Annotated in this window: 89 protein-coding genes, 1 tRNA gene and 1 other RNA gene (1 of these 91 cut by a window edge); 46 read left to right on the plus strand and 45 right to left on the minus strand. The window is 71.0% G+C overall.

Features of this window, described 5'->3' with window-relative positions:
• A protein-coding gene (locus tag HII36_RS00240; protein ID WP_217368987.1) for a glycoside hydrolase family 172 protein crosses the window boundary here: on the minus strand, positions 1-926 show its 5' end (the start). 1,450 nt of this gene lie to the left of the window's left edge; the window shows 926 of its 2,376 coding nt (coding positions 1-926); it begins with the start codon at positions 924-926; its stop codon lies off the left edge, out of view.
• A gap of 19 nt (positions 927-945) precedes the next feature.
• Entirely contained in the window at positions 946-2,379 is a 1,434-nt protein-coding gene (locus HII36_RS00245; RefSeq protein WP_173520941.1) for an L-fucose/L-arabinose isomerase family protein, read from the minus strand.
• A gap of 199 nt (positions 2,380-2,578) precedes the next feature.
• On the opposite strand from HII36_RS00245, the gene HII36_RS00250 reads away from it, so the two are divergent.
• Complete coding sequence (locus HII36_RS00250; protein WP_173520942.1) at positions 2,579-6,127, plus strand: BTAD domain-containing putative transcriptional regulator; 3,549 nt, start codon at positions 2,579-2,581, stop codon at positions 6,125-6,127.
• 205 nt (positions 6,128-6,332) lie between these two features.
• On the opposite strand, the gene HII36_RS00255 is transcribed toward HII36_RS00250, so the two are convergent.
• The 7 genes from HII36_RS00255 to HII36_RS00285 form a co-directional block, all read right to left on the minus strand.
• A complete protein-coding gene (locus HII36_RS00255) occupies positions 6,333-7,154 on the minus strand; it encodes a hypothetical protein (protein ID WP_173520943.1) in 822 nt (273 codons plus the stop codon).
• 61 nt (positions 7,155-7,215) lie between these two features.
• The gene (locus HII36_RS00260; protein WP_328807531.1) at positions 7,216-8,247 is read right to left on the minus strand and encodes a LacI family DNA-binding transcriptional regulator; all 1,032 of its coding nucleotides are present in this window, start codon (positions 8,245-8,247) and stop codon (positions 7,216-7,218) included.
• A 25-nt stretch (positions 8,248-8,272) separates the two neighbouring features.
• Positions 8,273-9,355: a glycoside hydrolase family 172 protein gene (locus HII36_RS00265; protein ID WP_173520945.1), complete on the minus strand. Its 1,083-nt coding sequence runs from the start codon at positions 9,353-9,355 to the stop codon at positions 8,273-8,275.
• A 12-nt stretch (positions 9,356-9,367) separates the two neighbouring features.
• The gene (locus HII36_RS00270; RefSeq protein WP_173520946.1) at positions 9,368-10,168 is read right to left on the minus strand and encodes a carbohydrate ABC transporter permease; all 801 of its coding nucleotides are present in this window, start codon (positions 10,166-10,168) and stop codon (positions 9,368-9,370) included.
• The gene (locus HII36_RS00275) at positions 10,158-11,108 is read right to left on the minus strand and encodes a carbohydrate ABC transporter permease (RefSeq protein WP_173520947.1); all 951 of its coding nucleotides are present in this window, start codon (positions 11,106-11,108) and stop codon (positions 10,158-10,160) included. The genes HII36_RS00270 and HII36_RS00275 overlap by 11 nt, the downstream gene beginning before the upstream one ends.
• A 39-nt stretch (positions 11,109-11,147) precedes the next feature.
• The gene (locus tag HII36_RS00280) at positions 11,148-12,503 is read right to left on the minus strand and encodes an ABC transporter substrate-binding protein (protein WP_173520948.1); all 1,356 of its coding nucleotides are present in this window, start codon (positions 12,501-12,503) and stop codon (positions 11,148-11,150) included.
• A gap of 248 nt (positions 12,504-12,751) precedes the next feature.
• On the minus strand, positions 12,752-13,756 hold the full coding sequence (locus tag HII36_RS00285) for a LacI family DNA-binding transcriptional regulator (RefSeq protein WP_173520949.1): 1,005 nt from the start codon (positions 13,754-13,756) through the stop codon (positions 12,752-12,754).
• Positions 13,757-13,894: 138 nt separating this feature from the next.
• Between HII36_RS00285 and HII36_RS00290 the strand changes: the two genes are divergently transcribed.
• The 6 genes from HII36_RS00290 to HII36_RS00315 all read left to right on the plus strand — a co-directional run bounded on the left by HII36_RS00290 (position 13,895) and on the right by HII36_RS00315 (position 22,320).
• On the plus strand, positions 13,895-15,232 hold the full coding sequence (locus HII36_RS00290; RefSeq protein WP_173520950.1) for an ABC transporter substrate-binding protein: 1,338 nt from the start codon (positions 13,895-13,897) through the stop codon (positions 15,230-15,232).
• Complete coding sequence (locus HII36_RS00295; RefSeq protein ID WP_173520951.1) at positions 15,232-16,149, plus strand: carbohydrate ABC transporter permease; 918 nt, start codon at positions 15,232-15,234, stop codon at positions 16,147-16,149. The genes HII36_RS00290 and HII36_RS00295 overlap by 1 nt, the downstream gene beginning before the upstream one ends.
• Entirely contained in the window at positions 16,146-16,955 is an 810-nt protein-coding gene (locus tag HII36_RS00300; protein WP_173520952.1) for a carbohydrate ABC transporter permease, read from the plus strand. The genes HII36_RS00295 and HII36_RS00300 overlap by 4 nt, the downstream gene beginning before the upstream one ends.
• Before the next feature lie 3 nt (positions 16,956-16,958).
• Entirely contained in the window at positions 16,959-19,157 is a 2,199-nt protein-coding gene (locus HII36_RS00305; RefSeq protein WP_173520953.1) for a family 43 glycosylhydrolase, read from the plus strand.
• Between the two features lie 3 nt (positions 19,158-19,160).
• Complete coding sequence (gene arfA / locus HII36_RS00310) at positions 19,161-20,618, plus strand: arabinosylfuranosidase ArfA (RefSeq protein WP_173520954.1); 1,458 nt, start codon at positions 19,161-19,163, stop codon at positions 20,616-20,618.
• Between the two features lie 175 nt (positions 20,619-20,793).
• The gene (locus tag HII36_RS00315; protein WP_173520955.1) at positions 20,794-22,320 is read left to right on the plus strand and encodes an MFS transporter; all 1,527 of its coding nucleotides are present in this window, start codon (positions 20,794-20,796) and stop codon (positions 22,318-22,320) included.
• Here the strand turns inward: HII36_RS00315 and HII36_RS00320 are convergent.
• The 4 genes from HII36_RS00320 to HII36_RS00335 form a co-directional block, all read right to left on the minus strand.
• Positions 22,317-22,853 carry a TetR/AcrR family transcriptional regulator gene (locus HII36_RS00320; protein ID WP_173520956.1) on the minus strand — a complete coding sequence of 179 codons (537 nt, stop codon included), beginning with the start codon at positions 22,851-22,853 and terminating at the stop codon, positions 22,317-22,319. The two genes, HII36_RS00315 and HII36_RS00320, sit on opposite strands and share 4 nt — an antisense overlap.
• A gap of 55 nt (positions 22,854-22,908) precedes the next feature.
• Positions 22,909-25,725: a BTAD domain-containing putative transcriptional regulator gene (locus HII36_RS00325; RefSeq protein ID WP_173520957.1), complete on the minus strand. Its 2,817-nt coding sequence runs from the start codon at positions 25,723-25,725 to the stop codon at positions 22,909-22,911.
• Positions 25,726-25,809: 84 nt separating this feature from the next.
• Entirely contained in the window at positions 25,810-29,154 is a 3,345-nt protein-coding gene (locus tag HII36_RS00330; protein WP_173520958.1) for a BTAD domain-containing putative transcriptional regulator, read from the minus strand.
• A gap of 52 nt (positions 29,155-29,206) precedes the next feature.
• The gene (locus HII36_RS00335; protein WP_173520959.1) at positions 29,207-29,695 is read right to left on the minus strand and encodes an ATP-binding protein; all 489 of its coding nucleotides are present in this window, start codon (positions 29,693-29,695) and stop codon (positions 29,207-29,209) included.
• A gap of 259 nt (positions 29,696-29,954) precedes the next feature.
• Here HII36_RS00335 and HII36_RS00340 point away from each other — a divergent pair, with 259 nt between their 5' ends.
• From HII36_RS00340 to HII36_RS00355, 4 genes are read left to right on the plus strand one after another with little or no spacing between them, the layout of a single operon-like run.
• Entirely contained in the window at positions 29,955-30,188 is a 234-nt protein-coding gene (locus HII36_RS00340) for a hypothetical protein (RefSeq protein ID WP_173520960.1), read from the plus strand.
• The gene (locus tag HII36_RS00345) at positions 30,185-30,985 is read left to right on the plus strand and encodes a hypothetical protein (protein WP_173520961.1); all 801 of its coding nucleotides are present in this window, start codon (positions 30,185-30,187) and stop codon (positions 30,983-30,985) included. Before HII36_RS00340 ends, HII36_RS00345 begins: the two co-directional genes overlap by 4 nt.
• Entirely contained in the window at positions 30,982-31,170 is a 189-nt protein-coding gene (locus tag HII36_RS00350; protein ID WP_173520962.1) for a hypothetical protein, read from the plus strand. The genes HII36_RS00345 and HII36_RS00350 overlap by 4 nt, the downstream gene beginning before the upstream one ends.
• A 44-nt stretch (positions 31,171-31,214) precedes the next feature.
• Positions 31,215-31,532, plus strand: coding sequence for a DUF2795 domain-containing protein (locus HII36_RS00355; RefSeq protein ID WP_173520963.1), 318 nt, complete (start codon positions 31,215-31,217; stop codon positions 31,530-31,532).
• 69 nt (positions 31,533-31,601) lie between these two features.
• On the opposite strand, the gene HII36_RS00360 is transcribed toward HII36_RS00355, so the two are convergent.
• The 3 genes from HII36_RS00360 to HII36_RS00370 all read right to left on the minus strand — a co-directional run bounded on the left by HII36_RS00360 (position 31,602) and on the right by HII36_RS00370 (position 35,286).
• Positions 31,602-32,309 carry a 4a-hydroxytetrahydrobiopterin dehydratase gene (locus HII36_RS00360; protein ID WP_268959408.1) on the minus strand — a complete coding sequence of 236 codons (708 nt, stop codon included), beginning with the start codon at positions 32,307-32,309 and terminating at the stop codon, positions 31,602-31,604.
• A 61-nt stretch (positions 32,310-32,370) separates the two neighbouring features.
• On the minus strand, positions 32,371-34,647 hold the full coding sequence (locus HII36_RS00365; protein ID WP_173520965.1) for a xanthine dehydrogenase family protein molybdopterin-binding subunit: 2,277 nt from the start codon (positions 34,645-34,647) through the stop codon (positions 32,371-32,373).
• A 33-nt stretch (positions 34,648-34,680) separates the two neighbouring features.
• Positions 34,681-35,286, minus strand: a complete 606-nt coding sequence (locus HII36_RS00370; RefSeq protein WP_173520966.1) for an NAD(P)H-dependent oxidoreductase — start codon at positions 35,284-35,286, stop codon at positions 34,681-34,683.
• A gap of 162 nt (positions 35,287-35,448) precedes the next feature.
• Here HII36_RS00370 and HII36_RS00375 point away from each other — a divergent pair, with 162 nt between their 5' ends.
• From HII36_RS00375 to HII36_RS00385, 3 genes are all read left to right on the plus strand, one after another.
• Complete coding sequence (locus HII36_RS00375; protein ID WP_173520967.1) at positions 35,449-36,588, plus strand: sensor histidine kinase; 1,140 nt, start codon at positions 35,449-35,451, stop codon at positions 36,586-36,588.
• Complete coding sequence (locus HII36_RS00380) at positions 36,585-37,247, plus strand: response regulator (protein ID WP_173520968.1); 663 nt, start codon at positions 36,585-36,587, stop codon at positions 37,245-37,247. The genes HII36_RS00375 and HII36_RS00380 overlap by 4 nt, the downstream gene beginning before the upstream one ends.
• Positions 37,248-37,371: 124 nt before the next feature.
• A complete protein-coding gene (locus HII36_RS00385) occupies positions 37,372-38,769 on the plus strand; it encodes an LCP family protein (protein ID WP_173520969.1) in 1,398 nt (465 codons plus the stop codon).
• Between the two features lie 9 nt (positions 38,770-38,778).
• Here HII36_RS00385 and HII36_RS00390 read toward each other — a convergent pair whose 3' ends face one another.
• Positions 38,779-39,375 carry a TetR/AcrR family transcriptional regulator gene (locus HII36_RS00390; RefSeq protein ID WP_173520970.1) on the minus strand — a complete coding sequence of 199 codons (597 nt, stop codon included), beginning with the start codon at positions 39,373-39,375 and terminating at the stop codon, positions 38,779-38,781.
• A 64-nt stretch (positions 39,376-39,439) separates the two neighbouring features.
• On the opposite strand from HII36_RS00390, the gene HII36_RS00395 reads away from it, so the two are divergent.
• On the plus strand, positions 39,440-40,720 hold the full coding sequence (locus HII36_RS00395) for a cytochrome P450 (protein ID WP_173520971.1): 1,281 nt from the start codon (positions 39,440-39,442) through the stop codon (positions 40,718-40,720).
• Here the strand turns inward: HII36_RS00395 and HII36_RS00400 are convergent.
• On the minus strand, positions 40,683-40,853 hold the full coding sequence (locus HII36_RS00400; RefSeq protein WP_173520972.1) for a DUF3073 domain-containing protein: 171 nt from the start codon (positions 40,851-40,853) through the stop codon (positions 40,683-40,685). The two genes, HII36_RS00395 and HII36_RS00400, sit on opposite strands and share 38 nt — an antisense overlap.
• Before the next feature lie 86 nt (positions 40,854-40,939).
• On the opposite strand from HII36_RS00400, the gene HII36_RS00405 reads away from it, so the two are divergent.
• The 3 genes from HII36_RS00405 to HII36_RS00415 all read left to right on the plus strand — a co-directional run bounded on the left by HII36_RS00405 (position 40,940) and on the right by HII36_RS00415 (position 43,151).
• Positions 40,940-41,272, plus strand: coding sequence for an ArsR/SmtB family transcription factor (locus HII36_RS00405; protein ID WP_043615149.1), 333 nt, complete (start codon positions 40,940-40,942; stop codon positions 41,270-41,272).
• Positions 41,273-41,353: 81 nt separating this feature from the next.
• Positions 41,354-42,232, plus strand: coding sequence for a 1,4-dihydroxy-2-naphthoyl-CoA synthase (locus HII36_RS00410; RefSeq protein ID WP_173520973.1), 879 nt, complete (start codon positions 41,354-41,356; stop codon positions 42,230-42,232).
• Between the two features lies 1 nt (position 42,233).
• Complete coding sequence (locus HII36_RS00415; protein WP_173520974.1) at positions 42,234-43,151, plus strand: aminoglycoside phosphotransferase family protein; 918 nt, start codon at positions 42,234-42,236, stop codon at positions 43,149-43,151.
• 62 nt (positions 43,152-43,213) lie between these two features.
• Here the strand turns inward: HII36_RS00415 and HII36_RS00420 are convergent, their stop codons facing one another.
• Positions 43,214-43,705, minus strand: a complete 492-nt coding sequence (locus HII36_RS00420; protein ID WP_173520975.1) for an HPP family protein — start codon at positions 43,703-43,705, stop codon at positions 43,214-43,216.
• Positions 43,706-43,740: 35 nt separating this feature from the next.
• Positions 43,741-44,601: an alpha/beta fold hydrolase gene (locus tag HII36_RS00425; protein WP_173520976.1), complete on the minus strand. Its 861-nt coding sequence runs from the start codon at positions 44,599-44,601 to the stop codon at positions 43,741-43,743.
• Between the two features lie 92 nt (positions 44,602-44,693).
• Here HII36_RS00425 and HII36_RS00430 point away from each other — a divergent pair, with 92 nt between their 5' ends.
• Positions 44,694-45,215 carry a CGNR zinc finger domain-containing protein gene (locus tag HII36_RS00430; protein ID WP_173520977.1) on the plus strand — a complete coding sequence of 174 codons (522 nt, stop codon included), beginning with the start codon at positions 44,694-44,696 and terminating at the stop codon, positions 45,213-45,215.
• A 4-nt stretch (positions 45,216-45,219) separates the two neighbouring features.
• On the opposite strand, the gene HII36_RS00435 is transcribed toward HII36_RS00430, so the two are convergent.
• Positions 45,220-46,143, minus strand: a complete 924-nt coding sequence (locus tag HII36_RS00435) for an NADP-dependent oxidoreductase (RefSeq protein WP_236003024.1) — start codon at positions 46,141-46,143, stop codon at positions 45,220-45,222.
• A 143-nt stretch (positions 46,144-46,286) separates the two neighbouring features.
• On the opposite strand from HII36_RS00435, the gene HII36_RS00440 reads away from it, so the two are divergent.
• The 3 genes from HII36_RS00440 to HII36_RS00450 all read left to right on the plus strand — a co-directional run bounded on the left by HII36_RS00440 (position 46,287) and on the right by HII36_RS00450 (position 53,906).
• Positions 46,287-46,841, plus strand: coding sequence for a hypothetical protein (locus HII36_RS00440; RefSeq protein ID WP_173520978.1), 555 nt, complete (start codon positions 46,287-46,289; stop codon positions 46,839-46,841).
• Entirely contained in the window at positions 46,841-48,937 is a 2,097-nt protein-coding gene (locus HII36_RS00445) for a flotillin family protein (RefSeq protein ID WP_173520979.1), read from the plus strand. The genes HII36_RS00440 and HII36_RS00445 overlap by 1 nt, the downstream gene beginning before the upstream one ends.
• Before the next feature lie 76 nt (positions 48,938-49,013).
• Positions 49,014-53,906 (plus strand): DNA repair ATPase, encoded by a 4,893-nt coding sequence (locus tag HII36_RS00450; RefSeq protein WP_173520980.1) that lies wholly within the window; start codon positions 49,014-49,016, stop codon positions 53,904-53,906.
• 108 nt (positions 53,907-54,014) lie between these two features.
• On the opposite strand, the gene HII36_RS00455 is transcribed toward HII36_RS00450, so the two are convergent.
• Positions 54,015-54,467 carry a MarR family transcriptional regulator gene (locus tag HII36_RS00455; protein ID WP_236003025.1) on the minus strand — a complete coding sequence of 151 codons (453 nt, stop codon included), beginning with the start codon at positions 54,465-54,467 and terminating at the stop codon, positions 54,015-54,017.
• A gap of 85 nt (positions 54,468-54,552) precedes the next feature.
• Here HII36_RS00455 and HII36_RS00460 point away from each other — a divergent pair, with 85 nt between their 5' ends.
• A complete protein-coding gene (locus tag HII36_RS00460) occupies positions 54,553-55,698 on the plus strand; it encodes an FAD-dependent monooxygenase (RefSeq protein WP_173520982.1) in 1,146 nt (381 codons plus the stop codon).
• On the opposite strand, the gene HII36_RS00465 is transcribed toward HII36_RS00460, so the two are convergent.
• Positions 55,660-56,550 carry a 4-hydroxy-tetrahydrodipicolinate synthase family protein gene (locus HII36_RS00465; RefSeq protein ID WP_173520983.1) on the minus strand — a complete coding sequence of 297 codons (891 nt, stop codon included), beginning with the start codon at positions 56,548-56,550 and terminating at the stop codon, positions 55,660-55,662. The genes HII36_RS00460 and HII36_RS00465 overlap by 39 nt on opposite strands.
• Positions 56,551-56,621: 71 nt before the next feature.
• On the opposite strand from HII36_RS00465, the gene HII36_RS00470 reads away from it, so the two are divergent.
• The gene (locus HII36_RS00470; RefSeq protein WP_173520984.1) at positions 56,622-57,491 is read left to right on the plus strand and encodes a LysR substrate-binding domain-containing protein; all 870 of its coding nucleotides are present in this window, start codon (positions 56,622-56,624) and stop codon (positions 57,489-57,491) included.
• 25 nt (positions 57,492-57,516) lie between these two features.
• On the opposite strand, the gene HII36_RS00475 is transcribed toward HII36_RS00470, so the two are convergent.
• Positions 57,517-58,458 carry a serine hydrolase domain-containing protein gene (locus HII36_RS00475; protein WP_173520985.1) on the minus strand — a complete coding sequence of 314 codons (942 nt, stop codon included), beginning with the start codon at positions 58,456-58,458 and terminating at the stop codon, positions 57,517-57,519.
• Positions 58,459-58,543: 85 nt separating this feature from the next.
• Here HII36_RS00475 and HII36_RS00480 point away from each other — a divergent pair, with 85 nt between their 5' ends.
• The 3 genes from HII36_RS00480 (at position 58,544) to HII36_RS00490 (ending at position 60,885) form a co-directional block, all read left to right on the plus strand.
• Positions 58,544-59,524 (plus strand): polyprenyl synthetase family protein, encoded by a 981-nt coding sequence (locus HII36_RS00480; RefSeq protein ID WP_173520986.1) that lies wholly within the window; start codon positions 58,544-58,546, stop codon positions 59,522-59,524.
• 86 nt (positions 59,525-59,610) lie between these two features.
• Complete coding sequence (locus tag HII36_RS00485) at positions 59,611-60,267, plus strand: hypothetical protein (RefSeq protein WP_173520987.1); 657 nt, start codon at positions 59,611-59,613, stop codon at positions 60,265-60,267.
• Between the two features lie 51 nt (positions 60,268-60,318).
• A complete protein-coding gene (locus HII36_RS00490) occupies positions 60,319-60,885 on the plus strand; it encodes a thymidylate synthase family protein (protein ID WP_173520988.1) in 567 nt (188 codons plus the stop codon).
• Here the strand turns inward: HII36_RS00490 and HII36_RS00495 are convergent.
• Together HII36_RS00495 and HII36_RS00500 are read right to left on the minus strand one after the other, a co-directional pair.
• Positions 60,854-62,305 (minus strand): MFS transporter, encoded by a 1,452-nt coding sequence (locus HII36_RS00495; protein WP_173520989.1) that lies wholly within the window; start codon positions 62,303-62,305, stop codon positions 60,854-60,856. The two genes, HII36_RS00490 and HII36_RS00495, sit on opposite strands and share 32 nt — an antisense overlap.
• A 40-nt stretch (positions 62,306-62,345) precedes the next feature.
• On the minus strand, positions 62,346-63,068 hold the full coding sequence (locus tag HII36_RS00500) for a class I SAM-dependent methyltransferase (RefSeq protein ID WP_217369002.1): 723 nt from the start codon (positions 63,066-63,068) through the stop codon (positions 62,346-62,348).
• Positions 63,069-63,240: 172 nt separating this feature from the next.
• Between HII36_RS00500 and HII36_RS00505 the strand changes: the two genes are divergently transcribed.
• Both HII36_RS00505 and HII36_RS00510 read left to right on the plus strand, forming a co-directional pair.
• Positions 63,241-64,575 carry an LCP family protein gene (locus tag HII36_RS00505; protein WP_328807532.1) on the plus strand — a complete coding sequence of 445 codons (1,335 nt, stop codon included), beginning with the start codon at positions 63,241-63,243 and terminating at the stop codon, positions 64,573-64,575.
• A gap of 71 nt (positions 64,576-64,646) precedes the next feature.
• Complete coding sequence (locus HII36_RS00510) at positions 64,647-65,042, plus strand: RrF2 family transcriptional regulator (protein WP_173520991.1); 396 nt, start codon at positions 64,647-64,649, stop codon at positions 65,040-65,042.
• Here HII36_RS00510 and HII36_RS00515 read toward each other — a convergent pair.
• Complete coding sequence (locus HII36_RS00515; RefSeq protein WP_173520992.1) at positions 65,012-65,485, minus strand: tetratricopeptide repeat protein; 474 nt, start codon at positions 65,483-65,485, stop codon at positions 65,012-65,014. The genes HII36_RS00510 and HII36_RS00515 overlap by 31 nt on opposite strands.
• 68 nt (positions 65,486-65,553) lie before the next feature.
• On the opposite strand from HII36_RS00515, the gene HII36_RS00520 reads away from it, so the two are divergent.
• Together HII36_RS00520 and HII36_RS00525 are read left to right on the plus strand one after the other, a co-directional pair.
• Positions 65,554-66,483 (plus strand): ATP-binding protein, encoded by a 930-nt coding sequence (locus tag HII36_RS00520; protein ID WP_173520993.1) that lies wholly within the window; start codon positions 65,554-65,556, stop codon positions 66,481-66,483.
• A gap of 78 nt (positions 66,484-66,561) precedes the next feature.
• Positions 66,562-66,948, plus strand: coding sequence for an SCO5389 family protein (locus tag HII36_RS00525; protein ID WP_173520994.1), 387 nt, complete (start codon positions 66,562-66,564; stop codon positions 66,946-66,948).
• On the opposite strand, the gene HII36_RS00530 is transcribed toward HII36_RS00525, so the two are convergent.
• The 3 genes from HII36_RS00530 to HII36_RS00540 are packed head-to-tail and all read right to left on the minus strand — an operon-like array spanning position 66,945 to position 69,645.
• Positions 66,945-67,955: an LLM class flavin-dependent oxidoreductase gene (locus tag HII36_RS00530; RefSeq protein WP_407940721.1), complete on the minus strand. Its 1,011-nt coding sequence runs from the start codon at positions 67,953-67,955 to the stop codon at positions 66,945-66,947. The two genes, HII36_RS00525 and HII36_RS00530, sit on opposite strands and share 4 nt — an antisense overlap.
• A 33-nt stretch (positions 67,956-67,988) precedes the next feature.
• Positions 67,989-68,660, minus strand: coding sequence for a ribonuclease HII (locus HII36_RS00535; protein ID WP_173520996.1), 672 nt, complete (start codon positions 68,658-68,660; stop codon positions 67,989-67,991).
• Positions 68,661-68,670: 10 nt separating this feature from the next.
• Positions 68,671-69,645, minus strand: a complete 975-nt coding sequence (locus tag HII36_RS00540; protein ID WP_173520997.1) for a LysR family transcriptional regulator — start codon at positions 69,643-69,645, stop codon at positions 68,671-68,673.
• Positions 69,646-69,724: 79 nt separating this feature from the next.
• On the opposite strand from HII36_RS00540, the gene HII36_RS00545 reads away from it, so the two are divergent.
• The 3 genes from HII36_RS00545 to HII36_RS00555 all read left to right on the plus strand — a co-directional run bounded on the left by HII36_RS00545 (position 69,725) and on the right by HII36_RS00555 (position 75,023).
• Positions 69,725-71,011, plus strand: a complete 1,287-nt coding sequence (locus HII36_RS00545) for a pyridoxal phosphate-dependent aminotransferase (protein ID WP_173520998.1) — start codon at positions 69,725-69,727, stop codon at positions 71,009-71,011.
• A gap of 130 nt (positions 71,012-71,141) precedes the next feature.
• Positions 71,142-71,786 (plus strand): GNAT family N-acetyltransferase, encoded by a 645-nt coding sequence (locus HII36_RS00550; protein WP_173520999.1) that lies wholly within the window; start codon positions 71,142-71,144, stop codon positions 71,784-71,786.
• A gap of 270 nt (positions 71,787-72,056) precedes the next feature.
• Positions 72,057-75,023, plus strand: a complete 2,967-nt coding sequence (locus tag HII36_RS00555) for an AfsR/SARP family transcriptional regulator (RefSeq protein ID WP_173521000.1) — start codon at positions 72,057-72,059, stop codon at positions 75,021-75,023.
• Between the two features lie 331 nt (positions 75,024-75,354).
• Here HII36_RS00555 and HII36_RS00560 read toward each other — a convergent pair whose 3' ends face one another.
• Positions 75,355-76,758, minus strand: coding sequence for a DUF7059 domain-containing protein (locus HII36_RS00560; RefSeq protein WP_173521001.1), 1,404 nt, complete (start codon positions 76,756-76,758; stop codon positions 75,355-75,357).
• Between the two features lie 152 nt (positions 76,759-76,910).
• On the opposite strand from HII36_RS00560, the gene HII36_RS00565 reads away from it, so the two are divergent.
• Complete coding sequence (locus HII36_RS00565; protein ID WP_173521002.1) at positions 76,911-77,213, plus strand: hypothetical protein; 303 nt, start codon at positions 76,911-76,913, stop codon at positions 77,211-77,213.
• A gap of 10 nt (positions 77,214-77,223) precedes the next feature.
• Here HII36_RS00565 and HII36_RS00570 read toward each other — a convergent pair whose 3' ends face one another.
• From HII36_RS00570 to HII36_RS00580, 3 genes are read right to left on the minus strand one after another with little or no spacing between them, the layout of a single operon-like run.
• The gene (locus tag HII36_RS00570) at positions 77,224-78,198 is read right to left on the minus strand and encodes an NAD(P)-dependent oxidoreductase (RefSeq protein WP_173521003.1); all 975 of its coding nucleotides are present in this window, start codon (positions 78,196-78,198) and stop codon (positions 77,224-77,226) included.
• Between the two features lie 33 nt (positions 78,199-78,231).
• Complete coding sequence (locus tag HII36_RS00575) at positions 78,232-78,831, minus strand: TetR/AcrR family transcriptional regulator (RefSeq protein ID WP_173521004.1); 600 nt, start codon at positions 78,829-78,831, stop codon at positions 78,232-78,234.
• On the minus strand, positions 78,828-79,340 hold the full coding sequence (locus HII36_RS00580; protein WP_173521005.1) for a GNAT family N-acetyltransferase: 513 nt from the start codon (positions 79,338-79,340) through the stop codon (positions 78,828-78,830). The genes HII36_RS00575 and HII36_RS00580 overlap by 4 nt, the downstream gene beginning before the upstream one ends.
• A gap of 59 nt (positions 79,341-79,399) precedes the next feature.
• On the opposite strand from HII36_RS00580, the gene HII36_RS00585 reads away from it, so the two are divergent.
• The 4 genes from HII36_RS00585 (at position 79,400) to HII36_RS00600 (ending at position 82,930) form a co-directional block, all read left to right on the plus strand.
• A complete protein-coding gene (locus HII36_RS00585; protein WP_173521006.1) occupies positions 79,400-79,867 on the plus strand; it encodes a winged helix-turn-helix transcriptional regulator in 468 nt (155 codons plus the stop codon).
• A 78-nt stretch (positions 79,868-79,945) separates the two neighbouring features.
• On the plus strand, positions 79,946-80,767 hold the full coding sequence (locus HII36_RS00590; RefSeq protein ID WP_173521007.1) for an SURF1 family cytochrome oxidase biogenesis protein: 822 nt from the start codon (positions 79,946-79,948) through the stop codon (positions 80,765-80,767).
• A gap of 10 nt (positions 80,768-80,777) precedes the next feature.
• On the plus strand, positions 80,778-81,521 hold the full coding sequence (locus HII36_RS00595; protein WP_173521008.1) for a tyrosine-protein phosphatase: 744 nt from the start codon (positions 80,778-80,780) through the stop codon (positions 81,519-81,521).
• 212 nt (positions 81,522-81,733) lie between these two features.
• Entirely contained in the window at positions 81,734-82,930 is a 1,197-nt protein-coding gene (locus tag HII36_RS00600; protein ID WP_173521009.1) for an amidohydrolase family protein, read from the plus strand.
• Here the strand turns inward: HII36_RS00600 and HII36_RS00605 are convergent.
• From HII36_RS00605 to HII36_RS00620, 4 genes are all read right to left on the minus strand, one after another.
• Positions 82,927-83,271 (minus strand): YkvA family protein, encoded by a 345-nt coding sequence (locus tag HII36_RS00605; RefSeq protein ID WP_236003027.1) that lies wholly within the window; start codon positions 83,269-83,271, stop codon positions 82,927-82,929. The two genes, HII36_RS00600 and HII36_RS00605, sit on opposite strands and share 4 nt — an antisense overlap.
• A 47-nt stretch (positions 83,272-83,318) precedes the next feature.
• Positions 83,319-84,749 carry an amidase gene (locus HII36_RS00610; RefSeq protein ID WP_217368991.1) on the minus strand — a complete coding sequence of 477 codons (1,431 nt, stop codon included), beginning with the start codon at positions 84,747-84,749 and terminating at the stop codon, positions 83,319-83,321.
• A gap of 20 nt (positions 84,750-84,769) precedes the next feature.
• On the minus strand, positions 84,770-85,729 hold the full coding sequence (locus tag HII36_RS00615) for an LLM class F420-dependent oxidoreductase (RefSeq protein ID WP_173521010.1): 960 nt from the start codon (positions 85,727-85,729) through the stop codon (positions 84,770-84,772).
• A gap of 73 nt (positions 85,730-85,802) precedes the next feature.
• On the minus strand, positions 85,803-86,471 hold the full coding sequence (locus tag HII36_RS00620) for a TetR/AcrR family transcriptional regulator (protein WP_328807533.1): 669 nt from the start codon (positions 86,469-86,471) through the stop codon (positions 85,803-85,805).
• Between the two features lie 374 nt (positions 86,472-86,845).
• Here HII36_RS00620 and HII36_RS00625 point away from each other — a divergent pair, with 374 nt between their 5' ends.
• On the plus strand, positions 86,846-87,799 hold the full coding sequence (locus HII36_RS00625) for a hypothetical protein (RefSeq protein WP_217368992.1): 954 nt from the start codon (positions 86,846-86,848) through the stop codon (positions 87,797-87,799).
• A 93-nt stretch (positions 87,800-87,892) separates the two neighbouring features.
• Here the strand turns inward: HII36_RS00625 and HII36_RS00630 are convergent, their stop codons facing one another.
• The 5 genes from HII36_RS00630 to HII36_RS00650 form a co-directional block, all read right to left on the minus strand.
• Positions 87,893-88,951 (minus strand): aspartate-semialdehyde dehydrogenase, encoded by a 1,059-nt coding sequence (locus HII36_RS00630; RefSeq protein ID WP_173521012.1) that lies wholly within the window; start codon positions 88,949-88,951, stop codon positions 87,893-87,895.
• Positions 88,948-90,222 carry an aspartate kinase gene (locus tag HII36_RS00635; protein WP_173521013.1) on the minus strand — a complete coding sequence of 425 codons (1,275 nt, stop codon included), beginning with the start codon at positions 90,220-90,222 and terminating at the stop codon, positions 88,948-88,950. The genes HII36_RS00630 and HII36_RS00635 overlap by 4 nt, the downstream gene beginning before the upstream one ends.
• 129 nt (positions 90,223-90,351) lie before the next feature.
• Entirely contained in the window at positions 90,352-90,882 is a 531-nt protein-coding gene (locus HII36_RS00640) for a DUF5063 domain-containing protein (protein ID WP_173521014.1), read from the minus strand.
• Positions 90,875-91,474: a recombination mediator RecR gene (recR, locus tag HII36_RS00645; protein WP_173521015.1), complete on the minus strand. Its 600-nt coding sequence runs from the start codon at positions 91,472-91,474 to the stop codon at positions 90,875-90,877. The genes HII36_RS00640 and recR overlap by 8 nt, the downstream gene beginning before the upstream one ends.
• A gap of 2 nt (positions 91,475-91,476) precedes the next feature.
• Positions 91,477-91,827, minus strand: a complete 351-nt coding sequence (locus HII36_RS00650; RefSeq protein ID WP_139629532.1) for a YbaB/EbfC family nucleoid-associated protein — start codon at positions 91,825-91,827, stop codon at positions 91,477-91,479.
• 421 nt (positions 91,828-92,248) lie between these two features.
• On the opposite strand from HII36_RS00650, the gene HII36_RS00655 reads away from it, so the two are divergent.
• Complete coding sequence (locus HII36_RS00655) at positions 92,249-93,667, plus strand: helix-turn-helix domain-containing protein (RefSeq protein WP_173521016.1); 1,419 nt, start codon at positions 92,249-92,251, stop codon at positions 93,665-93,667.
• A gap of 378 nt (positions 93,668-94,045) precedes the next feature.
• Here the strand turns inward: HII36_RS00655 and HII36_RS00660 are convergent, their stop codons facing one another.
• Positions 94,046-96,445 carry a DNA polymerase III subunit gamma and tau gene (locus HII36_RS00660; protein WP_173521017.1) on the minus strand — a complete coding sequence of 800 codons (2,400 nt, stop codon included), beginning with the start codon at positions 96,443-96,445 and terminating at the stop codon, positions 94,046-94,048.
• A gap of 31 nt (positions 96,446-96,476) precedes the next feature.
• An RNA gene (gene ffs, locus HII36_RS00665) (signal recognition particle sRNA small type) lies at positions 96,477-96,572 on the minus strand.
• A gap of 83 nt (positions 96,573-96,655) precedes the next feature.
• Here ffs and HII36_RS00670 point away from each other — a divergent pair.
• The 5 genes from HII36_RS00670 to HII36_RS00690 all read left to right on the plus strand — a co-directional run bounded on the left by HII36_RS00670 (position 96,656) and on the right by HII36_RS00690 (position 100,068).
• Positions 96,656-96,743 (plus strand) — tRNA-Ser (locus HII36_RS00670).
• A gap of 209 nt (positions 96,744-96,952) precedes the next feature.
• Complete coding sequence (ypfJ, locus tag HII36_RS00675) at positions 96,953-97,942, plus strand: KPN_02809 family neutral zinc metallopeptidase (protein WP_173521018.1); 990 nt, start codon at positions 96,953-96,955, stop codon at positions 97,940-97,942.
• Between the two features lie 78 nt (positions 97,943-98,020).
• Positions 98,021-98,863, plus strand: a complete 843-nt coding sequence (ypfJ, locus tag HII36_RS00680) for a KPN_02809 family neutral zinc metallopeptidase (protein WP_173521019.1) — start codon at positions 98,021-98,023, stop codon at positions 98,861-98,863.
• Positions 98,864-98,911: 48 nt separating this feature from the next.
• Positions 98,912-99,208 carry a type II toxin-antitoxin system VapB family antitoxin gene (locus HII36_RS00685; RefSeq protein WP_173521020.1) on the plus strand — a complete coding sequence of 99 codons (297 nt, stop codon included), beginning with the start codon at positions 98,912-98,914 and terminating at the stop codon, positions 99,206-99,208.
• Between the two features lie 188 nt (positions 99,209-99,396).
• Entirely contained in the window at positions 99,397-100,068 is a 672-nt protein-coding gene (locus HII36_RS00690; protein WP_173521021.1) for a DUF4352 domain-containing protein, read from the plus strand.
• The last annotated feature ends 153 nt before the right edge of the window (positions 100,069-100,221 follow it).

The following is a 100,221-nucleotide window of genomic DNA, read 5'->3' on the forward strand; positions in this document are numbered from 1 at the left end:
GCGCTGGCCGGCCAGGTGGCCACCTCCTGGCCGTCGACCAGCACCTTGGCCACCTGGTTGCCGATGGCCGGGTCGATGCGCCTGGTCAGGCGCACCCCGTCGTTGGCCGAATCGATCGCGACGGTGAACTGGCTGTGGCCGTTCGCGCCGAAGGCCCGGCCCTCGTCGGTCTCGGTGCGCGGCTTGACGTACTCGGCCTGCGGCAGCCGGAGCCTCAGCTCCGACAGCAGGCCGGAGCCCGAGGTGCGCGCCAGGCGGGCCGACTGTCCCGGGGCCAGCCTGATCGGCGACTCCTGGGTGCGCGCGCCCGCGAGCGCCGGCTTGGGGTCGCCGCCGGCCCTGAGGTTGTCGATCACGTCCTGCGCCGGGTCGGACGGGTCGAACGTGCGCACGCCCGCCGCGTCGGCGAACGTGCGGTAGGTGACGTGGTGGAAGAGCGGGTTGTGCTCGGTGGTGATGCGCATCGAGCGGGTGAACGGCATCGGCACCTCGACGTACACCCCGCCCGAGCTCTGGTCGGCGTTGCCGACCAGCGGGTAGGCGAACGGGGCGCCGAGCTTGCCGTCCACCAGGTCCTGCAGGCTCGCCCGCACCACCGTGACGCCGTCGAGCTCGATGCTGATCCACCCGGTCCTGCGGACGTCGCCCTCGTCCCTGGTGAACCAGATCGCCTCGACCTCGCCCGCGCCCGAGTGCTCGGCGATCACACAACCTTGCTCGGACGCGCGCAGGCAGGAGTAGCGGCCGACGAAACCGTCGTCGTTGTCGCCCGTCCTGTCGAAACTGGAGAACTGCTTGGTCTGAACGCCGACGGGCAGCTCGGCCAGCCGGTCGAGACGCCGGTAGACGTCCCAGCCGACCGGGCCCTTGCCGGCGGCCGTCTCCTGCGCCTGGGCAGGCACGGCCAGTGCGCCGACAGCGAGCACGCCCGTTAAGAGAACCGACCTAAGCCGCATCGCCACTCCCCTTCAGATCGCCGAACGCCTCGAACTCCACGCCGAGCTGGCGGCAGACGCCTTCGAGCTCGGCCACGTAGTCACCGGGGACCGCGTGGATGTGGTTGGAACCGAACCTGGACAGGAACTCGGCCGCGGGCACGTGCAGCCTGGTGAACGCGTGCGGCCACTCGAACGTGGACTGCCTGGCCATCGCCTCGTTGGTGGCGTCGTCGTACAGCTCGAAGTCGCCGCGCATGACGTGCATGCGGTACGCGCCGTCCCTGCGGGTGAGCCGGGCGAAGGTGGCCGAACCTGGCGCGGCCAGGTGGTGCACGCTGGCGCCGCCGGCCGGGAAGAAGAAGACCTCCGGGTAGAAGTGGGTCTTGGCCAGGTTCTCGGCCGGGTCGTCGGAGCGGGCCGCGTACCAGGTGGCGTGCTGGCCGGAGTTGGCCAGGTCCCAGACGTCCTTGTCGGCGTGGTAGTGCCGGACGTCGGCGAACAGCACCGGGTCGCCGCTGATCAGCTTGAGCAGCTGCATGGTCAGCGCGCCATCCATGTCGGCCTCGGTGGCGCAGACGTGCGTCTCCTTCGGGCCCTCCCAGTCGTAGGGGTCGTTCAGGAACGCCTCTGCCACGTCCATGGTGCAGAAGTGGGTGGTCAGCTCGGGCTGGCCCTTGATGCCGGAGAAGTCCAGGTTCCACTCGTCGATGAGCTCGCGCATCGCGTAGTAGGTGCGGATCTGCCGCTCGAACAGCTCGGGCGTGAGCTGCTTGCCGTCGTAGTGCACGTTGCTGGTGCGCTCCAGCCACTGGCGGGCCTCGGTGACGCGGGCCTGCGAGGCGTTCTCACTGCGCCGGACGATCTCCCACTGGTCGATCTCCTCGACGTCCACGCCGAACGTCCGCATCCACTGGTCGGCGTTGGCGACCGCGGTGTACATGCCCATCGGCCGGCCTCCGATGCGGCCGAAGGTGGAACCCCGCAGCCCGCGCACCGCCTGCGCGGCCCTGACCTCGGTCAGCACCCGGCTCTTGACCGCCGGGTCGGCGATGTCGCCCCACGCCCGCGCGTGCACCCGGCCGATCTGGTCGAGCGCGCCCGCGCCCGCCAGCATGCCGACCATGCCGGGCTGTGCCGGGTCGATGTTGGCCATCAGCAGCAACGGGCCCGCCGTGGCCTCCGCGGCCAGCATCGTGAAGTGCGGGAACGCCCAGACCGCGTAGTTGAAGATGGTCAGGTCGGGGCGCTGGTCGGCCAGCCAGCGGGCCTGGGAGGTGGCCAGCGCGTTCGTCCACACGATCTCCGGGGCCACGATCACCTCGTGACCCTCCTTGCGCAACGCCTCGGCCAGCTCGGTGGAGGCGTTGGTGATGTGGTCAACGAGGTCGCGGGCGACGAAGTCGCGGCCGTCAGAGAGGTTCAGCAGTCCGATGCGTGCCACGGTGGGCGTACCTCCGGTGAGTAGAAGTTGGGAAATCGTTTGCTAGAAATCGATTTCCCGCCACGCTAAATCGCGCCGGAGGCACTGTCAACGGCGGCCAGGATCACAGAAACACAACGGTGAATCGATTTCTCAGGCCAGGATGCGACGAAAGCCGATCACTCTGCCCGGAGCCGGACGTATACGGCACACTGACCTGGTGCGTGTGTTGCTGCTTGGTCCTTTCGAGCTGCTGGGCGACGACGACCGGCCGATCCCGATGGCCGGCGGCCGGTTGCGGGCCCTGGTGGCCAGGCTGGCGATGGAGCCGGGCCGGACGGTGCCCGCCGACGTCCTCACCACCGCCATCTGGGACGACCGCCCGCCGGCGGGCGGCGCCAACGCGTTGCAGGCGCTGGTGTCACGGGTGCGCCGGGCCGTCGGAGGCGCGTTGCTGGAAGGGCGTCCTGGCGGGTACCGGCTGGCGGTGTCGCCGTCCGACGTGGACGCCGTCAGGTTCGAGCAGCTGGCCGCGGCCGGACGGGAACGCGGCGACCTGGCGATGTTGCGCGAGGCCGAGTCGCTGTGGCGCGGCCCGGCGCTGAGCGACCTGCTGGAACTGCGCTTCGCCGCCGACGCGGCGGTGCGGCTGGAGCGGCTGCGGCTGTCGGCCGCCGAGGAACGGCTGGCGCTCGAACTGGCCGCGGGCGCGGACGTGCTCGACGAGCTGCGCCCGCTGGCCGCCGCGCACCCCCTGGCGGAACGGCTACAGGGGCTGCTGATCCGGGCCCTGTACGCGGCCGGGCAGCAGGCCGAGGCACTGGCCGCCTACGAGCGGACCCGCGCGCGGCTGGCCGACGAGCTGGGCATCGACCCCTCACCCGAGCTGGCGGAACTCCGCCTGGCGATACTCAGGCAGAGGCCGGAGCTGACCGCAGGGCGGCGGACGAACCGGACGAACCTGCGCGCCCAGCTCACCAGCTTCGTCGGCCGCGAGGACGACCTGGCCAGGCTGGCCGCGGCCGTCGGCGAGTCCAGGCTGGTCACCGTCATCGGGCCGGGCGGCGCGGGCAAGACCAGGCTGGCCGCAGAGGCCGCGGCCCAGCAGCAGGCGGACGGCGGCGTCTGGCTGGTGGAGCTGGGCGGCGTGACCGACCCGTTCGACGTGGCCTCCGCCGTGCTGCGGGCGATCGGAACCAGGGAGGTGGGGCTGCTGGAGCAGACGTCCCACGACGTGTTCCGGCGGCTGTGCGAGTTTTTCGGCGCGGAGCGGGCGCTGCTGGTCCTGGACAACTGCGAGCATCTGGTCGACGCCGTCGCCGAGCTGGTCGAAGGGCTGCTCGGCGCGTGCCCCGAGCTGCGCGTGCTGGCCACCAGCAGGGAATCGCTGGGCGTCGGCGGTGAGCGGCTCTACCCGCTCACCCCGCTGGGCCTGCCGGAACAGGCCGCCGGCGACCCGGCCCGCTACCCGGCCGTGCGGCTGTTCGCCGAGCGGGCCGCCGCCGTGCGTCCCGACTTCGTGCTCGACGGCTCGAACGCGGCGACGGTGGCCGAGATCTGCCGCAGGCTCGACGGCCTGCCGCTGGCGATCGAACTGGCCGCGGCCAGGATGCGGGCGCTGAGCGCCGAGCAGATCGCCGCCAAGCTGGACGACCGGTTCACCCTGCTCACCAGCGGCAGCCGGACCGCGCTGCCCAGGCACCGCACGCTGCGCGCGGTCATCGAGTGGAGCTGGGCGCTGCTGTCGGAGCCCGAGCGGGAGCTGGCGATGCGGCTCGCGGTGTTCCCCGGCGGCGTCACGCTGGACGCCGTCGTGGGCGACGTCGACGTGCTGGCCGGGCTGGTGGACAAGTCGCTGGTCGAACGGGTCGGCGAGCGGTACCGCATGCTGGAGACGATCCGCTCGTACGCGGTGGAGCGGCTGGCGGAGACCGGCAGGGAGGCGGCCGAGCGGGCCGCGCACGCGCGCTACTTCCTGCGGCTCACCGCCGACTGCGACGCCGCGCTGCGCACCGCCGACCAGCTCACCGTGCTGGCCCGGCTGTCGGCCGAGCACGACAACGTGCTGGCCGCGCTCAGGTTCGCGGTCGACGGCGGCGACCTCGATCTCGGCGCCGGGATCGTGGCGTCGATGTTCTGGTTCTGGCATCTGCGTGGCGCGCAGACCGAGCGGCTGCACTGGACGCGGGCCGTGCTCGCCCTGCCCGGCGAGCCGTCGCCGGAGCTGCGGGCCGTCGTGCTGGTGCTGCGCGGCCTGCTGCGTTACCAGGACGGGGATGCGGCGGGCGGTGAACGCGCCGTGGCGGCCGGCGTCGAGCTGAGCACGCGGCCGGACGCCTCCGGCGATGCGGCGCGGCCGGAGCCCACGCTGCTGCTGGTCGCCCCCACGTTCCTGGCCGGGCCTGCCGCTGCCGAGGTGGCGCGGCGGCGGGAGCGTGCGTCTGGGTGGGAGCGCGGCATGACGCTGCTGCTCACCGCGGACGGCGGTGGGAGCGGTGGCGGGGACGACGGCGGTCCGGACAGCGGTGGGGGCGATGGCGGCCCGGACGGTGGCGGCGCGGACGGTGGCGGCGCGGACGGTGGCGGCGCGGACGGTGGCGGCGCGGGCGGCGCGTTGGAACGGCTCGAAGCGGCCAGGGTCGAGTTCGAGCGGCTGGGCGAACGCTTCGGCCTGGCCTCGACGCTGCGGATCCTGGCCGAGCACCACGCCCGCCGCGGCGACACGCGGGCCGCGGTGGCCGCGCTCACCCAGGCCGCGACCCCGATCGCGGAACTGGGCGTGGCCGCCGACGGGGCGGAGGTCCACGCCGAGCTGGCCATGACGCTGACCAGGAACGGCGAACTCGACCTGGCCAGGACGGCGCTGGAACGGGCCTGGGAGCACGCCGAGGAGACCAGGGAGGCCCGCACGACCGCGTACGTCAGGCTGGCGCACAGCGAATACCTGATCAGGCGGGGTGAGGCCGAGGCGGCCCGGCGCGAGCTCGCCCTGGCCGAATCCGGTTTCGCCGGGTCGGAGCTGGCGGGCAGGATCCGGGTCTGGTGCGCCGCACTCCTGGCACTGCTCGCACTCCTGGACGACGACCCACCCACCGCCCACCGCCTGCTCGACACAGCACTCCCACCCAGCCAGACCGAGCCGGCACCGGCGGCCCCGACCGGGATGCCGCCGGAAAACCGGACCAGGGAGCCGCTGGAAGACCCTGCCGGGGAGCCGGCAGCCCACGCGGCCGGGCCGGCACCGGCGAACCCGACCAGGGAGCCGACAGCCGACTCGACCGGACTGGCACCGGCGAACCCGACCGGGATGCCGCCGGAAGACCCGGCCAGGGAGCCGACAGCCGACGCGGCCGGGCTGACACCGGCGAACCCAACCAGGGAGCCAGCAGCCGACTCGACCGGGCTGACACCGACAGACCCGACGGGGATGCCGGCAGCGGGCCCGGCTGGGGTGCCGGTCGACCCGACGGAGGTGCCGGTCGACCCGGCTGGGGTGCCGGTGGCGGATCTGGCGATGCTCGCTCGGCTGCGTGCCGCCGCGGCCGTCGCGGACGGGGCCGCCGAGCGGGCGGCGTACCTGGTGGGCGTGGCGGCCGCGCTGCTGGGCACCGACGACCGCCGCGGCTACGACGGCCCGCTGCGCACGGCCGAACGCGCCAAGGAGCTGCTCGGCGAGGCCGCCTTCCAGGCCGCCTACGACAGGGGCGCCGCGCTCTCGCCCGGCGCCGCCACCAAGGCCGTGGCGGACGGCGGTTCAGCACGCCGGTGACCAAGTGGCGGACGGCGCCTCAGCGCGCCAGTGACCAGGCGGCGACTCAGCGCGCCAGCGACCAGATGGCGGGCGGCGGCTCAGCGCGCCAGCGAACAGATGGCGGGCGGCGGTTCAGTGCGCCGGTGACCAAGTGGCGGACGGCGCCTCAGCACCGCAGTTACCAGGTGGCGGCTCAACGCGCCGGCGACCAGGTCGTGGCGCCTCAGCGCGCCAGTGACCAGGTGGCGCCGTCGGTCGGGTTGCGGTTCTCCGCGGCCGAGCCGAGCACGTCCGTGATGTCGACCACGTCGCCCGCCGGCGGCGGCGTGATCGACACCTTCGTGCCCCAGCCGTCGTACCGGGTGTCGACGACGTCGTGGACCGTGTGCTCGACCCACTTGCCCTTGTCGTCGGGCCACGTGTCCACGTACGTGAAATCCGTGATCAGGCGGACGGGCAGCTGCCGCGCGTCCAGGAAGAGCCGGTAGGAGAACGTCACCCGCTTGCTATCGCCGACCGAGGCGTCCCCGGAACGCTTCCCAGGGACGAACACGCCCCGGTACTCCGAGCCCTTGACCGTGGCCGCCTTCGCGACCAGCGTCCGCAGGATCTTCGGGTCGAAGACGTCGAGGGGCTGGTAGCCCCGCCAGCCGTTGTTCCAGGTGCTGCCGTCGCCGAAGCGGACCCAGGTCGGCCAGGCCGGCATGGTTCCCCACTCGAAGCCGAGCACGTAGGTGTAGCGGCCGACTTTGACGGTCCGGGTGGTCTCCGCGACCCCGTCGGTCGTCCAGCGCGAGGTGAGGTCGAAGCCGTCCGCGCGGGAGGCGCTGAACCCGATCTTCCCGGTGGTCCTGGTCACGCCCGGTGGGAGGCGGTCGACGGTGGTCTTGATCGTCTCGTCCACCAGGACGCCGCGACCGGGCACGAACTGTTCCCGCAGGACGCCGGCCGGGTCCTGAGCCGTCGCCGCCAGGACGGGCGGGCCGCCGACGGTGCAGAGCCCGACGGCCATGGCGAGAACGATGGCGAGACGACGACGTTTCATCAGACCTCCATCCGAGTCACGTGCGGAAGGAATCCTGCCGTCACGGGATCACGGAGTGATCTCACTTCCTCCTGGTGCTCTCCCGTGGATGCAGCTCGGTCTGCAGGACCATGCGGGTGGTCGGCCGGTTCGGGTTGTCGATGCGGTCGGCCAGCAGCTGGGCGGCGGCCCGGCCCAGCTCGTACGTCGGCTGGCTGACGTAGCTCAGCGACGGCCGGAACAGCCGCGCCCACGGGATGTCGTCGAAGCCGATCACGCCCACCTGGTCGGGCACGGTCACCTCGCGCTCGGTCAGGCATTCCACCGCGCCCACCGTCATCAGGTTGTTGGCCACGAAGACCGCGTCGAAGTCGACGCCCTCGTCGAGCAGCGAGGCCATCGCGGAGTAGCCGCCGTCCTCGCGGAAGTCGGCGTGCCTGATCAGCGCCCGGTCCTGCGGCACGCCGAACGACTTCAGCGCCCGCTGGTAGCCGCGCAGCCGCTCCATGGCGGTGGACATGCGGCGCGGTCCTGTGATGCAGGCGATCCTGCGGTAGCCGGAGTCGAGCAGGTGGGTGGTGGCCTGTTCGGCGCCCTTCTCGTTGTCCACCAGCACGGCGTCCACGTCGGTGTCGGCGAGCTCGCGGTCGATGGTCACCACCGCGGTGCCCGCCGCCACCAGGGCGCTGATGTCGGTGGCGTCGTCGGCGGGCGAGATGATGATCCCGGCCATGTTGTCGGCCAGGGCGACCGCGATGTACTCGGCCTCCCTCGCCCGATTCTCGTCGGTGTTGCAGAGCACGACGGAGTAGCCGAACTGCCTGCCGCCGTCCTCCACCCCGCGGACGAGCGAGGTGAAGAACGGGTTGCCGACGTCGGAGACGAGGACCGCCCAGAGCGTGGTCTGCCTGCGTCTGAGGTTGCGTGCCACGCCGTTGGGCCGGTAGCCGAGCTCGACGACCGCCGCGTGCACGCGGGCGGCCAGCTCGGGGTTGACCGTGGCGCGGCCGTTGAGCACGCGAGAGACGGTCGCGGCGGAGACACCCGCGTGCCGCGCGACATCCTGGATCTTGAGCAACCTCGTCCCATCTGAATGGCAGGGAGATCTCGGCAAGAGTCTAGACCCCGCCGGAAATCGATTACTGGCGGGGCGGGAACGGCAGTCGTTCCTCGACCGGCGCCAGGCCGAACGGCTTGTGCGGCAGCGTCTGGTACCAGTAGGCGACCGAAGAGAAGTCGTCGGAGCGCTTGTTGGCGTGCCCGTGCTCGATCGTCACCCTGATCGACTCGTCGAAGGTGATCGGGTCCTCCACGTGGAAGCGGTACAGGGAGATCTCGCCGCTCCAGTTGTCGCCGCCGGGCATGGTGATGCCGTGGTACGGCGCGTGGTAGGCCTGCGTGGGGCACCAGGCGGTGTTGAAGTAGTCCTCGGTGCCGGTGCCGTGCAGCGACGGCGGGAACGGCTCGCCGTCGATGAAGATCATGTCGTCGCCCTCGCCGTACCAGTTCCAGTCGCTGGTCTCGCGCAGGTTGCGGATGTTGAGCACGCAGCCGACGTAGTGGCCGCGGCCCTCGGCGTCGAGGATGACGTAGTTGCCGTCGCCGGTGTCGTTGATGCCCTCGACCTGGTACTCGCGGTTGCTCTGCGCGCCCTGCTCGACGCCGTCGGTGGGCAGCTCGCGGTGCCACTGGGCGTGGAAGTAGCCCAGGTCGTCGGCGGCGGAGTCGAACAGCTCGTAGTCGATGTAGTAGTAGAAGAAGACGGGCTCCTGCGACAGCTCGCTGATCAGCTCGACCTTGGCCCGGCTCGCGAACGGCATGTGGAACCAGGAGTTGAAGCTCTTGCCGTCCTGCGGGCTCATCTGCAGCGGCGCGGAGACGAAGTTGGTCGTCTTGGCGTGGCCCATGCCGAAGAAGTCGCCCAGCGGCACCAGCACGCTCGGGTGCTCGGAGTCGTCCCAGGTGATCTTCAGGACGAGCCTGCGCAGGTAGTCGACGTCCACCGCGTCGGGTACGTCCTTGAGCGGCAGCGCGACCGTGCACCAGATGTGGTTGATCGAGCCGGGGCCCTCGATGTCGGCGAGGGTCACGGTGGTGCCCGCCTCGACGGTCAGCCGGTCCTCGTTGCCGCCGCTGCGGTCGTAGCTGGAGGCCCGGCGCCGCTTGCTCGCCCGCAGCCGGGGCAGGTCGCGCAGGCTGCTGCCGTGGTTGCCGTACGTCATGCGATGAGATCCTTACTTCAGTCCGGAGGTCTTGATCGCCTCGACCAGGCGGCGCTGGCCGATCACGAAGGCGATCAGGGTGGGCACGGCCGCGATCACGGTCGCGGCCAGGACGTAGTTCCAGGCCGAGCCGTACTGGCCCTGGAGTGTGGCGATGCCGACCTGCACCATGCGCAGCTCGGGGTCGCGGGTGGCGGTCAGCGGCCACAGGAACGCGTTCCAGTTGGCCAGGAAGAACAGCACGGCCAGCGAGGCGAGCACCGGACGGCTGACCGGCACGATCACCTGCCACCAGCGCCGGAAGTATCCGCACCCGTCCAGGTCGGAGGCCTCTTCCAGCTCCCGGGGGATGTTCAGGTAGTACTGGCGGAGCAGGAAGATCCCGAAGGCGTGGAAGATCGCCGGCAGGATCAGCCCCGCGTACGTGTCGAGCAGCCCCAGCTCCTTGACCACCAGGAAGAGCGGCACCAGGATCACCGGCAACGACACCAGCAGCGTCGACACGATGGTCCCGAAGATCACCTGACGGCCCGGGAAGCGCAGCCTGGCCAGCGCGTACGCCGCCATCGAGTGCAGCACCAGCGCGACCACCGTGACGATCACGGAGACGATCGCGCTGTTCAGCATGTACTTGCCGATCGGGATCTCGGTCAGCGCGTAGATCAGGTTGTCCAGGGTCAGCTCGCTGGGCAGCTCGGCGCGGAAGATCTCGTCCTTCGGCTTCAGCACCGTGACGAGCATCCACAGCAGCGGCGCCACGGTGACGGCCGCCAGCACGTAGCCCGTGATCGCACGAAGGTGCTTACCTGCCATCGAACCGGCCTCCCTTCGTGAAACCGAACATGATCCCGGTCGCCACGACCAGGAAGCCGACGACGGCCGTGGTCAGCGCGGCCGCGTAACCGTAGTTGTTCATGGTGAAGGCCTGCTGGTAGATGTAGAAGACCACGCTGGACGTGCTGCCCGCCGGGCCGCCCTTGGTCAGCACGTACACCAGGTCGAAGGCCTGCAGGCCGGTCACCGCGCCCACGGTCGAGTTCACCAGCACGAAGAAGCTGGTCGGCCGCAGCAGCGGCCAGGTGATGTGCCTGAACCGCTCCCACGGGCCGGCCCCGTCGATCTGGGCGGCCTCGTCGTACTCCTTCGGGATGTCCTTGAGCCCGCCGAGCAGGATCAGCATCTGGTAGCCCATCAGGAACCAGACGCTGATCACGACCAGCGCCCCGAGCGCCAGCGCCGGGTTGCCCAGGAACGACACGTCGCCGAGGCCGAAGGGCCGCAGCAGCGCCGGCACCGCCCCCTGCTTGTCGACCAGCAGGAACTGCCAGACGACCCCGACCACGACCAGGCTGATGACGTGCGGCAGGAAGAACAGCGTGCGCACCAGGCCGACGCCGGGGAAGTGGTCGCGGACCAGCAGGGCGAGCCCGAGGCTGACCACGAACCCGATCGGCACGAAGGTCACCATGTAGGTGATGGTCACCTTCACGCTCTGCCAGAGCTGGGTGTCGGCGGCCATGAGCCGGAAGTTGTCCAGGCCCACGAAGGTGTAGCCGCCGAACCCGTCCGCCTTGAACAACGAGATGCCGACGGCCAGCACCATGGGGAGTCCGACGAAGATCAGCAGGCCGAGCAGGTCGGGCAGCACGAAGGCGTAGCCGGCGATCGCCTCACGCCGCTTGCGGCTGAGTGCGCGCGGCGGCACACCGGGCCGCTGCCTCACCGTCCTGCCTGACTCCACCATTGTGGCCATGCTTGTCGCCTTTCTTCACGGGGTGAGCTGGTCGGGGGACTACAGCATGGCTGCGCCCTGGTAGCCCTTCAGGAAGACGTCGATCTTGGCCGCCGCGTCGGCCGCGGCCTTCATCGGGTCGGTTCCGCCGAGCTGCGCCGCCTGGATGGCGTCGGAGATGGCCTTGTACACCTCGGGGGTGTAGCGCGGCTCGCCCCTGCTGCCCGGGACGACCTGCTCCAGGAAGACCTTGAGCGCCGGATTGTCGAACGCGCCGGCCGCCTTGGCCGCCTCCTGCACGGACTTGCGGGCCGGCAGGTTCGTCTTGACGACGGTGTTCCACTGCCTGCCGCGCTCGATGCCGTCCTTGTCCATCGAGCCGAGCGCCCAGGCGATGAACTTGCCCGCCGCGTCGGGGTTGGCGCCCTTGGCGTTGGCCACGAACGCCCAGCCGCCCACGTCCGTGGTGTACGTGCCGCCGTCGGGCACGGGCAGCGGGAAGACGCCGTACTTGTAGTCCTTCAGGTCGGTGGCCATCTGGGACACCGACCAGATGCCGCTCTGCTGCATGCCGGCGAAGCCCGCGCCCAGGTTGGCCGGCAGGTTGCCGGCGCCGTCGCCCTGCGGCTTGCGCGGCGCGACCTTGGTGTTGACCGCGTCCTGCCAGAGCTTGAGCGCCGCGTGCACGGCCGGGGAGTTGAACCCGGCGTTGCCGTTCTCCGGCACCGCCGCGCCGCCGCCCATCCACATGAACGGGTACCAGGTGAAGTTCTGGTAGTAGCCGGGGATGGTCTCGAACAGCAGGCCGAAGCGGTCCTTGGTGGTCAGCTTGCCGGCGACGTCGAGCATCTGGTCCCAGGTCTTGGGGATGTCGGCCTCGGACAGCTTGGCCTTCTCGAACGCCTCGACGCTGTAGTACATGGCCAGCGGCTCGGCCTCCATCGGCAGGCCGTAGACCTTGTCGTTGACCTTGCGGGTGCCGATGACGCCGGGCTCGAAGTCGGCCAGCGCCTCGGGCTTGAGGTGCGGGGTGAGGTCGGCGAGCACCCCGCCGTTGTGGTAGCGCAGGAAGTCGCCGGGGCTGAGCAGGAAGATGTCCGGCCCCTGGCCTGCGGAGAACGCGGTCTGCAGCGCGGTGCCCGCCAGGTACTCTGACACCGGCAGGTAGTGCAGCTTGATTTTGACTTCGTTGTTGGCGTTCCAGGCCGCCACCATGTCGGTGAACCACTTGCTCTGTGCGTCACCGTTGGGGTTGGGGCCGTAGAAGTTCCAGAAGACGAGTTCCTTGGCGTTTCCGGACTTCCCGCCGCTGCCGCCGCCGCAGGCGGACAGCAGTGGGGCCGCCATGGCCGTCCCTAACATGACCGCGCCGCCACGCAGCAACGATCGGCGAGTCACCCTCTCGAAGGTCGACATTTCCATCCTCCTGATGTTGAGGGCCTCGAGGCGAGCAATCGATTTCTCAGAAATGTAGGAGCCGCTCGCCGAGCCGTCAAGGACTGGCAGTCACGGCTGTATAACCTCTCGGCACACAGGCCGGTGACGTCCGTGATCCGCCGGGAGCTGGGGCGGCGTCGCGGCTTGCGGATTCGCCGTCGTCAGGGAATCGATTTCAGAGGTGAGCGCCCCTCATCCTGTTCCGAGCGGCGGCCCGCTCGCCGGAGTCAGGAGCAGGTGCTCTCGCGGGGCGTCAGGTGATGCGGCACGCGGACCTCGCACGGCTTGACGTCCGCGCCGTCGAGCCGAGCGGCGAGCAGGTCGACCGCGGACTCGGCGATGAGCGCCTTGTCCGGCGCGACCGTGGACAGCGTCGGGGTGACGAACCGCCCGTCCTCTATGTCGTCGAAGCCCATCAGCATGACGTCGTCGGGCACCCGGAAGCCGCGTGACAGCAGCGTGCGCAGCGCGCCGAGGGCGAGCGCGTCGTTGAAGCAGAAGACGGCGTCGGGCCGGGACTCCAGCAGTTCCGCCATGGCCGCCGCGCCCCCGGACCGGTGCCAGACCGGCACGTACGAGATCAGCGACGGGTCCTCCCGCAGCCCGCACTGGGCCAGCGCCTGCTTGTAGCCCTTCAGCCGGAGCCTGGCGGTGGCGCCGGACAGCGCGCGCTGGGCGCCGAGCGCGGCGATGCGCGTGCGGCCGAGCCCGGCCAGGTGGAGCGTGGCCGCGCGGGCGGCCGCCACGTTGTCGATGCCGACGTGGTCGTACGGCGAACGCCCGGTCCCGATCCGCTCGCCGAGCAGCACCATCGGCGTGCGGTCGGCCCGGTCGGCCAGGTCGCGGCTGGTCAGCGCGAGCGGGCTGAACAGCAACCCGTCGATCAGATGGGCCCTGATGCCGGCCACCACCAGCCGCTCCTTGTCGCGGTCGCCCCTGGTCTGGTCGATGAGCACGGTCCAGCCCCGCTGGTCGGCGGCCGAGATCACGTGGGTGGCCAGCTCGGCGAAGTACGGGTTGTCCAGATGCGGCACGGCCAGCGCGACCACGCCGGACCGGCCGGCCCGCAGGCTGCGCGCGGACAGGTTGGGCCGGTAGGACAGCTCGGAGATCGCCGCCTCGACGCGCGCCCGGGTCTCCGGGCTCACGTGGGGATAGTCGTTGACCACGTTGGACACGGTCTTGATCGACACCCCGGCCCGCTCAGCGACGTCCTTCAGCCTCGGCCGCACTCCAGGCCCTCCTTCTGCCACGCAAACCCTACCGGGTCTGGTTTCCAACGCTGTAACGAACTTGCGCGTACCTGTTTACATCGTTGATTCCAACGATGTAAAAACCAACACAACCCCACATGGACAGGAGTGAATCTGATGTCCAAGAACACCCCTTCTCTCAGCCGCCGAGATATCCTCGGGCTCGGCCTCGGCACCCTCGTCCTGGCCGGCTGCGGAGGTGGCGGCGGCCCCCGGCAGAGCGCGGCCCCGACCGGCGCGCAGGCCACCGCGGCGCCCACGTCCTACACCGGCCCCGCGGTCTCGCTGGCCTTCTGGAACGGCTTCACCGGCGGCGACGGCCCGTTCATGAAGAAGCTCGTCGAGCAGTTCAACGGCGAGCACCCGAACATCAAGATCACCATGAACGTCTACCAGTGGACGGACTACTACGCCAAGGTCCCCGCCGCCGTCTCCGCAGGTCAAGGCCCCGACCTCGGCATGATGCACGTCGACAGCGTGGCGACCAACGCCGCGCGCAACGTCGTGCTCCCCCTGGACGACGTGGCCAAGGCGCTCAACCTGACCGAGGCCGACTTCTCCCCGCCCGTCTGGCAGGCCGGGGTGTACAAGGGCACCCGCTACGCGATCCCGCTGGACGTGCACCCGCTGGGCATGTTCTACAACAAGAGCGTCCTGTCCAAGGCCGGGCTCGACCCGGACAACCCGCCCAAGACCGGCGAGGAGTACCTGGCCGCGCTGGAGACGCTGAAGAAGGGCGGCGTCCAGGGGCACTGGGCCACGCCGTTCCCGTTCACCGGCAGCCTGCAGTTCGGCAGCCTGCTGCACCAGCACGGCGGCCAGCTGTTCGCCGACGACGCCAGCGTGTCGCGCTTCCACGAGGAGCCCGGCGTGGCCGCGCTGACCTGGCTGGTCGAGCTGATCGAAAAGGGTTACAGCCCGAAGAACGTGGGCCAGGACGCCGACCTCATCGCGCTGCAGAACGGCAAGAACGCCTTCAACTGGAACGGCATCTGGTGCATCAACACCCTCAACGGCATCGACGGCCTGGAGTGGGGCGTGGCGCCGCTCCCTCAGATCGGCTCGAAGCCGGCCGCCTGGGCAGGTTCGCACCAGTTCGTGGTGTTCAAGCAGCGCGCGGCCGACCAGAACAAGCTGACCGCGGCCAAGGTGTTCATCAACTGGATCAGCAACCACTCGCTCGAATGGGCCAAGGCGGGCCAGGTGCCGGCCCGCAAGTCGATCCGTGACGGCGCGGAGTTCCAGGCGCTGAAGGAGCAGGCGGCCATCGGCGCCCAGATCGACGACCTGTACTTCCCGCCGTCCGTGGCCGGGATCGGCGACGCCACGGCCGCGATCGACCAGGCGATCAACGCGGCGATCCTGCTCAAGAAGAGCCCGAAGGACGCGCTCACCGAGGCCGCGGCCAAGGCGGACAAGATTCTTGAGCAGAACCGGAAGAAGTACGGCGCCTGATGGTCACGGTCACCGCCAAGGCCGCCGCGCCCGCGACCGCCGCGCGGACCGTGCCGCGTTCAGGACGGCTCACGCCGTATCTCTTCCTGGCTCCCTACCTGGTGCTGTTCTGCGTGTTCGTGCTGGCCCCGGCCCTGTTCGGCCTCTACGTGAGCCTGCACGACTGGGACTTCCTGCTCGACGGCAAGCCGTTCGTGGGCCTGGACAACTACACCGCGCTGTTCGACGGGAACTCGGCGGTGTACGCGGACTTCTGGATGTCGATGCGGGCGACCGGCATCTTCACCCTGTTCAGCGTGCCGTTCCTGGTGGTGCTGCCGCTCGGCGTGGCGCTGCTGCTCAACCGGCGCTTCCGGGGCAGGACGTTCTTCCGCGGGCTGTTCTTCGCGCCGTACGTGCTGGGCGTGGCCGTGGTCTGCCTGATGTGGCGGCTGCTGCTCGACCCGCACCTGGGCCTGATCGACTGGCTGCTCGGCAAGCCCATCGCGTGGACCACCTCGGTGCCGGCCGGCTGGGTCGCCCTGGTCGGCGTCACCGTCTGGTGGACGCTCGGCTTCAACGGCGTGATCTACCTGGCCGGGCTGCAGGACATCCCGCGCGAACTGTACGACGCCGCCAAGGTGGACGGCGCCGGCAGGTGGGCCGAGTTCAGGCACGTCACGCTGCCCGGGCTGCGGCCGGTGGCCCTGTTCGTGGTGACGACCACGATCCTGGCCTCGGCCAACATGTTCGGGCAGTCGTACCTGCTGACCAAGGGCGCGCCTGGCGGCGAGACCAGGACGGCGATCATGTACATCCTCGACCAGGGCCTGGCCCAGTACAAGATGGGCAGCGCCTCGGCCATGAGCTACGTGCTCACGCTCGTCCTGATCCTGGTCAGCGTGGCCAACTTCCGGCTGTTCAGGGGGCGCTCATGAAGCGCTACACGGCGCTGGCCGCGCTCGCGGTGATCTTCATCGGGCCGCTGCTGTGGGCGCTCGGCACGTCGTTCAAGAGCCGGACCGAGGCCACCAGGGTGCCGCCCACGCTGCTGCCCGCCCGGCCGACCACCGACGCCTACGCCACCGTCTTCGAGGGGACCACCGAGACGCCGGTGCTGCGCTGGTTCGTCAACAGCCTGGTCGCGGCCACCGCGCACATGGTGCTGGTGCTGGTGGTGTCGTCGCTGGCGGCGTACGCGCTGGCCAGGCTGGAGTTCCGGGGCAAGCGGCTGCTGTTCGCGCTCATCGTGGGCACGCTGCTGGTGCCGGGATTCGTCTTCCTCATCCCGCAGTTCCTGATCATCGATCAGCTCGGCTGGCTGGACAGCCTGACCGCGCTCATCGTGCCCGGCGCGGCAGGCGCGTTCGGGGTGTTCTTCCTGCGGCAGTTCTTCCTCGGCCTGCCGTCGGAACTGGACGAGGCGGCGCTGCTCGAAGGGGCCAACCACTGGCACATCTTCTGGCGCATCACGCTGCCGCTGTCGAAGCCGGCTCTCGCCACGCTGGCCGTGCTGAGCTTCCTGGCCAACTGGAACGACTTCATCTGGCCCATTTTCGTGATCTTCAGCCCCGACTACTTCACGCTCCCGCCAGGACTGTCGGTGCTCCAGGGCGCCTACACCATCGACTACCCGGTGATCATGGCGGGCGCGGTGCTGGCCAGTGTGCCGGTGCTGATCCTGTTCGGGCTGACCCAGCGCTACGTCATCGAAGGCATCTCACGCAGCGGACTGAAAGGCTGACCCATGCGCATCGCAGTGGTCGCGTCACTGCTCCTGTCCCTGACGGCGATCCCCGGCGCCGCCGCGGTCGCGGGCGCGTCGCCGCCGGTGACCAACCCGGTGTCGGCGGACTTCGCCGACACCTTCGCCGACCCGGCCGTGATCCGCGGACACGACGGCTACTGGTACTCCTACGGCACCTCCGACCCGCTGCGCGAGGGCGAGGGACGGCATCATCGGCTGCCCGTCGCGCGCTCGTCCGACCTGGTCGAGTGGACCTACGTCGGCGACGCGTTCGGCGAGGACAACCTGCCGCCGTACGCGGCGCCGGGCGCGCTGCTGTGGGCGCCGGACATCCGGTACCTGGACGGCAGGTACGTCATGTACTTCACCGTCTCCAACACCGCGAGCACCCCCCACCAGTGGGACTTCTCGATCGGGGTCGCCACGGCTCCCACGCCGACCGGGCCGTGGACGCACCAGGCCGAGCCGGTGGTCGCGCCGCGGCCGTCGGGTGACTCGTACTGGAACACGATCGACCCGTCGCAGTTCACCGACGTGGACGGCCGCAAATACCTCTACTTCGGCGGATTTTTCGGTGGATTGTGGGTCAGTGAGCTGACCGCGGACGGGCTCCGCACGGTCGGGCAGCCCCAGCAGGTGGCCATCGACAACAAGTTCGAGGGCTCCTACGTGGTGCGCAAGGACGGCTACTACTACCTGCTGGCCTCCTCCGCGAACTGCTGCGCCGGCCCGACCACCGGCTACTCCGTGCTGGCCGGCCGCGCCACCGGCCCGCGCGGCCCGTTCGTGGACCGCGAGGGGCAGCCGCTGCTCGCCTCCCGCGCCGGCGGTACCCCGGTCGTCGCGCAGAACGGCAACCGCTGGATCGGTGTCGGGCACCACGCCCAGCTCACCGACCTGTCCGGCCAGGACTGGATGCTCTACCACGGGATCGACAGGAACGACCCGTTCCTGGACGAGCCGTACGGGATCAACGAGCGGCCGATGCTGCTCGACCGGCTGGACTGGATCGACGGCTGGCCGGTGGTGCGGGCCGGGGCCGGGCCTTCCGAGCAGTCGTCTGCGCGGCCGGTCACGCGCGGGCGGCTCGACGAGCGTTTCTCCGGCGACCTGTCGGGCTGGCGCGACACCGCCGGGTGGGAGGTGCGTGACGGCGTCGTCCGGCACGCGGGCGCGTCGAGCGCGGCACTGACCGCCAGGCGGGGCGTCGGCGGCGACCTCCGCGTCGAGACCGACCTGCGCCTGCCCGAGCCCGGCCAGGCGAGCGCCGGCGTCAGGATCGGACGGGCGAGCGTGCTCGTCGGCACGACCGGCGTGACGATCAGCGCCGGCGACGCGACCCGCACCGCGGCACTCCCCGGCGGCGCGGCGACCTGGCGCAACCTCGCCGTCACCGTCAAGGGCCGGACGATCACCGCCGAGCTCACCTCGGCCCGCCTCGGCGACCCGCAGGCCATCGTCACGCTCGACTCCCCAGCGCCCGTGTCGGGCCCGCTCGCCCTGGTCGCCACCGGCACGGCCGAGTTCGACAACGTCAGCGCGGCCAGGCTGCACCGCCCCGTCACCCGTCCCGCGCCTGAGCCCCGCCCGGGACGGCTGATCGCCGCCGACGAGTTCGACACCCTGGACGACCCCGCCTGGCAGTGGGTGCGCCAGGACCAGAACGCCAAGGCCGTCGACGGCGTGCTGCGCTGGCCGGTGCAGAACGCCGACCTGGTCGGCACCGGCAACCAGGCGAGCGTGCTGCTGCGCGACGCGCCGCGCGGCGACTACGTCGTCGAGACCAAGGTCACGCTCGACCTGGGCGAGGACGCCATCCGCAACTACCAGCAGGCCGGGCTCATCGCCTACGCCTCCGACGACGACTTCGCCCGGCTCTGCCAGGTCGCCATCTGGAACACCCGCCAGGTGGAGTACGGCAGGGAACTGCGTTTCGCCGACCGGCTGTCGTTCGGCGGCAACATCGTCGGCCCGCCGGCCAGGACCACCTGGCTGCGTCTCGCCCACCGGGTGGACCCGGTCGACGGGGAACACGAGTTCCGCGCCGGATCGAGCCGCGACGGCAAGACGTGGACCTGGGGCGGCGTCTGGACCTTCCCCGCCGGCAGCGACCCGCGCATCGGCCTGGTCGCGCACGGCGGCGCGCAGCCGCAGGTCAACGCCGATTTCGACTACGTACGCATCTACCGAGGAGCCTAGAACGTGCCGCAAGCACACCTGACCCTGGATCCCGCCTTCTCGATCGCCCCGGTGAACCGCAGGCTGTTCGGCTCGTTCGTCGAGCACATGGGCCGCTGCGTGTACACCGGCATCTACGAGCCCGGGCACCCGGCCACGGACGCCGACGGCTTCCGCACCGACGTGCTGGAGCTGGCCCGCGAGATGGGCGTGACCACCGTCCGCTACCCCGGTGGCAACTTCGTCTCCGGCTACCGCTGGGAGGACGGCGTCGGCCCCGACCGGCCCACCAGGCTCGACCTGGCCTGGCGACAGATCGAGACGAACGCGTTCGGCCTGAACGAGTTCATGGCCTGGACCAAGGCCGCCGGAGTCGAGCCGATGATGGCCGTCAACCTGGGCACCCGCGGCCTCCAGGAGGCCTGTGACCTGCTCGAATACGCCAACCACCCGGGCGGCACCCACTGGTCGGACCTGCGGGTCAAGCACGGTGTGGCCGAGCCGCACGACATCAGGCTGTGGTGCCTGGGCAACGAGATGGACGGCCCCTGGCAGATCGGCCACAAGACCGCGGCCGAGTACGGACGGCTGGCCAACGAGACCGCCAAGGCCATGCGCCTGGTGGACCCGCGGATCGAGCTGGTGCTGTGCGGCAGCTCCAACAGCGGGATGCCGACGTTCGGCGCCTGGGAGGCGACCGTACTGGAACACGCCTACGACGCGGTGGACTACCTGTCGCTGCACGCGTACTACGAGGAGAACGGCGACCTGCCCGGATTCCTGTGCAGCGCGGTGGACATGGACCGGTTCATCTCCGACGTGGTCTCCACGGCCGACCACGTGGCCGCCAAGCTCAGGAAACGCAAGAAGATCAACCTGTCCTTCGACGAGTGGAACGTCTGGAACTTCTCCCGCTTCCAGGGCATCGAGCACGAGCCGTTCAGGCACGCGCCCGAGCTGATCGAGGACACGTTCACGGCGGCGGACGCGGTCGTGGTAGGCGACTTCCTGATCACCCTGCTCCGGCACGCGGACCGGGTCAGCATCGCCTGCCAGGCGCAGCTCGCCAACATCATCGCGCCCATCCGCACCGAGCCGGGCGGCCGGGCGTGGCGCCAGACGATCTTCCACCCGTTCGCGCTGACCGCCAGGCACGCGCGTGGCACCGTCCTGCGCGTCGAGCCCACCGGCCCGATGCTGGAGACGTCCAGGTACGGCGAGGCGCCCGCGCTGTCGGCGGTCGCCACGACGGACGGCGACTCGCTCACCCTGCTGGCCGTGAACCGCTCACCTGACCAGGCACTCGACCTCACCGCCAGAATCCCGGGCACCGGCGGGCCGCTGACCGGCCAGGTCATCGCGGCCGGCGACGACCCGCACCGCACGGAGGCGGCACCGCGCCCGCTGGCGGTCGAACTGCACGGCGACACGCTCCACACCCGCCTGCCCGCCGCCTCCTGGGCCATCATCACCCGCTCCTGATCCCCGGACCCCCTCACCGGCCCTGGCCGCCACCCCCGGCGACCAGGGCCTTTTTCATGCACACGATCCCCCGCTCATCTTGTCCAAACAAGTGTCACAAACATTTGTTTTGAACAGTCGTCCCAAACATGTGTATGGTCGGCGTCATGGCACAAGCGAATGAGAGAGGTCGCGCATGAAAGCCGGACGCAAGCAGTGGATCGGGCTGGCCGTCCTGGTCCTGCCCGTACTCCTGATCTCCGTCGACCTGCACGTGTTGTCCTACGCGCTGCCGTTCATCAGCGCCGATCTGGCGCCCAGCGGCGCCCAGCTGCTGTGGATCATCGACATCTACCCGTTCATGCTGGCCGGGCTGTTGCTGCCGATGGGCACGCTGGGCGATCGGATCGGCCGGCGACGCCTGCTGATGGCCGGCGCGGCGGCGTTCGGCGCGGCCTCCGCGGTGGCCGCCTTCTCCCCCAGCGCGGACCTGCTCATCGCCACACGGGCCCTGCTCGGCGTGGGCGGCGCCACGCTGATGCCCTCGACGTTGTCGCTGATCCGCAACATGTTCCACGACGACGGCCAGCGCCGGACCGCCATCGCCATCTGGACCGGCGCGTTCGCCGGCGGCGCCATGCTGGGCCCGCTGATGGGCGGCGCGCTGCTGGAGCACTTCTGGTGGGGTTCGGTGTTCCTGGTGAACCTGCCGGTGATGGCATTGCTGCTGGTCCTGGCGCCGCTGCTGCTCCCCGAATCGCGTGACCCGCGCCAGAGCCGGTTCGACCTGCTCAGCGTGGCCCTGTCGCTGGGCGCGATCCTGCCCACGATCTACGGGATCCAGCACCTCGCCCAGGACGGCCTCGGCTGGCCGCCGGCGATGGCCATCGTGATCGGCCTCGCCCTGGGCGTCGCCTTCGTCCGCCGTCAGCGGGCGCTGGCCGATCCGATGCTGGACGTGCGCCTGTTCGGCAGCCGCGCCTTCACCGCCGCCATCAGCGCCAACACCCTCGGCGTCTTCGCCATGGTCGGCTCCAGCCTCTTCACCACCCAGTACCTGCAGATGGTGATGGGCGCCCGGCCGCTCATCGCCGGCCTGTACGCGCTGCCCTCCGCCGGGACGGCGATGCTCGCCGCCGGGCTGGCCCCGGTCCTGGTCCGCAGGATCCGTCCCGGGCTGGTGGTCTGCGTGGGGCTGCTCGTCGGCGCCGCCGGGTTCGCGCTGCTGTCCGGCCTGGACGTGACCGGTCAGTCCGGACTGCTGATCGCCGGGATCATGCTGATGGCCGGTGGCGTCACCCTGGTGCTGACCGTGTCGTCCGATCTGATCATCGCCACCGCCCCGCCGGAGCGTTCCGGCTCGGTCGCCGGGTTGTCGCAGGTGGCCACCGAGTTCGGCGGCGCGCTCGGCATCTCACTGCTGGGCAGCATCGGCACCGCCGTCTACCGGTCGCACCTCGGCGACACCGGAGCCCCGGCGGCGGCGCTGGACACCCTCGGCGGCGCCCTCGAATCCGCCAGGCACCTGGCCGGACCCGCGGGCGGCGAACTGGCCGCCGCCGCACGCGCGGCCTTCACCCAAGGCCAGCACTACGCCATGCTCGCCGCCGCCGTGGGCCTGTTCCTGATGGCACTGCTCGCGCCGGTCATGCTGCGTTCCGTACGACGCGCGAGCCCGCCGCAGCCCCGTCCCGACCACTCAGGACGGCACGCGATGCGTTAGCCGCCGGCCGCCACGGCCACCGACCTGATGCCCGCGGCCAGCTCATGAGCCGTCGGCGCGTTGTCAGGGTCGATCTGCCAGCGCACCAGCAGCCCGATGAACAGCGTCAACAGCACCTGCGCGCCCGCCTCGTCCTGGTGCGGCAGTCGCTGGGCCAGCTCACGCCTGGCCAGCGCCTGCCCTTCGGCCAGGCGGGCGCGCACCTCGGGCAGATGGGGCGCCTGCGCCAGCGTCTCGACGTTGGCGCGCCACGCCGTCGGCTTGGCCCGGAAGGACTCGATCAGTTCCCCCCAGAACGCCTCGAACCACTCCTTGGAGTCGTCGGGGAAGGCCTTCAGCACCTCCGCCACCGCCTCCCCGGTCACCTCGATCATCGCCTGGGTGAGCAGGGCGTCCTTGGAGCGGTAGTGATAGTTGATCGCGGCGAGGTTGCTGCCGGAGACGGCGACGATGTCCCTGACCGTCGTGCGGGCATACCCGCGCTCGGACAGGCACTGCTTGGCCGCGGCGAGCAAATCCTCAGGAACTCCCACGCGGGCGATCCTACCAGCGCCGCAAACAATCGTTTCAAACGCCTGCTTCAACCGCTCAGTGCGCGTGGCTGTGCAGCAGCGGGTCGTCCAGCATGACGTGGACCTGCGCCGGGGTCATCCCGGACCCCTGACGCAGGCATTCGGCCAGCTCGTCCGCGGGGAGCGCCTGGCGGATCAGTGCCACGCGCTCCTGCCCGTCCACCGGGTCCATCTCCAGCGGCGAGAAGCCGACCCTGGCCGCGCGTGCCTCGACCGCGCCGAGCAGCCGCGCGCCGTCGTGCGGCCGGCCGAGCGCGGTCAGCGCGGCGGCCACCGTGTGCACCCCCACCAGCCAGGACGTGACGTCCCTGTCGTCGTGCAGCAGGCGCAGCGTCGCCAGGCCCGCGCGCAGCACCCGGTCGGCGCGGCCCAGCTTCAGGTCGATCTTCATGAGCAGCCAGGTGGACGAGGCGATCACGAACCGGTGCCCGCTCTCCTCCGCCACGGTCAGCGACTCGGTCAGCGACTCCCTGGCCTCGCCCACCTCGCCGCAGAACAGCAGCAGCATGCCCAGGCCCATCAGCGCCTCGGCCTCCAGCCAGCGCAGTCCGGCCACCTTGGACAGGTCGAGCGCGATCCTGGCCTCGGCCACCGCGTTCGGCATGCCGCAGATCCCGCCGAACAGCGCCCGGTACGTCAGCGCCTGGGCCTCCGCGACCAGGTTGCCCGCCTCCCTGCTGATCTCGGCGGCCTCCCCTGCGGTGCGGTGCGCGGCGGCGAAGTCACCGGCCAGGTAGTACAGGCCGGCCATGCCGATCACCGGCAGCGTCCTGGTCTCCGGCGGCGTGTCGGGCGACAGCTCCATGGCCGCCGACAGCCAGCCCAGGCCCTCGGCCACGTGTCCCCTGCGGTACCAGAACCACGACAGCGCGCCGCTCAGCCGCAGCGCGTACTCGCCTTCGCCGGCCAGCAGCGCCGAGGTGAACGCGGCGCGGTGTTCCGGCTGGTCCGACATGAGCACGTCCATGGCGGGCGTGGCCTGGTCGCCGCGCAGGCGCGCCTCGGCGGCCTGGGCCCTGGCCAGCACCCAGGCGCGGTGCGCGGCCTGGGTCGCGGTCAGCTCGGCCGGGTCCTGCTTGGCGCGGGCGAACTCCTTGAGCGTCTCCAGCATCCGGTAGCGCCGCGGCGAGGTGCCCGGCTCCACCGCGACCAGCGACTTGCGCACCAGCGCGCGCACCCCGGCCAGCACCGGACGCCCGCACACGGCCGCCGCCGCGTCCAGGTCGAAGCCGGCGGCGAACACGGCGAGCCGGTGGAACAGCTCGCGCTCGGCGGGTTCGAGCAGGTCGTAGCTCCACTCCACGGTCTGGGCGAGCGTCTGGTGGCGGCGCGGTCCGGGGCCGGAGGTGAGCACGGCGAAGCGGTCGTCCATCGAGGCCAGCATCTGCTCGATCGACAACATGCGGCACTGGCCGGCGGCCAGCTCGACGGCCAGCGGCAGTCCGTCGAGCCCGGCGCACAGGAGGCCCGCCTGCTCCAGCTCGGCGGACGTCGGCTGCCAGCCGGGGGTGGCGGCCCTGGCCCTGGTCAGGAACAGGTCGCGGGACTCGGCCCGGGACAGCGGGGGCACGTCGTACAGTGCCTCGCCGGGCACGCCGAGCGTCTCTCGGCTGGTGGCCAGGACGCGCAGGTCGCTCGCGCCGGCCAGCAGCCCGCTCACCGCGGTCCCGACCGCCTCGACCAGGTGCTCGCAGTTGTCCAGCACCAGCAGCGGCCCGCGCCCGCGCAGCGCCAGGGCGATGCGGTCGATGGCGGGCGGGCCGGACAATCCGAGCGCCTGGGCGATGGTGGCGGGCAGCAGCGCGGGGTCGCTGAGCCCGGCCAGCTCGATCAGCCAGGGGCCGTCGGCGTCGGTACGCGCGTGCGCGGTCTCCAGCGCCAGCCTGGTCTTGCCGATGCCGCCCGGACCGGTCAGCGTTACCAGCCTGTGCTCGGCCAGCAGCGCGGTCACCTGCGCGATCTCGATGTCCCTGCCGACCAGCCCGGTTACCGGGAACGGCAGGTTCCTGCCCGGCTCGCGCGCGGCGGGCGCGGCGGCGGTCTCCGGCCTGGCGGGCGCGGGGGCGGGCAGCAGCGAATCGTCCTGGGCGAGCACGGCGGACTCCAGCTCGCGCAGCGCCGGGCCGGGGTCGAGGCCCAGCTCCTCGGCGAGCACTCCCCTGGCCGCGCGCAGCGCCGCCAGGGCGTCTCCCTGCCGGCCCGCGCGGTACAGCGCCAGCACGAGCAGTTCCCATGCACGTTCGCTGGTGGGCTGCTCGGCGGTGAGTTTCTCCAGCTCGGGGACCACGGCGGCGTGCCTGCCCAGCGCGAGCTGCGCCGCGCACAGGCTCTCCCTGGCCGACAGGTACAGCCCTTCCAGCCGGGCGATCTCCGGCACCGCGAACGCCGCGGCGGCGAACTCGCCGTACGGCTGGCCGCCCCACAGCCGGACGGCCTGGCCGAGGACGGTCGCCGCGTCGTCGGCCGCGCCGCTCTCCAGCAGCAGTTGCCCCTCGCCGATCAGCCGGACGAACCGCTCGGCGTCCACCGCCTCTGCCTCGACCCGCAGCGTGTAGCCGTTGCCCACCCGGGCCAGGACGTCGGAAGGCGTCCTGTTCGTCCGGTCGGGTTCGAGCGCCTTGCGCAGCCTGGCGATGTAGGAATGCAGGGTGGGCATCGAGGGCGGTTCGTCGTTGCCCCAGGCCGCGTCGAGGACCCGTTCGGCCGAGACCACCTGGCCGCGTGCGGCCACCAGAACCGCGAGCACCGCTCGCTGCCTCAGGCCGCCGAGCGCGACCTCCACCCCGTCGACCTCGGCCGTTATCGGGCCGAGCACGTTGACGCGCAGCGCCACTTCCCACCTCTGGTTCCGCCGCCCAGGCCCCAGCGTGCGGCCTGGTCAACGAAGCTTAGATGAGATTTAGCGAGAAATGTCCAGTTACCGGCTGGTAGCCAATCGTAGTTGCGCCCGGACCGGAATCTCCCGCGCGGCCGCCGCCGCCCGATCGCGCCACCAGGTCAGGCCGTTCCTGTCGGCCAGCCGCTCCAACGCGGTCAGATGCTCGATCGCCGAGCGGTGCCTGCCGAGCGCCGAGGCCAGCAGCGCCAGGAACCAGTCGACCGGCCCCAGGCAGATCACCGCCGACAGCGCCGAGATCCGCCCGCTGTACGGCGACAGCGTCGCGTACGCGGCACGGCACTCGTGCACCCGGCCGAGCGCGGCCACGGCGGCGGCCCGCAGGCAGGTCATCGACAACCACGACCAGTCGAGCGGCGGCGCGGCGCGCGGGCCGCCGTTCAGCCGCCTGGCCTCCTCCAGCCGGCCGAGCGCGGACAGGCGCAGCGTGTCGGCGTCGTGGTCGAGCGTGGGATGCACGCCGCGGATGGCCTCGATGAGCGGCCCGGTCCCGGCCATCGTGCCGCGGTGGAAGTTCAGCCCGAGCCTGCCCATGGCCACGGTCGGCCGGGCGTGCCAGACTCCGACGTGCTCGGTCTGCGCCTCGGCCTCGGCGTACATGCGTTCCGCCGCGTCGAAGCGGCCGTCGAGCGCGTACCTGTTGGCCCGCCAGAGCGTGTGCTGGAAGCGCGGCCAGGGCAGCGGCAGCCGTTCGAGCAGCGTCTCGCAGCGGGTGGCGGCCTGGTCGGCGCCCTGGAGGTCGAACATCTCCAGCCGGTTGTGCGTGTCCATCATCCTGGCCAGCAGCTCGAAGCCGGGGCTGCCGGCCGTGGCCGCCAGCTCGTGCAGCTCGTCGGTGATCTGCAGCAGCTCGGGCACGTGCCTGGGCTGGGGCAGCGCCTGGTGCCTGGCGTTGAGCGTGCGCATCAGCAGGCGGGGCTCGCCCAGGCGGCGGGCCATGGCCACGGCCCGCGCCGACAGGGTGTCGCAGCGCGGGTCGCCGGTGCCGTCGTACAGCTCCTGGGCCAGGCCGGCCAGCAGCATGGCGCGTTCCGGGGCGTCGGCGCCGGGCAGGTCGGCCAGCGCGGTCTCCAGCCGGTGCACCAGCCGCAGCTCGACGGCCTCGTAGGGGTCTCTGAGCGTCCAGACGGCGGGGATGTCGAGCGCGGTCAGCGCGCGGATCAGCAGCTCGCGGCCGGTGTCACGGCTCGTCACTCCGACCCGGTCGGCCGCCCTGATCGCCGCGGCCCTGGCCTCCCTGGCGGCGATCGGGTCACCGGCCCGCAGCAACGACCTGACCTGGCGCAGCAGCAGCTCCACGTGCTCGGCGGGATCGCCGCCAGAGGCGTCGTGCGCGGCGATGGCCTGGCCCAGCCAGGTGGCCGCCTCGCGGTAGGCCAGGCGAAGATCGGCCTGGTCGGCCGCGGCCACCGCCCACCGCACGGCCTCGCCGTAGGCGGCCGGACCCGCCTGGACGGCGTGGTGCGCGATGACCGCCACGTCGGCGCCCGGCCGCTCGGCCAGCGCCCGCGCCAGGTCGCGGTGCACGGCGGCCTTGCGCAGCGGCGGCACGTCCAGCACCAGCGTCTCCCGGACCAGGTCATGTGCGAAGGCCAGCCGGCCGCTGGTGGACAACCCGGCACGTTCCGCCCGATCGCCCGCGGTCACCAGCAGGCCGGCGCGTACCGCCAGGTCGAGGGCGTCGTAGGTGTCCTCGCCAGCCGCCCTGGCCACGATCGCCGGGTCGAACTCCCTGCCGAGCAGCGCGGCCACCACCAGGGCCGGCCGCAGCCCGGGCAGCGCGTCGAGCCGCATGCGCACCAGCTCGGTGACGGCCTCGGGGACGGCGTCCGCCCGCTCGTCCACGGCCAGCAGCTTGACGCTCTCCCGCAGGAAGAACGGGTTGCCGCCGGTGTAGCCGGTCATCCGCAGCGCGGACTCCTCGTCCAGCTCGACGCCCAGGTCGGCGGCCAGCTCGCGGGCGGCGTCCGGGTTCAGCCCGGTCAGGCGCAGCCGCAGCAGGTCGTAGCGGAAGAGGCGGTTCAGCGGGTCGTCGGTGCCGCTGCGGTACGCGGTGACCAGCGTCAGGTCGCCCTCGCGGGTGCCGTTCAGCACGAGCAGGTCCCTGAGCAGGTCCAGCGAGGCCGGGTCGGCCCACTGCAGGTCGTCCAGGACGATCACCAGCGGCCTGACCCGCGACGCCGTGGCCAGCCACCGGGCGATGGCCTGGTTGCGGCGCAGCAGCAGCGCGTCGTGCGCGCCGTCGGAGCGTTCGCCGTCGAGCAGCCCGGCCAGCGCCCGCCGGTCGGCCGGCGGGCAGTGCCGCTCCAGCGACTCGAACACCTGCATCCACGGCCACAGCGGCGGCGTGCCCTCGGCGTCGTGGCAGCGGCCCCAGAGCACGAGCCTGCCCTGACCGGCGCAGTGCGCGTCGAACGCTTCGAGCAGCCGCGTCTTGCCGATCCCCGGCTCGCCGCTCACCGCGGCCACCGCCAGGCCGGCGCGCGTGGCCTTGCCCGGCAGCGCCGTCAGCTCGGCGAGCTGCTGGTCACGCCCGCGCAACGCGAGCCCGGCCCCCGCGAGCCGGGCCGCAGCAGGCTCGCTGACCAAGGCCGATGGCTGGTCGTTCGCCGGCTCCAGCGACTCCACCTGCCGCAGGATGTCCTCCTGCAGCGCGCGCAGCTCGGGCCCCGGGTCCAGGCCGAGCTGGCCGGCCAGCAGCTCGGCGGCCCTGCGCAGCACGTTCAGCGCCTCCGCCTGGCGGCCCGTCCGGTACAGCGCCAGCGCCAGCAGGCACCACAGCCGCTCGCGCAGCGGGTTGGCGGCCGTCTCCGCCTCCAGGTCGGTGATGGCCGACTGCGGGCGGCCCAGGTCGAGCAGCGCGCGGGCCCGCCGCTCGACCGCGACCAGGCGCAGCTCGCACAGCCTGCCCACCTCGGTGAGCGCCCACCGCTCGTCGGCGAACTCGCCGTACGGCGTGCCGCGCCACAGCGCCAGCGCCTCCTCCAGGCACTCGAGCGCCTCCCTGGACGCGCGGAACTCCGCCCGGTTGATCAGCTCGGCGAACCTGCCCGCGTCCACGTCGGCGGTGGCGAGCAGGTACCCGGGCGCCCTGGCCACCAGCAGCTTGGCCGGCGTACGCGGGCTCCGGTCCGGCTCGACGGCCCGGCGCAGGTTCGACACGTACGAGTGCAGGGTCGGCAGCGCGCTGGGCGGGGCGGCGTCGCCGTACAGGTCGTGGATCAGGGTGTCGGTGGAGACCACCGCGCCGCGGGCGACCAGCAGTCGCGCCAGCACCGCCCGCGGCCGGGGGCCACCCAGGCCGCGGACCGGACCACCGTCGTCGCCGCGCACCTCCAGCGGCCCCAGAACTCGGAATTCCACCACGACGGGCAGTGTGCCGCAGCGGACTTGAAGAAGACTGGAAGGACTGGAAGGACTAGGCGCTGCTCTTCATCGCGGGGCTCGTCATGGCGGGTTCGGCCGCCGGCGGCCGCCGTGGCCCGCGTGGCAGCGCGAACCAGGTGGCCTTGCCGAGCAGTCCGGGGCTGGTGACGTATCGCTGCGGGTGGCAGCCGTAGAAGCCCTCGGACAACGCGGCGACGATGTGCAATCCGCGCCCGTGCTCGGCGCGCGGGTCGGCCGCCCCGGGCTCGGGCAGCGCCGTGTTGCTGTCGACCACCGCGCATCGGATCTCCTCGGTGTCGACGTGCAACACCAGCTCGTACGGCGCGGCCCCGTACAGGAAAGCGTTCGTGATCAGTTCGCTGACCATCAGGACGGCGTCGTCGACGAGCTCGGCAGGCAGCCCGAGCCCCGACAACTCCGCACGGACGATCGATCGGGAGTGTCCGACGGCCTGAGCTTCCTCACGCACCGGCCACACGTTGCGCATCCGGCTCGGCCGAGCTGATCGCAGCCTGGTCATGGCATCTCTTTCCGAGGCGGCGGGGCAACGAATGCGGGTTCGGCTCAGCACGGTGACCCCTGCCTCTGAGAGTGAACGGATGCGGCTGTCCAAACGTGTACGCACGGATGGCCGCTCCGGTTCACCCATCGATAGGAGAAAGTGCAACTTTTTCGGAACACCGGTCAATCCCGGCGAGCGCGACTATCGTGAGAAAGGCGTGAGTGGGACCGCCTCCTCCTGACGCATCACGTAGGCGAGCCGTGGCGAGGAGATCGGCATGCCTGACCTGAATCGGGAGGCGATGCAGGCAGCGGTGACACGCATCCAGAAGCTGTCCGACGACAACTGGTGGACGCTGAATCCGTCCTGCACGCTGATGACCAGAGAAGCCTGGGTGGGGCCGACAGGCAATCGCTTCAACCAGGCCGTTCACAGCCGGGAGCGCGAGCTGCGCGCGATGCTCTCCCAGGCCGTCGCGTCCGCCAGAGAGAAGCTGGCGGGCATGCCATGAGTTTCACCGGCGTGAAACTGCCCGAGTTCGACATGCTGATCTCGAAGCATGCGGCCGCGGCGCAGCGACTCGACGACCTGGCCGCCAGGCTGCACGGCGAGCTGGAACTGGCCGGGCTCGACACGACGCCCGCCGTACGCATCCGCAAGCTGGCCAAGGAGGTCAGCGGCGAGGTGTCGGACCTGCGGCGGCGCCAGCAGCTCGTCCGCGACCTGGAGCGCCGCGAGATCATCATGGGCTGGCCGGGCGGCGGCGGCAGCACGCTGCTGCCCATGCCCGACACGCTCGGCGCCGCCAGGGGCCTGCTCGACGGCACCCTGGCCGCCGACGCGGCCACCGAGGCCATCGCGGGCACGCCGGGCGCGGCGCACCGGCTGCTGGGCTTCGCCGGCAAGGGCGCCGACCCGGACTTCGCCCAGGTCCTCCTGACCAGGCTGGGCGCCAAGGGCGTGACGGAACTGCCCGCCGCGCTCTCGCTCCAGCTCGACGGCCGGCAGCAGGACGAGCGGCCGGAGAAGGCGATGCGGATGCTCGCCGCGGTCCTGGCCCGGGGCACCGACCCGGACAACCGGGCGTTCATGGGCGAATCATTCCTCACCGAGCTGATCAAACAGGCCCGGGCGGAACACCGCGTCCACGACGTCACCTACCTCGGCTACCAGGCGCAGGCGCTGATCTGGCAGGCGAGCAACGGCAAGCCGCCGTTCTCCGCGCGTTTCATGCAGGTCGTCGGTCAGGACGTGATCGACCACCTGCAGAGTGTGTCCCTGCAGGTCAGGGGTATTGAGACGCCATGAGCAGCACTGATGAGAACGAGCCAGAGGCCAACACCGAGCCGTTGCTCGACGCGATCGCGGACGACGCCGAGCCCGAGACCCGGGGCGGCCGCTCCGGGACCACCGGGCCCGCCAGGACCGCCGGGCAGGAGGCGCTGGAACAGGCGCTGTCGCAGTCCGGCAAGAACCTGGACGACCTCACCTGAGAACTGCGGGCCATAACCGCAGGTCACGGGGGTAAGTGGGCAGCATGAAACTGCAAGACACCGGGCCCGTCGTCGAGGCGCTCAACGATATGGACTTTCCCGCCGACAAGCAGAGCATCGTGGAGCACGCCCGTGCCCACGGCGCCGAGCAGGCGGCCGAGCGGGCGCTCGCGGCACTGCCGCTGGGTGACTACGCCAACCTGGCGGAGGTGCTGCGCTCCATTCCGGTCGACCCGAACCCCGGCCGCAGCGACAGCGACCGGGTACGCCAGCACCGTGAGTCCAGCCACAAGCCGGGCATGTCGGAGAGCGCCCAGTCCGTCGGCAAGCTGCCGCTGGACGAGGAGCTGGAGGGGGGCTGACCTTCATCACAGTCCTGCGCCGAAGGGCCCGCACGGGAAAGCCCGAACGGAAGGCCCGCGGACCTGGGTTCAGGGACGGCCGATTCCCGCGCCCAGGTCCATGATCAGCCCATCGACCGTCCTGGCCAGGTCCACGTCCTGGGCCGTCACCGCGCCGATCGAGGCCGTCCTGACGATGATCTCCAGGCCGTCGGCGGTGTCGTGGAGCTGCGGCTGCCGGCCGTAGGTGACCTTGAGCCCGTCGAGCGCCTTGCGCATCGCCCGCAGGTTCTCCGGCGGCAGCGAGATGACCCGGCGCAGCCCGTCGCGGTTGCCGCTCCACAGCGGCAGCGTGCGCAGCGCGGCGACGATCTCGTCGTCGGTCAGCGGCGCGATGCCGCCGGTCGGCCCGGTGATGCCGCCGCCGCTCTCCGGTGACTGGAACAGGCCGCGTACCTGCTCCGGGATGTGCAGCCTGGCCACCAGCTCGGGGTCCTGTTCCTTGACCGCGGCCAGCACCGCCTGCGCGCGCAGCCTGGCCTCCTCCGGGGGCCGACGGCCGAGCAGCCCGGCCTGGCGGACGATGCCTTCCTCGGTGCCGTCGTTGCCGGGGCGGTCCATCGGGAAGTCGTCGGTGAGCTCCGGCGGCAGGGCGTCGATGAGTACCCGCCGGTCGTCGTCGTCCAGCGCGCGGGCCAGCGCGGTCAGCGTGGCCTCCGCGGCCGCCCTGGCGCGGCCGGAGTCGAGGCCCGTCATGCGGCCTATGGATGAGAGCAGCTCTCGGTATTCGACGCTCATGGTTGTCCCCCGGATTCGACGTTCACGCTGGTCGTGCCCAGGTCAGAGCGCGTTTACACGATCACGGGGAGCGCAGGCGCCACAGCCTGTCGGGCGTGATGGGGGTCTCGGTGACGAGGTGGGCGATCTCGGGCAGCGCGGCGGCGACGGCGTTGCCGATCGCCGCGGCCGGGCCGATCGTGCCCGCCTCGCCCACGCCCTTCATCCCGCCGGGCGTGACGGGCGAGGGCGTCTCGACGTGCACGACCTCGATGTGCGGCACCTCGCGGGCGGTCGGCGGCAGGTAGTCGGTGATCGGCTGGCCGTCGTCGGTGTAGACGATCTCCTCGCTCAGCGCCATGCCGATGCTCTGCGCCACCCCGCCCTGGAGCTGCCCTTCGACGATGGCCGGGTTGACCAGCACGCCGGAGTCGTTGACCACCCAGTACCGCTCCACCTCGATCCCGCCGGTCTCCGGATCGACCGCGACGGCCGCGGCGTGCGCGCCGTAGGCGAAGGTGAGGCCCGACGGGTCGTGATTGACCCGTTCCTCCAGGCCGGGCTCGGTGCCTTCGGGCAGGTCCCAGCCGCGCCAGGCCGCGGTGGCCACCTCGCGCAAAGTCACCGACGAGTGCGGGTCGCCCTTCACCCACACGGCCGAGTCGACGATCTCCAGGTCGTCGGGTGCGGCCTCCAGCAGGTTCGCGGCGATGGCCAGCAGCTTGGCGCGCATCCTGGCCGCGGCCCGGGTGAGCGCCCCGCCGGCCAGCGCCAGCGCCCGGCTGGCGATCGACCCGATCGGCGAGTACGGCGTGGTCGCGGTGTCGCCCATCACCACCCTGACCCGGTCGATCGGCACCCCGACCCGGTCGGCGGCGATCTGGGCCAGCGTGGTCTCGATGCCCTGGCCGATCGGCACGACCCCGGTCGAGACGACCACGGAGGCGTCGGGGTTCATGCGCAGCACCGCGCTCTCGTACCCGCCGGTCTGCCCGCCGATGGCCTTCAGGATCATGGACGAGCCGAGCCCGGTGGTCTCCACGTGGCAGGAGTAGCCGATCCCGCGCAGCCGCCCGTCGCCGCCGGGCGGCGGCGTGACCAGCTCGCGCAGCCTGCGCAGCGCGCCCGGGTAGTCGCCGGAGTCGTAGTCCTGCATGAAGTGCGTGGTGCACGGCAGCTCGGCGGGCTCGATCATGTTGCGCAGCCGCAGCTCGACCGGGTCGAACCCGAACCTGCGCGCGGCCTCGTCGATCAGCCGTTCCCTGGTGAAGGCGGCCTCGGGCTGGCCGAACCCGCGGTAGGAGCCGGTCGGCGTGGTGGTCGTGACGGCGGCCCGCACCCTGGCCCCGGCCGTGTCGAACCGGTAGGGGCCCTGCAGCAGCGTCGCCGTCACCGCGAACGTGGAGCCGCCGGTGTTGGCCGGGTGCGCGCCCAGGTCGCCGAGGATGTCGGCGTACAGGGCCACGAAGCGGCCGTCGGCGTCGAGCGCGAGCCTGGCCCGGTGCACGGCGGCACGCGCGGGCAGCGTGGCGAACAGCCGGTCACCCGGCGACTCGGTCCAGCGCACCGGGCGGCCCAGGCGCATCGCGGCCAGGCAGATGAGCAGTTCGTCGGGGTAGATGTGCTCCTTGCCGCCGAACCCGCCGCCGGCGTCGCCGGTGACGACCCTGATCTGGTCGTGCGCGAGCCCGAACGCCTCCGCCAGGTGCTCGCGGGCGTGGTGCGGCGCCTGCGAGGAAGTGTGCACGACCAGCTCGTCACCGTCGTACGAGGCGACCACGCCACGCGTCTCCAGCGGGTACGGCGAGACCCTGCCGATGCGGAACGTCAGCTCGACCACGTGCGCGGCGGCCCGCTCCGCGGCGCCCGGGTCGCCCATCACGTAGTCGGTGACCAGGTTGCTCCCCCAGTCCGGGTGCAGCAGCGGCGCGCCCGGCGCCAGCGCCCGCTCGACCCCGACCACCGCGGGGAGCTGGTCGAGCTCCAGGTCGATCAGGTCGGCCGCGTCCCTGGCGGCCGCCGCGCTCTCGGCCACGACGACCGCGAGCGGCTGGCCGACGTACCTGATCGCCTCTTCGAGCACCGGGTACGACGTCATCCGCTGCCCCGGCGACAGGCTGGTGCACGGCAACCGGAGCCCGGCGGCGTCGGCCGGTGTGATCACGTCGAGCATGCCGTCGACCGTCCAGGCGGCCTTGGCGTCGCAGCCGAGCAGCCGGCCGTGGGCGATGGGGCTGCGCACCACGTGCGCGTGTACCGCGCCTGGCGGTCGCACGCCGCCGACGTAGCGGCCCTTCCCCATCAGGAGTCTGAGGTCTTCCCTGCGTGGCGTCCTGGCCCCTACGTACGCGTCGCCCATGAGCCCGATTGTGCGCCGCGCCCGGTGAGCGGTCTATACGCCGCGCGGCTCCAGCAGGGCGCGGGCGTGCTCGCGGGCCTCGCGCAGCCAGGTCTCCCGCTGCCCGGCGTCGGAGTCCGTCACGGTGCGGAAGACCACGCGGCGCAGCTCGCCGACTCCGACGTAGGGCAGCACGCAGGCGCCCCAGACGCGCTGCAGCGGGTCGCCGAACTCGTCGCGCTCGCGGTCCTCGGGCGTGTCGGAGGTGTTGAGCACCAGCGCCCGCCCGGCCTTGAGCAGCCCGGCCGGCTCGCCCTCGGCGGTGCCCAGCTTGTACGCCACCCCGGGCACGAGCACCCGCTGCACCCATCCGGCCAGCATCGCCGGGGGCATGCCCCACCAGTTGGGGTGCACGAACACCAGCGCGTCCAGCTCGGCGACCTCGGCCCGGTGCGCCTGGACCAGGTCGTCGGCCGAGGCGGGGACGTCGGCCACGGTCTCGGTCTCCGCCGCGGACAGCGCCGGGTCGAAGCCTTCGGCGTACAGGTCGTGGGGGCGTACGTCGGCGCCGAGCCCGCGCAGTTCGTCCACGACGGCCGCGAACAGGGCCGCGTTGAAGCTGCCGGGGCTGGGGTGTGCCAGGTAGACGCCGATGCGCATGCGGGGTTCCGTTTCCTGAGGATTGTCGCCTTCCGCAGGAAGTCTCACACAACCTGATCTACCGCTCGGGGAGCAGGTGCCCGGCGACTACTTCCCTGGCAGTAGCCGGTTTTACGCCTGCGTACGGATGAGGACGAACCGGACAACCCGTACTGTGCAGGCATGAGGTCTGAGCATGGATGGCGCCCGCTCGCGGTCGACGCCGCCGGCGCCGCGCTGGTGGCCGTCATGTTGCTCGGGAGCGCGGCGCTCGCCCCGGGCACCGGGCTGCTGGACTACCTCGCGGTGCTGGGCGGCTCGCTCGCGCTGGTCGCCTGGCGGCAGGCGCCGCTGGTGACGCTGGCGATCTCGACGGTCTGCATGCTCGTCTACTCGGGACACGCGCAGCCAGGGCCGCCGGGGGCCTTCCCGGTGCTGATCGCCGTGTTCGGCGCGGTCTGGGCCGGGCACCGGGTGGCCGCCGCGGTCGCGAGCACGCTGTTCCTGGGCGGCAGCCTGGCCGCCACGCTGACCGCGGACACCGGGCGTCCGCCGCTGGAGATCGTCCAGTCCACCACGCTGCTGCTGGGCTGGTTCGTGGCGGCCGGGATCGCGGCCACCGTGTCCAGGCACCGGCAGGCGTACCTGGAGCAGGTCGAGCAGCGTGCCGCCGAGGCCGAGCGCACCCGAGAGGAGGCCGCGCGGCGCCGGGCGGGCGAGGAGCGGCTGCGCATCGCCAGAGAGCTGCACGACTCGCTCACGCACAGCATCTCGATCATCAAGGTGCAGGCCGGGGTGGCCGTGCACCTGGCGCGCAAGCGCGGCGAGGAGGTGCCCGCCGCGCTGCTGGCCATCCAGGAGGCCAGCGGCGACGCCATCCGCGAGCTGCGCGCCACGCTGGAGGTGCTGCGCGAGGACGCCGAGCCGAACGGCAGCGGCCTCGGCCAGCTCGACGACCTGGTGAACCGGGCCCGCTCGACCGGGCTGTCGGCGAGCGTCACGGTCACCGGCACGCCCAGGAGCCTGCCTGCCGAGGTCGACAAGGCCGCCTACCGGATCGTCCAGGAGTCGCTGACCAACGTCTCCAGGCACGCGGGACCGGCCGCCGCGGCCACCGTCCTGGTCGCCTACGATCATGACGTCCTGGTGGTGCAGGTGGACGACGACGGCAAGGCCGACCGGGACCATCCGCCCGTCCCCGGCGTCGGCCTGCTCGGCATGCGCGAGCGGGTGGCCGCCCTGCGCGGCCTGCTGCGCGCCGAGCCGAGGGCCGAGGGCGGCTTCACGGTACGTGCCGAACTGCCACTGGAGGAATCGACGTGATCCGCGTGCTGCTCGTGGACGACCAGGCGCTCATCCGCGGCGGCTTCCGCGCGCTGCTGGAGGCCGAGGACGACATCGAGGTGGTGGCCGAGGCCGCCAACGGCGAGCAGGCGATCGCGCTGGCCCTCGAACACCTGCCGGACGTGGCGCTCATCGACGTGCAGATGCCCGTGATGGACGGCATCGAGGCCACCCGCAGGATCGCCGCCGACGAGCGGCTGAAGGACGTGCACGTGGTGATCCTGACCAACTACGGCCTGGACGAGTACGTCTTCAACGCGCTGCGTGCCGGGGCCGGCGGCTTCATGGTCAAGGACACCGAGCCGGACGACCTGCTGCAGGGCGTCCGGGTGGCCGCGCGCGGCGACGCGCTGCTGTCCCCGGCGATCACCCGCAGGCTGATCAGCGAGTACGTGGCCCGCCGCCCCGACCCGGAGCTCGGCGACCTCGACGCGCTCACCAACCGCGAACGCGAGGTGATGGCGCTGGTGGCGCGCGGACTGACCAACGACGAGATCGCCGCCCACATGGTGATCAGCCCGACCACCGCCAAGACGCACGTCAGCAGGGCGATGACCAAGTTGCGGGCCCGCGACAGGGCGCAGCTCGTGGTCTTCGCCTACGAGTCCGGCCTGGTCTCGCCCCGTCCCAGGAGCTGACCGGCCGAACGCCGGGACCGGGGCCACGGCCTGGCGGTAAACTGCCGACGTTCAACGGCCGAGATCTGTACGGCGAGGCTCTTGGCCAGGGCGGGCGCCCTCGGCCCCCGTCCCCTGGAGTCACGTGAGCAGTGGGCTTGTCGACGCGCCCCAGGTGCAGGGCGCGCCGCCGCCGCGCCGCCGGCGGCGCTGGCCGCGCGTGCTGATCGCGGTCGTGGTCGCGCTCGTGCTGCTGGTCGCGGGCATCGTGGCGGGCGTCTCTCTGAAGCTGATCGGCAACGTGAAGCACGAGAACGTCACCCAGGAGGACCTGGGCGCCACCCGGCCGCCCAAGGTGGCCACCACGGCGATGAACGTGCTCATCGTCGGCTCCGACCAGCGCAACGGCAAGAACGCCAGGTACGGCCGGGTGGCCGGCGAGCGCACCGACACGATCATGCTGGCGCACGTGTCGTCCCAGCGGGACAACGCGATCGTGGTGAGCTTCCCCCGCGACTCGCTCGTCCAGCTGCCCGCCTGCCGGGCCAAGGGCCACCTGCCCGGCCAGCAGGCGCACCTCGGCATGATCAACGAGTCGTTCAACTCCGGCGGCATCGCCTGCACCTGGAAGACCGTCGAGACGCTGACCGGCATCCGCATCGACCACTTCGTGAAGGTCGACTTCACCGGCTTCAAGACGATGGTCGACGCGGTGGGCGGCGTGGAGGTCTGCCTGCCCGCGCCGGTGAACGACAAGAAGGCGCTGCTGCACCTGCCCGCCGGGCGGCAGACGCTCAACGGCGAGCAGTCGCTCGGGTACGTACGCGCCCGCTACAGCCTGGGCGACGGCTCCGACATCGGCAGGATCCAGCGGCAGCAGATGTTCATCGCCTCGATGCTGAAGAAGGTGATGAGCGGCGAGACGCTGACCGATCCGGCCAAGCTGTTCGGCTTCCTCGACGCGGGCACCAGGTCCGTCACCACCGACCCCGGCCTGACCCCCGGCGTGATGCGGGACCTGGCGCTGAGCCTGAAGGGGCTCAACGCCGGGCAGGTCCGCTTCATCACCACCCCGTGGCACTACTCGCTCACCCAGCCCGGACGGGTGGAGTGGGTGCAGCCGCAGGCCAGGAAGCTGTTCCAGGCCGTGGCCCGCGACCAGAACCTGGCGGGCGTCAAGGGCGGCCAGGCCAAGGTCGGGCGCTCCAAGATCCAGATCGAGCTGCGCAACGGCACCTACCGCAGCGGGCTCGGCACCCAGGTGGCGGCCTTCCTGGAGCAGCGCGGCTACCACATCACCGAGATCGGCGACGCGGCGCGCAAGCCGCTGGCCAGGACCACCGTGCTGTACGGGCCGAACGGCGAGACCCGGGTGCCCACCCTGGTCAAGGACCTCAACGCGGGCACGCCCCGGCTGGTGGCCGGCGCCAGGACGAACCACCTGGTGCTGGTGATCGGCGACGACTGGCAGGGGCTCAAGCCGCAGCGCCCGGACGAGCCGCTGAACGCCTTCGACGCCACCCACGACACCTGCGCAGGGTGAGCCGGAGGGCTATTCGAGGAACGCACCCAGGGCCGCGAGCGCGTCGACGACCTCGCGGCCGCTCGGCGTGCTGTCCGGGTCGAGCAGCCACTGCGTGATCAGGCCGTCGGAGATCGCGATGAGCACCGAGACCACCGCCTCGGGCGAGAACGGCGGCTCGACGCCCAGCTCGGCGGACACCCGCCTGATCATGTCGACGCCCGCCCGCCTGGCCCGCGCGTACGCGGCGGCGAGCTTCTCGCGCAGCACCGGCTCGCGCAGCGCGGCCGGGTAGCCCTCGACGCAGACCACCAGCAGCGGCCGCATCTCCTCGAACACGTCGACCAGCTCGGCCATCGCGCGTTCCAGCGTCTGCCTGGGCGTGCCCAGCTCGGTCTCGAAGATCGCCTTCTCGACCCGCTCGGTCCACGCCTCGAACGTGCCCGCGATGGCCTCGTTCAGCAGCGCGTCTTTACCGCCGAAGTGGTAGCCGATGGAGGCCAGGTTCGTGCCCGACGCGGCGACCAGGTCGCGCGCGGTCGTGCGGGCGTAGCCCTTCTCCTGCAGGCAGCTCACGGCTCCCGCGAGCAGTCTCTCCCGGTATCCACCGGCCTCTGTGCGTGCCACGTGATCCATGCTACAGATGTATACGAGCGTCTATGACGTACGTATATCTACGGAGGTGTGACACGTGGTTCCCCCCGGATCCAAGCTCCCGCCGCTGGTGCAGACGGCGCGCTTCATGGCCGACCCCGTCGGCGCGTTCGAGCGCGCGCACCGCAGGTACGGGCCGATCTTCACGATTCGCTACACGGGCTTCCCGCCCGAGGTCTACGTCACCACGGCCGAACTGGCCGAGCAGGTGTACAAGACCGACCAGGGCGGCGGGAGCGCGGGCGCGGCCCGGCGCGACTTCCTGGAACCCATGGTGGGCGCGCACTCGGTGCTCACGCTCGACGGCGAGCCCTGGTGGCAGCACCGCAAGCTGCTCAACCCCCCGCTGCGCGCCAAGCAGGTGGCCGGCTACGCCGACGACATCGCGGCCATCGCCGCCGAGAAGATCGCCACCTGGCCGCTCGGCCGGCCGTTCGCGCTGCGCGAACGCATGCAGGAGATCACGCTGGAGATCATCGTACGGCTGATCTTCGGCATTCGCGACGCCGGGCGGCTGGCCAGGCTGCGGGCACTGCTGCCCAGGCTCATCGAGGTCGGGGGCGGGATGTCGGTCGCCATGCTGCCGGCCGGGCTGCGCGGCCCGGCGAGCCGCGTGCCGTTCCTGCCGTACGCGCGTTTCCTGCGGCTACGCGCCGCCGTGGACGCGATCCTGTTCGACGAGATAGCCCGCCGCCGGGCGAATCCGGGCGGCACCGACGTGCTCGGCAGGCTCCTGGAGACCGAGCTGAGCGACCAGGAGATACGCGACGAGCTGATCACCTTGCTCATCGCCGGCCACGAGACCACCGCCACCGGTCTGGCCTGGGCCTTCGAGCGCGTCCTGCGCATGCCGGAGGTGCTGCGCCGGCTGCCGGACGACGAGCCCTACCTCGACGCCGTGGTCAAGGAGGTGCTGCGGATGCGGCCCGTCGTGTACGAGGCGCCAAGACTGCTCGACGCCCCGCTCCGCCTGGGGGACCACGTGATCCCCGCCGGCTGGTACGCCGGGCCGTACATCCCGCTCGTGCACCGCGATCCCGCCGCGTTCGCCGAGCCCGCGCGCTTCCGCCCGGAACGCTTCCTCGGCGGACCGCAGAGCAGGGCCTGGATGCCGTTCGGCGGCGGCCGCCGCTTCTGCGTCGGCGCTCAGCTGGCCCTGCTGGAGATGCGTGTCATCATTCGCGAGGTGCTGCACCGCCTGGAGCTCACCGCGCCGGATCCGGCGCCCGAGGCCAGGCGGCTCACGAACGTCACCCTGGCCCCCGCGAAGCTGACGCGCGTCATTGCGCGCGCTCGGACTCCTGCTCGGACGCCGTGACCGGGTGGCTCTCGTCTCTCCCTGTGTCGGCCCCCAACTCCTCGCGAAGCCGGTCGTAGTCGATGTTGTGGTTGGTGTACTTCAGCTGGCGAGCGACCTTCGTCTGCTTCGCCTTGGCTCTTCCTCGGCCCATGGCTACTCCCTAGTCCCCGCTGTCATCCTATCCAACAACATGGTGACTTGAAGAATTATGCAACTGCGCTGGATTAGTCTGACACTATGCACGTGGAGGTCTATCAGGCCAAGGCCGACTTCTTCCGAACTCTCGGCCACCCCGCTCGCATCCGAGTGTTGGAGCTACTTCAGGAGGGGCCGCTACCCGTCAGGGATCTTCTGGCCCAGATCGACATCGAGGCCTCGAGCCTCTCCCAGCAACTGGCGGTGCTGCGCAGAGCAGGCATCGTGAGCGCGATCCGAGAAGGCAGCACGGTGGTCTACACACTGGCCACCCCCGAGCTGGCCGACCTGCTCGGCGCCGCCCGCCGCATCCTCACCGACATGCTCGCAGACCAGGGCGAACTGCTCGCGGAACTCCGGGCGGAAGTCACCTAGCGCGGCCGGCGCGCCGCCCGTCCGCCTTCGGGTGGCGCGCGGGCCGAAGGGCCTCGGAACAGATCCGTTAGGCTCTGGCGCATGGTCTCCGAGCTGTTCGATCCCAAGGCGTGGCAGGCGGTCGAGGGATTCGACTTCACCGACATCACCTACCACCGCGCGGTCGATCAGGGCACCGTGCGCATCGCGTTCAACCGCCCAGAGGTACGCAACGCCTTCCGTCCGCAGACGGTCGACGAGCTCTACCGCGCGCTTGAGCATGCCAGGCAGAGCACCGACGTCGGCTGCGTGCTGCTCACCGGCAACGGCCCCTCGCCCAAGGACGGCGGCTGGGCCTTCTGCTCCGGCGGCGACCAGCGCATCAGGGGTAAAGACGGCTACCAGTACGCCGACGGCTCGGCCTCGACCGGCCGGCTGCACATCCTCGAGGTGCAGCGGCTGATCCGCTTCATGCCCAAGATCGTCATCTGCGTGGTGCCCGGCTGGGCGGCCGGCGGCGGGCACAGCCTGCACGTGGTCGCCGACCTCACGCTGGCCAGCGCCGAGCACGCCCGCTTCAAGCAGACCGACGCCGACGTGGCCAGCTTCGACGGCGGGTTCGGCTCGGCGTACCTGGCCAGGCAGGTCGGGCAGAAGTTCGCCAGGGAGATCTTCTTCCTGGGCGACGAATACTCCGCCGCCGACGCCCACCGCATGGGCATGGTCAACGCGGTCGTGCCGCACGCCGAGCTGGAGTCCACCGCTCTGGAGTGGGCCCGCAAGATCAACGGCAAGTCGCCCACCGCGCAGCGCATGCTCAAGTACGCCTTCAACATGATCGACGACGGGCTGGTCGGCCAGCAGGTGTTCGCCGGCGAGGCCACCCGGCTGGCGTACATGACCGACGAGGCCGCGGAGGGCCGCGACTCGTTCCTGGAGAAGCGGGCGCCCGACTGGTCGCCGTTCCCCTGGCACTTCTGACATGCGGATCGTCGTGCCGCCCGCGCTGACCGAGTCGCACGTCGAGATCGACGGCGAGGCCGGGCGGGCCTGGTCGGCCGGGCTGCCCGCGCTGGCCGAGCGCTACCTCGACCAGTGGGGGCTGCGCCTGGCCGGCGGCGCGGCCATGCACGGCTACGTCTCGCTCGTCCTGCCGGTGCTGCGCGACGACGGGACCAGGGCGGCGCTGAAGCTCCAGCCCGTCACGGACGAGAACGCCGGCGAGGGCGCCGCGCTGCGTGCCTGGGCCGGGCAGGCGTCGGTGCGGCTGCTCGACGAGGACCGGGAGACCGGCACCCTCCTGCTCGAATGGCTCGACGCCGACCGCCCGCTGTCGGCCGTGCCCGACGACACCGAGGCCCTGGAGATCCTGACCGGGCTGCTGGCCAGGCTCGTCACGCACCCGGCGCCGCCCGGCCTGCGCCGCCTGAGCGACATCGCCGAGGCCATGCTGGCCGACGTGCCCGAGTCCCTGCCCGAGCTGCACCGCGAGCGCGACAGGCACTGGCTGCGGTTCTGCGCCGACGCCGTGGCCGAGCTGGTCGCCGAGCCCGGCGACCGGCTGCTGCACTGGGACCTGCACTACGACAACGTCCTCGGGGCCGAACGTGAGCCGTGGCTGGCCATCGACCCCAAGCCGCTGGCCGGCGACCCGGGGTTCGAGCTCGCGCCCGCGCTGCGCAACCGGTGGGCCGAGGTGCTGGCGACCGGCGACGTCACGCGGGCGGTGCTGCGCCGCTTCGACCTGATGACCGACGGTCTCGGCCTCGACCGCGCCCGCGCGGCCGGCTGGACGCTCGCGCGGGTGCTGCAGAACTCGCTGTGGGACGTGGCCGACGGCGAGGACGAGCTCGACGACGTCCAACTCGCCATCGCCGAGGCCGTCTCCCGCCGCCTGTGATCGGGGGCCGGTGGGCGCCGGGTCACCGCTTGTGACCCGGGCAGGGGCCGCGGATCGCCTGGTCAGCGCCAGTAGGCCGGGTAGCGGTGCCCGGGCAGCAGCCGCCCGAGAATCACCCCGCCCGCGATCACGATGCCGCTCGCCGCCACCATCGGCACCGCGAACCCCACCGGGTCCGGCGCGGTGAGCCCGATCAGCGCCGCCGTCGCCCCGGCGGGCGGGTGCGTGGCCCGCAGCAACATCATCGGCGCCGTGGCCAGCGCCGCCGCGACGGCCGCCGTCCACAGGGAGGGCCCGGCCGCCGCGGTGATCGCCAGTGCCAGCGCCGAGGCGCTGACGTGACCTAACACGATGCTGCGCGGCTGGGCGAAGGGCGCGGCCGGCGCCAGCGCGACGATCCCCGCGGTGGCGGTGAACGGCAGCGCGAACAGCGCCAGCCCGGTGAGGTCGGCGGCCCCGGCCAGCAGCAGCAACGCGACGAGCGCCGCCGCCGTGGCCGTCACCACCGTCTTGATCGGCACCCGCGCGGGGGCCTGCGACGACGACACGCTCATGACAAGCCTCCAGGTCGGTACGGACGAACGCGGCATCAGTCCGGCAGCCGGCGCAGGAAGTCGCGCACCAGGGCGGCGATCTGCGCGCCCCGGGTCTCCAGCGCGAAGTGGCCGGCGTCCAGCAGCTGGATGTGCGCGTCCTTGACGTCGCGGGCGAACGCGGTGGCGCCGTCGGGGCCGAAGATCTCGTCGTGCCGCCCCCACACGGCCAGCACCGGCGGCTGGTGCACGCGCAGGTACTCCTGCCAGCTCGGGTACCGCCCGGGGTTGACGCCGTAGTCCAGGAACAGCGCGAGCTGGATGTCGTGGCTGCCGGGACGGTCGAGCACGGCCTGGTCCAGCGCCGCCTTGTCCGGGTTCACCAGGCTGGTGTCGGTGACGCCGTGCGTGTACTGCCAGCGGGTGGCCTCGCGGGTGTAGTAGCCGAGCAGCGGCGCGGTGTTCCGCTCCGACGGGTCGGCCCAGGCCGCCTTGAACGGCTCCCAGAACGGCGTCAGGCCCTCCTCGTAGGCGTTGCCGTTCTGCGTGACGATGCCGGTGATGCGCTCGGGGTGCCTGGTGGCCAGCCGGAAGCCGACCGGCGCGCCGTAGTCGTGGACGTAGACGGCGTACTTGGCGACGCCCAGCGAGTCGAGCAACTGGTCCACCACGTCGGCGAGGTGGTCGAAGGTGTAGTCCCACTCACCGGCGGCCGGGGCGTCACTGTGGCCGAAGCCGGGGTAGTCGGGGGCGATCAGGTGGAACTCGTCCGACAACTCGGCGATCAGCTCCTGGTAGGCCACCGACGAGGTCGGGAAGCCGTGCAGCAACACCAGCGTGGGCGCGGACGGGTCGCCTGCCTCCCGGTAGAAGACGTTCAGCCCCTCGACGACGGCAGTGCGGTAACGAACGGTCACGACAAGCTCCTTAACCGGCTAAATCAGTTTTGCTGGTTAAGTGATAGCATGCTGAGTGATAACCGGTCAACCTGTCTTAGGGGGTTAAGTCCGTGAGACTCCGTCCGCTGCGTACCGAGCCCGTGGCGTTGGACCTGGTCGACACCGTCTGGGTGGAGCACGCGACGCTGCTCGACCAGTTCGACGATCTGGCGGGCGTCCGCGCCTGGCTGGCCGACCACGACCTGCCCGGCGAGGCGGACGAACGGATGCGCGATCGCCTGGCCGAGACCCGCGCCGCGCTGCGGGACCAGCTCGAAGGGCGCGGCCCCGACCGGCTCAACGCCGTGCTCGCCCACGGCAGCCGCCGGCCCCAGGTCGGGGCCGGCGGGCGGGCGCACGAGGTGGTGATCGTGGCCGACGAGTCGTGGCGCACGGCCTGGACGGTCGCCGCCGCCTTCGCCGACCTCATGGGCGAGCGGGGCGAACGCGTGCGCAAGTGCGCGAACCCGGAGTGCGTGCTGTGGTTCCTGGACGTGAGCAAGAACGGCAGCCGGCGGTGGTGCTCGATGGAGGCGTGCGGGAACCGGGCCAAGGTGGGCCGCTTCCACCAGCGCGCCAAGTCGGCCCCCTGACCCGTCAGTCGACGGTGATGACCAGCTTGCCGCGGCCGTGCCCGGTCTCGATCTCCCGGTGCGCGTCCGCCGCATCGGCCAGCGCGTACGCCCGCCGGATCGGGAACTTGAACTCCCCCTCGGCGACCAGCGCCGCGTACCGGCCGAGCCGTTCGGCGGAGCGCACCCCCTGAGTCGTCAGCACGCCCAGTTCCGCCGCCTTGCCGTGCTCGACCAGCGTGACGATCCGCCGCCGGTCCTTGACCAGCTCGATCGCCACCTCCAGGGCGTGCCCGCCGGCCCCGTCGATGGACGCGTCCACCCCGCCGGGGGCCAGCGCGCGTACCCGGTCGGCCAGTCCTTCGCCGTACACGACCGGGATGGCGCCCAGGTCGCGCAGGTAGTCGTGGTTCTCCTCGCGGGCGGTGCCGATCACGGTGGCCCCGCGCCTGCGGGCGATCTGCACGGCCGCCGTGCCCACGGAGCCGGCCGCCGCGTGGACGAGCAGCGTCTCACCCTCGCCGAGCCCGACCGTGTCGAGCGCGATCTCGGCGGTCTGCACCCCGGCCGTCAGCGCCCCGGCGACCTCCCACGGGAGCCCGGCCGGCTTGGGCGTCACGTCGGTCGCGGCCACCACGATGTACTGCGCGTAGCTCCTGGTCAGGGAGAACCCGAGCACCTCGGCGCCCACGGAGACGCCGTCGACGTCCTGGCCCACCTGGTCGACCACGCCCGCGAACTCGTTGCCCGGGATGCGCGGGAACTCCGGCGACAGGCCGGCGGGCACCCAGCCCGCCCTGACCGCCGCGTCGTACGGCTGCACGCCGGCCGCCTTCACGCGCACGCGCACCTGCCCGGGGCCGGCCTGCGGCGCGGGCACGTCCATCACTTCGAGTACGTCGGGGCCGCCGGGACGCACGAACGCGGCCGCCTTCATCAGTTCGCTCATGCCGCCGATCCTGCTCCCTCAACCAAGGTTGAGGTCAACTGCGACAAGTTCCAGTCCCATTTCGGGAACTTTCACCTTTAGCTGTGCTTTATCTAGATATAGTCCGACAGGACGTAACTGGGGGATGGGGCAACCGAGGGCTGATGACCGAGTTCTTCAACGCTGTGCTGAGCTTTCCAACGGTCGTTTTCAGTTTCCTGCTGGTGGTCGTCATCGGTTATTGGCTGATCGTCATCACCGGCCTGGCGGAACTCGACGACGACGGCGCCGCCTGGCTGGGACTCGGGGGAATCCCGGCCGGCGTCGCGTTCTCGCTCCTGATCGCCCTGGCCTGGCTGCTGAGCCTGGTCGGCAGCCAGATCGCCGGCGGCGCGCTGCTGTACGCCGTGCCCGTCGCCGCGCTGGGCGGCGCCTGGCTCGCCACCCGTGGCCTGCTGATACCGCTGCGCCGGCTCTTCCCGGACGAGGAGCGGCCCACGCGCGGCGACTTCGTCGGCCAGATGTGCGTGATACGCACCGGCACCGCCACGCCCGACTTCGGTCAGGCCGAGGTCACCTCGGCCGACGGCTCGTCGGCCATCGTCCACGTACGCACCAGCGGACAAGATCGCCTCGCACGCGGCGACACGGCCCTCATCTTCGACTACGACGCGGAGGGCGAATTCTTCTGGGTCATGCCCTACGAAAGTGAGCACTGATGGAAGTCATCTCAGCCGGCTTCGGCGTTTTTCTCGCCGTCGTCCTGGTCATCGTCATTGGCCTGCTCATCATCATCGGCCGGCTTTTCAGAAAGGTCGAACAGGGCAAGGCGCTCATCGTCTCGAAGGTGAACAAGGTGGACGTCACGTTCACCGGCGCCGTGGTGCTGCCCGTCGTCCACAAGGCCGAGATCATGGACATCTCGGTGAAGACCATCGAGATCGAGCGGACCGGCCGCGAAGGCCTCATCTGCCGTGACAACATCAGGGCCGACATCAAGATCACGTTCTTCGTCCGCGTGAACAAGACCGCCGAGGACGTCATCAAGGTCGCCCAGGCCATCGGAACGGTCCGGGCCAGCGACGAGTCGACGCTGCAGGCGCTGTTCGCCGCCAAGTTCTCCGAGGCTCTGAAGACGGCCGGCAAGCACCTCGACTTCGTCGACCTCTACACCAAGCGGGACGAGTTCCGCGACGAGATCGTCCGGCTGATCGGCACCGACCTCAACGGCTACAGCCTCGAGGACGCGGCCATCGACTACCTGGAGCAGACCTCGCTGCTCTCCCTGGACAAGAACAACATCCTGGACGCCCAGGGCATCAGGAAGATCACCGAGCTGACGGCGCTGGAGCACGTCCGTACCAACGAGTTCCAGCGCGCCGAGGAGAAGGAGATCACCCGCCAGAACGTGGACGCCCGCGAGGCCATCCTGGAGCTGGAGCGCCGCCAGGCCGACGCCGAGCTCAAGCAGCGGCGCGAGATCGAGACGGTCAAGGCCCGCGAGGAGGCCGAGGTCGCCCGCGTCCAGGCCGAGGAGCGGCTGCGCGCGATGACGGCGGCGATCAAGACCGACGAGCAGCTCGGCGTGCAGCGCGAGAACCAGGCCCGCGAGGTGGCCGTGGCGGAGAAGAACCGCGAGCGCGTGATCGCCATCGAGTCCGAGCGCATCGAGAAGGACCGCCTGCTGGAGGTCATCTCCCGCGAGCGTGAGACCGAGCTGTCGCGCATCGCCAAGGACAAGGAGGTCGAGACGGAGAAGCGCTCGATCGCCGAGGTCATCCGCGAGCGCATCGCCGTCGACAAGACGGTGGCCGAGCAGGAGGAGAGCATCAAGCGGCTGCGCGTGGTCGAGGAGGCCGAGCGCACCCGCCAGCAGGTCATCATCGCCGCCGAGGCCGAGGCCCAGGAGAACCTGGTCAAGGACATCAAGGCGGCCGAGGCCGCGGAGGCCGCGTCGAAGTTCAAGGCCCGCGAGGAGCTGGTGCTCGCCGAGGCCAGGCAGCAGGCCGCCGAGCTCGACGCGCGCGCCAAGATCAGGCTGGCCGAGGGCATCCAGGCGGAGACCGCCGCGAGCGGGCTGGCCGAGGTGCAGATCAAGGAGCGCGACGCCGAGGCCATCGAGAAGGTGGGCCGCGCCGAGGCGCTGGTGCTGGCCGAGAAGCTGCGCGCCGAGGCCGACGGCGCCAAGGCCATGGCCCTGGTCGAGGGCGACAGGCTCAAGGCCCAGGCCGAGGGCGAGCAGGCGATGGCCCTGGCCGGCGCCGCCGCGATCGGCGAGAAGCTCAAGGCCGAGGCCGAGGGTCTGACCCAGAAGGCCGCCGCGATGGCCGCGCTGGACGAGGCCAGCAGGGAGCACGAGGAGTACCGCCTGCGGCTGGAGGCCGACAAGGAGGTTCACCTCAAGCGGATCGCCGTGCAGGCCCAGGTGGCCGAGTCCCAGGCGAGCGTGCTGGCGGCCGGCCTGGCCAAGGCGAACATCGACATCGTCGGCGGCGACACGATGTTCTTCGACAAGGTCGTCGGCTCGATCACGGCGGGCAAGGCCGTGGACGGCTTCATGCAGCACTCTCAGGTGGCCGGCTCGCTGGCCGCGCCGTACCTCAACGGCTCCGCCAGCCTGATGGAGGACCTGGCCACCGTGGTCAGCGGCGTGCGTACCGAGGACGTCAAGAACCTGACCGTCTCCGCCCTGCTCATGCGGCTCATCCAGCAGGGCGGGCCGGAGTCCAACGCGCTGGGCGAGCTGCTGGAGACCGCCCGCCGCCTCGGCGTCGCCGACTCCCCGGTGGCGGCCCTGACCCCGGCCAAGGTCTGACGGACGTCCCGGGTACGCCGACCGGCGTACCCGGGACCCCAGACGGCGGAGCAGCGACGGCACAACGGAGAGCGGCATGACGAACGGCGGCGCGGGCGAAGCGAGCGGCCCCACCGGAACCACGACGGGCGAGCCCGCGGCGGCGGGCGGCGCGGGCGCGGCGCCCGCGGGGGGCTCCGGGCTGGAGGCGGGCACCTACGAGGTGCTCAGGAACCGGCTCCAGGCGCAGGCCAAGGCCCTGGCCGAGGCCGCCGAGGCGGTCAACGAGCAGCGGCTGAAGGTCTTCGGCGGCGCGGAGCTGCGCCTGCTCGGCACCGAGCGGATCAGGACGGAGAACAACTGCGTCCCGAGAGACATCGTCTCCCTGGGCGACGTCATGCTGTTCGGCTACAACGTGTTCATCGGGCTGAAGCCGGAGACCACGGTGGACGACGTCTTCGCCGTGCACCGCTTCAGCCGGGAGGGCGACGCGTTCAGGTTCGACGCCGACCGGCTGCAGACCCTGGAAGACCCGTCGTTCAAGAAGGACTTCGCCGAGCTGTACCGCTACTACAAGGATTCACGGCTGCAGCAGCTGCGGCGGGTCGAGGGCAAGCTGCTGGCCGTGTTCCAGATCGGCCCGGCGGACACGCGGGTGCTCAGGTGGTCGGTCAGCAACGGCGGAGTCCCGAAATATCTGGATAACCGGGGTGAGCGCGACCACGTCTTCCCTGCCTCGCACGACTTCGAGTGGACCCCGGCCACCCGCGACGACCACGTGCTCGGCCGGCACCCGCACATCTCGATCCAGGGCGAGGTCTTCGTCGAGACCGTCGGCGGCGACCTGACCATCAAGATCGAGAACAACACGGAGTCCGGCGCGGGCATCTACGCCGAGCCCGTCGCCGAGCCGCTGCAGAGCCTGGCCGACGCCGACGTCGAGCACGCCCGCATCGGCCCGCTCGTCCTCATGCGGATCAGGCCGTACAAGGAGACGGACTGGCGGCACCTGGTCTTCAACACCCGCACCAAGTCCGTGATCAGGCTCGACGGCATCGGCCAGGCCTGCCAGCGGCTGCCCGAGGACCAGGGCCTGATCTTCCCCGGCGGCTACTACCTGACCACCGGCGTCAGCAAGACGTTCGACACGGACGTGACGGACCTGGAGTTCGAGCGGGTCGTCCGCTCCCCCAACGGCGAGGACGTCCTGTACGTCTTCCACGCCAGGGGCGACGGCCGGTCGCTGCTGCTGGCCTACAACGTGATCAGGAAGGAGGTGGCCAACCCGATCGTCTGCCACGGGTACTCGCTGTTCGACGACGGCACGATGGTGGTCTTCCGCGCCACCTCCGAAGAGCCCACCCGGGTGCACCCGATGCAGGTGTGGCAGACCCCGTACGTCTCCGACACCTACGCCGCCGCCCAGCCCGCCGGCACCGGGCCGCTGGAGCGCATCGGCAACGCCGAGCTGGTGCGCGGCATCTCCGACTGCCTGTCCGTGGCCAGGATGGTGGGCGAGATGGCGGCGTCCGCGGCCACGTTCGAGGCGCTGATCTCGGCCTGCACGCGCGCCTTCGACCACTATCACTGGCTCGGCGAGCACGGCCTGCGCACCCCGCTGGCCGACGTGCGCGCCACCGCCGAGCAGGTGCTCGACGAGTACGAGAACGTCGAGCAGCTCACCCTCCAGGCCGAGCGCACGCTGGCCGAGGCCGCCGAGGAGGTCACCCGCCTGGTACGCCAGGCCCGGGCCGACACCCCGCTCACCGCCGACGCCTGGGTGACCTCGCTGGCCACGCTGCGCCGCGCCCAGGGCCATCTGGTGACGCTGCGCGAGGTCCGCTACCTGGACCTGGCCAGGCTGGACGAGCTGGCCGCCGAGCTGACCGAGGAGCTGGCCTCGGTCGGCCGCCGCGCCGTCACGTTCCTGGAGAGCCCGGAGGCGTTCACCGGCTACCACGCGGCGGTCGAGCAGCTGGCCGTGGAGGCCGGCGCGATCGCCACCGTGGCCGAGGCCGAGCCCGTCGCGGACCGGCTGGCCACCCAGTCCGAGGGCCTGGAGGTGGTCACCGAGGTCGTCGGCTCGCTGGACATCGCCGACGCGACCGTGCGCACGTCCATCCTGGGCCGGATCGCCGAGGTGCTGGGCGGCGTGAACCGGGCCCGCGCGGTGCTCGACGGCCGCCGCCGCGAACTGCTCGGCACCGAGGGCCGCGCCGCGTTCGCCGCCGAGTTCGCGCTGCTCGGCCAGGCCATCACCGGCGCGCTGGCGATGGCCGACAGCCCGGACAAGTGCGACGAGCAGCTCGGCCGGCTCATGCTCCAGCTGGAGAACCTGGAGTCGCGCTTCGGCGAGTTCGACGATTTCGCCAACCAGCTCACGGCCAAGCGCGAGGACGTCTACGAGGCGTTCTCGGCCCGCAAGCAGACCCAGCTCGACGAGCTGGCCAGGCGGGCCGACCGCATCTTCGCCTCGGCCGAGCGCATCCTGGGCAGCATCACCAGGCGGCTGGCCGGTCTCGGGTCGCTGGACGAGGTCAACACGTACTTCGCCACCGACCCGATGATCGCCAAGCTGCGCTCGTCCGCGGCCGAGCTGCGGACGCTCGGCGACGCGGTGCGCGCCGAGGAGCTGGAAGGCCGGGTCAAGGCGGCCCAGCAGGAGGCGGGACGCGCGCTGCGCGACCGGCTCGACCTGTTCTCCGACGGCGGCGAGACGCTGCGGCTGGGCCGGCACCGGTTCGCGGTCAACACCCAGCCGATCGATCTGACGCTGGTGCCGCACGAGAGCGAAATGCACTTCGCGATCACCGGCACCGACTACCGCTCGCCGGTGCCCGAGTCGTTCGCCGACACGCGGCCCTTCTGGGACCAGCTCCTGGTCTCTGAGACCCAGGACGTCTACCGGGCCGAGCACCTGGCCGTCTCCCTCCTGGACGAGGCGACGCCCGGCCTGCCGCTGGACGACCTGGTGCGCCAGGCCGCCGAGTCCCGCTACGACGAGGGCTACGAGCGCGGCGTGCACGACCACGACGCCACCGCCATCCTCGACACCCTGCTGCGTCTGCGGGAAGGCGCGGGACTGCTGCGCTACCCGGCCGAGGTCAGGGCGTCGGCCCAGCTCTTCTGGGCCTTCGGGCTGGATGAGGTTTCACGTAAAACATTCACCACCCGCGCCGTGTCGCTGATCCGCGCCCGCGCCACGTTCGGCCACCCCGCCGCGCTGGACGACCTGGCCCGGGAGCTCGGCGAACGCCTGTCCGCCTTCCTCACCACGCTCGGCGCGGCCCCGGCGAACGCGGAGCTGGCCGGCGAGTACCTGGTCGAGGAGCTGGGCGGCCAGCCGGTCGGCTTCGTCACGAGCAAGGCGGCCCGCGATCTGCTCGCCGGGTTCCACCAGGTCCTGGGCCCGGTCAAGACGCGGGAGTTCGAGGACGAGCTCAAGTCCGTCCCGCTGGCCGAGCGCGTGCAGCTGGCCCAGGCCTGGATCGGCGCCTTCCAGCAGGGCAGGGAACTGGCCGAGGCCATCGCCGTGCAACTGTGCGACCTGCCCAGGCACGACTCCAGCGCGAGCGTCACCGAGACCGTCGAGGGCCTGCTCGGCAGCCACCCCCGCATCGTGGACCGCAAGCTGGAGATCCGCCTGGACGAGACCCTCACCAGGACCCGCGACTTCACCCGCGAGCGCGTCCCCGCCTACCGCGCCTACCAGCGCCGGCGCAACGAGCTGGTCGCCGCGGAGCGTTCGAGGCTCCGGCTGGAGGAGTACCGGCCCAAGGTGATGAGCGCGTTCGTGCGCAACAGGCTGCTGGACGAGGTCTACCTGCCGCTGATCGGCGACAACCTGGCCAAGCAGCTCGGCGCGGCCGGCGCGGGCAAGCGCACCGACCAGATGGGCCTGCTGCTGCTCATCTCGCCGCCCGGCTACGGCAAGACCACCCTGATGGAGTACGTCGCCAGCCGGCTCGGTCTGGTCTTCGTCAAGGTCAACGGCCCGGCCCTGGGCCACGAGGTCACCTCGCTGGACCCGGCCGACGCCCCGGACGCCACCGCCCGCCAGGAGGTCGAGAAGATCTCGTTCGCGCTGGAGACGGGCAACAACACGCTGCTCTACCTGGACGACATCCAGCACACCTCACCCGAGCTGCTGCAGAAGTTCATCTCGCTGTGTGACGCCCAGCGCCGCATCGAAGGCGTCTGGAACGGCCGCACCCGCACCTACGACCTGCGCGGCAAGCGGTTCGGGGTGTGCATGGCGGGTAACCCGTACACCGAGTCGGGTCAGCGCTTCCGCATCCCGGACATGCTGGCCAACCGGGCCGACGTGTGGAACCTGGGCGACGTGCTGTCGGGCCGGGAGGAGCTGTTCGCGCTGAGCTACATCGACAACGCGCTCACCTCCAACCCGGTGCTCGCGCCGCTGTCGTCGCGCGACAGGTCGGACGTCGAGGTCCTGGTACGCCTGGCCAAGGGCGACCCGGCGGTCCGTGCCGACCAGCTCAAGCACCCGTACACCAAGCCGGAGCTGGACCAGGTGCTCAGCGTGCTGACCAAGCTCGCCCGGGTGCAGGAGATCGTCCTGGCCAACAACCAGGCCTACATCGCCTCGGCCGGTCAGTCGGACGCCACCAGGACCGAGCCGCCGTACCGGCTGCAGGGGTCGTACCGGAACATGAACAAGCTGGCCGAGCGCATCGTCCCGGCGATGAACGCCGACGAGCTGGAAGCGGTGGTCGACGACCACTACCTGGGCGAGGCGCAGACGCTCACCTCGGACGCCGAGGCCAACCTGCTGAAGCTGGCCGAGCTGCGCGGCCGGCTGACCCCGGAGCAGGCGGCCAGGTGGGCCGAGATCAAGGCCGCGTACCTGCGGGCCAAGGCGCTGGGCGGCGCCGACGACGACCCGATGACCAGGGCGGTCGGCGCGATCGGGCTGCTGGCCGACCGGGTGGGCGAGGTCGGCACGGCCATCAGGGAGTCGGAACGCTAGCGGCTCATCCGGCGAACGCGGCTCACTCGGCGAGCGCGGCTCATCCGGCGAACGCGGCGGTGCGGTCGGCGGTGCGGTCGGCGGTGGCGGCCCGCTGGACGACGGCCGTCACTCGCCGGTGAGGCCGGCGGTGGCCTCGCGCTGGATGGCCGTGGCCCGAGTGACGTAGCCGAGGATCAGCTCCAGTTCCTCGTCGGAGTAGCGCGCGTACAGCTCGTCCATGGCCGCGATGAACGGCCCGAACATCTGGCCGGCGCCGGCGATCCGCTCCTGCAGCTGGGCCTCGTTGATCTCGACGATGACGCGGCGCCGGTCCCTGGCGTCGCGGACCCGGCGTACCAGCCACTTGTCCTGCAGCCGGTCGATGAGCCCGCTGATCGTGGCCGGGGCGAGCCCGCTGTGTTGCGCGAGCTCGCCCGCGGTCAGCGGCCCGCGCCGTTGCAGCAGGTCGAGGGTCTTCTCCTCGGTCATGGTCAGGCCGAGCAGCGCGCCCATGGCGGTGTGGAACATGACGGCCGCGTTGCTGCTCTCCCGGCCGGCCAGCACCAGCTCGTCCAACAATTTCTTTCGATGCTCCGAAATATCTCTGGACATCCTCACTCCTCCCTGCTTAATATTTCGTTCGACCGAACGAAAGGTTATCACCATGAAGGCTCTGATCATAGGGTGCGGCATCGGCGGTCCCACCACCGCGATCGCCCTGCGTGAGGTCGGCATCGACGCCGAGATCTTCGAGTCCTACCCGGACGGCGCCGAGGGCGTGGGCTCGTTCCTCAACATCGCCAGCAACGGCCTGGGCGCCCTGCGCGAACTCGGCGCGCACCGCGAGGTCATGGCGGCCGGCATCCCCACGCCGCAGATGGTCATGTGGAGCGGCACCGGCAAGCGCCTGGGCGCCGTGGCCAACGGCCTGGCCCTGGAGGACGGCACGGTGAGCCACACCATCCTGCGCTCCGACCTGTATCGCGTGATCAGGGGCGCGGCGACCTCCCGCGGCATCCCCATCTCCTACGGCAAGCGCCTGGTGTCGTTCGAAGAGACGGCCGACCGGGTGACGGCCAGGTTCGACGACGGCACCGAGGCCACCGGCGACCTGCTGATCGCCGCCGACGGCGTGCACTCGGTCACCAGGCACGCGCTCGACCCGCACGCCCCCTCCGCCCGCTACAGCGGCCTGTACAGCTTCGGCGGGATCGTCCGCGACGCCGGCATGACCGGCGAGCCCGGCGTCTACCACATGGTCTTCGGCAAGCGCGCGTTCTTCGGCTACACCGTGGCCGCCTCCGGCGAGACCTGGTGGTTCGCCAACCTGCCCAGGCGGCTCGGCGACGTGCCCGACGACTGGAAGCCGGCCCTGATCGAGGCGTTCCAGGACGACGACAACGGCTCGGCCGACCTCATCAGGAACAGCCCGGTCGAGCTGGCGCTGCCGGTCTTCGACCTGCCGCCGGTGCCCACCTGGCATCGCGGGCGCGTAGTGCTGACCGGCGACGCCGCCCACGCCACCTCGCCCAGTTCCGGCCAGGGCGCGTCGATGGCCGTCGAGGACGCGATCGTGCTGGCCCGCTGCCTGCGTGACAGCGAGAGCCACACCGCCGCCTTCACCCGCTTCGAGCGGGAGCGCCGCGCCAGGGCCGAGCGGATCGTGGCCTACTCCAGGACGATCAGCAACAGCAAGGCCGCGGGCCCGGTCGCCCGGGTGTTCCGCGACCTGATGATGCCGTTCTTCCTGAAGAAGACCGCCAGCCAGGAATCACTGGCCTGGATGTACCGCCACCAGGTCAGCCTCTGAGACGGCCCGCGACACGGACTCGGCGCCGGCCGGCAGCAGCGGCAGCCGGACGTCCGGCGTCGGGATGAGGCCGCGGGCGTGCAGGACGCCCTTGGTCACGGTCGGGTTGGGCTCGGTGAACAGCGACTTGGACAGCCTGGCCAGCCGGTGCCCTAGCGCGCGGGCCCTGGGCACGTCCCCCGCGTGCCAGGCGTCGACCAGCTCCACGAACTGGTCGGTGGCCAGGTGCGCCGAGGCCAGGATGCCGCCGGCGGCGCCCAGCGCGAGCAGCGGCGAGACGAACACGTCGTCGCCGGCCAGCACCTCGAACCCGTCGGGCAGGTCGGCCATCAGGTCCACGGTCTCCTGGTCGATGCCGCCGCCCGCGTACTTCACGCCCGCGATGTTCGGGTGCGCGCCCAGGTGACGCAGCGTCGCGGCGCCCACGGCCTGGCCGGTGCGGTACGGAATGTGGTAGATCACCAGCGGCACCGGCGACGCCTCGGCCAGCGCCTCGCAGTGCGCGATCGTCCCGCGCTCGCCGGGGCGCAGGAAGTAGGGCACGGTGACCAGCGCGGCCCCGACCCCCTCGGGCAGCGCGCGCAGCGCGGCCGCGGTCGAGCGCGTGTCGTTCCCGGTGACGCCCACGGTCAGCAGCACGCCGCGCTCGGCGCACACCCGGGCGCACAGCTCGATCACCTGTGCCCGCTCGTCGGCGTCGAGTGCCGCCACCTCGCCGGTCGTGCCCAGCGCGACCAGTCCGGCCGCCCCCTGGTCCAGCACCTGGTAGGCCAGCTTCTCTAGCGCGTCCACCGCCACCTCGCCCGACGGGGCGAACGGGGTGACCAGCGGCACATGGATTCCTCTCAGCATGCTTCGAGACTGACCCACGACAACCCGTTAGGTCTAGCACGGATTTCTTCGGCCAAGCTTAAGATGGACTTATGCTCGACCCGCGCAAGCTCCGCCTGCTCCGCGAACTGGCCAGGCGGGGCACCATCGCCGCCGTCGCCGAGGCCGTCACTTTCACGCCGTCGGCGGTCTCGCAGCAGTTGTCCGCGCTGGAGCGGGAGGCGGGGGTGCCGCTGCTCGAACGCACCGGCCGCACGGTGACGCTGACACCGGCCGGGCTGCTGCTCGTCGAGCACGCGCAGGCCGTGCTCGAACAGCTCGAACGCGCCTCGGCCGCGCTCGCCGCGGCCCGCGGCGGCCCGGCCGGGCCACTGCGGATCGGCTCGTTCCCCACCGCAGCCCGGGTGCTGCTCCCTCCCGCGCTCGCCGAGCTGACCGCCGCGCACCCGGACCTGGAGCCGATGATCTCCGAGATCGACCCGGCCGACGTCTCGGCCGCGCTGCGGGCCGGCGAGCTGGACGTGGCGCTGGTGCACGAATACGACTTCGTCCCGCCGGTCACCGACGCGGCCATCGAGACCGAGCCGCTGTTCAGCGAGCCGATGTACCTGACGAACCGGTCGTCGGTGCAGGCGGCCCGCGACGACTCGTGGATCATGAGCAAGCCGGGCACGCTGTGCTACACGATGGCCATCAGAGCCTGTCAGGCCGCCGGTTTCGAGCCCCGCGTGCGCCACCACATCGACGACTTCGACACCGTGCTGGCCTTCGCCGCGGCCGGCCGGGGCGTCGCGCTGGTGCCCAGGCTGGCCGCGCTCGGGCCGCCGCCCGGGGTGTCGCTGACCCCGCTGCCGCTGAGCCGCCGCACGCTGGCCGCCTACCGCAGGGGGTACGGCGGCCACCCGGCGATCAGGGCCGCGGTGGCCGCCTTCCACACCGCGATCGACGGCCTGCCACTCTGAGCCCTACGGGTCACCGCTCCATGCCCTACGGGTTCAGCACGGTCGCGAGCACCGCGGCGGCGCTGGTCTGGCCCTGGTCGTACTCGCCCGCCGTCACCACCACGACCAGCTCCTCGTCCGGCACCACCACCAGCCGCTGACCGCCGTTGCCGATCGCCTCGAACCAGCGCCGGTCGACGTACCACTGGTAGCCGTAGCGGAACTCGCCCTCGATGTCGGCCCTGGGCCGCGTCGAGTCGGCGACCCAGGTCGCGGGCACGATGTCGCGGCCGCCGTCCAGCATGAGCTGCCCGATCGCGGCCACGTCGACCGGGCGCAGGCGCAGCCCGGCCGCGGCGCTCTCGATCCCGTCGTCGCCCTTCAGCCACTGGAAGTCCGTGATGCCCAGCGGCCCGAACAGCGCCTGCTCGGCGTACGCGGTCAGCGACTGCCCGGTGCCCCTGGCGACGATCGCGCCGAGCAGCGCGCTGGCCCCGCCGCAGTACGTCCAGCGCCGGCCGGGCTCCTCGACGATGGGCCGTTCCAGGATGAAGCGGTACCGGTCGGGCGCGGCCTCCATCGCGATCTCGCTGTTGGCCACGCTCGTGTACGGCGCGTCCTCGTTCCAGTCGAGCCCGAGCGTCATGGTCAGCACGTGCTCGACGGTGAGCCGGCCGCGAGCGGGATCGGCGGCCAGGTCCGGATATTCGGGGAACTGGGCGAGCAGCGGCGCGCCGGGCTCGGGCACCAGGCCCTTGCCGAGCGCGATGCCGTACAGGATGCCCACCACGCTCTTGGTCACCGATCTGAGGTCGTGCAGCGTGTCGCGGTCGAAGGTGACGTGCCCGATCGCGTGGCCGAGCATCGCGTCGTCGCCGGATTCGTACCGCTCCAGAACGGTCGTCCCGCCCCGCCTGACCACGAGGCCGTGCAGTCCGGGCGCCCGGCCCTCGGTCACAACCCGCTCGATCCGCTCATCCAGTGTCATGACGCCTACAGTGTCAAAATCTCCCCTGAGAGCGCACACAGAATTTCACAGGGCCCTCACAGCCGCCGCGACGCAGGCTTGATCCATGGATCGTCTTCTCAGCTCCCCCGCCATCGTCCAGGGTCTACGCAAGGTCGAGGACAGGATCCGCAGGTTGAGCGGGTCCTCGGCGTTGCCGGGAATCAACGCGGGTGCGCGGCACGTGGTCGACGCCGGCGGCAAGCGGTTGCGTCCAGCGCTGACGCTGGCCGCCGCGCTCGCGCTGGGCAAGTCGCCGGACCGCCGGGTGATCACGGCGGCGGCCTGCGTCGAGCTGATCCACGCCGGCTCGCTGGTGCACGACGACCTGATGGACCGGGCCACCGAGCGGCGCGGCGCCAGGACGCTCAACGCCGAGCTGGGCGACGGCAAGGCGCTGGTCATCGGCGACTTCATGCTGGCCAGGGCCGGTCTGGCGGCGATCACCGCGGTGTCCAGGCCGGTGGCCGAGGTGCTCGCGGCCACCGTGGTCGAGCTGGCCGAAGGCCAGTACCTGGAGACGAGCGACCTGTTCAACCCGGCCAGGACCAGGGAGAACGCGTTGCGCTCGATCACCGGCAAGACGGCCGCGCTGTTCCGCGCGGGCTGCCTGGTGGCCGCCATCTGCGCGCACGCCTCGGACGAGGACAAGGCCAGGCTGGCCACGTACGGCGAGCGCTTCGGGGTGATCTTCCAGGTGCTCGACGACCTGCTCGACCTGACCGCCGACGGCCCGCAGCTCGGCAAGCCGGCCGGCCACGACCTGCGTCAGGGCGTCTACAGCCTGCCGGTGCTGATGTCCGGGGTGGACCTGGGCGACCTGCTCGGCCGGGACATGGGCGAGGCCGAGGTGGCCGAGGCCCTGCGCCGGCTGCGGGCGAGCCGGATGGCCGACGACACGCTCGCCTACTGTCACGGCCTGGCCGCCGAGGCGCTGGCGGCGCTGCCGGTGATCCACGATCCGGAACTGGCCGGCCTGCTGTACGGCCTGCCGACCGCCTACATACAGCACGTGACGGACCTGACGCGCTTGACCACGACCAGTTGAGATTTGTTGGAACAATTGGTAGGAATGCCCGTCAAATCCGGGAAGAAGTGCTCATACTGGGAGTTACCCACTTGCAGGAGCACTCCATGCGGAAGACACCCCCTCGCATGATCCAGGAGGACACGTTCCTCCAGCTCGCCGCGGTGGACTTCAGCGGCATCTACGCGGTGCACCTGGCCGCCAAGGAAGAACGGCTCAAGATGACCAGGCTCGCGATGAGCCTGCTGTCCGGCCCCTTCCTGGCGGCGATCGCACTCAGCAGCGCCAAAGTCGTCGACCCGCAGAGCCTGACCCGGTGGGAACTCGTGCCCTGGTACCTGTTCGCCCTGGTCACCGTGTTCGGGCTGCTCAGCGTGCTGCCGTTCCTGCGGCTCATCGAAGCGGGCAACGCGCACGCCAGAACCGCCCGGGCCATCAACAACTTCCGGTTGCTCTACACCTCGAAGCTCAGGGGCCAGCTCGGCTGGAGCCCGAACCTGCCGACCGACCCCGCCTTCCCCGACACCTACCGCCCACTGGCCTGGCCCGGGATCAACGTGATGATGCTGGGCCTGGCGAACTCCACGTACCTCACCGTGGGGATCACCGGCCTGAGCAAGCAGGCGCCGAACCCGCTCCTGCTGGTGCTCAGCACCCTGCTCGTCGCGCTCGTGCACTACGCCGTCTACTACGTGCGCTGCAACGTCACCAAGCGGCGCCGGCTCCCGCGAAGTCCCTATCACCAGCCGAACCTGGAGACCTGAATGCCCGGCCCAGCGGAATGGGCGTCATGTGGGGAGGCGTGGATCTGGTTGATGCGCCATGTCTGGACGATCGGCGCGCTCGCCGACGACGACCGCGGACCCGTCATCGAGGGGCCGTCGGTGTTGTTCGAGATCAGCGAGGTGAGCCGGGACGACCCGATCATCGAGCGCTACGGCGACGCGGACCGGCTGGAGCTGTACTGCAGGAAGTTCAGCGAGGACGAGATCGTGGCGCCGTTCAAGTACAGCTACGGCGCCAGGATCAACGGGCAACTGCGGTGGGCGGCCGACCTGCTGCGGGCCAAGCCGTACAGCAAGAGCGCGTGGATCTCGCTCACCACTCCCGGCGAGCCGCACGACAGCGTGCCGTGCCTGGTCGGCCTGGCCTTCAGGATCAGGGACGAGGCCCTGCTCATGACCGCCACGTTCAGGTCGCAGAACGCGTTCACCAGCTATCTCAACTACGTCCCGCTGGCCGAGGTGCACACCGCCATGGCGCGGGCGCTGAAGCTGCGGGCCGGCCCGATGCGGGTGTTCGTGGACGTGCCGCACCTGTACCTGGCCGACAGCTCCAAGGCGCTGCGCGTCATGTGGCCTTCCTCGCCCCGGCCGCCGTGAGCGGCGCGGCGATGGCCTCCAGGCCCTGACGTTCGGCCTTCACGCCGACGAGCAGTTCCACCAGCCCGGCCGCGATCATCAACGCGGCCCCGATCGTGAACGCCAGCGCCGTGTCACCGGGCACCCCGCTCTCGACCAGCCCGGCGAAGATCAGCGGGCCCGCGATGCCGCCGGCCGCGGTGCCGACCGCGAAGAAGAACGCGATGGCCATCGCCCTGGTCTCCATCGGGAAGATCTCGCTGACGGTCAGGTACGCCGCGCTGGCCCCGGCCGAGGCCGCGAACAGCACCACCGACCAGCAGGCGGTCAGCGTGACCGCGGTCAGCAGCCCGGCGTTGAACAGCCAGGCCGTGCCGAGCAGGAGCAGGCCGGAGCTGATGTAGGTGGCCGAGATCATCGGGATCCTGCCGACGGTGTCGAACAGCCTGCCGAGCAGCAGCGGCCCGAGGAAGTTGCCGACCGCGATGACCGCGAAGTAGTACCCGGTGTTCGTGTCGATCCCGTAGAACGTGGACAGGATCTGCGCGTACCCGAACGTGATCGCGTTGTACAGGAACGCCTGGCCGATGAAGAGCGACAACCCCAGGACGGTGCGCTTCGGGTACAACGCCACCATCGTGTGCGCGATGCGGATGAACCCGATCGACTTGCGCTGGTGAATCGTCATCGACTCGGCGGGCTCGGTCAGCTCCTTTCCGGTCTCGCTGGTGATCTCCTGCTCGATGCCGTCCACGATGTCCTCGGCGTCGCGGTCCCTGCCGTGGATGAACAGCCAGCGCGGGCTCTCCGGCACGTTGCGCCGCACCAGCAGGATCGCCACGCCAAGCACCACGCCGAGCCCGAAGGCCACCCGCCAGCCGACGTTGACCGGCAGGTCGTTGAGCAGCGGCACGGTCAGCAGCGCGCCGCCCGCCGCGCCCAGCCAGTAGCTGCCGTTGATGATGATGTCGATGCGGCCGCGGTGCCGGCTGGGGATGAGCTCGTCGATGGCCGAGTTGATCGCCGCGTACTCGCCGCCGATGCCGAACCCGGTCAGGAACCTGAACAGGAAGAACCACCAGGCCGAGAAGGAGAAGGCGGTGGCCAGCGTGGCGAGCAGGTAGACCACCAGCGTGATGATGAACAGCTTCTTCCTGCCGAACCTGTCGGTCAGCCAGCCGAAGAACAACGCGCCCGAGCAGGCGCCGGCCACGTAGAGCGCCGCGGCCAGCCCGGCGACCTGCGCCTGGGTGATCTCCAGGCCGCTGCCCGGCTTGGCGAGCTGCGCGGACAGGTTGCCGACGATGGTGACTTCCAGGCCGTCGAGCACCCAGACGGTGCCGAGCCCGATGACGATCATCCAGTGCCAGCGTGACCACGGCAACCGGTCCAGCCGTGCGGGCACCTTCGTGGTGATTGTGCCGGTTTCCACGTCGCTCATAGGGGCCTCTGGATACCCGGCCGACGTTCGGCAAACGTTCTCAATCGGTAGGTGAAGGCTTTGTCGCCTCGACCATGACGGTGTTGAACCACGGGCCGCCGTACCAGTATCGCCAGCCCGGATCCCGGCGCCGGACGTCGGTCACGCCGAGCTCGCGCAGCGTGGCCTCGTAGGCGGGGGTGTGCTGGAAGTCCGCGATCAGCAGCAGGCCGCCGGGCCGCAGGACCCGGTGCGCCTCGCGCACGGCCCGCGCCCGGCCCTCGGCGTCGCGGATCTCGTGCACGGCCAGTCCGGACACGACCACGTCGAACGTGTCGTCGGCGAAGGGCAGACGGCGCAGGTCGCCGGTGACCAGCTCGACGGACACGCCTTCCCGCGCGGCGTTGGCCAGGGCGACCGGCGCGCCGTCGCCCGACCGGTCCTTGGCCCGCCACAGGTCGACCCCCGTCACCCGGCCGCCCTTGAGCCGCTCGGCGGCCAGCGTCAGCACCGCGCCCCGGCCGCAGCCCAGGTCGAGCAGGTGCTCGTCGCCGCCGAGCCGGTCAAGCTCGGCGGCCCAGACCGCGAACTTGCCGCGCCGGGTGGTGTAGAGGTGGCTGGCGGCGCTGGCCAGTGTGTAGAGCGCGCCGAACACGAAGACGACGCCCGCGGCCGGCACGGCGGTGGCGAACGAGACGGCCGCCAGCGCCAGCAGCGCGAGCGCACCGAGGACGAGCCCGCCCAGGGCCCACGGTGCGTCGAATCCGTAGCTGCCTCGTCGCATGGCCACCAATCACGTTATATCTCAAGTGGGCTTGACCGGGAATTGACCCAACACTTCCCTTCACCGCTCTAATCCTCATTAAACCGTTACTAGGGTGACTTGGATGGGCGCACCTAGGGGGGTTTGACCAGGGATGATACGGAGAGAACGGGGTTTCGGACTAGGCGCCGGAGTGGCACTGACACTGGCGTCGGCACTGTTGTGGGGCGTGGCGCACCTGGCTACGGACCGGCGCAGGACGGGCCTGACGCTCATGGCGGCCTACGTCCTGATGCTCGCCTTCGTGCTCACCGTGTTCACCGCGTTCAGCGCCAAGTTCCTGTCGCTGGCCGTCCAGCCGGCCTGGCTGGGCTTCCTCACCGGCGCGCTGGCCGTGATCGCGCTGAGCTGGGCCGGGGTGATCGTCTGGTCGTTCCTGCTGGTGCGTCCCGACGCCGGGCATCGGGTCGGCCGGGCGCTGACCACCGCGGTGGCCGTGGCCCTGTGCGCGCTCGTCCTGGCCCCTGCCGTGTACGCGGCCAGGTTCGCCTACGTCTCGCGTGACGTGGTGAACAGCCTGTTCTCCACCAACACCGCCCCCGTCGTGGCCCAGGACCCGTGGAACGGCGCCGAGCGGGTCAACGTCCTGCTGATCGGCGCCGACGCCGCGCCGAACCGGCCCGGCGTGCGTACCGACAGCATGACCGTGGCCAGCGTGAACACCCGCACCGGCGCGACCACGCTGTTCGGCCTGCCGCGCAACCTGCAGCACGTGCGGTTCCCGCACGGCCCGGCCAGGCAGCGCTTCCCCTACGGCTTCACCGGCGCGGGCCCGGACACCCCCGGCCTGCTCAACGAGGTCTTCCAGTACGCCGAGGACCACCCGGAGATGGCGCCGGGGGCCGGGCGGGGCGAACGCGGCCCGGCGCTGCTCAAGAGCACGATCAGCGACATACTCGGCATCCCGGTGAGCTACTACGTCATGGTGGACATGAAGGGCTTCGCGGAGATCGTCGACGCGATGGGCGGCGTCCGGATGACCATCAAGCAGCCGATCGTCTACGGCAGGCATCGCGAGGGCCTGCTGCCCGCGGGCACCCGCAGGCTCTCCGGCCAGGAGGCGCTCTGGTTCGGCCGCTCGCGTACCGACAGCGACGACTACGTCCGCATGGGACGCCAGAAGTGCCTGCTCAACGCCGTCGCCAAGCAGGCCGACCCGGTGACCGTGCTCAACAGCTTCGAGAAGCTGGCCACCGCCACCAAGCGGGCCATCTCCACCGATCTGCCGCAGAACCTGCTGCCGGCCATGATCGATCTGGCGCAGCAGGTGAAGGAGCACCGGATCAAGAGTCTCAACTTCGTCCCGCCGCTGATCAGCACCGTCAACCCGGACTGGCACCTGATCAGGTCGAAGGTCCGGGACTCGCTGGCCGAGCGCACCACCGGCAAGATCGCCACGGCGCACTCCGCGCCGTCGCCCGCGCCGGCCGGCGAGGCCCCGGTCCCGCTGGACGCCGCCTGCGGCTGAACCGCCGCCTTGACGCCGAGACGGCTTCGCCGTTAAATACTGCTATAGGCGACTTGTTAAGTAGGAAATAGATGCGGGTCTCGGCACGCACCGACTACGCCCTGCGGGCGGTGACAGAACTGGCCGCCGCCCCGCCGGGCCCCGTGCCCGCGGAACGGATCGCGCTGGCGCAGAACATCCCGCGCAGGTTCCTGGACAACATCCTGCTGCAGCTCAGACGGGCCGGCCTCATCCACAGCCTGCGCGGCCCCGAAGGCGGCTACTGGCTGGCCCGCCCGGCCACCGACATCACCCTCGCCGACGTCATCGCGGTCACCGAGGGCGCGCCGGAATACCGGGAACACGGCGGCTACCCGGGTGTGGCCAGGCCGCTCGCGGCCGTGTGGAGCATGTTGCGCGAGCACGAGGAGCGGCTGCTCGCCGAGATCACCTTCGCTCAGATCGTCTCGTCCAGGTTCTCCGCGTAGTACTCGACCGCCCGCCGGTACCTGCCCACCTGATCCGACTGCGCCACCACGGTGAGCAACGTGGAGACGGCCGCACGCGCGCGGCCCGCGTTGTACAACGCCATCGCCATGAACGTGCGCAGCCCGGGATCATCGGGGAACTCGGCCAGCCCCCGCTCAAACGTGGCCAGCGACTCGTCGACCCGTCCCAGCACCCGGTACGTGCTGCCCAGCCCGGTGAACGCGCCCAGCCTGTCGCTCAACCCCGGCCCGGCCAGCGCCTTCTCGTAGTAGGGCACCGCCTCCGACTCCAGTCCGAGCACGTCGTGCACCCAGGCCGTCTGGTAGGCCACCTCGACGTCGTCCGGGTGCCGCCCGGACAACTCCAGCAGCAGGTCACGGGCCTCCTCGTGCCTGCCGTCTTCGCGCCACCGCACCGCACGCGCCAATTCCTCATCTCTCATGCACGCAGTGTGGCATGATGGTCACGTCCGAAAACGGAAACGATTTTCATACCCATGGGGGTGGGCCCGTGAGAGTGGCGTTCGTCGGAAAGGGCGGCAGCGGCAAGACCACGATGTCGGCGCTGTTCGCGAGATACGCGGCCGGACAGGGCGGCCCCGTGGTCGTCATGGACGCCGACATCAACCAGCACCTGGCCCTGGTGCTCGGCCTGCATGAGCAGCCCGAGCCGCTGGGCGCCCACCTGACCGAGATCAAGGACCACCTGCGCGGCGACAACCCGCGCATCCCGTCGGCCGAGGCCATGGTCAAGACCACGCCGCCGGGGCGCGGCTCGCGGCTGCTGAGCTTCGCCGACCTGGCCGGCCTCGAATACGCGGTCACCACGCCGCAGGGCATGCGGCTGATGGCCTCGGGCCCGTTCACCGAGGACGACCTGGGTGTGGCCTGCTACCACTCCAAGGTCGGCGCGGTGGAACTGCTGCTCAACCACCTGATCGACGGCCCGGGCGAGTACGTGGTGGTCGACATGACCGCCGGCGCCGACTCCTTCGCCTCCGGCCTGTTCACCCGCTTCGACCTGACGTTCCTCGTCGCCGAGCCCACCAGGCAGGGCGTGGGCGTCTACCGGCAGTACCGCGACTACGCGGCCAAGTACGACGTGGCGCTCGCCGTGATCGGCAACAAGGTCCACGGCCCGTCCGACGTCGAGTTCCTGCGCGAGCACGTCGGCGACGACCTGCTGACCTGGATGGAGCACTCGCCGTCGGTGCGCGCCATGGAGCAGGGCCGCCCCTTCACCATGGACGACCTGGAGCCGGTCAACACCGACGCGCTGGCCGTGCTGATGAAGACCCTCGACCAGCGGGAGAAGGACTGGGCCAGGTTCGGCCGCCAGACCGAGGAGTTCCACCTGCGCAACGCCCGCGCGTGGGGCAACGCCCGAACCGGTTTCGACCTTGCCGACCAGATAGACCCCGAGTTCGTCTACGGGCCCTGACTGTCGCCCTCCAGTCATCTGGAGCGTTCACCCGAGCCCACCTAGCGTCAACATCGATGCCCTTCGAGAGGAGACAGCATGTCGCTGACCGTTCCGAACGATCTGCTCGACCAGGCCAGAGCCGGAGACGTGGACGACGCCGCCTTCGTGGCGTGCGTGCGCGACTCCCTGCCCTACGCGTGGTCGGTGATCAGCGAGCTGGTCGAGCAGCGTGAGGAGACCGGAGCCGAGTTCGCCGACAACCAGGTGCCGCCGCCATCGGAGGAGGCCCGCGGGCAGCTGCTGCGCTGCCTGGCCAGCGACTCGATGCGCGGCGCACTGGAGCGCCACTTCGGGGTACGGCTGGCCTTCCAGAACTGCCACCGGGTCGCGGTCTTCGACCCGTCGGCTGACAAGGCCCTGAGCGAGTTCGTCACGCCGAGAGCACAGATTCTCAACCAGAAGCCGGAGCTGGTCGACTGCTAGGGCGCGCCGTGGTGGGCCGCCGTCCTTCCCGGCCCACCACGCCGCACCGGCGCGCGGAGCAGGGGCAGCACCTCGGCGCCGAACCGCCGCACGTTCTCGGCCACCAGCCGCGGCTCGCCGACGCCTTCCACCATGAGCAGGAAATGCTCGATCCCGGTATTCTCCGCCGACCGCTGAATGACCTCGGCACAATGCGCGGGGGAGCCCACGGGATGGATCCGCGAGAGAAAGTCCACGTATGCCGGGATGTCGCGGGAAGGCCGCGGGCGTGAATCCACCGGCACGTATCCGGCCAGCCCGGGGCCCAGCCAGCGCGGCATCGCCTGCTTGAGCTCGCGCACCGCCTGCCCGGTCGAGTCGGCCACGTGCCCGACCAGCGCCGCCACGTGCCCGGGCGCGCCGCCGCCGCTCTCTTGCGCATATTGTGCGACCAGCGCGGCCTTGTCCGCGTCGCCGACGTGCATCCCGAGCAGCATCGGCAACCCCCGCTCGGCCGCCAGCCGCACGGTCGGCTCCGACGTGCACGCCACCACCGGACGCAGCCGCGCCCCCGGCACCACCTCGACCTCGCGGAAGCCGAAGAACTCGCCGTCGGCCGAGACCCGGCCCCCGGACAGGGCCCTGAGCAGCACGTCCAGCGATTCGGCGAAGCCCCGCTCGAACCGCTCCAGCCCGGTGCCGAACACCTCCAGGTCCACCCACGGCCCGCCCCTGCCCACGCCCAGCGTGAACCGGCCGCCCGACAGGTGGTGCACCATCGCCGCCTGCTCGGCCAGCGCCACCGGATGCTGCGTGGACAACACGCTCACCGCCGTGCCGAGCCCGATCCGGCTCGTGCGCCCGGCGGCCGCCGCCGCCAGCGTGGTCGCCGACGGGCACACGCCGTACGACATGAAGTGGTGCTCGGCGATCCACGCGTCGTCGAACCCGGCCGCCTCGGCCGCCACGATCAGCTCGACCGCGTCGGCCAGCACGCGCCCCGCATCCTGGCCGGGAAACTGCGCCACGATCAGAAAGATGCCTATGCGCACCTCTCCGATTTAACCAAAGAGACTGGCCTGTCCTTCGCCCGCGAGCGGATTGCGATGGTGCTTCAGATGCCGCCAGCTCGGCAGGTCGTCCAGGTACGACCAGGAGAGCCGGTGGTGCGGCGTCGGGCCTGATCTGGCCAGTTCCTCCTGGTGCGCCGGCGACGGGTAACCGGCGTTGTCCGCGAACCCGTACTCCTCGTGGCCGAGCGTGGCCATGTACGCGTCGCGCCGCACCTTGGCCAGCACGGACGCCGCCGCCACCGAGATGCTGGCCGCGTCCCCCTTGATCTCCAGCCGTACCGGCCAGGGCGCGCCGATGTAGTCGTGCTTGCCGTCGAGAATCACCGCGTCCGGCCTGACCGGCAGCGACTCCAGGGCCCTGCGGGCGGCTCTGCGCAGCGCCTGCGTCATACCGAGGTCGTCGATCTCGGTGTGGGTGGCCTCGCCGTACCCGATGCCGGTGGCCCACCCGGCCAGTTCTGCGGCCAGCGAGGTCCGCTTGGCCGGGGAGAGCTGCTTGGAGTCCGTCAGCCCGGCCGGCGGCTCCGACAGGTCGCACACGACGGCGCAGACGGTGGCAGGACCCGCCCACGCGCCCCGGCCCACCTCGTCGATGCCGGCCACGACCCGGGTGCTCGGCTGGGCCAGCAGGAGGCGCTCGATGTCGTAGGTGGGAGCCATGGAGCAGACGTTAGCGCTCCCCAAGGCCCGCCGAGTCCGAGTCCGAGACCGATCGCTCGGCGACGCGGACCGGGTCCAGGTCGGCGGCGAGGTAGCGGGCGGCCACGTGGATGGCCCGCAGCGTCACCGACACCGACGGCCGGTGCACGCTGGAGCCGCGCGCCACCGCGTGCACCTCACGGCCGCCCGGGTTGCCGGGGAACTGCCGCACCGCGATCCCGCGCACCCCGGCGGCCAGCGCCAGCGCGGGCACGGCGGCGATGCCGATGCCCTTGGCCACCAGCGACAGGATCGTGCCCAGCCCCTCGAACTCCCACGGCGTGGGCTTGGTGCCGCCGACGTCGACGAACAGCCGGTCCACGGCCAGGCGCGACGGCTCGCCGTCGGGGGTCGCCATCCACGGCTCGTCACGCAGTTCGCGCAGGTCGATCGGCACGTCGGGGTCGGCGAGCCGGTGTTTGCGCGGCACCACCAGCACCAGCGGGTCCTGCAGCAGCGGGTAGACGCGCAGGCTCTCGCTGTCGCGCACCCGGCCGTACCAGTCATCCACGAGGGCGATGTCCACCTCGCCCGACTGCACTTCCCGCATTCCCCGTCCTGACCTGCTCTGACCCAGCCGGAGCGTCAGCTCGGTGTGGCGGCGCAGCGAACGGGCCAGCGCCGGCGCGAATGCGACGGCCGCTGTGGGGAAGGCGGTAAGGACGATACGCCCAGACGGGGTGCCTTTGTGGGCGGAGAGGTCCGATTCTGCTTCCTCGACCATCGACAGGATGCGTTCCGCGTGCGCGACGAGCCGGCGACCGGCGTCGGTGAGCTCGGCGCTGCGTGCCGTCCTGTCGATCAGGGCGGTGCCGGTCTCGCGTTCGAGCGCCACGAGTTGCTGCGAGACGGCCGACGGGCTGTAGCCCAAAGACTCGGCCGCCGCGGCGATGCTGCCGCGCCGAGCGAACTCGCAGATCAGTGCCAACCGCCGCAATTCGAGCATCGGACTTCCTTATGCCTACCCACAAAAAGCCTCGCTTGTGCTGATGCCTTCATACAACCACCCTGGGAACGTGACAAACATGACCGTGACCCTTTCCGCCACATTGGCGGCAAACGAGGACATCGAACGAAGACGACGCGCCGGGGAACGAGTGCTGCATCTGGCCTTCGGTGAGGCTGGGCTGCCCGTCCACCCGGCGCTGCGCGACAAGCTGGCCGCCGCATCAGAACGCAACGGCTACGGGCCGGTCGCGGGGGCGTCCGGGCTTCGGACGGCGGCGGCGGGCTACTGGACACGACGGGGGCTCATCACCGACCCCGACCTGGTCGTCGCCGGGCCCGGCAGCAAGTCGCTGCTGTACGGCCTGCTGCTGGCGATCGGCGGGGACGTCGTCCTGCCCATGCCCAGCTGGGTCAGCTACGCCGCGCAGGCCGAACTGGTCGGATCTCAGCCGATCCTGGTGCCCGCACCGCCAGGAGAGGGCGGGGTGCCCGACCCCGAGCGGGTGACCGAGGCCGTGCTCGACGCGCGAGCGCGGGGCAGGACCGTACGCAGCGTGCTGGTCACGCTGCCCGACAACCCGACGGGCCGGCTGGCCTCGCCGGAGAGCATCCGCCGCCTGGTGGACGTGGCCCGCGAGCTCGACCTGCTGATCATCTCGGACGAGATCTACCGCGACCTGCTGCACGATCCCGCGCAGCGCTTCATGTCGCCGGCCGACGTCGCGCCCGAGCGCACGATCATCACGACCGGGCTCAGCAAGAGCCTGGCGCTGGGCGGCTGGCGGATCGGCATCGCCAGGCTGCCCGAGGGCGCCGAGCAACTGCGCGCGCGTCTGCTGGCCACCGCCAGCGAGATCTGGTCGGCGCCCGCCGCCCCGATCCAGGAGGCCGCGGCCTACGCGCTGACCGACCCGCCGGAGCTGGTCGAGCGCATCGTGCGGAGCCGGAGGCTGCACGGCGTGGTCGCGCGCGCGGTTCGCGACAGGTTCGTGGAGATCGGCGCGTCGGTGCCGGTCCCGCAGGGAGGCTTCTACCTCTATCCGGATCTGAGCCATCTGCGCCTCGGCGGTTCCGCCGACATCACCAAGATCCTGCTGGAGGAACACGGCATCGGAGTGCTGCCCGGGCACGCCTTCGGCGACGATCCGGCCGCGGCCCGCGTCCGGGTGGCGGTGAGCCTGCTCTACGGCGAGAGCACCGAGGACCGGCTGGCCGCTCTGACCAGCCCGGACCCGCTCCACCTGCCCTGGATCGCGGAGAGCCTGGACCATCTGTCGATGGGGTTGAAGGAGCTGTCGCTGGTGCGGCACGCCAGGCCGCGTGAACAGCGCCCGGCGCTGGTCCCGATCCCGTGTCACGGTTAGGCGAATTTTGTCCCAAGGGATCACCAAATCGCAGCGCTGACCTGCGGAAACACCGTGCTTTCAGAAAGCTGCAAAAGATGAGTCCCCGTGCGTGGTTTCGTGCACCCTGAGCAGACCCCATCATGTGCACATGCCCGCTCTTGTCACCCTGTCCGGGCGCTCCGTGCGCCTGGAACCTCTCAGCCTCGCGGCGATCGATGATCTGGTCGCCGCGTCGAGTGAAGACCGCTCCACGTATGCCTTCACTCGGGTCCCGGATGGCCGGGACGAGATGGTCTCCTATGTGGAGGCCGCGCTGGCTGAGCAGGCGGAGGGCCGCACGATGCCCTTCGCCATCCGGTGGCTGAACACCGACCGTATCGTCGGTGCCACCCGTCTCATGCACCTGGAGTACTGGCAGGGCCCCATGCCCTGGCCGCCGGGTTCACGAAGTGCGGTGGGCGAGGTCCCGTCCGTGGCGGACATCGGTTACACCTGGCTGGGCGCCTGCGCCCAGGGCACGGGTGTGAACCGGGAGAGCAAATTCCTCATGCTCTCGCTCGCCTTCGAGACCTGGAACGTCCATCGCATCACCCTCAAGGCAGACGTAAGAAACGTAAGGTCCCGGGCCGCCATCGAGGCCCTCGGCGCACACTTCGACGGGGTGCGGCGAGCGGAAAGCCGAGGCGCCGACGACACGGTCCGAGATACCGCCTACTACTCGATCCTGAACTCCGAATGGCCGGCCGTGCGCGAGCGGCTGGCGATGCGGCTCGGCCTGGTCGAGGCAGCGTAGGAAACATCCGATGAAGGCCCCGCCCGAAATTTCTGGGCGGGGCCTGTATTTTTTCCTGACCTAGCGGCTCTGCATGACACGCCCCCGCGTTTGTTGCGTCATGCCCAGCCGTTCTACCGGGCTTGTGGCCCAGCATCGCGGGGCGGGCTCAACACCTGATCAAAGGCCGATCAACGCTTCGGTTAACGAATCGGCCGGCGACTAGGTGGGGGGCAACGTTGGATCTATCATTTGGTAACAAATCGTTCCATTGCCTTGGAGACAGACGGCATGGCTGGTCAGAGCGTTGCTGGCGGACTGAAGTTCGCCGTGCTCGGTCCCGTCCGCGCGTGGCGCGACGGTGCGGAACTCGACCTCGGAACTCCGCTGCAGCGCTCCATTCTCGGCATGCTCCTGCTACGTGAAGGCCGGGCGGTCACGCCCACCGAAATGATCGACGCGGTCTGGGGAGAGGAGGCTCCGCCGCGGGCGCTGGGCGCGCTGCGCACCTACGTCTCGCGGCTGCGTACCGTGCTCGAACCCGACAGGCCGGCGCGGTCCCGCCCGGAGCTGCTGACCTCGATCGGCCGCGGCTACGCGCTGCGGCTGCCAGAAGACTCGCTCGACCTGACCCGCTTCGAGCGGGCCATCCTGGCCGCCGAGTCCGCGCGCAAGTCCGGTCGGCTCAAGGCCGCCGCGGAAGGGCTGCGCTCGGCGCTGTCGCTGTTCGAGGGCGAACCGCTGGCCGGGGCCGTCGGCCCGTACGCCGAGCACCAGCGCGACAGGCTGATCGAGCGCCGGCTGAGCGTGCTCGAAACGCTCATGGACGTCGACCTGGAACTCGGCAACCACGCCGCGATCGTCTCCGAGCTGATCGCGCTGACCGCCGACCACCCGCTGCGCGAGCGGCTGCGCGCCCAGCTCATGCTGGCCTACTACCGCTGCGGCCGGCAGGGCGACGCGCTGAACGTCTTCACCGAGACGCGCGAGGCGCTGATCGAGGAGCTGGGCGTCGAGCCCGGGCCCGAGCTGGCCGCGCTGCACCAGCGCATCCTGGCCGCCGACCCCACCCTGGCCGCCGGCGAGGTGCTCGACGACGACGAGCCCGCGCCGGAGGAGGAGCCCGCGCTCGAACTGCCGCGCCCGGCGCAACTGCCCGCCGCGGTCAACGACTTCACCGGCCGCAAGGAGATCGCCGGTCGGCTGCGTTCGCTGCTGTCCGCGCAGACCTCGGCCGAGGGCATGCCGGTGGCGGCGATCTGCGGCATCGGCGGCGTGGGCAAGACCGCGCTGGCCGTGCACGTGGCGCACACCGCCGGCGACCTCTTCCCCGACGGGCAGCTCTACGCCGATCTGCGCGGCTACACCGACGAGGCGACCGCGCCCGAGTCCGCGCTCGGCGGTTTCCTGCGCGCGCTCGGCATTCCGCCGGACGTGATCCCCGAAGGTCTGCCCGAGCGCTCCGCGCTGTACCGGTCGATCCTGTCGGAGCGGCGCATCCTGGTGCTGCTCGACAACGCCCGCGACGCCGAGCAGGTCATGCCGCTGCTGCCCGGTTCGCCGGGGTGCGCGGCGATCGTCACCAGCCGCGTCAAGCTGGCCGACCTGCCCTCGGCCAGGCTCATCGACCTGGACGTGATGGAGCCCGACGAGGCGCTGTCGCTGTTCGCCTCGGTGGCCGGCCCCGAGCGGGTCGCCGCCGAGCACGGCGCGGCCATGGACGTGGTCGCCGCCTGCGGCTTCCTGCCCCTGGCCGTCCGCATCGTGGCCGCCAGGCTCGCGGCCAGGCCCACCTGGACGGTCGCCTCGCTGGTGCCCAGGCTCGCCGACGAGCAGCGCAGGCTCGACGAGCTGCGCGTGGGCAACCTGGCGGTGGAGGCGACGTTCGCGCTCGGGTACGGGCAGCTCGAATCCACCCAGGCCAGGGCGTTCCGCCTGCTCTCGCTGCCCAACGGCCCGGACATCTCCTCCGGCGCCGCCGCGGCGGTGTTGTCGATGAGCACGCTGGAGGCCGAGGCGGTGCTGGAGTCGCTGGTCGACGCCAGCCTGCTGGAGGCCCCGGGCCCCGGCCGCTACCGCTTCCACGACCTGCTCAAGCTGTTCGCCAGGCGCACGCTGGAGAAGTCCGAACGCCCCCAGGCCAGGACGATGGCGCTGCGCCGGCTGCTCGGCTTCTACCTGGCCTCGGCCCAGTCGGCGCACCGGCTGGCCTACGAGGGCAGCACGATCTCCGACAACCTGGTCGTGGTCGGCAGCGGCCGCGCCTTCACCTCGGCCGACGAGGCCGTGGCGTGGCTGATCGCCGAGGGCGACTCGCTGTTCGCCGCGATCAACCAGGCGGCCGCGGCCTCGCGCACCGCAGAGCAGCTCCTGCCCGCCGCCGACCTGCTGGTGGCCATGGAGCCGCTGCTGGAGTCGGGCACTCACACGCGCGAGTTCGACCAGGGCACCCGCGCCGTGCTGGCCACCGCCCTGCGCATCGGCGACACGGGCGGCCAGCTCCGCGCCAGGTACGTGCTCGGCCGCGTGCTGTTCGCCGGCAACCGGCTGACCGAGGCGGAGTCGCAGTTCAGGAGCGTGCACGAGCTGTGCGAGCAGCGCGGCGAGAAGATCGTCCGGGGTGAGGTGCTGAACGCGCTGGCCGTGGTCGTCGGACGGCAGCGCCGCCACACCGAGGCGCTGGCCCTGTTCGAGTCCGCCTCGCGCTTCTACCGGGAGAGCGGGATCCCGGCCGGTGAGGCGCTCGTGCTCAGCTACTCGGCCCGCGACCACCTGGGCCTCGGACGCCCGGAGGACGCGATCGCCGCGGCGGAGAAGGGCCTGGCCATCTTCACCGAGATCGGCAGCGGCGCCGGCACCGCGCGGGCCCGCTACCACCTGGGCATCGTCCTGTCGCGCGTCGGCCGGCTGACCGAGGCCGTGCACCACCACGCCGAGTGCCTGGCCTTCTTCCGCGCCAGCAAGCAGCGGGTGTGGGAGCAGCGGGTCTGCTCCAGGCTGGCCGAGACGTTCATCGCCGCCGAGCGGTACCCCGACGCCGTCAGGCACGCCGAGCAGGCGCTGGTCGTCTCCAGGGAGATCGGCCACCCGTACGGCGAGGCGCTGTCGCTGACCGTGCTGGGCAAGGCGCTACGCGGTCTCGGCAGCTTCACCAGAAGCGCCGACTGCCTCAGGCAGGCCTACGACATCTTCTCCCGGCTCGGCGCCCCCGAGGCCGGCGATCTCAAGGCCCTCCTCGACCGCGTCGAGGCGGTCTGACCCCTCGGCCGGTTCGTCACGTGACACGTCGTCCGGCCCGTCGTCGAGTCCTGAGTACAGCTCGTCGTCCAGACGTGTCATCCACACATGGTTGATCAAGGCTGTCCTTAGGGAGAGTCCCCCCATGATCCTGGCAACAGAGAAAATTAGCCCGGCCGGTCATCTTGACCGTCACGTTTCGCTAGGGGGCCCGGTCATCCGGATGCTCCACGTGACGGCTAGCCGCCTCACTCAGACGACCGGCCGGACCTGACACGTCCCTCGAACCCCCCAGGTCCGTGCCGTAGTAAGCAGCCTTCACCACGGGGGTCAACGTCGAATCAACGCCGGATCAAAGCACGAAGTAGCCCTCGGCGATGAGCGGTCTGATGGCCTCGGCGTCGGGCATGTCGCCGTCGCCGACCAACTCGGCGATCACGTTGAGCAGCGGGCCGAGCGCGAGCTGGCCGTCGCACACGCCGGCCAGGGCCGCCTCCACCGTGCCGACCTCCCTGCTGCGGCGCAGGCCCTGCGTCTGGCGCAGCACGATGCGCATGGGGTCTTCCGCGCCGGGCAGGCCGATGCGCTCGTCCAGCAGGCCGTCGGCGGTCTTCAGCAGCGCCGCGCCGAGGTCCTGCGCGCGGTGCGCGATCGCGATCGCGTCGAGCACCCCGTCGACGTAGTCGCCGACGGGCAGCGCCACCTGGTGGGTGAAGTGCTCGACCCGGACCACCGGGTCGAGCGTGCCGGAGTTGCGCAGCGTGATCCAGCCGAAGCCGACGCCCTCGACCTTGCGGTCGTCGAACCAGGCCAGCCAGCGGTCGTAGTGTTCGGCGTATCGCGGGGTGCCCTGCTCGGCGGCGTCCTTGAGCCACAGCTCGACGTATTCGGCCGGGTCCTGCACGTCGCGCTGCACGACCCAGCCGTCGCAGCCGCTCTCGCGCAGCCAGCCGCCGACGCGCTCGCGCCAGTCTTCGCCCTCGACGTGCAGCCAGTTGGCCAGGAAGTGCGCCTGACCGCCGGGGGTGAGGTGGCGTGGCGCGCGGCGGACGAGGTCGCGGCAGAAGTCGTCGCCGTCGCCGCCGGACTCGCGGTAGGTCAGCTTGCCCTCACGGGCCGGCGCGATGACGAACGGCGGATTGCTCACGATCAGGTCGAACAGCTCGTCGGCGACCGGCTCGAACATCGACCCGGCCCGCGCCTCCACGTCCGTGATGCCGGACAGCTTCCAGCTCAGCCTGGCCAGCTCCAGCGCCCGCGGGTTCAGGTCGGTGGCGGTGACGTGGTCGGCCCGGCCGGCCAGGTGCAGCACCTGCACGCCGCAGCCGGTGCCCAGGTCGAGCGCGCGCTGGACCGGGCGCCTGGTGACGAGCTGGGCCAGGTTCGCCGACGCGCCGCCCGCGCCCACCACGTGGTCGGGACGCAGCGCCGGGTCGCCGGGCCGCACCTTGCGGTCGGAGACCAGGTAGCCGCCGGTCTCCCAGGGCTGCAGGTGCACGGTCGCGACGAGCTCGTCGCCCGACGCGGTGACCAAGCCGGACTCGCGTACTTCCGGGGCGACGTCCTTCGCCTGGACCGGGACGCCCAGCCACCACAGCCTGATCAGCGTGGCCAGCGGGTCGCGCCCGGCCGTCGCGCGCAGGGCGGGGATCAGTTCCTCGCGGGCCAGCGCACCGGCCGCCATGTCGCCCAGGCGCTCACGGACGCCGTCGATCGTGTAACCGGTCTCCAGGAGGTGATGGCGCAGTCGTTCCACAGGCCCATCTTTTCACCGCGAGCTCGTCCGGATGTTCCAATACCGAGGGTGTTCATACTGTTACTTAAGTATCCAAGCATTCTGTAAGCGGCGTCCAAGTCACGCGCGATATCTCTTAGGGAGCAATCTCGCCGTCCGAAGGAGCGGACCTCATGCTGATCCCGTGCTTGGCTTGCGAGGCCCGTTTCCGGCCCGATGAATACTTCAACGCGTGCACCGACTACCACCGCGGCATGGACCTCGTCTCGTGGACGTGCCCGCGCTGCGGCAACCGCGACGACCTGCGCGTTCTGCCCGGTGAGCTGGGGTTCGGCTATCCGTACCGCGGCCGGTTCGACGTGCACGACCGGGTGCGCGTGCCCGGGCTGCGCAGGCAGCGCGGCGACCTGCGGCTGGACATCTCGCTGCACGCGCAGAGCTGGCGCGTGAGCACCAGGCTCAGGCAGCCCGCGTGAACCGAGTGAGTCAGGCCGGGTCGGCCACCCGCTGGGCGGGCACGCAGGCGTAGGCCGGGCGCTCGCCGCGCAGCAGCCTGGCCAGGTCCGCGACCAGGGCCTGCGCCAGCTCCTCCCGGCTCTCCCCGGTGGCCTCGCCCAGGCGCGGGGTCAGCACCACGTTCGGCAGCCTGGTCAGCGGGTGCGCGGGGTCGAGCCATTCGCCCTCGAAGTGGTCGAGACCGGCCCCGCCGAGCCGGCCCCAGCGCAGCGCGTCGACCAGGGCGGTCAGGTCGTGCAGCGCCCCGCGCGAGGTGTTGAGGTAGACCGATCCCGGACGCATCGCGCCGAACTCGGCGTAACCGAAGAACCCCCTGGTCTCCTCGGTCAGCGGGACGTGCAGCGAGACCACGTCCGACTCGGACAACAGCGCGGTCAGGCTGTGGGTGGCCTCGGGCACGCGCGGGTCGCAGACGATCACCCGCATGCCCAGCCCCTCGCAGCGCCAGCGCATGGCCCTGCCGACGCGGCCGAGACCGACGATGCCCACCGTGCGCCCGCTCAGCCGGCGGCCGCGGTGCCGCTGCGCGGGAGGCACCCGGCCGCGGTAGACGCGGCCCCTGCGCACCTCCCTGTCGGCGGTGACGATGTTCCTGCTGACCGCGAACATCAGCGCCAGCGTCAGCTCGGCGACCGCCTCGGGATCACGGTCGGGCGCGTGCAGGACGGTCACCCCGCGCTCGGCGGCCAGCGTCAGATCGACGCTGGTCGGCGCGCCCATGCTGGCGACCACGTCGACGGGGAGCGAGAGCACCGACGTGCGCACCTGGTCGCCGTCGGTGATGAGCACGTTCGCGCCGGTCTCGATGACCAGGTCGGCGAGTTCGTCGTCGGTGAAGCCGAGGCTCGGCCGGGTGTGAACCTCGCTCAGGTCGGCGACCTCGCCCAGACGGACGAGCGCGCTCTCCGGCAGGGCGGGCAGCACCAGTGCCCGAGGTCTTTTCACATTCGGACAATAACACCACAGACGGTGCTCAGATCATCGCTCCCCGCGCTGACGCAGGCTCTGCCACGCCGCCTCGCCCAGGCCCTTGATCTCGTCCTCCGAGGGCGCGTGCGCCCCGGCGAACCACAGCCGGCACATCTCCTGGGCCGGACCCAGCCACAACACGTAGCACATCGTCGGGTCGACCGGCTGGAGCAGGCCGTTCTTCATGTGCGGCTTCCACCAGTCGGAGACCTTCTTGAAGAAAGCCCTGCGGGCCTCCGCCACCTCGGCGCCACCCGGTTCGTGCTTGCGCGGCGGACGCTCGCTGACCAGCAGCCTGGCGCGTTCGGGATGCTCGCCGGCCCAGCGCATGTGGAAGGCGACCACGGCCTCGATGCCGTCGCGCGCCTGCTCGTGCCTGAGCAGCTCGGCGACGAACTCGCTCTGGTAGGCGGCCAGGATCTCGGCGTAGAGCACGCCGAAGACATGCTCTTTGCTGGCGAAGTGGTGGTAGAAGCTGCCGACGCTGACGCCGCTCTCCTCGCGGAGGCTGGCCAGAGTGGTGGCAGAAACCCCGTCTTGGCTGAAGCGGCGCAGGGCGCCCTCGATGATGCGGGTGCGGCCGTCGCGTCCGTTCTTGACACTCTTCACGCTGTCAATGGTGTGCCACCAGAACCTTGTTCCGCAAATACCGCTGCCTGATCGATCATAGCGGTCACCTCCACGGATCCGGAAGTGACCTTCATTTTGGCATCTGGCCATAGTCTGCGGATGAGTTTCAGGACTCGTCGGTTCTCGCCGAGAACGTCCATTCCGACGGTGGTCGCCCCCCTTACGGCGGCTCTGAGCAACAACGCGTCGACCAATTTCGGTCCGAGACCGAAACCCTGCCATTCGTCGGTGACCACCACCGCGATCTCCACGTCCGCGCCGTCGCCCCGGTAGCTCATCGCGTGCCCGACGATCTCCCCGTTCATGGTGGCGACCAGCGCGTCGCGGCGCTCGTCCAGGGCGAGCAGGGTGCGCACCAGGACGGTGGCCGGCGTGGCGACGCCGGTGAAGAAACGCAGGGTCTGGGTGTGCAGCGACAACCCCCGCAGGAATCGCGTGATCCGTTCCTCGTCGTCGGCCCGGGCCGGGCGGATCTGAGTTCCCAACATAGACCCAGCTTGCTCTTCCGAGGCTGAGTCTGTCAATTGAACTCAGGTATAATGCGGCAATGAACGTTCCCTTCCGGGTGAACAACTGCTCGATCGAGCGCACCCTGGACATCGTCGGGGAGAAGTGGACCTTCCTGGTGCTGCGCGAGGCGTTCGTGGGCGTGCGAAGATTCGCCGACCTGCAGGCGATGACCGGCGCGCCCCGCCAGGTGCTCAGCGCCCGGCTGGCCCGCCTGGTCGACGAGGGGCTGCTGCGCAAGGAGCCGTACCGCGAGCCGGGTCAGCGCCAGCGCGACGAATACCGGCTCACCGAGAAGGGCCGCGACCTGTATCCGCTGCTGGTCGCGCTGATGCACTGGGGCGACAAGTACCTGGCCGACGACGCGGGACCGCCCGTCCTGCTCACCCACCGCGGCTGCGGCTCGCCCATCGAGCAGCACTTCCGCTGCGCCCAGGGCCACGAGGTGGACGGCCCCCGCGAGGTCACCCCACTGCCCGGCACGGGCGCCCGGCTCGAATCAGCGTGAGCCCGCAGGGCTTATGACTCCACTCAGGGGTCGAGTGCCGCGTGAGGGAGCACCGCACCCGGTGCCTAACCTTGAAGGGTGTACCGGTTCCTGCTGACACCCCGATGGATCGCGCTCCACGTGGTGGTGTTGCTCGTCATCCCCGCCTTCGTGTTCCTCGGCAGGTGGCAGTTCGGGCGCTTCGAGGAACGCTCGGCCAACAGCACCCAGGTCACCGCGAACCTGGAGTCCGCGCCGGTGCCGCTCGGCGAGCTGGCCGCGCCAGGGCGTCCGGTGCGCGAGGCCGACCGCTTCCGCACCGTGACGGCGACGGGCGCCTACGATCCGGCACACGAACTCGTCGTACGCCGCCGCCCGCAGGAGGGCAGGCTGGGCTTCTACGTGCTGACCCCGCTGGTCACCGGCGACGGCCAGGCCGTGCTGGTGAACCGGGGCTGGGTCAAGGCGGGCGAGACGGCCGACGCCATGCCCCAGGTCCCGCCGGCGCCCACCGGTCAGGTAAATGTCACCGGAAGGCTACGTCCGAGCGAGACCGAGGAGTCCAGCGGCATCAGGGATCGCGCCGGGCTGCCGGCCGGGCAGGTCCTGCTGATCAACGCCGGCAAGATCGGGCAGGGGTCGCCGTACCGGCTGGTCGACGGGTACGTGGAGCTGACCGCGCAGCAGCCGGCGCCCGCCGCCGCGCCCGAGCCGGTCCCCCAGCCCGACGTGGGCGCGGGCGGCGGGCTGAACCTGGCCTACGGCGTGCAGTGGTGGCTGTTCATCGCGATCGCCATCGGCGGCTGGCTGCTGCTGATCAGGCGCGAGGTGGCCGATCGCCGGGCCCGCGAGGGCGAGGAGGGCGCCGCACCCGAGGAGGAGGCCGCCGCGTCCCAGGAGGCGGGCCAGGCCGCCAATTAAGGTGTTAAGAGTGATCCGCCACATCGAATTCGCCAACATCTGCAATTTTCGTGACGTAGGTGGATATGCCGCCCAGGACGGCCGTACCGTCCAGTGGCAGCGGCTCTACCGTGCCGACTCACTCGGCTGGCTGGCCGGGGAAGACCTGGAGACCTTCCGCGCCCTGCGCGTCCGCACCGTCATCGACCTGCGGCACGCGTTCGAGGTGGAGAAGTGGGGCCGGGTGCCGGAGACCGAGGGCCTGAACTACCTGAACCTGCCCATCGAGGGCCGCCGCTGGGACATCGCCGTCTACAGCGACGAACTGGGCGTCGCCCGCTACCTGGCCGACCGGTACCTGGAGGTCACCGAGGACGGCGTCGCCAACCTGCGTACCGCCATGGAGACGCTCGCCCAGCCCGGCAACGCTCCGGCCGTGATCCACTGCGCCGCGGGCAAGGACCGCACCGGGCTGCTCGCCGCGATGGTGTTGTCGCTGGTCGGCGTCAGCGAGGACGACATCGTCGCCGACTACGCGCTGACCGGCCTGGCCACAGAGAGATTCATCACCGACTTCCGGGCCAGGCACGCCGACGCCCCGGTCTGGCCGGGCTTCGGCCAGGCCCCCGCCGAGGCCATGAACCTGTTCCTGGCCGATCTCAAGCGGCGGCACGGCTCGGTCGAGGGCTACGTCACCGACGTGCTCGCACTCGACCCGTCGGCCATCGACGCACTTCGGGCGCATCTTCTGACTGAAGAGATCTCGGCTGGGTAGTGGCGGCGCCGGGGCTCGCACCGCAGCACCCTCACCACCGCGAGCCCCCACCTGCCCGGGATCGCCCGCAATCCCCTCCCGGCGATCCCGGGTCTTGAACACCCGAAGGACCCCGGCGACCGAGCCGCGCGCCGAGCGCGGCGACAACACGGATACCCAACGGAGACGTCGCAGCTTGTTCGACGTTATGCCGCCGTCGTACGGTTACCTGCGTGACTACGCCGCTGCTCCCCGACCCAGATCCGAGGCGGCGCGACTACGTGATCATCTCCGCCGACGATCACCTGATCGAGCCCCCCGACCTCTTCGAAGGTCGGCTGCCGGAGAAATACGCCGACGTCGCGCCCAAGGTCGTGGAGACGGAGGCCGGTCACCAGGTCTGGCGCTACGGCGGGGCGACCTACCCGTGCGCCGGCATCGACGTGGGCGCCGGCCTGCCCCGCGAGCAGTGGACACTCGACCCGGTCAGGTTCGAGCACATGCGTCCCGGCTGCCACGACATCGAGGCCCGCGTCGAGGACATGGACACCGCGGGCATCTGGGCCGCGCTGTGCTTCCCCGGCATGCTGGCCGGGCAGTCGGGCATGCCGTTCGCCCGCACCCGCGACAAGGACCTGGGCCTGGCGCTGGTCAAGGCGTGGAACGACTGGCACATCGACGTCTGGGCGGGCACCTACCCCGAGCGCATCATCGGCCTGCAGCTGCCCTGGCTGCCCGATCCCGACCTGGCCGCCAAGGAGATCCGGGCCAACGCCGCGCGCGGCTTCAAGGCCGTGGTGTTCCCCGAGTTCCCGACCAGGCTGCGGCTGCCGTCGATCCACTCGGGCCACTGGGACCCGTTCTTCGCCGCCTGCGAGGAGACCGGCACGGTCGTCGCGCTGCACACCGGCGATTCGTCCTGGTCGCCGGTGCCCTCGCCCGACACGCCCATCGAGGCGATCACCACGCTGATGCCCACCAGCGCCATGTTCGCCTGCGCCGACTGGCTGTGGTCGGGCCTGCCGCTACGCTTCCCCAACCTGCGCATCCTGATCGTCGAGGGCGGCGTGGGCTGGCTGCCGATGCTGGCCGAGCGCGCCGACTACGCGCTCGACCACCCGGTGGCGGGCGAGGCGAAGTGGGACGGCGGGCTCAAGCCCAGCGAGGTGCTGCGCCGCAACTTCTTCTTCGGCACGCTCGACGACCACGCGCTGTCGGGCGTCCGGCTGGCCGTCGGCCTCGACCACGTGCTGCAGGAGAGCGGCTACCCGCACTCCGACTCCACCTGGCCCGACACCCAGCAGGCGGTGGCCAGGAACCTCGGCGCGCTGCCGCCCGCCGACATCGCCAGGGTCGCGTACGGCAACGCCGCCCGCCTGTTCGGGCACCCGCTGCCGTCACGCGCCTGGCTCAGGATGGAGCAGATCTAGCCGGCCAGCCGGCCCTGGATGACCTGGCGTTCGTGTTCGACGTAGCGGCCGCTCTCGCCGAGCAGCGAGGCGGCCAGCCACAGGAACACGCCGAAGTCGTCCACGACGCCGATCGCCAGCAGGAACTCGGGGAATACGTCCAGCGGCGACAGGATGTAGAGCACGCCCATGCCCATCATGGCGAGCTTGCCCTTGCCCATGCCGGCGTAGCGCCCGCGCATCACCGCGCCCACCATCCTGGGGATGGCCCGCACCCTGGTCATCAAGCCAGGCGTGCCGGGCTTGGTCACCTCGCGGTACGTACGCCATGCCGCCGCCGCCCGTGCTGCCTTCGCCATCATGAGTTCCCCCTACCCCGGTCTTCTCACGACATAACGCGTTGGGCCCGCTACGGGTTCCCCCTGTCCATCGCGGGATGCGTGAACGGCCTGGCCCGCTCGATCTGCGCGGCCACCCTGACCAGCAGGTCCTCGCGGCCCGCCGCGGCCACGAGCTGCACGCCGACGGGCAGCCCGGCCGCGTTCACGTGCAGCGGCAGCGAGATGGCCGGCTGGCCGGTGGCGTTGACGGGCGAGGTGAACGACACGGTGTGCGCGGTCCTGCCGAAGGCGGTGCTGAGGTCGTCCGGCGGGATCCAGCCCAGCGGGAACGGCGCGACCCCTGCCGACGGCATCAGCAGCAGGTCGAAGCCGGAGTTCCACCAGGCGGCCATGCGGCGGCGGAAGCCGTCCACCCACTGGGTGGTCAGGATGTGCTCGGCGGCGCTGCGCTGCCGTCCGGCGGTGACCATGGCCGCGTTGCGCGGCTCCAGCTCCTCCAGCTCCACCGGCCGGCCGCGGACCACGCCCAGGCTGACGATCTGGGCCGCCAGGTTGTTCGACACGATCGCGCCGAAGTGCTCGGGGAACTCGGGCTCGCCCAGCGCCTCTGGATGTCCTGGCAGGACGTCGTGCCCGAGCGCTTCGAGCAGGGCCGCGGCCAGGTGCACCGCCTCGGTCAGCTCGGCCACCTCGGGCACGTCGCCGCGCGGGTGCGCGCTGACGAACCCGACGCGCAGCCGTCCGGGGTCGGCCTCCACCTCGGCCGCCAGCGGCCGGGGCAGCGCGGGCGCGTCGTACGGGTCGCCCTGCTCGTATCCGGAGACGACGTCGAGCGCCGCCGCCGTGTCGCGGACCGTCCTGGTGACGAATCCCGGGCAGGAGAAGCCGCTCCAGCCCTCGCCCATGTTCGGGCCCAGGCTCAGGCGGCCGCGCGTCGGCTTGAGCCCCACCAGGCCGCAGAAGGAGGCGGGCACGCGGATCGAGCCGCCGCCGTCGCTGGCCGTGGCCAGGGCCACCATCCCGGCCGCCACCGCCGCCGCGGAGCCGCCGCTCGAACCGCCGGCCGAGTGGCCCGGGTCGTAGGGGTTGCGCGTGGGGCCGAACGCGGCCGGCTCGGTGGTGATCGTGCTGCCGAACTCGGGGGTGTTCGTCCGGCCGAGCATCACGAACCCGGCCCGGCGCAGCCGGACGACGCCGTAGCCGTCCCCGGGGATCTCGATGCCGTCGCGTACCCGCGAGCCCGCGCTGTACGGCTCGCCCGCCTGCCGCCAGCCGAGGTCCTTGAGCAGGATCGGCACGCCGCGGAAGGGCGCGTCGGCGGGGATGGCGTCGATCTCGGCCAGCGCGCGTTCGAAGCGCCGGTGCACGACCGCGTTCAGCTCGCCGTCGCGGGACTCGATGGCCGCGATCGCCGCCTCGACCAGCTCGCGCGCCGACACCTGCCCGTCTCTGACGGCCTGCGCCTGGCCGACCGCGTCCAACCTCAGTACGTCGTCCATGCAAACAACCTCCTGATCGGTTACCGCTGAGGAGCCAAATCCCGCACGGCCTGGTCGATCGGCACCTCACCTCCTGGGATCGGCGCCAGGACCGGCGTGTCGAGCCCGTTGTCCACGTACTGCTGGATCCTGGCCCGGCAGGTGGCCGCGTCGCCGTGCACCACCAGCGCGTCGACCACCTCGTCGGGGATCGCCTTGAGCGCGGCCTGCCGGTCTCCCGCTGCCCAGGCCTCGTGCATCGGACGCAGCGCCTCGCCCCGGCCCAGCCAGTCGTGGAAGGCCGCGTAGACGGGGACGGTCAGGTAGCTGGCCAGCATCCAGCGGGCCATCTCGCGTACCCGGTCGGTGTCCTCGCTCACGCACACGAACAGCCGGGCGATCAGCTCGGTGTCGGGGCCGATCTCGGCGCGGACGGTCCTGACGTCTTCCGGCGAGAGCCAGTTGGTGATCGCGCCGTCGGCCTCCGCGGCGGCCAGGCGCAACATGCGCGGCCGCAACGCGGCCAGCACGATCTTGGGCGCCTCGCGCGGCGCGCGCTCCAGCTTGAAGCCCTTGATCTCGAACGTCTCGTACTTCTCCGACACCTTCTCGCCGGCCAGCGCCTTGCGCAGGAAGCGCAGCGTGTCGCGGGTGCGCGCGTACGGCTTGTCGAACCGTCCGGCGTTCCACCGCTCCACGATGGCCGGGGACGAGGCCCCGATGCCCAGCACGAACCGTCCTGGCGCCAGATCGGCCAGCGTGGCCGCCGACATGGCCAGCAGGCCGGGGCCGCGCGTCGAGACCGGCACGATGGCGCTGCCCAGCCGCACCCCCGGCGCCCATTCCGCGGCCATCGCCAGCGGCACGAACCCGTCCACGCCGTTCACCTCGGCCGACCAGGCGTCGGTGTAGCCGAGCGCGGGCAACTGCGCGATCAGTTCTCTGGACCGCGCCAGCGAGCGGTCGTAGAAGGGGATCGTCATGCCCCAGTTCTGAGTCATCTCGGGCCTCCGGCTCCGGGTGGATCACTAGGCCCCGACCATACCTACCAACCGGCCGGTATGTCTCCCCCGGTCAGGCTCTCAGCTCGTGCACTGCGGCGATGAAGTCCTTGGTGATGCCGCGCAGCCCCGGCAGGTGCGACAGCCCGACGAGCCGGTCCACCAGCGGAACCGTGACCTCGATCAGCCGGTACGTGCGCGCGCACCCGGGCGAGGTGTCGTGCACCCAGAACAGCACCATGCCCATCGACAGCAGCCACAGCAGCTCCGGCAGCTCCTCGCGCAGCTCGGCGTTCATCCGGTCGCGCGCCCCCTCGACCACCTGCCGGTAGATGGCGATGGACGCCTCGCGGGCCGGCGAGGACTGGGCGCTGAACGGGCTCAGCGGGTTCGTCGGCTCGGCCGCGTGCTTGAAGAACTTGACGGCGAACTCGTGGTAGGGCTCGGACACGCGCACCCATTCGCGCAACACGCCGCTCAACCGCCCGGCGAACGAGGTCTCCGTCGCCAGCAGGTCTTTGCAGGCCTCTTCGTGCTCGGCCTGGGCGCGGTCGTAATACGCCTGGATCAACGCCTCCTTACTCGCGAAGTAGTAATAGGCGTTGCCCACGGAGACGCCGGCCTCGGCGGCGATGGCGCGCATGGTGGTCGCGTCGAAGCCGCGCTCCCGGAACAGTCGCAAGGCCGTCTCGACGATGACCTCTCGGGTGCTCTCCGATCCTCGGTTTCGGGCTTCGGACACGTTGGTCACTTTACGTCGTGATGGGCCCGGAGGGGGAAACCCGCTCACCAGTCGGTCACCGCCCAAACCGCACATATCGCCCACGAAGGTCATGACGCTGCACGTTGATCACTGTCACACGGTAAAGATGCCCATGAGCAAGGGGTTATCTGGGGTGAAAGGTGGGATTGTCGTTTCGAGCGGAAGGGCTATTTCCGCGAAAAGGCATCGACATGTGGATACGTGGCACAGTACGTCGCATCATCGTCGTACTCCTCGGCATTCAGATCTCCATAATCGCGCTGGCGACGGGCGCCTCTGCCGCTTCCCCGGTACCCGACGGGGAGCTGCGCCCGGCTGCGGCACCGATGACCCGCATGTATCACTTCGGGGGGATGTTCAAGATCCCGCGGTGGTACACGGAGTTCGATCACCCGTGGGCCACCCTCCGGCGGGCGGCCATGTACGAGGCTCTCTCGCACGCCTACCCCGAGCTGGAGCACGCCTGGCCGCAGGTCTCGCTGCCCGGGCTGCGCGAGGTCTATCGGGAGCGTGACGAGCGGTCCGACGCCGAGCACGCCGAGGCCGAACGTGCGGAGGCCGCGCAGGCGGAGTTCCCCGACGGTCCCGCCGGGCCGCACGACCTCGACGAGACCAGCGCACTCAGCGAGTCCGGGGAGCTCAACGAGTCCGGCGAACCCGGCGAGATCCGCGAACTGCGCGAGTTCGAGACCTGGGCACGGCCTGAGCAGTCCCAGGAGAGCGTCCAGAGCCGCGTCGGCGGCCAGGCCGAGCACGCGGAGCACGCGGCGCGCGAGACCGCTCAGCGGGCCGCCGACGGCCGTCAGGCGGCGCAGCGCGGCTCCGAGGGCCGCCGTGCGGCCCTGCAGCGGCCCCAGGTGGTCCAGCGGCACGCGAAGGTGGATCTGGCCAGGGTGCTGCCCAGGCAGGCCGCGGTGCCCATGTCACAGGCCACCGCGGCGGGCTGGCTCAAGCGGGCGGGCCTGCGCCTGTCGTCGAGCGGCGGCTGCACCAGCAAGCACGGGCACCACTGCACGTCCCTGGAGAAGGTACGCACCGGGACGATCGCCAGCGTCATCGCGCTCAAGCAGCGCAGCGGCTGTCCGATCATGGTCACCGGCGGCACCGAGGCCGGCCACGCCCCCGGCCGCTACAGCCACGGCAACGGCTACAAGCTGGACATCACGCCGAACGCCTGCATCAGCCGCTACATCACCAAGAACCACAAGTACACCGGGGTCCGCAGCGACGGCGCCCGCCTGTACCGCTCCGCCTCCGGCACCGTCTTCGCCAACGAGGGCGACCACTGGGACATCCTGTTCAAGTGACGCGCTGCTCGGGCGATGCGCACGTACCTGGAACGCGTGCGACGCCGCACCCCACGGAAGGGCACGGCGTCGCGACAGCGGACCAGACAGGCGTTACAGCTCGGAGGCCACCAGCTCGGCGATCTCCGCGGCGTTGAGCGCGGCGCCCTTGCGCAGGTTGTCGCCGCAGACGAACAGGTCGAGCGTGTTCGGGAAGTCCACCGCCTGCCTGATGCGCCCCACGTAGGTCGGGTCGGTGCCCACCACGTCGATCGGCGTCGGGTAGACCCCGTTGGCCGGGTCGTCCATCAGGACCACCGTCGGCGCCGCCTCCAGCACGCGGTGCGCGTCGGCCACCGTGATCTCACGCTCGAAGCGGGCGTGCACGGCCAGCGAGTGCGTGGTGATGACCGGCACCCGCACGCAGGTCGCGGAGACCTTCAGGTCCGGGATGCCGAGGATCTTGCGCGACTCGTTGCGCAGCTTGAGCTCCTCGGAGGCCCAGCCGCCGTCCTTGTACGAGCCCGCCCACGGCACCACGTTGAACGCGATGGGCGCGGGGAACGGCGACTCCTCGGGCAGCTTGTTGGCCAGCGCCTTGCGCACGTCGCCGACCGCCTGGCCCACGCCACGGTCGCCGGCCAGCGCCTCGATCTCGTCGTAGAGCCGCTCGGAACCAGCCACACCGGCGCCGGACACGGCCTGGTAGGAGGCCACGACCAGCTCCTTGAGCACGTACTCGGCGTGCAGCGCCCCCATCGCCGCCATCATCGACAGCGTCGTGCAGTTGGGGGTGGAGATGATGTTGCGCGGCCTGTTGCGCGCGTCGAGCGGGTTGACCTCGGGCACGACCAGCGGGACGTCCGGCTCCATGCGGAACGTGCCGGACTTGTCGATCGCGATCGCGCCGCGCTCGGCCGCGATCGGCACCCACACGGCCGACACCTCGTCGGGCACGTCGAAGATGGCGATGTCGATGCCGTCGAAGACCTCGGGGGCCAGCGCCTGCACCACGACGTCCTCGCCGCGCACCTTCAGCACCTTGCCGGCCGAGCGCGCGGAGGCGACGAGACGGATCTCGCCCCAGATGTCCTCACGCGAGGACACGATGTCGCGCATGACGGTGCCCACCGCACCGGTCGCCCCGATCAGGGCGAGATTGGGCCTGCTCATCGTCCTGAACCTCCATACACCACGGCTTCGACCTGGTCGGCGTCGAGATCGAAGGCACGGTGGGCGGCCGCCACGGCCGCGTCGACACCGTCCTGCTCGACGATCACAGAGATGCGGATCTCCGAGGTGGAGATCATCTCGATGTTGACCCCCGCGTCGGCGAGGGCCGCGAAGAACGTCGCCGTGACGCCGGGGTGCGAGCGCATGCCCGCGCCGATCAGCGACACCTTCCCGATCTGGTCGTCGAAGAGCAGCGACTCGTAACCGATCTGACCCTGGATCTTCTTCAGCGCCGTCAGCGCCGTCTGGCTGTCGGACGTCGGCAGCGTGAACGAGATGTCCGTGCGACCGGTGGCGGCGGCCGAGACGTTCTGCACGATCATGTCGATGTTGATCTCAGCGTCGGCCAGGGTTTTGAAGATCGAGGCAGCCTCGCCGACCTTGTCGGGAACCCCGACAACAGTGATCTTGGCCTCGCTCCGGTCGTGCGCGACGCCGGAGATGATCGGCTGCTCCATCTCGGTTCCTTCGGTGTAAGGGTCGGAGACGACCCACGTGCCTTCCCTGGTGCTGAAAGAGCTGCGTACGTGAATCGGCAGGTTGAACCGCCGAGCATATTCGACGCAACGCAGGTGCAGGATCTTCGCGCCGCAGGCGGCCATCTCCATCATCTCGTCGTAGGAGATCCTGGGGATCTGCCGCGCCACCGGCACGATGCGCGGGTCGGCGGTGTAGATGCCGTCGACGTCGGTGTAGATCTCGCACACGTCGGCCTCGAGCGCCGCCGCCAGGGCGACCGCCGTGGTGTCGGACCCGCCGCGGCCCAGCGTCGTGATGTCCTTGGTGTCCTGCGAGACGCCCTGGAAACCGGCCACGATCGCGATGTGCCCCTGCTCGATCGCCTCGCGGATGCGGCCGGGCGTCACGTCGATGATGCGGGCCTTGCCATGGGTGGAGTCGGTGATCACGCCGGCCTGCGAGCCCGTGAACGAGCGGGCCTCGTGGCCGAGGTTGGCGATGGCCATGGCCAGCAGGGCCATCGAGATGCGCTCGCCCGAGGTCAGCAGCATGTCGAGCTCGCGGCCCGGAGGCAGCGGCGACACCTGCTCGGCCAGGTCGAGCAGTTCGTCAGTCGTGTCACCCATGGCGGAGACGATCACGACCACGTCGTTGCCGGCTTTTTTCGTCGCGACGATCCGCTGCGCGACCCGCTTGATGCAGGACGCGTCGGCGACGGACGAACCACCGTACTTTTGCACAACGAGCGCCACGAGAGTCTCCCGGTTTGGACTGTGAGCTGCCAGTCTACTGGGGGCCTCTCATGCGCCTGGTGGTTCATACCACTATGTGGACATTCCCCAGGCAGGGGACCTCGTGCGCCATTCCCCCGGCGGGGAACCTCAGACGGTGGTGGCCTCCTCCGCCACGTCGAGCCGCGAGTGCGCGGCCAGGGCCTGCAGCGCGCGCATGGCCGCGCCCGCGTGGTTGCCCCAGGTGTTGAAGTACGAGTACTGCCACCACCACAGCGCCTCGGCCGGCCGGCCCGCGCGGTAGTGACGCAGCCCGTGGACGAGGTCGGCGGCCACCGCGGTCAGGTCGTCGGACAGCCGGTACGGGGTGACGCTGGTGTCCTTGTACGGGTCGAACACCTCGGCGTAGTCGTCGACCGCGTCGAGCCGCTCGGCCAGGGCCGTGCGCACCCCGTCGATGTCGGGGTCCTCGCTCAGCGGCGGCTCGTAGTTGCCCGACAGGATCACGTCCTGGTTGGCGCCGAGCTTCGCGCCCGCCAGGCTCACCTGGGCGACCTCCACCAGCAGCAGCGACCAGATGGCGTCGCCGCCTTCACCGCCGGCCACCCTGGTCAGGCCGTCGAGGTAGTTCTGCGTGTGTCCGGCGATCTCCTCCGCCAGCGCTCCCCACAGGTCAGACATCAAGGAGCCTCCGTCCTTCGAACGCGCGGCCCAAGGTCACCTCGTCGGCGTACTCGAGGTCACCGCCCACGGGCAGGCCGCTGGCCAGTCGTGTCACTTTGATGCCCATCGGCTTGACCAGACGGGCGAGGTAGGTGGCCGTCGCCTCACCCTCGAGATTGGGGTCGGTGGCGAGGATGAGCTCGGTGACCCGGCCGTCGGCCAGCCTGGTCATGAGCTCGCGGATGCGCAGGTCGTCGGGGCCGATGCCGTCGATCGGGCTGATCGCGCCGCCGAGCACGTGGTAGGTGCCGCGGTATTCGCGCGTCTTCTCGATCGCCACGACGTCTTTCGACTCCTCGACCACACAGATCACGTGCGTGTCGCGGCGCGGGTCGCGGCAGATGCGGCATTCCTCCTCGGAGGCCACGTTGCCGCACACCCGGCAGAACCGGACCTTGTCCTTGACCTCGAGCAACGCGTGCGCCAGCCGTTTGACGTCCGCGGGGTCGGCCGCCAGCAGGTGGAAGGCGATCCGCTGCGCGCTCTTGGGACCGACGCCCGGCAGCAGGCCGAGTTCGTCGATCAGGTTCTGGACGACGCCTTCGTACATGCCTAGAACCCTGGCAGCTGCCCGAGGCCGCCGCCACCCAGGCCCTGAGCCAGCGGCCCGAGCTTCTCCTGCTGCAGGTCGGCGGCCGCGCGCACGGCATCGCGGACGGCGGCGATGACCAGGTCGGCGATCGTGTCGGCCGTGTCCTGGGCGTCACCGGCGTCGATGACGCTCGGGTCGATCTTGAGTTCGAGCAGCTCGCCCGAGCCGTTCACGACGGCCGTGACCAGCCCACCGCCTGAAGAGCCCTCGATCTGCGCGTCGTTGAGCTCCTGCTGGGCGCTCACTAGCTGCTGCTGCATGAGCTGGGCCTGCTCCAGCAGCTGCTGCAGGTTGACATCCCCTGGGTTCACCGTCGTGCGCTCCTCGTGGCTCCGCGTTCTTGACTGCCACGAGCCTACGGTGTTTGGCGTGAGTCCTGTACTGGAGGCATCGCACGTGTTTTCGCCGGGACCGCTGTAGCGCCGTCGTCCGACGGGCACACAATCCTTGCTTTCCACCTATTGCCGCGCCCCTCCGCCGCTTTCACCGGGATTCCGGAACCGGTCACCCCTGGATGCTTTTGGCCGGGTCCCGGCCCCCCTCCAGCGTCCGGGACCCGGCCAGCACGTCGGACGGAGCGGCCGCACCACGCCGACGCGTTGAACGAGAACGCTAGCCGGGCGGGGGTTGCGCACACGTTGCGTTCATTCAATCACCCCCTGCAATCCCCCAGAAGCGGTTGCGCGGGACGGCGACACGTCGGATGCTCTACTTGACTACTTGGAGTGACCGATGAGTTACCCCCATCTCGACGCGTACTCCCGCCTGCTCCGGGGAGCCCACGAAGCGGCGGTGACCGGTGAGGTCTGGCCGGCGTCGCCCCGCGGCCTGATCAGCGCCTCCTGGCGGCGCTCGCTGGCGGCGGGCATCGACCCGGACGGCGGAGGCGCACCGCTCGCCTGGGACCCGTCGCGCATCGCGGGCATCCGCGACGCGCACCCGCTGCGGCCACTGCTGCCGCTGCTCGTCCAGACATTGACCGCCATGGCCGACGAATCAGCACATGTCATGATCGTGACCGACGGTGACGGCCGGGTGTTGTGGCGCGACGGCAACCACGCCGTCATGCGCCGCGCCGACCAGGTCGGCCTGGCCGACGGCCACCAGTGGGCCGAGGACAGCGTCGGCACCAACGGCATCGGCACCGCCCTGGCCACCGGCCGGCCCGTCCACGTGTACTCGGAGGAACACCTGATGCGGGTGCTGCACGTCTGGTCGTGCAGCGCGGCCCCCATCACCGACCCGGACTCCGGCCAGGTCATCGGCTGCGTCGACGTCAGCGGCACCGCCCGCAGCCTGCACCCGGCCACCGTCGCCCTGGTCGGCGCCACGGCCAAGCTCGCCGAGACGCAGCTCGCCGTACGCATGCACGAACGCGACGACCGCCTGCGCCGCCGCTTCGAGGCCCTGCACACCCGGGCCGTCCTGCTGTCGCCCACGGGCCGCGTCATCGCCGGCGACCCGGCGGGGCAGCTCGGCGAACGCGTCCCGCTGCCCGGCGCGGGCCGGCGCATGATCCTGCGCGACGGGCGCGTGGCCCAGCTCGAACCCTTCTCCGACGGCTACCTGGTACGCCCCGCGCCGACGGCCGCGCCGCCCACGCTGACCCTGTCGCTCCTGGGCGACGGGCCGCACACCGCCCGGCTGGACGACCGCGAGCTGCCGCTGTCACTGCGGCACGCCGAGATCCTCGCCCTGCTGGCGTTGCACCCGAAGGGCCTGACCGCCGAGCAGCTGTCCTACCTGCTGTACGGCGACGACGGCAACCCCGTCACCATTCGGGCCGAGATCCACCGGCTGCGTGCCCAGCTCGGCGACACGGTGGCGGCCAAGCCGTACCACCTGACCTGCCCGGTGGAGGCCGACTTCCTGGCCCTGCCCCGGCTGCTGGCCGCCGACGACGCGGCGACGCTGGCCCGCGCGTACCCGGGGCCGCTGCTGCCGCGCTCGGAGTCGCCGGAGATCCGCCGGGAACGGGACGAGCTGGAGGCCCAGGTCCGGGCCCGGCTGCTGCGGGACGGGGCGGCCGACGACCTGTGGACGTACGCACAGACGTCCGGGGGGCGCGACGACTTCCAGATCCTGGAGCGCCTGGCCGCACTCACCGCCGACCCCCGCTCAGCCGCCGCCCGCTCCCGCCTGTCCTCCTGACCGCCCCGCGCTCCAGCCCGGTCCTCTCGACGCCCCGCGCAACAGCCCGACCCTCTCGAAGTCGCGCACTCTGGCCCGGCTCTGTCGACGCCGCGCGCTCTGGCGCGGCTCACGTTCTTGATGTCGCGCACTCCGGCCCGCGTTCTCAACCGCCTCGCCCGCCGACTGCACCCGGGCGGCCGGCCTCAGGCCTGCGCGCCCCTCGGGGAGCCGCCACCATCGCCACCCTCGGCGACACCACCGCAGCGGCCCTTACCGCCGCCGTCATCGCCCCGCCGTCATCGCCCCGTCGTCGTCGCCGCCTTCGGGGCCGCCGTCATCGGCCCGCAATCGCCGCCACCGTCGACGACGCCGATGTCGCCATCGATGTCGACAGCGTCAGGTGTGGTCGATCTCGCCGATGACCTGGGCGCCCAGTTCACGCTCCAGCAGCGCCATCCCCGAGACCGCGTCGACGTCGGCGTCCGCGTCGTTCAGCGGGTCGACCTCGTCCGCGTCGCTGCCCTTGGCCCGCCCCGGGATGGCTTCGGGCCAGCCGCCGCCACCGCCGCCGCCACGAGAGGCCGGGGTACGCGGCCCCGCCTGCGCGGCCGCCCTGGCCGCCGAACGCGCGGCGGCCAGGCCCGCGCCCGCGAGCCCGCCACCTGCGGGAGCGCCCTGACCGACCGGCATGGTCTGCGTGGGGTCAGGGGACGGCGGGGAGCCCGGGCTGAGGTCGTCGGGTGCGTCGGGCCAGGATTCGTCGGTGGTCGCCCGTGCCGGGGCGGCCGGAGGGTGGCCGGGCTCAGGCGAGCCCGCCTCGCTGGAGGAGCCGCCGCCGTGCGAGCCGGTACGCCCCTGAGACGTCACACCGGGAGCCCCCGCCCCGCCCTGAGGACTGGTGGTGCCCTGCGGCGCCGCGGACCCGTGAGCAGGCGCGGAGGGACTGTGGGCAGGCGAGCCGGGGGAAGGAGGCGCCTGCCTGGCCGGACCGGCGCTCCTGGCGCCCTGCGGCATCGGCGAGCCGCCGACCACCGCTTCCACGCGCCACGTGCCGCCGAGCACGTCGCCGAGCGCGGCGGCCACCACGGCGTCCTTGCCGCCACCGGTGAAGTTCTTCATCGCGCCGACCTGCGAGAAACCGAGCGTGACCAGGTTGCCTTCGACGCCGACGACCTGGGCGTTGGTGCTCACGTTCGCCCAGACGACGATGCTGCGCTGCTTGAGCGCGCCCAGCACGGCCGCCCACTGCTGCACCGGCGCCTGCCCGCCCGGAGCCGGGCCAGTCGCGGCGACGGGACTCGGAGCGTCCGCCGAAGCGGCCATGTCCGGCTGCCCCGGCCCGGCCGCCGGAGCGGCGGCAGGCTGCCCACCGCTGCCCGGACGCACGGTCTCCGGCCAGTCGTCCGACGCACCCGAGCCACCACCAGTGCCACCCGCCGGGGCGGGCACGGATGCGACCGCTGGACCGGACGCCGCGGCGTCGATCACCGGCCCACGTACGGCCTGACTGGCCGCCCCGGGCCGCGGAATGCTCACCGCGCCCGTCGCGGGAGCCGAAGCGGGCGCGGCCGGCTGAATCGCAGGCGCGGGGGCATGGGGCGCGGGCGCGGCGGCGGACCTGGCCGCCATCTGCGCCACGGCGCCGCCCCGCTCAAGACGTTCGAGCCTGGCGAGCAGCGCCCCCTCGCCCTGCGCCGCCCCGGGCAGCAGCACGCGGGCGCACACCAGTTCGAGCAGCAGCCGCGGCGCGGTCGCGCCGCGCATCTCGGTGAGCCCGGCGTTGAACACCTCCGCCGCGCGGGTGAGCTCGGCCGGCCCCATGGACGCGGCCTGCGCCACCAGCCGTTCGAGCTCGTCGGCAGGACGGTCCAGCAGCCCGCTGGACGCCGCCTCGGGCACGTTGGCCAGGATGACCAGGTCACGGAAGCGTTCGAGCAGGTCGGAGGCGAAACGACGCGGGTCGTGCCCGCCTTCGACGACCCGGTTGATCGCGCCGAAGACCGCGCCGCCGTCACGGGCGGCGAACGCGTTGACCACCTCGTCGAGCAGGTCGCCGTCGGTGTAGCCGAGCAGGGAGACGGCCTTGGCGTAGGTGATGCCGTCGTCCTCCGCCCCGGCCATCAGCTGGTCGAGCACGGACAGCGAGTCACGCGCGGAACCGGCGCCCGCCCGAACCACCATGGGCAGCGCGGTCGGCTCGAAGGGCACGTCTTCTGAGGTGAGGATCTCCTCCAGCAGCGCGCGCAGCGTCGTCGGCGGCATCAGCCGGAACGGGTAGTGGTGCGTACGCGACTTGATCGTGCCGATGACCTTTTCCGGCTCGGTCGTCGCGAAGATGAACTTCAGATGCGGCGGAGGCTCCTCGACGAGCTTGAGCAGCGCGTTGAAACCCTCGCGGGTCACCATGTGCGCCTCGTCGATGATGTAGATCTTGTAGCGCGCGGACACGGGGGCGAAGAACGCCCGCTCACGCAGGTCACGCGCGTCGTCGACACCACCGTGCGAGGCGGCGTCGATCTCGATGACGTCGAGGTGGCCGGGACCGGTGGGGGCGAGCGCGACACACGACTCGCAGACACCGCACGGGTCGGGCGTGGGGCCCTGCTCGCAGTTGAGAGAACGCGCCAGGATGCGCGCGCTGGAGGTCTTTCCGCATCCACGCGGGCCGCTGAACAGGTAGGCGTGGTTGATGCGGCCCGTGCGCAACGCCTGCCGCAGCGGGTCTGTGACGTGTTCCTGACCCTTGACCTCGGCGAAGGTCCCGGGTCGGTACTTGCGGTAAAGCGCAAGGCTCATACGACCATCCCGCCTGCGAGGGGGCTCTCAACGAAGAGACCCCCCGCACACCCGCCAGAGCCCGCTTATCCTTGCTGCCTTCCGGCCCTGGGGAGGTTCACAGGATGACGCCGCGCGAGGGGTCCCTGAACAGTCTAGCGGGACACAGCAGTGCTCGCTCCAGCAAAATCGTGGTCTCCACAACTCGGGGAGTCCGGTAAGCTCGTCGGCGGAGGATTCGCCTAGTGGCCGAGGGCGCACGCTTGGAAAGCGTGTATAGGGCAACCTATCAGGGGTTCAAATCCCCTATCCTCCGCCAGCTCAGAAGGGGTGTGCCGAGATCACGGCACACCCCTTCTCGCTTTGCGGCCTGATTTTGTGGCGATCCGATCGGTCGAGCCGCCGACTGAGATCACGTTCCCGGCCGAGACAAAAGGCGATTTCCTGAAAGATCGTGTCCTCTCACCGCCAAACGGTCACTGTGCGTATTTGTTCGCTTACCGGGGAGGATGTCGTTCGGGGGGAGCCATGCAGTGGGACCAGGATCAGCCACTCGACCCGTCGCAGGTCGAGGACGTACGAGCCGGAGGACCGGCGCCCGGCGGTTTCGGCGGCGGCGGCATGTCGCCCGGCGGCTGCCTGCCCGGCGGATGTCTCCTGCTGCCGCTGCTCGGCCGGCGCGGCGGCTGCCTGATGCTGATCGTCGCGGTGGCCGCGTTGTTCCTGTTCAGGGTCGTCCCCTCGCCGTTCAGCGGTGACGAGGGCGGCCAGTACGGCCCGCCCGGCCAGGAGGGCGGACGCCAGCCGCAGGCCCCGCCGCAGCTCTCGCCCAGCGGCAACCTCGCCCAGCGGTGCCAGACCGGGGCCGACGCCGACCAGTCCGAGGACTGCCGCATCGTGGGCACGGTCAACAGCATCCAGTCGTACTGGCGGCAGGCCTTCGACCAGCGTGGCGGCACGGCGTACACGCCGGCCAAGACCGTGTTGTTCTCGCGGGCGGTCAACACCGGGTGCGGGGCCGCCGATTCGTCCGTCGGGCCGTTCTACTGCCCGGCCGATCGCAAGGTGTACCTGGACCTGTCGTTCTTCAACACCCTCCAGCGCGACTTCGGCGCGCAGGGCGGGCCGTTCGCCCAGGCGTACGTGGTCGCGCACGAGTACGGCCACCACGTCCAGAACCTGCTCGGCACCATGAACCGGGTCGGACGCGACAACCGCCCAGGCGCGGACAGCCCGTCGGTGCGGCTGGAACTGCAGGCCGACTGCTACGCCGGGGTCTGGGCGCACAACGCGGTCAAGACCGGCTTCTACAGCCAGCCGTTCTCGCAGAGCGACATCAACCAGGCGCTCGACGCCGCCGCGGCCGTCGGCGACGACAGCATCCAGCGCCGCTCGCAGGGCCGCGTGACGCCCGACGCGTTCACGCACGGCACCTCGCAGCAGCGCGAGAAGTGGTTCAGCGTCGGCTACGACAGCGGCGACCCGAAGCGGTGCGACACGTTCTCCGGGGGAATCTAGGCGTCCGTTCTGGGAAGTCGTCCTTTGCAGCCCCCAGAAGGGACGTTCTTCTGGGCAGCCCCAGAAGGGACGTTGGCGATGGACTTCAGGGACGACGTCAACCTCGACACCTCACAGGTGGAGGACGTCGGCGGGAGCGGTGGCGGCGGTGGCGGCGGCGGATTCCCCGGCGGGATGATCATCGGCGGCGGCGGGATCGTCAGCCTGATCGTCATGGTGGTCGTGTTCGTGGTGAGCAACTTAGGCGACGGCGGCGGGAGCGAACCCGCGCAGCGCCGGCCCCAGTCGAACCTCTCCGAGCAGTGCCAGACCGGCAAGGACGCCGACCAGTCCGAGCGTTGCCGCGTGGTGGGCGTGGTCAACAGCATCCAGAACCACTGGAAGCAGGAGATTTCCGAGTATCAGCCGTCGAAGACCATCCTGTACTCGGGCAGCGTACGTACCGCCTGCGGCAACGCCGACTCCTCGGCCGGCCCGTTCTACTGCCCCGGCGACCAGCGCGTCTACCTCGACCTGAGCTTCTTCGACCAGTTGCACAGCCAGTTCGGCGCCAAGGGCGGGCCGTTCGCGCAGGCGTACGTGATCGCGCACGAGTACGGACACCACGTCCAGAACCTGCTCGGCGCGCTCAACGCGGGCAGCTCGGTCCCTGTCGAGCTGCAGGCCGACTGTTACGCGGGCGTCTGGGCGCACAATGCCGTCAAGACCGGCTTCTACGAAAAACCCTTCACCGCGGCGGAAATCTCCGAAGCGCTCGACGCCGCGGCCGCCGTCGGCGACGACAGAATCCAGCAACGCACGCGCGGCCGGGTAGATCCGGAATCGTTCACCCACGGATCTTCCGAGCAACGCGTCAACGCGTTCCAGCGCGGCTACAAAAGCGGCCAGCCCGGCGATTGCGACCTCGCTGAGCTGGGCTGACGTCCACCGATAGCACAAGCAAACGAATTCTCTCCTAAAATCAATGGGGTGATCTTCAAGCTTGTCGGCGACGGACGCCCTTATCCCGACCATGGTCTGACCCATCGAGAGTGGGCTCAGATACCGCCGCGGCAGGTCCGGCTCGACTCCTTGATCACCACTAAGGCCATGCTGGACCTGCACTCCCTGCTCGCCGCCGACTCCACGTTCTACGGCGACCTCTTCCCGCACGTGGTGCAGTGGCAGGGCGAGCTCTACCTGGAGGACGGGCTGCACCGGGCATTGCGCGCGGCGCTGCACCAAAGATCCATCCTGCATGCCCGGGTGCTGGAACTACCCAACTGAAACGGATGAAAAGGGGTCGCGATTCGCGGCCCCTTTTTACTATGGGGCGACAGGCACGACCCTTCTTTCTTGGAGAAGCCTTGTCGTATCCGCCGCAGCCCACTCCTCCCGGATACGGACCAGCACCCCCCGCCCACTGGGCGAACACTCCTCAGCCGCCCCCTCGGAAGGGCGGTGCGGGCGTCGTCGTGGCGCTGGCCGTCGGGGTGACTCTGCTGCTGCTCGGCAACGGCTTGACGATCTTCATCCTGCTCACCGCCGGGCACACCCCGGCGGCCGAGGCGAGCAGCCCCAGGCAGCCCATCGCGCCGAACGTCCCGAACGAGCCGAACGTCGTCCCCGATCGCGGCCAGGACGACCGGACGGACAGGCCCGCCACGCCCAGCACGCTCGACACGCCTGACACGCCTGACACCCGGGCCGCCGCCCGGCTCGGCGACACGGTCGTGATGGAGGGCGACCCCGTCGACTATCCCGATCGCGAGATCGCGGTGACCGCCAACCGGCTCATGTCGCCGGTGACGTCGCAGAACACGCTCTTCACCCCGAAGCCGGGACACCGGCTCGTGGCGGTGCACCTCACGATCAGGAACCAGGGCGGCGAGATCTACCAGGAATGGCCGAGCGAGCACGCCGAACTGGTCGACGACGCCGGCGAGAGCCACCGGGCGGTGAGCCCGGGCGGCGACGGGGACATCCGCGAGGGGCAGGCGTTCCAGCTCACCCAGCTCAAGACCGGTGACAGGCAGACCGGGCTGATCGTGTTCGAGATCCCGGAGACGGCGGTGCCTCTCACGTTCCGCTACGGCTTCGCCAGGAGCTTCGACAGCGAGATCCACGGTGAGTGGGCTCTGTCCTGAGCGGTGTGAACCTGACCGGGGTCTCAGGCGTCACAGCATGGCCGTGACCAACGTGCGTGACCAACGTGATCGTGGAGTGCAGCCGTGTCGTATCCGCAGCATCAGCCCGGCGGGCCCGCGCCGCACGGACACGACCGCCCGCATCCCCACGCC

The organism is Nonomuraea antri (genome assembly GCF_013283785.1).
Lineage (GTDB): Bacteria > Actinomycetota > Actinomycetes > Streptosporangiales > Streptosporangiaceae > Nonomuraea > Nonomuraea antri.

What these genes read in the sequence shown, in the direction of transcription:
- HII36_RS00370 (WP_173520966.1), bottom strand. Translation starts at nt 35,286, where the DNA reads ATGCGCATCGGCGTCTACCTGGCACACCCCAGCCCCGGCAGCTTCAAC.
- HII36_RS00540 (WP_173520997.1), bottom strand. Translation starts at nt 69,645, where the DNA reads ATGCTCGAATTGCGGCGGTTGGCACTGATCTGCGAGTTCGCTCGGCGC.
- HII36_RS00525 (WP_173520994.1), top strand. Translation starts at nt 66,562, where the DNA reads ATGTCGCTGACCGTTCCGAACGATCTGCTCGACCAGGCCAGAGCCGGA.
- ypfJ (WP_173521019.1), top strand. Translation starts at nt 98,021, where the DNA reads ATGGACTTCAGGGACGACGTCAACCTCGACACCTCACAGGTGGAGGAC.
- HII36_RS00655 (WP_173521016.1), top strand. Translation starts at nt 92,249, where the DNA reads ATGAGTTACCCCCATCTCGACGCGTACTCCCGCCTGCTCCGGGGAGCC.
- HII36_RS00340 (WP_173520960.1), top strand. Translation starts at nt 29,955, where the DNA reads ATGCCTGACCTGAATCGGGAGGCGATGCAGGCAGCGGTGACACGCATC.
- HII36_RS00625 (WP_217368992.1), top strand. Translation starts at nt 86,846, where the DNA reads ATGTTCAAGATCCCGCGGTGGTACACGGAGTTCGATCACCCGTGGGCC.
- HII36_RS00400 (WP_173520972.1), bottom strand. Translation starts at nt 40,853, where the DNA reads ATGGGCCGAGGAAGAGCCAAGGCGAAGCAGACGAAGGTCGCTCGCCAG.
- HII36_RS00345 (WP_173520961.1), top strand. Translation starts at nt 30,185, where the DNA reads ATGAGTTTCACCGGCGTGAAACTGCCCGAGTTCGACATGCTGATCTCG.
- HII36_RS00640 (WP_173521014.1), bottom strand. Translation starts at nt 90,882, where the DNA reads ATGTCTGACCTGTGGGGAGCGCTGGCGGAGGAGATCGCCGGACACACG.
- HII36_RS00660 (WP_173521017.1), bottom strand. Translation starts at nt 96,445, where the DNA reads ATGAGCCTTGCGCTTTACCGCAAGTACCGACCCGGGACCTTCGCCGAG.
- HII36_RS00465 (WP_173520983.1), bottom strand. Translation starts at nt 56,550, where the DNA reads ATGCTGAGAGGAATCCATGTGCCGCTGGTCACCCCGTTCGCCCCGTCG.
- HII36_RS00275 (WP_173520947.1), bottom strand. Translation starts at nt 11,108, where the DNA reads ATGGCCACAATGGTGGAGTCAGGCAGGACGGTGAGGCAGCGGCCCGGT.
- HII36_RS00305 (WP_173520953.1), top strand. Translation starts at nt 16,959, where the DNA reads ATGCGCATCGCAGTGGTCGCGTCACTGCTCCTGTCCCTGACGGCGATC.
- HII36_RS00615 (WP_173521010.1), bottom strand. Translation starts at nt 85,729, where the DNA reads ATGACTCAGAACTGGGGCATGACGATCCCCTTCTACGACCGCTCGCTG.
- HII36_RS00300 (WP_173520952.1), top strand. Translation starts at nt 16,146, where the DNA reads ATGAAGCGCTACACGGCGCTGGCCGCGCTCGCGGTGATCTTCATCGGG.
- HII36_RS00460 (WP_173520982.1), top strand. Translation starts at nt 54,553, where the DNA reads ATGAAGGCTCTGATCATAGGGTGCGGCATCGGCGGTCCCACCACCGCG.
- HII36_RS00550 (WP_173520999.1), top strand. Translation starts at nt 71,142, where the DNA reads ATGCCCGCTCTTGTCACCCTGTCCGGGCGCTCCGTGCGCCTGGAACCT.
- HII36_RS00475 (WP_173520985.1), bottom strand. Translation starts at nt 58,458, where the DNA reads ATGACACTGGATGAGCGGATCGAGCGGGTTGTGACCGAGGGCCGGGCG.
- HII36_RS00280 (WP_173520948.1), bottom strand. Translation starts at nt 12,503, where the DNA reads ATGTCGACCTTCGAGAGGGTGACTCGCCGATCGTTGCTGCGTGGCGGC.
- HII36_RS00415 (WP_173520974.1), top strand. Translation starts at nt 42,234, where the DNA reads ATGCGGATCGTCGTGCCGCCCGCGCTGACCGAGTCGCACGTCGAGATC.
- HII36_RS00410 (WP_173520973.1), top strand. Translation starts at nt 41,354, where the DNA reads ATGGTCTCCGAGCTGTTCGATCCCAAGGCGTGGCAGGCGGTCGAGGGA.
- HII36_RS00420 (WP_173520975.1), bottom strand. Translation starts at nt 43,705, where the DNA reads ATGAGCGTGTCGTCGTCGCAGGCCCCCGCGCGGGTGCCGATCAAGACG.
- HII36_RS00580 (WP_173521005.1), bottom strand. Translation starts at nt 79,340, where the DNA reads ATGTTGGGAACTCAGATCCGCCCGGCCCGGGCCGACGACGAGGAACGG.
- HII36_RS00480 (WP_173520986.1), top strand. Translation starts at nt 58,544, where the DNA reads ATGGATCGTCTTCTCAGCTCCCCCGCCATCGTCCAGGGTCTACGCAAG.
- HII36_RS00495 (WP_173520989.1), bottom strand. Translation starts at nt 62,305, where the DNA reads ATGAGCGACGTGGAAACCGGCACAATCACCACGAAGGTGCCCGCACGG.
- HII36_RS00605 (WP_236003027.1), bottom strand. Translation starts at nt 83,271, where the DNA reads ATGATGGCGAAGGCAGCACGGGCGGCGGCGGCATGGCGTACGTACCGC.
- recR (WP_173521015.1), bottom strand. Translation starts at nt 91,474, where the DNA reads ATGTACGAAGGCGTCGTCCAGAACCTGATCGACGAACTCGGCCTGCTG.
- HII36_RS00485 (WP_173520987.1), top strand. Translation starts at nt 59,611, where the DNA reads ATGCGGAAGACACCCCCTCGCATGATCCAGGAGGACACGTTCCTCCAG.
- HII36_RS00435 (WP_236003024.1), bottom strand. Translation starts at nt 46,143, where the DNA reads ATGAGCGAACTGATGAAGGCGGCCGCGTTCGTGCGTCCCGGCGGCCCC.
- HII36_RS00610 (WP_217368991.1), bottom strand. Translation starts at nt 84,749, where the DNA reads ATGGACGACGTACTGAGGTTGGACGCGGTCGGCCAGGCGCAGGCCGTC.
- HII36_RS00405 (WP_043615149.1), top strand. Translation starts at nt 40,940, where the DNA reads ATGCACGTGGAGGTCTATCAGGCCAAGGCCGACTTCTTCCGAACTCTC.
- HII36_RS00295 (WP_173520951.1), top strand. Translation starts at nt 15,232, where the DNA reads ATGGTCACGGTCACCGCCAAGGCCGCCGCGCCCGCGACCGCCGCGCGG.
- HII36_RS00515 (WP_173520992.1), bottom strand. Translation starts at nt 65,485, where the DNA reads ATGAGAGATGAGGAATTGGCGCGTGCGGTGCGGTGGCGCGAAGACGGC.
- HII36_RS00630 (WP_173521012.1), bottom strand. Translation starts at nt 88,951, where the DNA reads ATGAGCAGGCCCAATCTCGCCCTGATCGGGGCGACCGGTGCGGTGGGC.
- HII36_RS00360 (WP_268959408.1), bottom strand. Translation starts at nt 32,309, where the DNA reads ATGAGCGTCGAATACCGAGAGCTGCTCTCATCCATAGGCCGCATGACG.
- HII36_RS00355 (WP_173520963.1), top strand. Translation starts at nt 31,215, where the DNA reads ATGAAACTGCAAGACACCGGGCCCGTCGTCGAGGCGCTCAACGATATG.
- HII36_RS00500 (WP_217369002.1), bottom strand. Translation starts at nt 63,068, where the DNA reads ATGCGACGAGGCAGCTACGGATTCGACGCACCGTGGGCCCTGGGCGGG.
- HII36_RS00535 (WP_173520996.1), bottom strand. Translation starts at nt 68,660, where the DNA reads ATGGCTCCCACCTACGACATCGAGCGCCTCCTGCTGGCCCAGCCGAGC.
- HII36_RS00265 (WP_173520945.1), bottom strand. Translation starts at nt 9,355, where the DNA reads ATGACGTACGGCAACCACGGCAGCAGCCTGCGCGACCTGCCCCGGCTG.
- HII36_RS00585 (WP_173521006.1), top strand. Translation starts at nt 79,400, where the DNA reads ATGAACGTTCCCTTCCGGGTGAACAACTGCTCGATCGAGCGCACCCTG.
- HII36_RS00555 (WP_173521000.1), top strand. Translation starts at nt 72,057, where the DNA reads ATGGCTGGTCAGAGCGTTGCTGGCGGACTGAAGTTCGCCGTGCTCGGT.
- HII36_RS00335 (WP_173520959.1), bottom strand. Translation starts at nt 29,695, where the DNA reads ATGACCAGGCTGCGATCAGCTCGGCCGAGCCGGATGCGCAACGTGTGG.
- HII36_RS00290 (WP_173520950.1), top strand. Translation starts at nt 13,895, where the DNA reads ATGTCCAAGAACACCCCTTCTCTCAGCCGCCGAGATATCCTCGGGCTC.
- HII36_RS00470 (WP_173520984.1), top strand. Translation starts at nt 56,622, where the DNA reads ATGCTCGACCCGCGCAAGCTCCGCCTGCTCCGCGAACTGGCCAGGCGG.
- HII36_RS00510 (WP_173520991.1), top strand. Translation starts at nt 64,647, where the DNA reads ATGCGGGTCTCGGCACGCACCGACTACGCCCTGCGGGCGGTGACAGAA.
- HII36_RS00315 (WP_173520955.1), top strand. Translation starts at nt 20,794, where the DNA reads ATGAAAGCCGGACGCAAGCAGTGGATCGGGCTGGCCGTCCTGGTCCTG.
- HII36_RS00545 (WP_173520998.1), top strand. Translation starts at nt 69,725, where the DNA reads ATGACCGTGACCCTTTCCGCCACATTGGCGGCAAACGAGGACATCGAA.
- HII36_RS00375 (WP_173520967.1), top strand. Translation starts at nt 35,449, where the DNA reads ATGAGGTCTGAGCATGGATGGCGCCCGCTCGCGGTCGACGCCGCCGGC.
- HII36_RS00365 (WP_173520965.1), bottom strand. Translation starts at nt 34,647, where the DNA reads ATGGGCGACGCGTACGTAGGGGCCAGGACGCCACGCAGGGAAGACCTC.
- HII36_RS00490 (WP_173520988.1), top strand. Translation starts at nt 60,319, where the DNA reads ATGCGCCATGTCTGGACGATCGGCGCGCTCGCCGACGACGACCGCGGA.
- HII36_RS00445 (WP_173520979.1), top strand. Translation starts at nt 46,841, where the DNA reads ATGGAAGTCATCTCAGCCGGCTTCGGCGTTTTTCTCGCCGTCGTCCTG.
- HII36_RS00255 (WP_173520943.1), bottom strand. Translation starts at nt 7,154, where the DNA reads ATGAAACGTCGTCGTCTCGCCATCGTTCTCGCCATGGCCGTCGGGCTC.
- ypfJ (WP_173521018.1), top strand. Translation starts at nt 96,953, where the DNA reads ATGCAGTGGGACCAGGATCAGCCACTCGACCCGTCGCAGGTCGAGGAC.
- HII36_RS00270 (WP_173520946.1), bottom strand. Translation starts at nt 10,168, where the DNA reads ATGGCAGGTAAGCACCTTCGTGCGATCACGGGCTACGTGCTGGCGGCC.
- HII36_RS00450 (WP_173520980.1), top strand. Translation starts at nt 49,014, where the DNA reads ATGACGAACGGCGGCGCGGGCGAAGCGAGCGGCCCCACCGGAACCACG.
- HII36_RS00440 (WP_173520978.1), top strand. Translation starts at nt 46,287, where the DNA reads ATGACCGAGTTCTTCAACGCTGTGCTGAGCTTTCCAACGGTCGTTTTC.
- HII36_RS00565 (WP_173521002.1), top strand. Translation starts at nt 76,911, where the DNA reads ATGCTGATCCCGTGCTTGGCTTGCGAGGCCCGTTTCCGGCCCGATGAA.
- HII36_RS00350 (WP_173520962.1), top strand. Translation starts at nt 30,982, where the DNA reads ATGAGCAGCACTGATGAGAACGAGCCAGAGGCCAACACCGAGCCGTTG.